The organism is Streptomyces ovatisporus (genome assembly GCF_042653885.1).
In the GTDB taxonomy this organism is placed as follows: domain Bacteria; phylum Actinomycetota; class Actinomycetes; order Streptomycetales; family Streptomycetaceae; genus Streptomyces; species Streptomyces ovatisporus.
The window spans coordinates 56,200-171,542 of sequence record NZ_JBHSFH010000006.1 but is presented as its reverse complement, the minus strand read 5'-3'; the positions used below and the strand labels follow the sequence as shown (position 1 = coordinate 171,542).

The 115,343-nt window shown below is 71.6% G+C and carries 84 protein-coding genes (2 of these 84 only partly in view); 52 read left to right on the top strand and 32 right to left on the bottom strand.

Going from position 1 to position 115,343, the window contains the following annotated elements; all coding sequences use genetic code 11:
* Positions 1-5,717, bottom strand: the 5' portion of a protein-coding gene (locus ACFPA8_RS12035; RefSeq protein ID WP_386446686.1) for an amino acid adenylation domain-containing protein. The gene continues 556 nt to the left of window position 1, outside the view; 5,717 of the gene's 6,273 nt are visible here — the first part of the coding sequence; it begins with the start codon at positions 5,715-5,717; its stop codon lies beyond the left edge, outside the window.
* Between the two features lie 491 nt (positions 5,718-6,208).
* Between ACFPA8_RS12035 and ACFPA8_RS12030 the strand changes: the two genes are divergently transcribed.
* The gene (locus tag ACFPA8_RS12030) at positions 6,209-6,835 is read left to right on the top strand and encodes a class I SAM-dependent methyltransferase (protein ID WP_386446683.1); all 627 of its coding nucleotides are present in this window, start codon (positions 6,209-6,211) and stop codon (positions 6,833-6,835) included.
* A gap of 85 nt (positions 6,836-6,920) precedes the next feature.
* On the opposite strand, the gene yczE (ACFPA8_RS12025) is transcribed toward ACFPA8_RS12030, so the two are convergent.
* A complete protein-coding gene (yczE, locus tag ACFPA8_RS12025) occupies positions 6,921-7,538 on the bottom strand; it encodes a membrane protein YczE (RefSeq protein WP_386446680.1) in 618 nt (205 codons plus the stop codon).
* Positions 7,539-7,548: 10 nt separating this feature from the next.
* Positions 7,549-9,153: an alpha-amylase family glycosyl hydrolase gene (locus tag ACFPA8_RS12020; RefSeq protein WP_386446678.1), complete on the bottom strand. Its 1,605-nt coding sequence runs from the start codon at positions 9,151-9,153 to the stop codon at positions 7,549-7,551.
* 153 nt (positions 9,154-9,306) lie between these two features.
* Here ACFPA8_RS12020 and ACFPA8_RS12015 point away from each other — a divergent pair, with 153 nt between their 5' ends.
* The gene (locus ACFPA8_RS12015) at positions 9,307-10,227 is read left to right on the top strand and encodes a LysR family transcriptional regulator (protein ID WP_386446675.1); all 921 of its coding nucleotides are present in this window, start codon (positions 9,307-9,309) and stop codon (positions 10,225-10,227) included.
* Positions 10,228-10,308: 81 nt separating this feature from the next.
* Here ACFPA8_RS12015 and ACFPA8_RS12010 read toward each other — a convergent pair whose 3' ends face one another.
* Entirely contained in the window at positions 10,309-11,109 is an 801-nt protein-coding gene (locus ACFPA8_RS12010) for a tryptophan 2,3-dioxygenase (RefSeq protein WP_386446672.1), read from the bottom strand.
* A 419-nt stretch (positions 11,110-11,528) separates the two neighbouring features.
* Here ACFPA8_RS12010 and panD point away from each other — a divergent pair, with 419 nt between their 5' ends.
* The 8 genes from panD (at position 11,529) to ACFPA8_RS11970 (ending at position 34,826) form a co-directional block, all read left to right on the top strand.
* Positions 11,529-11,957, top strand: coding sequence for an aspartate 1-decarboxylase (gene panD / locus ACFPA8_RS12005; RefSeq protein WP_386446669.1), 429 nt, complete (start codon positions 11,529-11,531; stop codon positions 11,955-11,957).
* A gap of 140 nt (positions 11,958-12,097) precedes the next feature.
* A complete protein-coding gene (locus ACFPA8_RS12000) occupies positions 12,098-19,864 on the top strand; it encodes an amino acid adenylation domain-containing protein (RefSeq protein WP_386446666.1) in 7,767 nt (2,588 codons plus the stop codon).
* Complete coding sequence (locus ACFPA8_RS11995) at positions 19,861-23,139, top strand: amino acid adenylation domain-containing protein (protein WP_386446664.1); 3,279 nt, start codon at positions 19,861-19,863, stop codon at positions 23,137-23,139. Before ACFPA8_RS12000 ends, ACFPA8_RS11995 begins: the two co-directional genes overlap by 4 nt.
* A 1-nt stretch (position 23,140) precedes the next feature.
* Complete coding sequence (locus tag ACFPA8_RS11990; protein ID WP_386446662.1) at positions 23,141-30,850, top strand: non-ribosomal peptide synthetase; 7,710 nt, start codon at positions 23,141-23,143, stop codon at positions 30,848-30,850.
* 72 nt (positions 30,851-30,922) lie between these two features.
* Positions 30,923-32,140 carry an FAD-dependent monooxygenase gene (locus ACFPA8_RS11985; RefSeq protein ID WP_386446660.1) on the top strand — a complete coding sequence of 406 codons (1,218 nt, stop codon included), beginning with the start codon at positions 30,923-30,925 and terminating at the stop codon, positions 32,138-32,140.
* A 55-nt stretch (positions 32,141-32,195) separates the two neighbouring features.
* Entirely contained in the window at positions 32,196-33,434 is a 1,239-nt protein-coding gene (locus ACFPA8_RS11980) for an acyl-CoA dehydrogenase family protein (RefSeq protein WP_386446657.1), read from the top strand.
* Between the two features lie 5 nt (positions 33,435-33,439).
* The gene (locus ACFPA8_RS11975) at positions 33,440-34,213 is read left to right on the top strand and encodes a thioesterase II family protein (protein ID WP_386446655.1); all 774 of its coding nucleotides are present in this window, start codon (positions 33,440-33,442) and stop codon (positions 34,211-34,213) included.
* Positions 34,214-34,331: 118 nt separating this feature from the next.
* Positions 34,332-34,826, top strand: a complete 495-nt coding sequence (locus ACFPA8_RS11970; protein ID WP_386446653.1) for a hypothetical protein — start codon at positions 34,332-34,334, stop codon at positions 34,824-34,826.
* A 269-nt stretch (positions 34,827-35,095) separates the two neighbouring features.
* Here ACFPA8_RS11970 and ACFPA8_RS11965 read toward each other — a convergent pair whose 3' ends face one another.
* Positions 35,096-35,656: a GNAT family N-acetyltransferase gene (locus ACFPA8_RS11965; RefSeq protein ID WP_386446650.1), complete on the bottom strand. Its 561-nt coding sequence runs from the start codon at positions 35,654-35,656 to the stop codon at positions 35,096-35,098.
* Between the two features lie 181 nt (positions 35,657-35,837).
* Here ACFPA8_RS11965 and ACFPA8_RS11960 point away from each other — a divergent pair, with 181 nt between their 5' ends.
* Positions 35,838-36,707 (top strand): alpha/beta fold hydrolase, encoded by an 870-nt coding sequence (locus ACFPA8_RS11960; RefSeq protein ID WP_386447628.1) that lies wholly within the window; start codon positions 35,838-35,840, stop codon positions 36,705-36,707.
* Between the two features lie 118 nt (positions 36,708-36,825).
* Here the strand turns inward: ACFPA8_RS11960 and ACFPA8_RS11955 are convergent, their stop codons facing one another.
* Both ACFPA8_RS11955 and ACFPA8_RS11950 read right to left on the bottom strand, forming a co-directional pair.
* Entirely contained in the window at positions 36,826-37,374 is a 549-nt protein-coding gene (locus ACFPA8_RS11955) for a CchlQ (RefSeq protein WP_386446647.1), read from the bottom strand.
* A 133-nt stretch (positions 37,375-37,507) separates the two neighbouring features.
* On the bottom strand, positions 37,508-38,302 hold the full coding sequence (locus ACFPA8_RS11950; protein ID WP_386446644.1) for an SDR family NAD(P)-dependent oxidoreductase: 795 nt from the start codon (positions 38,300-38,302) through the stop codon (positions 37,508-37,510).
* Between the two features lie 220 nt (positions 38,303-38,522).
* On the opposite strand from ACFPA8_RS11950, the gene ACFPA8_RS11945 reads away from it, so the two are divergent.
* Complete coding sequence (locus ACFPA8_RS11945; RefSeq protein WP_386446641.1) at positions 38,523-38,939, top strand: nuclear transport factor 2 family protein; 417 nt, start codon at positions 38,523-38,525, stop codon at positions 38,937-38,939.
* A gap of 96 nt (positions 38,940-39,035) precedes the next feature.
* On the opposite strand, the gene ACFPA8_RS11940 is transcribed toward ACFPA8_RS11945, so the two are convergent.
* Positions 39,036-41,384, bottom strand: coding sequence for a transketolase-like TK C-terminal-containing protein (locus ACFPA8_RS11940; protein WP_386446639.1), 2,349 nt, complete (start codon positions 41,382-41,384; stop codon positions 39,036-39,038).
* Positions 41,385-41,521: 137 nt separating this feature from the next.
* On the opposite strand from ACFPA8_RS11940, the gene ACFPA8_RS11935 reads away from it, so the two are divergent.
* A complete protein-coding gene (locus ACFPA8_RS11935; RefSeq protein ID WP_386446636.1) occupies positions 41,522-42,016 on the top strand; it encodes an Lrp/AsnC family transcriptional regulator in 495 nt (164 codons plus the stop codon).
* A 245-nt stretch (positions 42,017-42,261) separates the two neighbouring features.
* Entirely contained in the window at positions 42,262-42,882 is a 621-nt protein-coding gene (locus ACFPA8_RS11930; protein ID WP_386446633.1) for an L-threonylcarbamoyladenylate synthase, read from the top strand.
* An 87-nt stretch (positions 42,883-42,969) separates the two neighbouring features.
* Here the strand turns inward: ACFPA8_RS11930 and ACFPA8_RS11925 are convergent, their stop codons facing one another.
* A complete protein-coding gene (locus ACFPA8_RS11925; protein WP_386446630.1) occupies positions 42,970-43,692 on the bottom strand; it encodes a GNAT family N-acetyltransferase in 723 nt (240 codons plus the stop codon).
* Positions 43,693-43,884: 192 nt separating this feature from the next.
* Here ACFPA8_RS11925 and ACFPA8_RS11920 point away from each other — a divergent pair, with 192 nt between their 5' ends.
* Entirely contained in the window at positions 43,885-44,733 is an 849-nt protein-coding gene (locus ACFPA8_RS11920; protein WP_386446627.1) for an endonuclease/exonuclease/phosphatase family protein, read from the top strand.
* Between the two features lie 130 nt (positions 44,734-44,863).
* On the opposite strand, the gene gntD is transcribed toward ACFPA8_RS11920, so the two are convergent.
* Together gntD and ACFPA8_RS11910 are read right to left on the bottom strand one after the other, a co-directional pair.
* Entirely contained in the window at positions 44,864-45,871 is a 1,008-nt protein-coding gene (gene gntD, locus ACFPA8_RS11915; protein WP_386446624.1) for a guanitoxin biosynthesis L-enduracididine beta-hydroxylase GntD, read from the bottom strand.
* Between the two features lie 55 nt (positions 45,872-45,926).
* Positions 45,927-47,348: a glycosyltransferase gene (locus tag ACFPA8_RS11910; protein ID WP_386446621.1), complete on the bottom strand. Its 1,422-nt coding sequence runs from the start codon at positions 47,346-47,348 to the stop codon at positions 45,927-45,929.
* 510 nt (positions 47,349-47,858) lie between these two features.
* On the opposite strand from ACFPA8_RS11910, the gene ACFPA8_RS11905 reads away from it, so the two are divergent.
* The gene (locus tag ACFPA8_RS11905) at positions 47,859-49,376 is read left to right on the top strand and encodes a glycosyltransferase (RefSeq protein WP_386446618.1); all 1,518 of its coding nucleotides are present in this window, start codon (positions 47,859-47,861) and stop codon (positions 49,374-49,376) included.
* A gap of 70 nt (positions 49,377-49,446) precedes the next feature.
* Here ACFPA8_RS11905 and ACFPA8_RS11900 read toward each other — a convergent pair whose 3' ends face one another.
* Positions 49,447-51,336: a propionyl-CoA synthetase gene (locus ACFPA8_RS11900; RefSeq protein ID WP_386446615.1), complete on the bottom strand. Its 1,890-nt coding sequence runs from the start codon at positions 51,334-51,336 to the stop codon at positions 49,447-49,449.
* 505 nt (positions 51,337-51,841) lie between these two features.
* Here ACFPA8_RS11900 and ACFPA8_RS11895 point away from each other — a divergent pair.
* Positions 51,842-52,807, top strand: coding sequence for a DUF817 domain-containing protein (locus ACFPA8_RS11895; RefSeq protein WP_386446613.1), 966 nt, complete (start codon positions 51,842-51,844; stop codon positions 52,805-52,807).
* Positions 52,702-53,604 (top strand): TIGR03619 family F420-dependent LLM class oxidoreductase, encoded by a 903-nt coding sequence (locus ACFPA8_RS11890; protein WP_386446610.1) that lies wholly within the window; start codon positions 52,702-52,704, stop codon positions 53,602-53,604. The genes ACFPA8_RS11895 and ACFPA8_RS11890 overlap by 106 nt, the downstream gene beginning before the upstream one ends.
* Before the next feature lie 59 nt (positions 53,605-53,663).
* Here ACFPA8_RS11890 and ACFPA8_RS11885 read toward each other — a convergent pair whose 3' ends face one another.
* A complete protein-coding gene (locus ACFPA8_RS11885; protein ID WP_386446607.1) occupies positions 53,664-54,455 on the bottom strand; it encodes an SDR family NAD(P)-dependent oxidoreductase in 792 nt (263 codons plus the stop codon).
* Positions 54,456-54,644: 189 nt separating this feature from the next.
* On the opposite strand from ACFPA8_RS11885, the gene ACFPA8_RS11880 reads away from it, so the two are divergent.
* Positions 54,645-55,472 (top strand): aldo/keto reductase, encoded by an 828-nt coding sequence (locus tag ACFPA8_RS11880; RefSeq protein ID WP_386446604.1) that lies wholly within the window; start codon positions 54,645-54,647, stop codon positions 55,470-55,472.
* A 98-nt stretch (positions 55,473-55,570) separates the two neighbouring features.
* On the opposite strand, the gene ACFPA8_RS11875 is transcribed toward ACFPA8_RS11880, so the two are convergent.
* Positions 55,571-56,575 carry an aldo/keto reductase gene (locus ACFPA8_RS11875; RefSeq protein ID WP_386446602.1) on the bottom strand — a complete coding sequence of 335 codons (1,005 nt, stop codon included), beginning with the start codon at positions 56,573-56,575 and terminating at the stop codon, positions 55,571-55,573.
* A 172-nt stretch (positions 56,576-56,747) separates the two neighbouring features.
* On the bottom strand, positions 56,748-57,722 hold the full coding sequence (locus tag ACFPA8_RS11870) for an aldo/keto reductase (protein ID WP_386446599.1): 975 nt from the start codon (positions 57,720-57,722) through the stop codon (positions 56,748-56,750).
* Between the two features lie 107 nt (positions 57,723-57,829).
* Between ACFPA8_RS11870 and ACFPA8_RS11865 the strand changes: the two genes are divergently transcribed.
* The 3 genes from ACFPA8_RS11865 to ACFPA8_RS11855 all read left to right on the top strand — a co-directional run bounded on the left by ACFPA8_RS11865 (position 57,830) and on the right by ACFPA8_RS11855 (position 62,759).
* Positions 57,830-58,726: a LysR family transcriptional regulator gene (locus tag ACFPA8_RS11865; protein ID WP_386446596.1), complete on the top strand. Its 897-nt coding sequence runs from the start codon at positions 57,830-57,832 to the stop codon at positions 58,724-58,726.
* A 203-nt stretch (positions 58,727-58,929) separates the two neighbouring features.
* Complete coding sequence (locus tag ACFPA8_RS11860) at positions 58,930-62,274, top strand: amidohydrolase family protein (protein WP_386446593.1); 3,345 nt, start codon at positions 58,930-58,932, stop codon at positions 62,272-62,274.
* 71 nt (positions 62,275-62,345) lie between these two features.
* On the top strand, positions 62,346-62,759 hold the full coding sequence (locus tag ACFPA8_RS11855) for an HIT family protein (protein WP_386446590.1): 414 nt from the start codon (positions 62,346-62,348) through the stop codon (positions 62,757-62,759).
* A 226-nt stretch (positions 62,760-62,985) separates the two neighbouring features.
* On the opposite strand, the gene ACFPA8_RS11850 is transcribed toward ACFPA8_RS11855, so the two are convergent.
* Positions 62,986-64,764 carry a bifunctional 3'-5' exonuclease/DNA polymerase gene (locus tag ACFPA8_RS11850; RefSeq protein WP_386446587.1) on the bottom strand — a complete coding sequence of 593 codons (1,779 nt, stop codon included), beginning with the start codon at positions 64,762-64,764 and terminating at the stop codon, positions 62,986-62,988.
* Positions 64,765-64,986: 222 nt separating this feature from the next.
* Positions 64,987-66,273, bottom strand: coding sequence for a glycoside hydrolase family 18 protein (locus ACFPA8_RS11845; RefSeq protein ID WP_386446584.1), 1,287 nt, complete (start codon positions 66,271-66,273; stop codon positions 64,987-64,989).
* A gap of 419 nt (positions 66,274-66,692) precedes the next feature.
* On the opposite strand from ACFPA8_RS11845, the gene ACFPA8_RS11840 reads away from it, so the two are divergent.
* Complete coding sequence (locus ACFPA8_RS11840; RefSeq protein ID WP_386446581.1) at positions 66,693-67,874, top strand: acyl-CoA dehydrogenase family protein; 1,182 nt, start codon at positions 66,693-66,695, stop codon at positions 67,872-67,874.
* Between the two features lie 72 nt (positions 67,875-67,946).
* On the opposite strand, the gene ACFPA8_RS11835 is transcribed toward ACFPA8_RS11840, so the two are convergent.
* Both ACFPA8_RS11835 and ACFPA8_RS11830 read right to left on the bottom strand, forming a co-directional pair.
* Complete coding sequence (locus tag ACFPA8_RS11835) at positions 67,947-68,612, bottom strand: HhH-GDP family DNA glycosylase (RefSeq protein WP_386446578.1); 666 nt, start codon at positions 68,610-68,612, stop codon at positions 67,947-67,949.
* Positions 68,613-69,023: 411 nt separating this feature from the next.
* A complete protein-coding gene (locus ACFPA8_RS11830) occupies positions 69,024-69,410 on the bottom strand; it encodes a hypothetical protein (protein WP_386446576.1) in 387 nt (128 codons plus the stop codon).
* A 200-nt stretch (positions 69,411-69,610) separates the two neighbouring features.
* Here ACFPA8_RS11830 and ACFPA8_RS11825 point away from each other — a divergent pair, with 200 nt between their 5' ends.
* From ACFPA8_RS11825 to fxsA, 5 genes are all read left to right on the top strand, one after another.
* Positions 69,611-70,051, top strand: a complete 441-nt coding sequence (locus ACFPA8_RS11825; protein ID WP_386446573.1) for an Lrp/AsnC family transcriptional regulator — start codon at positions 69,611-69,613, stop codon at positions 70,049-70,051.
* Between the two features lie 54 nt (positions 70,052-70,105).
* The gene (locus ACFPA8_RS11820) at positions 70,106-71,749 is read left to right on the top strand and encodes an amidohydrolase (RefSeq protein WP_386446570.1); all 1,644 of its coding nucleotides are present in this window, start codon (positions 70,106-70,108) and stop codon (positions 71,747-71,749) included.
* A 667-nt stretch (positions 71,750-72,416) separates the two neighbouring features.
* Positions 72,417-74,291 (top strand): apolipoprotein N-acyltransferase, encoded by a 1,875-nt coding sequence (gene lnt / locus ACFPA8_RS11815; protein ID WP_386446567.1) that lies wholly within the window; start codon positions 72,417-72,419, stop codon positions 74,289-74,291.
* Complete coding sequence (locus ACFPA8_RS11810; RefSeq protein WP_386446564.1) at positions 74,288-75,058, top strand: polyprenol monophosphomannose synthase; 771 nt, start codon at positions 74,288-74,290, stop codon at positions 75,056-75,058. The genes lnt and ACFPA8_RS11810 overlap by 4 nt, the downstream gene beginning before the upstream one ends.
* 3 nt (positions 75,059-75,061) lie before the next feature.
* A complete protein-coding gene (gene fxsA / locus ACFPA8_RS11805; protein ID WP_386446561.1) occupies positions 75,062-75,715 on the top strand; it encodes an FxsA family membrane protein in 654 nt (217 codons plus the stop codon).
* A gap of 139 nt (positions 75,716-75,854) precedes the next feature.
* Here fxsA and ACFPA8_RS11800 read toward each other — a convergent pair whose 3' ends face one another.
* From ACFPA8_RS11800 to yczE (ACFPA8_RS11785), 4 genes are all read right to left on the bottom strand, one after another.
* The gene (locus ACFPA8_RS11800; RefSeq protein ID WP_028434437.1) at positions 75,855-76,238 is read right to left on the bottom strand and encodes an RNA polymerase-binding protein RbpA; all 384 of its coding nucleotides are present in this window, start codon (positions 76,236-76,238) and stop codon (positions 75,855-75,857) included.
* Positions 76,239-76,495: 257 nt separating this feature from the next.
* The gene (locus tag ACFPA8_RS11795) at positions 76,496-77,851 is read right to left on the bottom strand and encodes an MFS transporter (protein ID WP_386446557.1); all 1,356 of its coding nucleotides are present in this window, start codon (positions 77,849-77,851) and stop codon (positions 76,496-76,498) included.
* A 94-nt stretch (positions 77,852-77,945) separates the two neighbouring features.
* On the bottom strand, positions 77,946-78,692 hold the full coding sequence (locus tag ACFPA8_RS11790) for a glycerophosphodiester phosphodiesterase family protein (RefSeq protein ID WP_386447626.1): 747 nt from the start codon (positions 78,690-78,692) through the stop codon (positions 77,946-77,948).
* 184 nt (positions 78,693-78,876) lie between these two features.
* The gene (gene yczE, locus ACFPA8_RS11785; RefSeq protein ID WP_386446554.1) at positions 78,877-79,608 is read right to left on the bottom strand and encodes a membrane protein YczE; all 732 of its coding nucleotides are present in this window, start codon (positions 79,606-79,608) and stop codon (positions 78,877-78,879) included.
* Positions 79,609-79,768: 160 nt separating this feature from the next.
* On the opposite strand from yczE (ACFPA8_RS11785), the gene yczR reads away from it, so the two are divergent.
* Positions 79,769-81,268, top strand: coding sequence for a MocR-like transcription factor YczR (yczR, locus tag ACFPA8_RS11780; RefSeq protein ID WP_386446551.1), 1,500 nt, complete (start codon positions 79,769-79,771; stop codon positions 81,266-81,268).
* On the opposite strand, the gene ACFPA8_RS11775 is transcribed toward yczR, so the two are convergent.
* From ACFPA8_RS11775 to ACFPA8_RS11765, 3 genes are all read right to left on the bottom strand, one after another.
* Positions 81,256-82,962, bottom strand: a complete 1,707-nt coding sequence (locus tag ACFPA8_RS11775) for a hypothetical protein (RefSeq protein ID WP_386446548.1) — start codon at positions 82,960-82,962, stop codon at positions 81,256-81,258. The genes yczR and ACFPA8_RS11775 overlap by 13 nt on opposite strands.
* Positions 82,963-83,034: 72 nt before the next feature.
* Positions 83,035-83,229: a hypothetical protein gene (locus tag ACFPA8_RS11770; protein ID WP_045862158.1), complete on the bottom strand. Its 195-nt coding sequence runs from the start codon at positions 83,227-83,229 to the stop codon at positions 83,035-83,037.
* 120 nt (positions 83,230-83,349) lie between these two features.
* On the bottom strand, positions 83,350-83,979 hold the full coding sequence (locus tag ACFPA8_RS11765) for a hypothetical protein (RefSeq protein ID WP_386446546.1): 630 nt from the start codon (positions 83,977-83,979) through the stop codon (positions 83,350-83,352).
* A 305-nt stretch (positions 83,980-84,284) separates the two neighbouring features.
* Between ACFPA8_RS11765 and ACFPA8_RS11760 the strand changes: the two genes are divergently transcribed.
* From ACFPA8_RS11760 to ACFPA8_RS11730, 7 genes are all read left to right on the top strand, one after another.
* Positions 84,285-87,374 (top strand): Na+/H+ antiporter subunit A, encoded by a 3,090-nt coding sequence (locus tag ACFPA8_RS11760; RefSeq protein WP_386446544.1) that lies wholly within the window; start codon positions 84,285-84,287, stop codon positions 87,372-87,374.
* Positions 87,371-87,985, top strand: coding sequence for a Na(+)/H(+) antiporter subunit C (locus tag ACFPA8_RS11755; RefSeq protein ID WP_386446541.1), 615 nt, complete (start codon positions 87,371-87,373; stop codon positions 87,983-87,985). The genes ACFPA8_RS11760 and ACFPA8_RS11755 overlap by 4 nt, the downstream gene beginning before the upstream one ends.
* Positions 87,985-89,727, top strand: a complete 1,743-nt coding sequence (locus ACFPA8_RS11750; RefSeq protein WP_386447623.1) for a Na+/H+ antiporter subunit D — start codon at positions 87,985-87,987, stop codon at positions 89,725-89,727. The genes ACFPA8_RS11755 and ACFPA8_RS11750 overlap by 1 nt, the downstream gene beginning before the upstream one ends.
* A complete protein-coding gene (locus ACFPA8_RS11745) occupies positions 89,724-90,362 on the top strand; it encodes a Na+/H+ antiporter subunit E (protein ID WP_386446538.1) in 639 nt (212 codons plus the stop codon). Before ACFPA8_RS11750 ends, ACFPA8_RS11745 begins: the two co-directional genes overlap by 4 nt.
* The gene (locus tag ACFPA8_RS11740) at positions 90,350-90,715 is read left to right on the top strand and encodes an MrpF/PhaF family protein (RefSeq protein ID WP_386446536.1); all 366 of its coding nucleotides are present in this window, start codon (positions 90,350-90,352) and stop codon (positions 90,713-90,715) included. Before ACFPA8_RS11745 ends, ACFPA8_RS11740 begins: the two co-directional genes overlap by 13 nt.
* Positions 90,712-91,059, top strand: a complete 348-nt coding sequence (mnhG, locus tag ACFPA8_RS11735; RefSeq protein WP_386446533.1) for a monovalent cation/H(+) antiporter subunit G — start codon at positions 90,712-90,714, stop codon at positions 91,057-91,059. Before ACFPA8_RS11740 ends, mnhG begins: the two co-directional genes overlap by 4 nt.
* 262 nt (positions 91,060-91,321) lie before the next feature.
* Positions 91,322-91,738: an ATP-binding protein gene (locus ACFPA8_RS11730; RefSeq protein WP_386447620.1), complete on the top strand. Its 417-nt coding sequence runs from the start codon at positions 91,322-91,324 to the stop codon at positions 91,736-91,738.
* A gap of 320 nt (positions 91,739-92,058) precedes the next feature.
* On the opposite strand, the gene ACFPA8_RS11725 is transcribed toward ACFPA8_RS11730, so the two are convergent.
* Entirely contained in the window at positions 92,059-92,544 is a 486-nt protein-coding gene (locus ACFPA8_RS11725; protein ID WP_386446530.1) for a peroxiredoxin family protein, read from the bottom strand.
* Positions 92,545-92,737: 193 nt separating this feature from the next.
* Positions 92,738-93,085, bottom strand: a complete 348-nt coding sequence (locus ACFPA8_RS11720) for a hypothetical protein (RefSeq protein ID WP_386446528.1) — start codon at positions 93,083-93,085, stop codon at positions 92,738-92,740.
* 314 nt (positions 93,086-93,399) lie between these two features.
* Between ACFPA8_RS11720 and tap the strand changes: the two genes are divergently transcribed.
* From tap to ACFPA8_RS11680, 8 genes are all read left to right on the top strand, one after another.
* Complete coding sequence (gene tap, locus ACFPA8_RS11715) at positions 93,400-95,607, top strand: telomere-associated protein Tap (RefSeq protein ID WP_386446525.1); 2,208 nt, start codon at positions 93,400-93,402, stop codon at positions 95,605-95,607.
* 9 nt (positions 95,608-95,616) lie between these two features.
* Positions 95,617-96,174, top strand: a complete 558-nt coding sequence (gene tpg, locus ACFPA8_RS11710) for a telomere-protecting terminal protein Tpg (protein ID WP_386446522.1) — start codon at positions 95,617-95,619, stop codon at positions 96,172-96,174.
* Between the two features lie 76 nt (positions 96,175-96,250).
* Entirely contained in the window at positions 96,251-96,667 is a 417-nt protein-coding gene (locus tag ACFPA8_RS11705) for a VOC family protein (RefSeq protein WP_386446519.1), read from the top strand.
* Between the two features lie 913 nt (positions 96,668-97,580).
* Positions 97,581-98,060, top strand: a complete 480-nt coding sequence (locus ACFPA8_RS11700; RefSeq protein WP_386446516.1) for a hypothetical protein — start codon at positions 97,581-97,583, stop codon at positions 98,058-98,060.
* A gap of 215 nt (positions 98,061-98,275) precedes the next feature.
* A complete protein-coding gene (locus ACFPA8_RS11695) occupies positions 98,276-98,437 on the top strand; it encodes a hypothetical protein (protein WP_386446513.1) in 162 nt (53 codons plus the stop codon).
* 9 nt (positions 98,438-98,446) lie between these two features.
* Positions 98,447-98,926, top strand: a complete 480-nt coding sequence (locus tag ACFPA8_RS11690) for an HIT family protein (protein WP_386446510.1) — start codon at positions 98,447-98,449, stop codon at positions 98,924-98,926.
* Between the two features lie 633 nt (positions 98,927-99,559).
* Complete coding sequence (gene katG / locus ACFPA8_RS11685) at positions 99,560-101,791, top strand: catalase/peroxidase HPI (protein WP_386446507.1); 2,232 nt, start codon at positions 99,560-99,562, stop codon at positions 101,789-101,791.
* A 217-nt stretch (positions 101,792-102,008) separates the two neighbouring features.
* Complete coding sequence (locus ACFPA8_RS11680) at positions 102,009-102,923, top strand: phytanoyl-CoA dioxygenase family protein (RefSeq protein ID WP_386446505.1); 915 nt, start codon at positions 102,009-102,011, stop codon at positions 102,921-102,923.
* Positions 102,924-103,074: 151 nt separating this feature from the next.
* On the opposite strand, the gene ACFPA8_RS11675 is transcribed toward ACFPA8_RS11680, so the two are convergent.
* Positions 103,075-103,980: an oxygenase MpaB family protein gene (locus ACFPA8_RS11675; protein WP_386446503.1), complete on the bottom strand. Its 906-nt coding sequence runs from the start codon at positions 103,978-103,980 to the stop codon at positions 103,075-103,077.
* 579 nt (positions 103,981-104,559) lie between these two features.
* Between ACFPA8_RS11675 and ACFPA8_RS11670 the strand changes: the two genes are divergently transcribed.
* Positions 104,560-106,050, top strand: a complete 1,491-nt coding sequence (locus ACFPA8_RS11670; protein ID WP_386446500.1) for a purine-cytosine permease family protein — start codon at positions 104,560-104,562, stop codon at positions 106,048-106,050.
* Between the two features lie 91 nt (positions 106,051-106,141).
* On the opposite strand, the gene ACFPA8_RS11665 is transcribed toward ACFPA8_RS11670, so the two are convergent.
* Both ACFPA8_RS11665 and ACFPA8_RS11660 read right to left on the bottom strand, forming a co-directional pair.
* Positions 106,142-106,993 carry a putative protein N(5)-glutamine methyltransferase gene (locus ACFPA8_RS11665; protein WP_386446497.1) on the bottom strand — a complete coding sequence of 284 codons (852 nt, stop codon included), beginning with the start codon at positions 106,991-106,993 and terminating at the stop codon, positions 106,142-106,144.
* Positions 106,994-107,178: 185 nt separating this feature from the next.
* Positions 107,179-108,189, bottom strand: a complete 1,011-nt coding sequence (locus ACFPA8_RS11660; protein ID WP_386446494.1) for a ScbA/BarX family gamma-butyrolactone biosynthesis protein — start codon at positions 108,187-108,189, stop codon at positions 107,179-107,181.
* 103 nt (positions 108,190-108,292) lie between these two features.
* On the opposite strand from ACFPA8_RS11660, the gene ACFPA8_RS11655 reads away from it, so the two are divergent.
* The 7 genes from ACFPA8_RS11655 to ACFPA8_RS11625 all read left to right on the top strand — a co-directional run bounded on the left by ACFPA8_RS11655 (position 108,293) and on the right by ACFPA8_RS11625 (position 114,197).
* Positions 108,293-108,910 (top strand): ScbR family autoregulator-binding transcription factor, encoded by a 618-nt coding sequence (locus ACFPA8_RS11655; RefSeq protein WP_386446491.1) that lies wholly within the window; start codon positions 108,293-108,295, stop codon positions 108,908-108,910.
* An 11-nt stretch (positions 108,911-108,921) separates the two neighbouring features.
* Positions 108,922-109,893: an NAD-dependent epimerase/dehydratase family protein gene (locus ACFPA8_RS11650; protein ID WP_386446488.1), complete on the top strand. Its 972-nt coding sequence runs from the start codon at positions 108,922-108,924 to the stop codon at positions 109,891-109,893.
* 164 nt (positions 109,894-110,057) lie between these two features.
* On the top strand, positions 110,058-110,717 hold the full coding sequence (locus ACFPA8_RS11645; RefSeq protein ID WP_386446485.1) for a TetR family transcriptional regulator: 660 nt from the start codon (positions 110,058-110,060) through the stop codon (positions 110,715-110,717).
* A gap of 361 nt (positions 110,718-111,078) precedes the next feature.
* On the top strand, positions 111,079-111,897 hold the full coding sequence (locus ACFPA8_RS11640; protein ID WP_386446482.1) for an MmyB family transcriptional regulator: 819 nt from the start codon (positions 111,079-111,081) through the stop codon (positions 111,895-111,897).
* A 321-nt stretch (positions 111,898-112,218) separates the two neighbouring features.
* On the top strand, positions 112,219-112,710 hold the full coding sequence (locus ACFPA8_RS11635; RefSeq protein ID WP_386446480.1) for a hypothetical protein: 492 nt from the start codon (positions 112,219-112,221) through the stop codon (positions 112,708-112,710).
* A 414-nt stretch (positions 112,711-113,124) separates the two neighbouring features.
* A complete protein-coding gene (locus ACFPA8_RS11630) occupies positions 113,125-113,607 on the top strand; it encodes a DoxX family protein (protein ID WP_386446478.1) in 483 nt (160 codons plus the stop codon).
* A 146-nt stretch (positions 113,608-113,753) separates the two neighbouring features.
* A complete protein-coding gene (locus tag ACFPA8_RS11625) occupies positions 113,754-114,197 on the top strand; it encodes a DoxX family protein (RefSeq protein WP_386446475.1) in 444 nt (147 codons plus the stop codon).
* Between the two features lie 73 nt (positions 114,198-114,270).
* Here ACFPA8_RS11625 and ACFPA8_RS11620 read toward each other — a convergent pair whose 3' ends face one another.
* Positions 114,271-115,343: the 3' portion of a helix-turn-helix domain-containing protein gene (locus ACFPA8_RS11620; protein WP_386446473.1), read on the bottom strand. The gene runs 289 nt beyond the window's last position; the window shows 1,073 of its 1,362 coding nt (coding positions 290-1,362); its start codon lies off the right edge, out of view; its stop codon occupies positions 114,271-114,273.

Below are 115,343 nucleotides of genomic sequence, written 5' to 3'. Positions count from 1 at the left end.
CCGAGCAGACCGTGCACGACGTCCGCGGACGGACCCAGCTCCAGCGCGGCGTGCAGTGCGTCCGTGCCGTGGAAGTAGCCGACCTGGCAGAGCCCGATGCCGTGTTCGGGCGCGGCGTTGTCCAGGAGCTGGGTCATCAGGCCCGCTTCGAGCAGGCAGAAGTCCCGGGCCCGCTTTCCGTACAGCGGCTCGACGGCGTCGAGCTGCGCGACGAGGAAGACCGCGAAGGCGGCGTCGCGGTGCGTCTCCTGGTTGTCGGGCGCGTGGATTCCGGGGTCGAGCGACGCTCCCCGCCGGACCTCGACCAGCCGGTGACCGTCGGGGTCGTGGTAGTAGGTGCCTCCGGCAAGCCCTTCGACCCGGCCCTCTGCGACGTACACGTAGGTCTGGACGGGGTACAGGGCGCCGGCCGAGGCGTACCGGCAGCGGGGCAGCACTCCGCCGTCCGCCGCCTCCGTGCGCAGGGGTTCCAGGAGCCTTCCGAGCGCGGCGAGCGGCAGCGGCCCGGTGCCGTACGTGCGGCGGCTCCTGCGGGGCGGTGCGCCGGGCCGCGCAGCACGCGCCGGGAACGGGGGAGCGGTGGTCAGCGGGTGTGCGCCTCCGGCCAGGTCCTTGCGCAGGCCGGGCCGCCGCGCTTTGAACTCCAGCCGCTCGATCGGATCGGTCAGCACCTCGCCGAGGGCCTCGTCGTACACGTCGTGCCTGCCGGAGACCGGCTCCGCGGCCCTCTCCGCGGCCCTCTCCGCGTCCTTGCTCTCCTCGGCGGCGCGCCCCGAGCCGGCGGGGACGTACACGGCCGCGAGGCGCCTGCTCTCGTGGCTCTCGCCCACGGGGACGACAGCCGCCTCGCGGACGCCGCCGTGGCGCAGCAGTGCGGCTTCGACCTCGCCGAGTTCGATGCGGTGGCCGCGGATCTTCACCTGGAAGTCTTCCCGCCCGAGAATCTCGATCTCGCCGTCGGGGAGCCGGCGTCCGAGGTCGCCCGACCGGTACAGCCGGCGTCCGGACGCGGGGTCGGTCACGAAGGACTCCGCCGTGCGTTCCGGGTCCCGCCAGTAGCCGTCGGCCAGTCCGCTGCCGCCGATGTACATCTCGCCGGGGACCCACACGGGGCACGTCTCCATGCGGTCGTTGAGGATGTCGATGGTGTGGTTGCGCATGGGACGGCCGTAGGGGATGGAGACGCGGTCGGCGTCGGCGTCGGTCACCTCGTGGGCGACGCACCAGATCGCGGTCTCGGTCGGGCCGCCGGAGGCGACCACACGTGCCTGCGGCGCGATCGACCGTACGCGGCCGGGCAGGTCGACGGGGATCCAGTCGCCCGAGAACCAGACGAGGCGCAGTGCCTCCAGGCCGGGGTGGGCGGCACCACTCCACACCTCCGGTACGCCGATGTGCTCGACCAGCATCCGCATCAGCGCGGGCACGGAGTTCCATACGGTGACGCGGTGTTCGGCCATCAGCTCCAGCCAGTGCCCCGGGTCCTTGAGGGCTCCCGGGTCCGGCAGCACCAGGGCGCCGCCGCTGCGCAGCGTGGCGAACAGGTCGCCGACGGAGAGGTCGAAGCTGAGCGCGGAGAGACCGAGTGCCCGGTCGTCGGCGGTGAGCGCGCAGCGGTCGGCGAAGTCCGCGACGGTGTTGAGCACCGAACGGTGGGACTGGGCGACGCCCTTGGGTTCGCCGGTGGAACCGGAGGTGTAGAGGACGTAGGCGAGATCGTCCGGGTTCTGGACGGTGGCGAGCGGGGAGTCGTCGCCGGTCTCCCGGGCGTCACCGGACTCCGTGTCGCCCGTCCCGTCGGGGCCGACGGGCACCTCCGTCACGTCCGCGGGCCGTGTGAGCCCCGAACCGCCCGCGGGGGTCAGGACGAGCCGGGCGCCGGAGTGCCTGAGGAGCCGGTCCTGCCGTTCCTGCGGCAGGTCGGGGTCGAGCGGCGTATAGGCGGCACCGGAGAGGTGCACCGCGAGCACCGCGGTGATCTGCTCGACGCACTTGGGCAGGGAGACGGCCACGATGCTGCCGGGGACCGCGCCGAGCCGGCGGAGACGGCGTCCCAGGCGGCAGGCGTGCCGGTACATGTCGCCGTACGTGAGCGAGCCGCCGGAGGCGATGACGGCGACGCGGTCGGGGTGGTTCCGGGCCTGTTCGACGATGGCGGTGCAGAGCAGCTCGTCGGGCGATTCGCCGGCGGTGTCGTTGGCCTCGTCCGTCAACTGCCGCTGTGCGGGCGGGAGCAGGTTCGTCCCGTCCGGTCCCCATGCCTCCTCGCCGTCCGAGAGGGCGTGGAGGAGACGGTCGTAGGCGCCGAACATGTCGTCCATGACGCCCGGGGGGAACATCGCCTCGACCGCGTCCCACTTGTACGAGAGGGCGCCCTTGTCCTCGTAGACCTGGTGGTCGAGGAGGACCTGCGGTGTCTGCGAGACCGCGCACACCGTCTCGCCCAGCCAGTCCGCGCCCAGTTCGCCCTGCTGGAAGTCCTGGTCGCGGCCCTGTTCGCGGGCGCTGGCGAAGACGATGCCCGCGTAGGAGCCGGCCGGGACACCGTGCCGCCGGGTGATCTCACGCATCACCTCGACCCCGCTGAAGAAGCGGTGGTCCAGGTCCCGCCACAGCTGCTGCTGGATGCGCTGGGCGAGGGCGAGGAAACCGTCGCCGGGCCGCAGGTCGACCTCGAGCAGCGTCACCGAGGTGAAGTCGCCGACGATACGGTCGATGTCCGGGTGCAGCGGGTGCCGGTTGAACAGCGGGACGTCGATCGTGAAGTGGCCGCTGCGGCTCCAGGTCCCCAGAACGGCCGCGTAGGCGGCGAGTTGGACGGCGGACGGTGTGATGCCGTGCGCCGCTGCCCGCTCCTTCACCCGGCTCCAGGAGTCCGCGTCCAGCCTGCTGAGGCGGCGCCTGCGTTCCGGCCGGGTGTCCTCGGGCAGGGCGCTGCTGAGGAGCGGGAGTTGCGGGTTGGGCGGCAGCGTCTCGATCCGGTCGAGCCAGTACGCCTTCGACCGCTCGTAGGCGTCGGTGTCCCGCAGCCCCTGTGCGGCGATGACGTAGTCGCGGAACGACACCCCGAGAGGCGGGAGTTGCGCTTCCGGGTCGGTGTAGAGGTCGCCCAGTTCGAGGAAGAACAGGCGGACGCTCGCGACGTCCGCCACGAGCAGGTCCAGACTCACGTGGACGCGGGCCCGGGTCCCGCCGGGGTCACCGGTCCGCGTGACGCGGACGTCGAACATCGGCCAGTGGTCCAACGGCAGGACCTGATGGCCCAGTTCGTCCCGGAGCTTGTCCAGATGGGCGTCGAGGACGGACCGTTCGGAGCCCCGGTGGTCGTAGACCGTGACGGGTACCTCGTCCACCTCGGGCAGGATGCGCTGGCGTCCGTCCGCGGAGATCACCGCCCGGAGCATCTCCTGCCGCTCGACCAGGGCGTTCAGTGCGCGGCGCAGCCGCTCCGGGTCCAGGTCCGGGCAGTCGTACTCCGTGTAGAGGTGGATCGACGAGCCGCCCAGGTCGTAAGCGCTGCTGCGGCCGACGAGATAGCCGTGCTGGATCTCGGTCAGGGGGAAGGGCTCGTGCCGGTTCGCCGGATCGGCCACCACCTCGGGCCACGCGATGCTCTGCGGGCTGTCGCCCTGCAGCCCGCGAAGGAGGCGCGTCACCACGTCCGTCACACTGCCGCGCACGAAGTCGGCCATGGGCAGCGACACATCGAAGTCGCGGCCGAGGGCGTAGCGCAGCTCCACGATGCGCAGCGACTCCAGGCCGAGCGCGATGAGGGGCGTGTCCGGGGGCAGGTCGTCCTGGGGGATGCCGAGGGCCTCGGCGATGCGGCGGCGCACCTCGGCCGTCACCACTTGGCCGCGCAGTTCACCGGGGAGGGCGAGAGCCATGTCCCGCAGCGGCGCCGCCGCTGCCTGCTCCGTCCCGGCGTCCTGCGGGGCGGAGGCGGACCGGGCGCGTGCGACGTCGGTGTGCAGGGCGTCGATCTCGCCGTCGAGGTAGGACTGCCGGCAGGTGGTGCGGCGGATCTTGCCGCTGCCGGTCATCGGTATCCCGTCGGGTTTCACGAACACCACGGTGTGCGGCTCGACTTCCTCGTCCGCGGCGACGGCCGTACGGACGCGGGCGCCGAGCGCGGCGAGGTCCAGATCGCCGTCGGCGTCCTGGACCGACTGGACGACTACCAGGCGCTCGCCCTCCTCCGCGTCGACGGAGAACGCGGCGCCGGGTGCGGTCGCCAGGGCCGGGTGCGCCCGGCGAGCGGCAGCCTCGACGTCCTGGGGGTGGATGTTGCGCCCCCGCACGATGATGAGCTCCTTGAGCCGGCCGCACACCACGATCTCGTCGTCGTGCCGGAAGGCGAGATCGCCGGAGCGCAGGAAGGGCCCCGTACCGTCGTGGAGGTGGCCTGCGAAGGTCTCCTCCGTCTGCTCGGGACGCTGCCAGTAGCCCTGGTTGACCACGTCTCCGGCTATCCAGATCTCGCCGACCTCGTCGGAGCCGCATTCGCGGCGCGTGGCGGGGTCGACGATCAGCATGCGGACCCGTGGATGAGCGGGGCCGCAGCCGACGAGCTGGGCGGCGCGCGCTCCGGTGCCGTTCTCCGGGAGGCGGGCGCGCCCCTGTTCCAGCTCCGCGGCGTCCACCTTGAGGGTGAGCGGGTTCGCGCTGCGGCGGCCGCTGACGCCGAGGGTCGCCTCGGTGAGCCCGTATCCCGGGAACCACGCCTCCTGCCGGAAGCCGTGCGGGGCGAAGGTCCGGGTGAACGCTTCGATGGTGCGGGCCTGGATGCGCTCCGCCGCGTTGAATGCGGAGTGCCAGTGCCCGAGGTCGAGCTGGTCGCGCTGCTCGGGGGACACATGCTCGACGCACCGGTCGTAGGCGAAGTTCGGGCCGCAGCTGAACACCGGTGCCGTGGCGTCGGAGATCGCCTTGAGCCACCGGAACGGCTCGGCGACGAAGTCGTCGGGTGTCAGGAGCGTGCACCGGCCGCCGATGAACTGGGACATCGTCACGGTCCCGGCGATGCCGAGCGCGTGGTAGACCGGCATCCACGTCACGACCTCCGCGCCGTCGGGCAGTTCGGCGAGGTCACGGAAGACACGGAGCTGTTCGAGCAGATTGTCCTGGGAGACCATGACGCCCTTGGGCGAACCCGTGGATCCCGAGGTGTACTGCATCAGCGCGAGGTCGGTGCCCGCGATCTCCGGCGGGGTCCACAGGTCCGCGTCGGCGCACTCGCCGTCCACCTCGATCCACGGCACGCCGCCGACGCCCGCCTCCCGCCAGGCGGTGCGCAGTTCCTCGCTCCGCTCGGCCTGGCAGACCACTGCGGCGACGCCCGCGTCCAGCCCGATCTGGACGAAGCGCTCGCCCTGGACGGTGTCGGGTGCGCCCTTGGGAGGCGCGCAGGCCACGACGCAGGCGCCCGCGTAGTAGCAGCCGAACTGACCCGCCACGAAGTCCGGTCCCGGCGGGAGCAGCAGCAGGACGCGCTTGCCCTGCGCGCCGCTCTGCTGGAGGGTCGCGGCCACCGCGCGGGCCCGGGTGTCGAGCTGGCCGCGGGTGAGGCCGGTGGCCGGCAGCTCCCGGCCGGACCGCTCGTCGAAGGCGGGGAAGCGGAAGGCAGGGGCCTCCGGCGCCTGTTCGGCCCGCACGCGGAGGATGTCGAGGAGACTCCGGGCGGAAAGCTCGGTGCCGGCCGGGATGCTGACAGTCATGACGCTGGTCCCCAATCTCGACGGTCTGGCGGCGTGCGCGCGGCAGAACGGCACGTACGCGTCCCGGCAGGATCATCCGGGTCGGCGCAGGCACAGCCCAAGCCCCGGGCGACGTGACCGAACGGGCACGGGAGACTCGCCCCGAATGCCATGCACTTCCAGGCCGCTCCCCGGCCGAGTGCCGTACCGGCCAGGCGATTTCACCTCCGGGAAGCGGCCGTCGGAGGCAGCCGGCGGCGGGACGCAAGTACGCCCGACGAGCACGCCCCGTGCCAGGCGGAGGGGACGGAGCAGCGCGCCGGCGGGGGAGCGGCGGACCGCGTGCAGCCGCGTGCCCATGTGGCCACTCGTCGCCCGAGGGGGGTGATCGGCTACGTGCCCTCGTGGTCGTTCGTGCGCGCTCATGGCGGTTGTCCGGTCTGTCGCGCCCTGGCGACCATGCGCCCGTAGAGGAGCGCTCTGAGCCCGAACGTCACCAGAGGGAGAACGCCGTGACTGTCAAACGCTGGATGTACAACGTGCTGTACCGGATCGGGGCGCCCTGGGAGGGCGGAGTCCGGGAGAACCTCGTGGAGCTGGTGAAGGAGAACCGGATCTCGCCCACCGAGCAGAAGCGCGTACTGGATCTCGGCTGCGGCAGCGGCACCTGCTCCGTGTACCTCGCGGAGCAGGGCTTCGACGACGTGACGGGCGTGGACTTCACCCCCATAGCGCTCCGCAAGGCGAGGAAGGCCGCCGTCGAAGCAGGGGTCACGGACCGCGTCCGGTTCCTGCGGGGCGATCTCACCCGGCCGTCCATCCCCGGCGTCGAGGGAACCTACGATCTGCTGCTCGACTTCGGCACTCTCGACGACCTGACCGGACAGGACCGGCTGGACATGGCCGCCAACTTCAAGCGGTTCTCCCATCCCGGATCGGTGGTCGTTCTGTGGTGCTTCTACACCGAGAGCGACGACGAGGAGCTGCCCCGGTTCCGGTTCCAGGGCGTGTCGAGGTTCCTCAGCGGCATCCGGCCGGGCGAGGAACACGAGCTGTTCGGCGACGACTTCACCATCGAGCGTCTCCCGGAACCACCGCTCGACTCGAAGATGGCGTGCTTCCTCATGGTCCGGAAGTGACCGGCGCCGCCATGTGACCCCGGGACGCGGCAGCATGCGTGCCGCCGCCGTCTCCGAAGGATCACTGATCGCCTACGGCCACTGATCATTGGGAATGCCTCGTCCCGTGCTCCGGGAGATGAGTGGGCCGAACGGACAGCAGCCTCAGGGACAGCTGTGCGAGCGGACCGATCGTCAGGGCGAAGAGGAGGGTGCCTATGCCGACCGCACCGCCGAGCAGCCATCCGGAGGTGAGCACGGTGACTTCGATTCCGGTCCGGACGAGTCGGATGGAGTGCCCGCGGGCAGCAATTCCGGTCATCAGGCCGTCGCGTGGGCCTGGACCAAGACCCGAGCCTATGCAGCAGCCGGTGCCTATGCCGGTGGCCACGATCGCCGCTACGAGATAACCGGAGCGGAACACCACCCCGTTCGGATCCGGCAGGAGATGAAGAAAGAGGTCGGCGAACGGCCCCAACGCCACGGCGTTGGTGACGGTGCCGATTCCAGGTCTTTGGCGCAGCGGGATCCACAGGAGCAAGGCCAGCGCGGCAGTGACGACCACGCATGTGCCGATCGTCAGACTGGTGCGGCGAGCAAGGCCGTGGTGCAGTACGTCCCAAGGGGCGTTACCCAGGCCGGAGTTGACCTGGAGTGCGATGCCGAGCCCGTACATGGCACAGCCGGCGAACTGCTGGCTGAACCGTCGCAGGATGAGTGTCACTGGAATCGGTCTACGTGGGCAGCTGCACGATCACGCCCTCGTGGGGGGCGAGCTGCAACGGGTCGAGCGCGGTGGAGGACTTCGGACGCGGCAGCGTGCTGTGCAGGCGCCGGCCCGCGGCGGGCAGTCCGGGCATCTGGGCAGTGGCCGGCGCTGCTGTGAGATTGAGCGCGATGATCAGTCGGTCTTCGCCGGTGCGGCGCTGAAAGGCGAAGACCCCGTCGTTTCCCGTTTCCATCGCCTGGTAGCTGCCGCCGGTCAGGGCTCGATGGCGGCGGCGGAGCGCGAGCAGGTCGCGGTAGAGGTGCAGCAGCGAGCCCGGGTCATCGCGTTGGGCCGCCACGCTGACGGTGCCGGGGGCCACGGGAGTGGGCAGCCAGGGCCGGCCGGTGGTGAACCCGCAGTGCTCCGAGTGGTCCCACTGCATGGGACTGCGCTGGGAGTCGCGGCCGTCGGGATCGAACCTGTCGGTCGCTGGAATGAACACATCGGCCATGCCGATCTCTTCGCCGTAGTACAGAAAGGGAGTGCCCCGCAGGGTGAGCAGCATCATGGCGGCCAATCGCATGCGTTCGGGGCCGTGCCCGTCGTGGTCGTACCGGCCGGCTGCCCGCGGCAGGTCGTGGTTGGACAGCGCGTAGGTCGGCCAGGCGTGCGAGGGCAGTGTGGACTCCGCGACGGCGACCGTCTCCTGGAACCGGGCCGCGGACCAGGGCTGCGACCAGAATGCGAAGTTGAAGGCAAGGTGGAGTTCGTCGCCCCTGCCGGAATACGCGGCAAGCCGCAGTGGGTCGGTGACTCCGACCTCGCCGACCATCATGCGATCCGGGTACGAGTCGAGAACGCGTCGCATGAAACGCATCACTTCGTGTATCCCGGGATGGTCGAGGTTGCGGGGGCGTACGCCGGACGGGGCCTGCGCCGCCCGGCGCAGGCCGGCCAGCGCGGGCGGGTTGTCGCGGAGTTCCGGGTCCTTCAGGATCCGGTGCGGTACGTCGACCCGGAATCCGTCCACGCCGCGATTCAGCCAGAACCGCATCACATCGGCGAAGGCGGCGCGGACCTGAGGGTTCCACCAATTGAGGTCGGGCTGGTGGCGCGTGAAGGAGTGCAGGTAGTACTGCCCGGTCAGTTCGTCGGGCGTCCACGCGGAGCCCGCGGCGGGGAAGCAGCTGAGCCAGTTGTTCGGCGGGCCCCCGTCAGGTGAGGGATCGGCCCAGATGTACCAGTCCCGGCGCATCGAACTCCGGCTCGACCGGGAGTCGGAGAACCAGGGGTGCTGATCAGAGGTGTGGTTGGGAACCAGGTCGGTGATGATCCGCAGGCCGCGGCGGTGCGCGGCGGCGAGCAGTTCGTCGAAGTCGGAGAGGGTGCCGAACACCGGATCGACGGCGCAGTGATCGCTGATGTCGTAGCCGAAGTCGGCCCCCGGCGAGGGGTGGAACGGCGACAGCCAGACGGCGTCCACGCCCAGCCCCCCGGTCATGTCGCTGAGGTGATCCAGATTCGCGGTGATCCCCGGCAGGTCACCCACGCCGTCTCCGTCGGAGTCGGCAAAGCTGCGGGGATAGATCTGATAGAAGACCGCGTCCTGCCACCAGTGCCGGCTGTCCACTTGCCTCGTCTCCGTCCTTGCGTCATGGCTGGCTCGGCGCCGGCACCCCTTCGCGAGGGATGCCTGCTCCGGGCCAGACGTTAGGCGGCTGGATCAATCGGAACCAGAGGCATCGGCCTCTGCTTGCATCGGCGGAACCTATAGATTGCGCGTATGGAGCTTCGCCAGATGCGCTACTTCCTCGCCGTTGCGGAATGCCTGCACTTCAGCCGGGCCGCCGAGCTTCTCGGCGTCTCGCAGGCGACGGTCAGTGAGCAGATACGCCGCCTGGAGGGCGAGTTGGGCTTTCCGCTTCTGACTCGCACAAGCCGGCACGTCGGCCTCACCCCGGCGGGTCACGCCTTCCAGCAGGGTTGCGAGCCGGCTCTGGAACAGCTCGACAACGCCGCGCTGACGGCCGGTGATGTCGCCGCGGGACGGCTCGGCCGCCTCAGGCTGGGAGCCGGTGGCGCCCCCCTCACCCGCCTCGTTCCAGCGATCCTTCGCTCACTGCGCAGTCAGGCGCCCGGACTGACGGTGACGGTCTCCCAGCTCAGCATCACCGCTCAACTGACAGCGCTGTGCAACGGCGGCATAGACGCCGGCTTTCTCCGCGGAGCAGAAGCCGGCGCAGGCCTGCGAGTGGAACCGTTGTTCTCCGAGAACCTCACCGCCGTACTTCCCGCCGACCATCGGCTGGCTGAGGCCGAAGCCGTACGCCTGGACCAACTCGCCGGCGAAACCTTGGTGATGTGGCCCCGCCGCGACGGGCTCGGCTTCTACGACCAGATCATCAGCCTCTGCGCACAGCGAGGCTTCCAGCCCCGCACCGTCCTCCAGGCGCCCGACACGACCACCCAGGTCGCGCTCGTGGCCGCCGGCCAGGGAATCACGATCCAGCCCAGCACCTTCAACACCCTTGGCGCAGACGTCACGATGGTCCCCATCGCACCGCCGACCCCGACGACGACGCTGCATCTCGCCTGGCGCGCTTCGGCGGACAATCCCGGTCTCAGCCGCCTGGTGGAAACCGCGCACCGGATCGCGCGGGAGCAATCCCGACCCGCGGACAGCAGCCGTCGCGGGCGGGCGTGACCATGGCGTTCCGATACCCCCTACGGCAGCTCGCCTGCCTGCAACTCCGGCCGGCCACCTGACTTCGCGGATACCTCTCGGTCAGAGGCGGGTGCGCATCTCCCAGAGTTCGGGGAAGAACCTCTCGTTGAGAGTGGAACGCAGATAGTGCACCCCGCTCGATCCGCCGGTGCCGGGTTTCGCGCCGATGATGCGCTCCACCATGTGCACGTGCCGGGAACGCCAGATGCTGAACAGTTCGTCGTGGTCCGTCAGCGCCTCGGCGACGGCGAGCAGGTCGGAGTCGGGTATCTCGACGCGGAGCAGCTCGGCGAGGTCCGGGTCCCCGTGCCTGCGCCGCAGATCGCGGAACGCGTCGCCCAGACTCGGCTCCGCCAGCCGCCTCTTCAGGGACGCGCGGTCCGCCGGACGGAGATCGCCGCGGGCGAGATGGTGCTCGTCCTTGAGGCCGGAGAGGAACTCGATCTCCCGGAACTGCACGGACTGGATGCCGCTGGCCTGGTAGAGGAAGGGCCTGAGCTTGGCGAAGCTTCCGGGACTGATGGTCTCCAGAACCTCGACCTGCCCGACGAGGACGCGCTCGACGGTCCCCACCCGGCGAAGGCAGTAGAGGGCGCGGGGGACGTCGTCGGTGAACATGCTGTCCCGCGCGCACTCCAGCTCGTCCAGGATCACCTTGAACCACAGCTCGTAGATCATGTGCGCGACGTAGAACAGGTGCTCGTCGTGGAGCTCCGTGGGCCCGGGAGGGAGAGCGAGGAGCTCGTCCAGACGGAGAAGGTCGCTGTAGCCGGGTCCCGCGTCACCGTCACCGGAGGGCGGGTGCGCCAGAGGGCAGCCGTTCACGCCTACGGTCTCGGGACCGGCGCTCGAGCTGTTCATCAGTGCTCCTTGGCTCGGGATTCCGCCTCAAGTCCGTGTCCCAGACTGGAAGTCGGCGTCATGCCGCACAACCACTTCCTAGGCGGCCGACCTACGTACCCGGATTGCCACCGCGCGCCTGTGCGGCACTGCCGCCGCGTCACCCCCGGGCCTGTGAACGCGGCTCCCGCGCGGACATGCGCCCCTCAGCCGGGACGGCCGGCCGCCCGACGGGGCCCGGCGACGGTGCCCGATCGGGCCGGGCCGACGGCCACGGCCGGAGTGCCGGACGGGCGACTCCATCGACCCCCGCTCTTGTGGCTGTCCGACGGGGCCCCTCGCGCCGGTACGAAGGACCTCTCTGAACGAGGTGCGACTCTTCCCGGCCGTCTCTGCATCCTCGCTGTGTGGCCAGACCGTCTCACCGCTTGGGGCCGACCATGCCGTACAGGACAATGCTGAAGTCGAAGATCCACCGCGCCACCGTCACGGACGCGGACCTGCACTACGTCGGGTCGCTGACCGTCGACGCCGACCTGATGCGCGCCTCCGACCTGCTGCCCGGTGAGCTCGTACAGGTCGTGGACATCGACAACGGCGCGCGGCTCGAGACGTACGTCATCGAGGGCGAGGCCGGCTCCGGCGTCATCGGGATCAACGGAGCGGCCGCCAGGCTCGTCCACACCGGCGACCTCGTGATCATCATCAGCTACGCGCAGCTCTCGGACGACGAACTGGAGAAGCACCGGCCGCAGGTGGTCTTCGTCGACGGCCGGAACCGGCGGCTCGGGACGGGGCACGACCCGGCCGAGTCCCGGCCCGGGGAGCACGTCCCGGACGGCGTCCCGGACGGCGCCGGAATCGTCTGAGCCACCCGTACGGACCGGCCGCCGTCAGGCGCGCGACCGCGGCCCGAGGACGACCTCCACCGACCCGCGAAGGGGCGTCAGCGCGCACCTGGCTCCCGGGAATCCGGGGTCGTCCCGCACACATCAGGAGGAGCCCGGGTATGACCACTTCCCACAACAGCACCCCCTCGGAGTCGGCGGCCGACGGCGACATCGCGGTGATCGGCATGGCCGGCCGGTTCCCGGGCGCGCCGGACGTGGCGCGGTTCTGGCAGAACCTGCGCAGTGGGACGGAGTCGGTCGCCTTCTTCGGAGACGGCGAGCTGCGGGAGAAAGGGGTCCCCGAGGAACTGCTCGCCGATCCGGCGTACGTGAAGGCGGGCTCCGTCCTCGACGGGCCGGAGCTCTTCGACGCGGCGTTCTTCGGCTACAACGCCCGGGACGCCGCCATGGTGGACCCCCAGCAGCGGATGCTGCTGGAGACGGCGCACGCCGCGCTGGAGGACGCCGGGTGCGTACCCGCGCACTTCCCCGGCTCCATCGCCGTGTACGCGGGCAGCAGCCTCTCCACGTACCTCGTCTCCCACCTGCTCACGGCCGGACCGGGGTTCGACGACATCGCCGACGTCACCGAACTGCTCACGACGAACGACAAGGACTACCTCGCCACCAGGATCAGCTACGGCCTCGGCCTCGACGGGCCCGCCGTATCCGTGCAGACGGCGTGCTCCTCGTCGCTGGTGGCCCTGCACATGGCCGTACAGGGGCTGCTCGGCCAGGAGTGCGACATCGCCCTCGTGGGCGGAGCGTCCCTGAGGCTGCCTCAGGGACGCGGCTACCTGCACCGCCAAGGGATGATCTTCTCCGCCGACGGCCACACCCGGTCCTTCGACGCCGCGGGCAGCGGCACCATGTTCGGCAGCGGTGTCGGCGCCGTCGTCCTCAAGAGGCTGGTGGACGCGCTGGCCGACGGGGACCGGATCGACGCCGTGGTCAAGGGCTCGGCCGTCACCAACGACGGCTCGGCCAAGGTGGGTTACACGGCGCCGGGCGTCGACGGCCAGGCCCGTGCGATCGCCGGCGCGCTCGGTGTCGGCGAGGTCGAGCCGGACACCGTGACCGCGCTCGAAGGGCACGGGACGGCGACGCCTCTGGGCGACCCGATCGAGGTCACCGCGCTCAGCCGGGTCTTCAGCCGGCGTACGGGTTCCCCGGCGTCCTGCGCGCTCAGTTCCGTGAAGTCGAACGTGGGGCACCTGGCGGAGGCGGCCGGGATCGCGGGGTTCATCAAGGCCGTCCTCCAGCTGCGGCACCGGGAGCTCGTGCCCAGCCTCAACTTCGACGAGCCCAATCCCGAACTGCGGCTGGACGAAACGCGGTTCAGGGTCGTCACGGAACTGGAGAAGTGGGAGACCGACGCGACGCCCCGGCGCATCGGCGTCAGCTCCTTCGGCATGGGCGGCACCAACGCCCACGTCGTCCTGGAAGAGGGCCCCGAGGCCCCGCCGTCGGTCCCCTTCACGCGGGACCTGTTCCTGCTGCCTCTCTCCGCGCGTACACCCGCGGCGCTCGAAGCGGCCACCGACGGGCTGGCCACCGCACTGGCCGGTCCGGCCGCGGAAGACCTGGCGGCCACCGCGACCACGCTCCAGCAGGGACGGACGGCCCACGACCACCGCAGGCTCGTCGTCGCCGCCGACCCCGCGGAGGCTGAGGAGGCGCTGCGGACACGGGACTCCGGCGCGGTCGCCACGTCCCAGTCGGTCCCGGAGCCCCGGATCGCCTTCATGTTCCCCGGCCAGGGCAGCCAGTACCCCGGCATGGGCCGGCATCTGTACGAGCAGGAGCCGGTGTTCCGCGACTGCGTGGACACCTGCGCCGACCTGCTGTTCGACGAGCTCGGCCACGACCTGCGCGAGGTGATCCATCCGGCTGCCGCCACGGATCCGGGTGCGGCGGCCGGCCTGCTGCGGCAGACGGCCCTCGCCCAGCCCGCGCTGTTCGTCATCAGCTATGCCCTCGCCGGGCTGCTCGAGAGTGCGGGGGTCCGTCCGGACGCCATGGTCGGTCACAGCGTCGGCGAGATCGTCGCGGGCTGCCGCTCCGGTGTCTTCTCACTGCCCGACGCCCTGCGGCTCGTCGCCGTACGCGGACGCCTGATGCAGGAGCTGCCGCCCGGGGGCATGCTGTCCGTCGCGCTGCCCGAGGAGGAGGTACGGGAGCGCCTGCCCGAGGGGCTCTCCCTGGCGGCGGTCAACGCCCCGGACGTCTGCGCGGTCTCCGGTCCCTCGCCGCAGCTAAGTTCCTTCGCACGGCTCCTCGAGGAACAGGGCACGCCCGTCAGGGAACTGCACACCTCACACGCCTTCCACTCGGCCATGGTCGAGCCGATGATGAGCCGCTTCGCCGCGGAGCTGTCGTGCATCGACTTCCACGAGCCGGCCGTCCCGTACGTGGACAACCGCACAGGCGACTGGATCACCGCGGAGCGGGCGACGGACCCGGACCACTGGGTCCACCACATCCGGGAACCGGTCCGCTTCAGCGACGGCGTCATGGCGCTCACGGAGTCCGGGCCCTGCATCCTGCTGGAGGTCGGGCCCGGAGCCACCCTCAGCACCCTGGCCCGTTCCACCGTGCGCGGCCGGGGCTCCACCACCGTCCCCCTCCTGCCGTCGGCGGGCGAGGAACGGGACGACGCACGTCAGTTCATGCTGGGGCTCGGCCGGGTGTGGACGGCCGGCGGCGCGATCGACTGGGACAGGGTCCAGGGCGGCACGGCCAGGCGTACGGGCCTTCCGACGTACCCGTTCGAGCGGCGCCGGTACTGGATCGAGGCGGCCCCCGGCGGTCGGCGCGCCAGGCCCGGGGGATACCGGCTCCAGGTCGCCGAGGCGGAGCAGGAAGCCGGCACGGACCAGCCTGTGCCCGTCGGTGCCTTCGACCCCAGGCCCGCCCTGACCACGGACTACGTCGAACCCCGCGACGACCGCGACCGCGACCTCGTGGCCGTCTGGCAGGAACTGCTCGGCGTCGCTCCCGTCGGCGTTCACGACAACTTCATGGAGCTGGGAGGGCATTCGCTCCTGGCAGCCAGGATGGTCGAGCGGATCAAGGCCGACCTCGGCATCGCCGTGAAGCTCAGCGACCTCCTCGCCGACCCGACGGTGGCCGGGCTGGCCGGGTTGCTCGGTGACAGCGGGGCCGGAACCGGGCACCCCGAGGGGGCAGACGGGACGGCCGGCAGCACCGGCGCCTCCGGCAGCACCGGCGCCTCCGGCAGTGAAGAACTGCCTGCGGCCCGGCCCGACTTGGACCGGCTGCACGACCCCTTCCCGTTGTCCGAGATGCAGCAGGCTCAGTGGATCGGCCGCCAGGACAGCTTCGACGGCGGGAACGTCGCGGCGCACGTCTACTGGGAGGTCGAACTCGCCGCGGACGTCGACCTCAAGCGCCTGGAGGCGGCCTGGCAGCAGGTCGTCGAGCGGCACCACATGCTGCGTGCCGTCATCGGGAGCGACGGCCGCCAGCGCATCCTCCAGGACACCGGGCCCTACCGTTTCGGACTGCTGGACCTGCGAGACGTCCCCGCCGGGGAGGGCGACCGCCGGCTGGCCGAGCTGCGCGAGAAGTTCTCCCGCGAGGTCCGGCCCGCGGACGAGTGGCCCCTGTTCGACGTGCGGGTGACGCTCCTCCCCGAGAACCGCGCCCGCCTGCACTTCAGTTTCGACCTGCTCATCGCCGACATCGGCAGCATCCGGCTCCTGGTGCGGGACTGGCGCAGGTACTACCAGCGCCGCGAGGACGAGATCCGGCCGCTGCGCATCTCGTACCGCGACTACGTGCTCGCGTCCGAGGAGCTGCGGGACACCGCCCTCTACGAGCGGTCCCTGGAGTACTGGCGCGGCCGCGTGGCCGAACTGCCTCCCGGCCCGGACCTTCCGCTGGCCCTCAACCCGGGCTCCCTGAAGGACCCCGAATTCACCGCACGGAACGCCTTGTTGCCGACCGCGCTGTGGGACGCCTTCAAGGAACGCGCCGCGTCCGCGGGCGTGACGCCGTCCGCGGCCCTGCTCACCGCCTACGCCGCCGCGCTGGGCACCTGGTCGCGGTCGGCCTCCTTCACGCTGAACGTCACCGTGATCAACCGGCTCCAGGTGCACGAGGACGTCCGCGACCTCGTCGGAGAGTTCGCGTCGTTCGACCTCCTGCCGGTCGACCTCTCGCGGGGGGAGAGCTTCGGCGAGCTCGCCGCCCGCATGCAGAGGCAGAGCTGGGCCGACCTGGAGCACCGCTACCTCAACGGGGTGGAGATCCTCCGCGAGCTGGCCCGCCAGCGCGGCGGCACCAGCGGCTCCGTGATGCCCGTGGTGTTCACCAGCACGCTGGTGCAGGAGAACGAGGCCGAGGACGCCTCCATGTTCGGCTGGCTGGGCTCCATGGAGCACGAGATCGCTCAGACGCCGCAGGTGTGGCTCGACTTCGCCGTCATGGAGAACGCCGACGGGGTGCAGCTGAGCTGGCACTGGGTCAGGCAGCTCTTCCCCGAGGGGGTGATCGAGGAGGTCTTCGACGCCTTCCACCGTCTGGTGTCGGATCTCGCGACGTCGGAGGCGGCGTGGACGGACACCGTCCGGTGCCCGCCGCCCGCGGAGCAGCGCGAGCTCACGGAGCGGGTCAACGCGACCGGCGGACCGTTCCCGCAGGACTTCCTCTACGCACCGCTGATGGCGAGGGCGGCGGAGGAACCCGACCGCATCGCCGTCACCGCGGCCGGTGCCGAGCTGACCTACGGGCGGCTGCGCGCGCACGCATGCGTTCTGGCGCACCGGCTGCGCGGTCTGGGGGCCGGTCCCGGCCGGCTGGTCGCCGTGGCCGTCGAGAAGAGCTGCGAACAGGTCGTCGCGGCGCTCGCCGTGCAGCTCGCCGGCGCCGCCTACCTGCCGGTCGACCCCGCGCTGCCCGCCGAACGGCAGGACCACCTGTGTGAGCGCGGCGAAGTACGGCTCGTCCTCGCACCGAAGGGCGGGGCCGAGCACACATGGGCCGAGGGGATACGCGAGATCGAGGTCGACCTCGGTGCCGACCCGGACGGGCCCGGAGCGGACGGCACACCGCCCGAGCCGGTGCAGACGCCCTCCGACCTCGCCTACGTCATCTTCACCTCGGGTTCGACCGGCGAACCCAAGGGCGTCATGCTCTCCCACCAGGCCGCGCTGAACACCTTGCAGGACATCAACGAGCGCTTCTCCGTCGGTCCCGACGACGCGGTGCTCGGACTCTCGTCGCTCAGCTTCGACCTGTCCGTCTACGACGTCTTCGGGGTCCTGGGCGCAGGAGGCAGGCTCGTCCTCCCCCTCCCCGGCACGAGCCGCGACCCCGAGCACTGGGACGAGCTGGTGCGCCGGCACCGGGTCACGCTGTGGAACAGCGTCCCCGCCCTGCTGCGCATGTACGTCGAACACCTCCGCGGCGGCCGGGCGGCGGGAGCGGACGCCGACGGCGTACCGCCCGCACACCACGACGCGGACGGGCACCCGCTCCGGCTCGCCCTGATGTCGGGCGACTGGATTCCCGTCGAACTCCCCGCGCAGCTCCGGGAGGTGGCACCGCGGGCGAAGCCGGTCAGCCTGGGCGGCGCCACGGAGGCGGCCGTCTGGTCCATCTGGCATCCGGTCGACCCGGACACGGACGGTGCCCGGGACTCCGTCCCCTACGGCACGCCGCTGCGCAACCAGACGTTCCACGTGCTCAACGACCGGATGGAGACCTGTCCGGTCTGGGTCACCGGTGAGCTGTACATCGGGGGCTCCGGACTCGCCCTCGGCTACTGGCGGGACGAGGAGCGCACCCGGGCGTCCTTCGTCACCTGGCCGGAGACGGGCGAACGGCTGTACCGCACGGGTGACCTCGGACGGCGACTGCCCGACGGGACGCTGGAGTTCCTCGGCCGTGAGGACTTCCAGGTCAAGATCGGCGGATTCCGCATCGAGCTCGGCGAGATCGAGTCGGCGCTGACGCGGCACGAGGGCGTACGCACCGCCGCCGCCGCGGCACCGGGCGACCGGCACAACCGTCGTCTCGTGGCCTACGTCGTGCCGGACGTCCCGGCCGGCGAGCGTACGCCCGAGTCCGACGAGGCGCTGCTCGACGAGGTCAGGGAGCTGGCCGCGCGGGTACTGCCGAGCTACACGGTGCCGGCCGCCTTCCTCGTCCTGGACCGGCTGCCGCTCACGGCGAACGGCAAGGTCGACCGTGCGGCGCTGCCCGATCCGGTGCGCGCCGGGAACGGACCGGGGGCCGACGCCGGGCCGCTCGCAGCACGGCTGGCGGAGATCGTCGGAGAGGTCGTCGGAGTGTCCGGGGTCGGTCCCCGTGACAACTTCTTCTCGGTGGGCGGCAACTCGATCATGGGTATCCAGATCGTCTCCCGTGCCAACGCCGAGGGGCTGGAGTTCACCGCGGCCGACCTGTTCCAGCACGAGACACTGGAGGAACTGGCCGCCGAACTCGAAGCGCGCGGCGCAACCGTCGCCGGCGCGACGTCGGGCGAGCCGCCGACCCGGCGCCAGAACCAGCTCATCGAGTCGGCTTCCCCCGGGCTGCCCGCGGGAGTTCACCGAGCCGAGTTGCGGGTCGCTCCCGAAGTCGAGCCCGCATGGCTCGAATCGGCCCTCGACGCAGTGACGGCGCGTCACACGGCGCTGCACTCGCGGCTGGCCGAGGTGGACGGTCGCCGGCAGATCGCCCGCAAGGCTCCGGAGCCCGACGACACCGCGGTCCCCGACATCGACCTGACCGCACTGCCCGAGGACCGCCGCGAGCGTGCCTTCGCCAGCATGGTCGGGGAGATGCGCGAGGAACTGTGCCCGCAACTCGGCCCCGTCGCCAAGGCGGCGCTCTTCCGCCTGGGCGGGACCGAGCGACGCATGGTGTGGCTCGTCCACGAACTGTTCGTCGACGGCGGCTCCTGGCGAGCGCTCCTCGGCGACTTCTGCTCCGCCGTCGAGGCCGCCGCGCGCGGAGAGGACCCGGCGCTGCCCGTCCAGGACGCGCAGCAGGCACGGGCCCTGGCCGCTCTTGCGAGCGAGGAGGGCAACGCCGACGGCTCCGGGACGCGCGGCGAGGACGGACCGGTGGACACAGCGGCCCCCGGCGTCCTGGACATCGCGGACGGCGACACCGAGCACGCCCTCCGCACAGGGCTCACCGCGGAGGAGACGGCGGCGCTGATCGAGGGCGCTTCGGCCACGTACCGGCTCACACCCTCCGAGACGGTGGCGGCTGCCTTCGTACTGGCCGTTTCCGCGACCGGCGGCCCCCGCCGTCTCCGGTGCGACCTGGAGAACGACCTGCGGGGACGTGAGGAGGCCGGTGCGGGGGCGGAGTTCACGACCGGCAGCTTCAACACCCTTCTCCCGCTGGCGTTCGAGGCGGTTACCGGGGAGGACCCGGACGTCGGCGGGCTGCTCCGCACCGTCAAGGACCAGTGCCGGCACGGATCTTGGAGCTCCGGCACGTCGCCCGCCCAGGTGCTGGTCCGTCACCTGGGCGAGCTGGACCTTCCGCCCGAGGGGCGTCTGCGGCTGACGGAGCCGCCGGCGCTGGACGGGGCGGACCATCCGGTCACGCTCACCACCCATACGGCACAGGGCCGGCTGCGGGCGACGCTCGCCTGCCGTGCCGACGAGTCGGCAGGCGCGCCGCTGGCCGCCCTGAGCGAGGCGCTTCCGGACGCCTTCCGGCGGATCGCCGCGCACTGCCGTGACACCGACGACGCGGTGATCAGCCCCGACGACTTCCCGCTCGCCGGACTGGACCAGAACACACTCGACACGTTCCTCGGCGCCTTCACCGGGAACGGCGAGATCTCCGGGACCTCCCCGTCCGGAGCCGGCCCGACCGCACACGCCGAGGAGGCCTCGTGAAGCCCGAGAATCTGCAGGACGTCTACGAGCTGACGCCCATTCAGGAAGGCATGCTCTTCCACAGCCTGTTCGCACCCGAATCCGGCGTGTACCTGGAACAGCTCTCGTTCACCCTGAGCGGGCACGTCGACCCGGCGGCCTTCCGCAAGGCATGGCAGGACGTCGCCGGACGGCACCCGATCCTGCGTACGGGCTTCCACTGGGAGGAAGTGGGCAAGTCCCTCCAGGCCGTCCACCGCCACGTCGACGTCCCCGTCGAGGAGCACGACTGGCGCGACGTCCCTCCGGGCGAGCGGGAGGGGCGCTACGAGGCGTTCCGCGCCGAACAGCGCCGCCTCGGCTTCGACCTGCGCAGGCCGCCGCTGATGAAGCTCGCCCTGATCCGTCTCGAGGACGGCCTGTACCGCCTCTTCTGGAGCTTCCCGCACCTGATCATGGACGGCTGGTCCTTCGGCCTCGTCCTCCAGGAGTTCGCCGCGCTCTACGCCGCCCACTGCCGCGCGGAGCCGTCCGGTCTGGCGCCCGCCCGCTCCTACAGGGACTACGTGGCGTGGTGGAAGCAGCACGACATGAAGGGGGCGGAGGCCTTCTGGCGCCGTGAACTGGCCGGATACGTCCCTTCGCCCGCACTCGAGATCGGCCCGCCGGCGACGGAGCTGCAGGGCCCCACGCACAGCTTCGTCCCGGACCGCTCTCTCGGCTCGCTCGTCAGGGACCTGGACGAGCTCGCACGCGAGAACCGGCTCACGCTCAACACCCTCGTACAGGGCGCCTGGTTGCTCCTGCTGGGCCGGTACACCGGCCGTGACGACGTCATCAGCGGTGCCACCTCCACGCACCGGCCCAGCGACCTTCCCGGCGCGGAGACGATCGTCGGCCCGATGATCACCACCACGCCCGTGCGGGCCCGCATCGATCCCGCCGAGCGTCTGCTCCCGTGGCTGCGGCGCCTCCAGGACTCGATGACCGCCGCGCGCGAACACGCCGACGTCCCCCTGCACCTGTTCCCCCAGTGGGCCGAACTGCCGGGCGGACACACGCTGTTCGAGACCGACCTCGCCTTCGAGAACACGCCGCCGCCCGACATGGCGCTGCACGGACTGGAGATCACCGGCTTCTCCTACGACGGCAGGCCGCACTATCCGCTGACCATGGTCGTCTTCCCCCAGGAGGACCTGCCGCCGCGGCTGGTGCACGACCGGCGCCGCTTCCCCGAACCGGTCGCGGAGACCCTGCTGAGCCACTTCAACCACCTGCTCGGCGGCATGGCCGGGGACCCGGGCCGCACCCTCGGCGAGATCGAGCCGTACACCCCCGAGGAGCGCGTCGGACTGCTGGACGGCGGGCACCGGCCGGAGGCCGTCGCGGAGGACGCCGACGCCTGCCTCCACGAGATCTTCAGCCGTCAGGCCGCCCGTACGCCCGACACGGTGGCGCTCGTCTGCGGCACCGACACCCTCACGTACCGGGAGCTGGAGGAGCGCGCGAACCGTCTCGCCCACCACCTGCGCGACCTCGGCGCGGGACCGGAGGAACGGGTCGGTCTGTGCCTGGAGCGTTCGTCCGACATGGTCGTGGGCGTCCTGGGAGTGCTCAAGAGCGGAGCGGCGTACGTGCCCCTCGACCTGGCCCAGCCCCGCGAGCGCATGGCCTATGTGCTCGCGGACGCGGGTGCCTCGCTGCTCGTCACGCACGGCGCCGCCGCGGAGCACGCCCCCGGCTTCGACGGCCGGGTCGTGGACCTGGACCGGGACGCGGACGCGATCCTGGCCCGCGAGACGTCGGCTCCCTCGCCGGACACCGGGCCCTCCGGCCTGGCGTACGTCATCTACACCTCGGGCTCGACGGGGCGCCCGAAGGGCGTGGAGCTGCCCCACTCCAACGTCGTCCGCCTGGTGCGCGGTGCGGAACGGCTCCTGGACACCGGGGCCGAGGACGTGTGGAGCCTGTGCCACTCGTACGCCTTCGACGTGTCGGTCTACGAGATGTGGGGTGCCTTCGCGACGGGCGCACGCCTGGTGGTCGTGCCGCGCGAGACGGTGCGCGCCCCGGACGCGCTGCACACCCTGCTCGCCGAGGAGGGAGTCACCGTCTTCAGCCAGACGCCCTCCGCGTTCCGTCCGTACATGCAGCACGCGGTCGAGAGCGACGCGAAGCAGCCGCCGCTGCGGTACGTGCTCTTCGCGGGCGAGTACCTCGACGTGCCGGCGCTGGCGCCCTGGTTCGACCACTTCGGCGACGACGAGCCCCGTCTGGTCAACCTGTACGGCATCACCGAGGTCACCGTGCACGCCACGTTCCACCGGGTGACCCGGCAGGACCTCGCCTCGGGCGTCCGCAGCAACATCGGGTGCCCGCTGCCCGACCTGAGCATCCGTCTCCTCGACAAGCATCTGCGCCCGGTCCCGAGAGGAGTCGCGGGAGAGATGTACGTCTCCGGGCCGGGCGTCGCCCGCGGCTACCGGAACCTGCCCGAGCTGACCGAGGAGCGCTTCCTGCCGGATCCGTTCGCCGGCGGCGGCGGACGGATGTACCGGTCGGGCGACCTCGCGCGGCAGCTCCCCGACGGCGAGCTGGAAGTGCTGGGGCGGGTGGACGATCAGGTCAAGGTCCGCGGCTTCCGGGTGGAGCCGGGTGAGATCGAGCAGGTCCTGAAGGACCATCCGGCGGTGCGTGACGTCCTTGTCGTGCCGCTTGAGGACCGGCCGGGCGATGTGCGGCTCGTCGCGTACGCCGTCGTGCCCGGCGTGGGGGAGCGCGACACGGACGCACGGGAGGGAACCGCTGCCGAGCTGATCGGGCTCGCCCGGGCGGGCCTGCCCGAGTACATGGTCCCCGCCGCCGCCGTCCTCCTCGACGCGCTGCCGCTGACGGCGAACGGCAAGGTCGACAGGCGGGCCCTCCCCGCTCCCGGCACCGGACGTACGGGAGCGTCCGGGGAGTACGTCGCCCCTCGCGACGAGGTCGAGGAGCAGATCGCACAGGTGTGGAGCGAACTGCTCGGCGTGGACCGGGTCGGCGCGTACGACGACTTCTTCGAACTCGGCGGTCACTCCCTGCTCGCCACACGCGTGACCGGCAGGCTCAAGGCCGCTCTGCACAAGGACGTACGCGTGCGGACCCTCTTCGAGCAGCCGGTGCTGGCCGCCTTCGCCGCGGAACTGTCCGGCACGGCGGCGCTCGGCTCCGGGGGCCCGGAGCTGGTGGCGAAGCCGCGCACGTCACGCCCGCGGCGGAAGGCCGCCGGCAGGACCAGGAACGGCAAGGAGAACTGACGTGACGACGGAGCGAGCGGAGCCGGGAGTCCTGGCGGCGGACGGGACGAACCCGCCGAGCGTCCTGCCGATGTCCTCCGGACAGCAGCGGTTGTGGTTCCTCGCACAGCTCGACCCCGGCAGCGCCGCCGCCTACCTGGGGTACGGCGCGGCACACCTGCGCGGCAGAGTGGACCGCAGGGCCCTGCAGAGCGCGGTCGACGCGCTGGTGGAGCGGCACGAGACGCTGCGTACGTCCTTCGGCGTGCACGACGGCGAGCCGGTGCAGTTCGTCCACGACCCGGGCCCCGAGTGCCGGCTGCCCGTGGCCGAACGGGACCTCTCGGCGGCCGACGACCGCGACGCCGCCCTCGAGGAGGCACTCGCGCAGGAGACGTCCACCCCGTTCACGGTCGACGACGCCCCGCTGGCCCGGGTCTCGCTGCTCAAGCTCGGAGCCGACGACCACGTGCTCGTCGTGACGTTCCACCACGGCATCGGTGACATGTGGTCAGGGGCGGTGTTCGTGCGCGAACTCGCCGCCTGCTACGAGGCGGCCCTGACCGGCGGCGAGGCGGACCTCCCGCACCTTCCGGTGCAGTACGGGGACTACGCCGCGTGGCAGCGCGAACGGCTGGACACCGGCGAACTCCTCGGCCAGCTCGCCTGGTGGCGCATGATGCTCGAGGACCTGCCCGCGCTCGAACTGGCCACCGACCGGCAGCGCCCGGCGACGCAGTCCTTCCAGGGCGCCACCCGCGTCGCCCGCATACCGGCAGACGTCGTCTCGGCGCTGCAGCGGCTGGCGAACGAGCGCCGGGCCAGCCTCTTCATGGTGCTCCACGCCGCGTACTGCCTGCTGCTGTCGCGCTACTCGGGACAGGACGACGTCCCGGTGGGAACCTCCGTGGCCGGGCGTGACAGGCCGGAGCTGGAGAACCTCATCGGGATGTTCATCAACACCCTCGTCCTCCGCACCGACTTGAGCGGTGATCCGACCTTCGGCGAACTGGTCGACCGCTCACGCGAAACGTGTCTGGGCGCATACGCCCACGCGGACGTACCGTTCGAGCAGCTGGTGAAGGAACTCAGGCCGGAGCGCGACCTGTCCCGGGCACCGCTCGCGCAGGCCATCCTCATGCTGGGGAACACCCCGCCCGACGAGCTCCGCATGGCCGGCGTGACCGTCGAACCCGTGCCCGTCGATCCGGGGACCGCCAAGGTCGACCTGTTCCTCGCGCTCGTACCCGAGGGCGACGGCCTGCGGGCGGAACTCGAGTACGACACGGCCCTCTTCGACCCCGGCACCGCGGACCGCATGCTCGGCCACTTCTGCATGCTCCTGAGGGAAGCCCCCGCCGCCGCCGGGAAGCCGCTGTCCCGGCTGCCCGCCCTGCCGGACCAGGAACTGGACCAGCTGCGGCGGTGGGGCACGGGCGACCTCGACGCACCGCTGCGCGACGTGCCCGTGCACCGGATGGTGGAGGAGCAGGCCGCGCGGCTCGGAGAGAAGTGCGCGGTCTTCCTCGACGAACAGGTCCTCAGCTACCGCGAGCTCAACGAACGGGCCAACCGCCTCGCGCACCTGCTGCGCCGGCGCGGAGTCCGCCCCGGCACCCGCGTGGGGGTCTGCACCGAGCGCACGCCCGACCTCGTCGTCGCCCTGCTCGCGGTGCTCAAGTCGGGGGGTGCCTACGTGCCCGTCGACCCCGAATACCCGGCCGAACGCGTCCGCCACCTGCTCCAGGACTCCGGCATCGCCGTGCTGCTGAGCCACCGTACGCTCGAGGACCGGCTTCCCCGGCACGGTGCCGGGACCGTCTGGCTCGACGACGCCCCGGAGCCCGCGGCGGACGAGCCGTCCACCGATCCCGAACCCCTCGCCGGGCCCGACGACCTGGCGTACGTCATCTACACCTCCGGCTCCACCGGCAGGCCCAAGGGCGTGATGATCCCCCACGGCCGGCTGCCGAACCTGCTGGACTCCATGCGGGCCGAGCCGGGGCTCGACGAGAGCGACGTCGTGGCCGCCACGATCACGCACGCCTTCGACATGTCCGTGATCGACATCTTCCTGCCCCTGACCACCGGTGCGACGGTCGCGCTCTTCCCGCGCGGCGACGTCATCGACGGTGACAGGCTCGCCGCGCGTATGACCGCCACGGAGGCCACGTACTGGCAGGCCACCCCGGCGGCCTGGCAGTTGCTGCTCGACACCGGCTGGCAGGCCGCCCGTCCGTTCCGCGGGCTCTGCGGCGCGGAGCCGCTGACTCCCGGGATGGCGAGCAGGATGGCCGCCGCGGGGGTCGAGGCATGGCAGGTCTACGGACCCACGGAGACCACTGTGTGGGCGAGTTGCCACCGGGCGCGGGAGGGCGAGTCCCCGGTGCCCCTCGGCCGGCCGCTGGCGCACACGCGCTTCCGCGTGCTGGGCCGGGACGGGCGTCCGGTGCCGGTCACGGTCGCCGGCGAGCTGTACATCAGCGGTCCCGGCGTCGCACGCGGCTACCACGGGCAGCCGGAGCTGACGGAGTACCACTTCGTGCCGGACCCCGGGAAGCCCGGGGCCTTCATGTACCGGACGGGCGACCTGGTGCGCTACTGCGGCGACGGCCGGCTGGAGTTCGTCGGGCGTGCGGACTCCCAGGTGAAGATCCGGGGGTTCCGTGTCGAGCCGGGGGAGGTCGCCGCAGTGCTGCGCGAGCACGCGGCGGTGCGCGAGTCCGTCGTGATCGTGCGGGAGGACACCCCCGGAGACCGGCAGCTCACCGGATACGTCGTGCCCGGCACGGTGCCGGAGGAGCCGGGCGCACTCGTCGGTGAGCTGCGGGACATGGCCCTCGCCCGGCTCCCCGAGTACATGGTGCCCGCCTCCGTGGTCGTGCTGGAGGCGATGCCCAGGACCCCGAACGGCAAGGTGGACAAGGGCGCCCTGCCCGCGCCGGACAGCACTGCCCGTGCGTCTGCGGACCGGTTCACCCCGCCCCGTACGGAGACGGAGGAGTACCTCGCGCGGCTGTGGGCGGAGGTCCTCGCCGTGGACGAGATCGGCGCGGACGACGACTTCTTCGCCCTGGGCGGGCACTCGCTTCTCGCCGGACGAGTCGTGGGGAAGCTCGGCAAGCGCTTCGGCCGCAGGATCCCGGTCCGCCTGCTCTTCGACAGGCCCACCGTCGCCTCCCTCGCCGAGGAGCTCGACGGCCTCGGGGAGCAGGAGGCGCCATCCCCGACGGGGCGCAGCACGCCGGACGCGGCAGATCCCGTGCAGGAAGAAGACCCGCCCGGCCCCGGCCCCAGTACCGGCCCCGGCCCCAGTACCAGCCCCGGTCCCAGTACCGGCCCCGGCCCCGACGGCCCGGTGCGGCTGGCCCGTGTCACCGAGGCCGACGGCACGGCCTCGCGGTCTCTGCTGCCCAGCTCCCTGGGCCAGGCACGGCTGTGGTTCCTGCACCGGCTGGATCCCGGCAGCGCGCAGGCATACCTGATGTCCGGTCAGGTCGAACTGCGGGGACGCGTGGACGAGGACGCGCTCGAGGAGGCTCTCGGCCGTCTCGCCGAGCGGCACGAGAGCCTGCGCACGGCCCTGGTCGAGAACGACGGCGAGCTGCACCAGGCGGTCTTTCCGTACGCGGCCGTCCCCCTGGAGCGCGTGGACCTGCGGAGCGCCGGGGAGGAGGAGCGTGAGAAGGAGTCGGAACGCATCCTGCGGGACGTCGCCACCCGCCCGTTCGACCTCGCACGACCGCCCCTGATGCGGGTGACGCTGCTGCGCACCGGGGAAGAGCGGCGTCTCCTCTCGCTCGTCTTCCATCACGCGGTCTGCGACCGGTGGTCGGTCGCCGTCTTCGTCCGTGAACTCGTGGCCGTGTACGAGGCGGTCCTCGAAGGGCGGGACCCGGCCCTGCCGGCGCTGCCGGTCCAGTACGGCGACTACGCCGCCTGGCAGCGGGAGCAGCTGACGGCCCCGGAGACGGCCCGTCAGCTGGACTACTGGACGGAACAGCTCCGGGACCTGACAGCGACCGATCTCCCGGCGGACCATCCGCGGCCCCCCGTGCAGACGTTCCGCGGGGACATCCGCTACCGCCGCGTCCCGGCCGGCCTCATGCGGACGCTGGAGGACGTCGGCACACGTGAGGGCGCGACGCTGTTCATGGTGCTCCTCGCCGCCTTCGACGTCCTGCTCCAGCGCTACAGCGGCCGGCAGGACATCGCCGTCGGGTCACCGGTCGCGGGCCGGGACCGCCCGGAGTCGGAGAACCTCATCGGGTTCTTCGTCAACAACCTCGTCCTGCGCACCGACCTCTCCGGCGATCCCTCCTTCACGGAGCTGCTCGCCCGCGTGCGCGAGACATGCGTCGGGGCTTACGCGCATCCGGACGTCCCCTTCGAACGTCTCGTGGAGGAGGCGGGCGCGGCACGCGACCTCTCCCGGACCCCGCTGTTCCAGACGGTGTTCTCCTTCGGCAACGTCGACGTGCCGCAGGTCCGGATGGGAGACGCGGACGTCCGGCCCTTCGACGTCCACTCCGGCACCTCCAAGTTCGATCTCGTGCTGGAGATCGTGCCGCGCGGCGACGGCTGGCGGGCGGCGATGGAGTACAACACCGATCTGTTCGAACCGGCCACCGTGGACCGGTTCTTCGACCTCTACCTCGAACTGCTCGACGCCGTGGCGAGGACCCCGGAGGACCGTCTCTCCGCGCTTCCCCGTCTCCCGGAAACCGACCGCGTGAACCTGGAGTCCTGGTCACGCGGCGAGACACGGCCGGTTCCCGAGGTGCCGGCGCACGTCCTCTTCGAGGAGCAGGCAGCCGCCCACCCGGAAGCCGTGGCGCTCAGCAGCGGCGGCACCACCGTCACGTACCGGGAGCTCAACGCCCGTGCCAACCGTCTCGCCCGGCGGCTGCGGGGACTCGGGGTCGGCGTCGGCACGCTCGTCGCGCTCCTCTCGGGCCGTTCCGTCGAGACGTACGTGGGAATTCTGGGGGTGCTCAAGGCGGGCGGGGCCTACGTGCCCGTCGACCCCGACTACCCGCCCGAGCGGATCCGCTTCATGCTCGCCGACTGCGCGGCGCCGGTCGTCCTCACCCGGCCGGGGCTGCTCGACCGCGTCGGCGACCACGGGGCGAGGACCGTCCTCCTCGGCCAGGAACCGGTCCCCGCCGGGGATCAGGACGAGGAGAACCCCGAACCGCTCGCCGGGCCCGGCGACTTGGCGTACGTCATCTACACCTCCGGCTCCACGGGCCGCCCCAAGGGCACGATGATCACCCACCGGGGGGTGGCGGACCTGCACGTGACCCGCGACCTGGTGGGAGCCGGCCCGGGGGAGCGGATGCTCGCGTTCGCGTCCACCAGCTTCGACGCGTCCGTGTGGGAGTGGGTGATGGCGCTGCTGGGCGGTGCCACCCTGGTGATTCCGGGCGGCGAGACGACCATGACGGGCGAGGAGCTCGCGGCCGAAGTGCGCGCCGGGGGCGCGACGATCGCCCTCTTCCCCCCTTCGCTCCTTGCCCTCCTGGACCCCGACGAGGTCCCCTCGCTCCGTACCGTCCTCTCCGGCGGAGAGGACTGTTCCGCCGCGGTCGCCGAACGCTGGGCGGAACGTGTCCGGCTCGTCAACGCGTACGGGCCCACGGAGATCACCGTCTACGCCACGCTGTCCGGCGCCCTCACCGGCGACCGGCATCCGCCCATCGGCCGTCCGGTGCCCAACGCGGAGCTGAAGGTCGTCGATCCGGAGGGACGTGCCGTCCCGGTCGGCGTGCCCGGTGAGCTGTACGTGGGAGGCCCCGGGGTGGGACGGGGGTATCTCGGACGTCCCGAGCTGACGGCCGAGCGCTTCGTCCCCGACCCCGGTCGTCCCGGCGGCCACCTCTACCGGACAGGCGACCTGGTGCGATGGCTGCCCGGCGGTGAGCTGGAGTACGTCGGGCGCGAGGACGACCAGGTCAAGGTGCGCGGGTTCCGCATCGAGCTCGGCGAGATCGAGGCGGTGCTGCGCACGCACCCGGCGGTCCAGGACGTCGTCGTGCTCGTACGCGAGGACGTGCCGGGCGATCACCGGCTGGCCGCGTACGTCAGGGCGGAGGGGCGGACCGCAGACGGGGCGGGCGGACTCACCGCGGAACTCCTCGCGTCGGCGCGTGACCGGCTCCCGCACTACATGGTGCCCGCCCACCTGGTGCTGCTAAACGAGTTCCCGCACACCCCCAGCGGCAAGACCGACCGCGCCGCCCTGCCCGTACCCGGCGCCGGGGGACGGACGGCCGACGGCGGACACGCGGAGCCCAGCACGCCCACGGAGGCGCGCGTCGCGGCCCTCTTCGCCGAGGTCCTCGGCGCCGGTGCCGTGGGCGTGCACGACGACTTCTTCGAGCGCGGGGGCAACTCCCTCTCGGCCGCACGTCTTCACGCCGCGATACGGGACACCTGGCCCGCGGCCGGCGTGCCCCTCCGGCTGCTGTTCGAACGACCGACGCCGCACGCGCTGGCGCAGGCCGTCGCACAGGAGGACGCCGGCGGCGACGGCCCGGACCCGGCCGGAGACGTGACCCTGGATCCGGCGATCCGCGTGGACTCCCCCTGGGAGTGGAACCCCCTTCCGCGGGCGGTCCTGCTGACCGGAGCCACGGGCTTCCTCGGCGCCTTCCTCCTCGACGCGCTGCTGACGAGCACTCAGGCCGAAATGGTCTGTCTCGTCCGCGCCGGGACGTCCCGCGAGGCGCAGGACAAACTCGTCGGCCACCTGCGCGGCCTCAGGCTGTGGGACAAGTGGGACGAGGCCGCGCGGGCCCGGATACGGGCGCTGCCCGGCGATCTCACGGAGCCGCACCTCGGACTCGGCCCGGACGGCTTCCACGAACTCGCGCACCACGTCGAGGAGATCCACCACAGCGGGGCCCTGGTCAACTTCGCCAAGCCGTACTCGGCGCTGCGCGACACCAACGTCGGCGGAACGCAGCAGATCCTGAGGCTGGCGTGCACGGGGCCGGTCAAGCCCGTGCACCACATCTCGACCCTGTCGGTGTTCACGCTGCGGCGCGAGGGCGACCCGCCCGCACGCGAGGACGAACTGCCCGCAGACGCGCCGCCCGCCGAGAACGGCTACAACCAGAGCAAGTGGGTGGCCGAGCAGATCATCGCCGTGGCCCGGGAACGCGGCCTGCCGGTCTCCGTCTACCGCCCGGGCCGTATCGCCGGAGACAGCGGCACCGGCGTGTGGCGCGCCGACGACGTCTTCACCCACATCCTCCGCGCCTGCGCCCTGGTGGGCTCGGTGCCGGCTCTGGACTTCAGCACGGACATCGTGCCGGTCGACCACATCGCCCGGGTGGTCGGGCAGGTGGCCCGCCGGGAGGAGAACCTCGGCAGGACCTACCAGTTCGGCGGCACCGGCCGGCTGAGCTTCGGGACCATGCACCGCGCGCTGGAGCGTGCCGGCCACCCGGTGCGCCGGGACACCTTCGGCGACTGGTACGAGACCTGCCGCGCCTACGCCGAGAAGCACCCCGACAGCGGTCTCGGCCCCACGCTCTCCCTGTTCGGCAAGCGGGTCGAGGACGACCGGCAGGGACTGCGGGAGCCGGTCTTCGACACCACCAACACACTGCGGGCGACGGACGGTCTGCGCCCGCCGACGGTGGACGGCGAACTGCTCGGCAGCTACCTGCGCGAACTGACCGCCATCGGCTTCCTGCCGCCGCCCGCGGAACCGCCCGCCGGCTGAACCGCCGCCCGCCACCGAGCCCTTGAGGGCCGCTGCGTGCGGCCCCTCCACCCGCCACCCGAAAGGCATCACATGACAGCCAAACCCACCGTACTCGTCGTCGGTGCCGGCATCGGAGGGCTGACGGCGGCACTGGCTCTGGGCCGCCAGGGCTTCCCGGTGCGCGTGTACGAGCGGCGCACCAGCCTGCGCATCGAGACGAGCGGAACCGGCGTCACGATCTGGAGCAACGCCACCACGGCGCTCGCCGCGCTGGGCCTGGAGAAGCAGCTGCTCGAGGCAGGAATCCCGATCGAGCGGAGCCGGGTGATGACGGAACGCGACGTGTCCGTGATCCGCACCCCGGTGCAGAGCTTCACGTGGCCCGGCAGCACGCCCGGCGTCACCATCGCCCGCGGTGACCTCGCGCGGGTCCTGACCGACGCGTGCGAAAGCCTGGACGTCGAGATCCACTTCGGGGCCAACATCGCGGATTTCTCGGCCGACGGCGAGCGGGCCGTGGTCCGGTTCGACGACGGCTCGGAGGCCGAGGGCGACGTGCTGGTGGGGGCGGACGGGCTGAAGTCCGGGGTGTCCGGGATCGCCGCCCGGCTCCTCGGCACGTCCGAGCCGGTCTACACCGGTGTCACGACGTACAGGGGAGTCAGCGACAGCGCCTGCGGTGTCCCCGAGGGCACCGTGCATCTCTTCCAGGCGCGCCACGGCGTCAACGGCGGGGCCTGGCACATCGCGGGAGGCCGCGTGACGTGGACGATCGGCCACCCCGCCCCGGAAGGCGGAGAGGACGAGCCCGGCACGCGGCGGGCGCACGTCATGGCCCTCGCCGAACGCTTCGACGGGCCCCCGCGCTGCCTGGTGGAGAACACCCCCGAGGAGCGTCTTCTCCGCACCGACCTCTACTACAGCGACTGGCGGGAGCAGTGGAGCAAGGGCCGCGTCACGATCCTCGGCGACGCCGCCCACGCGGTGACGACGGTCCTCGGGCAGGGCGCATGCCAGGCCATCGAGGACGGGGTGGTCCTCGCCGACGAGATGGCCGCCTCGCCCGGCGATCCGGTCGCGGCGCTGAAGGCGTACGAGCAGGCGCGGATGGAACGCGTCCGCTCGGTGCGCGACACGATCTTCAAGGTCGCCGGTGCCCCGCAGGTCGACAACCCGCTTCTGCGGCCGCTGTTCCTCCGCATGACCACGTTCTTCGCCCACCGCAACCAGGAGGCCATGTGGCGCGGCCTGCAGCAGCCGCCCCGGCTGCATCACACACCGGCACTGAACACGGCTGCCCGGCCGTGACCGCCCTCAGCGGGCGTCCCGGCCGTCCGTCCCCGCGAACGTGAGAGGACCCGAGATGACGACACGCGCACCGGGGGAGTGCCCCGACGCCCTGACCACGCTGCCGGAACCGGCCCGGGCCTGGCGCGACAAGGTCCGCCGTTTCTGCCAGGACGCTGTCGCCCCCCGTGCCCGGGCGATGGATGTGTCCGGCCGCCTCGACGACGGGCTGGTCAAGGAGCTCTTCGACGAGGGCCTGATGGGCATCGAGATCCCGGAGGTCTACGGAGGAAGCGGCGGCGACCTCTTCCAAGTGGTGCTGGCCATCGAGGAGATCGCCCGGCACGACCCCTCGGTCGCCGTTTTCGTCGATGTGCAGAACGCCCTGGTCGTCAGCGCCCTTCTCCGCCACGGCAGCGGCGACCAGAAACGCCGCCACCTGCCGCGTCTCGCGGGCGGGCAGGTGGGCGCGTACGCCATCTCGGAGGAGCACGCGGGCAGCGACGCCTTCGCACTCGGGACGCGGGCCGAGAGGCGGGGCGACGGGTACGTGATCAACGGTCGCAAGCGCTGGATCACCAGTGCCGCCGAAGCCGGACTCTTCCTGGTCTTCGCCCGGACGGGAGAGGGCACTTCATCGTCCGCACCGGGGCTCAGCGCCTTCCTCGTGGACAGGGAGGCGAGCGGCGTCACCGTGGGTGAACCGGTGCCGAAGATGGGCATCCGTGCGAGTTCCACGTGCGAGGTGTCGTTCGACGACGTCCGCGTCGAGCGGGGGAGTCTGATGGGCCGCCCCGACGACGGCGGCGTACTGATGGTGGAGACGCTCGACATCGGCAAGCTCGGCATCGCCGCCCAACTCGTCGGCCTGGCCGACGGAGCCCTGACGCACGCGCTGCGGCACGCGGAGGAGCGGGAGCAGTTCGGCACGAAGATCATGGACTTCCAGGGTGTGCAGTTCCCGCTGGCCCGTATAGCCGCCGAACTGGAGGCGGCACGCGTGCTGTTGTACAACACCGCGCGTCTGCTCCAGAACGGGGCGCCGCAGGCGGAGCGGATCAAGGCGACCTCCATGGCCAAGTACGTCGCCTCCGCCGTCGCGGAACGCGCTGCCTCGCAGGCGGTGGAGACGCTCGGCGGCGCCGGGTTCGCGGGGGAGCATCCGGTGGAGAAGCTCTACCGCGACGCCAAGATCGGCTCGATCTACGAGGGCACCTCCAACGTCCAGTTCAAGACGATCGCCTCGCTGCTCTCCCGGCGCCATGACGACGCGGAAGAACACGCAAGTCACAGCTTCGTTCCGAGGAAGGACTGAGCGGCATGGACGACACCGCTCCGCGACGGGGCTCGGTGGCCACTTCGCACCCGGCCGCACCCGGCCCCCTGCAACTGTTCTGCTTCCCCTACGCCGGTGGCTCGTCGCGCCTCTACGCCGACTGGGAAGCGGGGCTCCCCCCGAACGTCCGGGTCCGGGCGGTGGAGCCCCCCGGCCGGGGCAGGCGTTTCCGGGAGGCTCCGCACGACCGGCTGGAGCCCCTGGTCGCGGATCTGCTGCCCGAGCTCGTCGCCGAGCGGAATACCCCCTACGCGCTCTTCGGATACAGCCTCGGAGCACTCGTCGCCTTCGAACTCGCCCGCACGATGGAGCAACGCCACGGCTGCCCGCCCGTCCACCTGTGCGTGGGCGCGTTCCGGGCACCGCACCTGCGGCGCACGGCGGTTCCCGACTACAACCTGCCCGAGCCGTTGTTCCGTGAACGGCTGCGCGCCTTCAACGGCACCCCCGAGGCAGTGCTGGCCGACGACTCGCTCATGGAGCTGATGATCCCGATCCTCCGCGCCGACCTCGCCGTGGCCGACACCTACCGCTTCAGCGCGGACCGACCGCTCAGCTGCCCCATCACCGCCTTCGCCGGCAGTGAGGACGAGGAGGTCGACGTGTCGTCAGTGGCCCAGTGGCGCCGGCACACCAGCGCGGACTTCAGTCTGAAGGTGATCGAGGGCGACCACTTCTTCCTGCACGAGCAGCAGCCCGAGATGCTGCGGCGCCTGTCGGAGATCCTGACCGGCGCCCCGGAAGCCCGGCGCGGCTGAGAAGCACTCACCATGCGCAGACCCCGCTCGATTCCACCCGTGCACGTGTGATTCCGTCGACACCAGTGCACGGCCGCGCGCGGCCGCTCCTCTGCCGCACCGATCGGAGCCGACATCCATGCCTTCCCCCACAAGGTCGCCCCGGCTGGCGGCACTCGCTCTGCGCAGGTGGTCCTCGCGGCGCTGGACGGTCGCTTGCTGCGCGGCACTCGGCACCGCCCTGCTGGTCGGGCTTCCCACGGCCGTCGTGCCGAACCCGGTGTTCTCCAGGAGCGTCCCGGTGCAGTGGTGGAACTACCCGGCGCTGGCTCTGACTGCCGTCCTCGGGGGTGTCGTGCTGGCCACCTATGCGCGCGGGCCGGAGACTGCCGGGACCGGGCCGGGCAACCGTCTGGGCTCCGTGGGCGGCGTCCTGTCGTTCGTCGCCGTGGGCTGTCCGGTGTGCAACAAGCTCGTTCTTCTCCTGCTCGGCACGTCCGGAGCGCTCAGCTACTGGGCGCCCGTGCAGCCCTTCGTCGCGCTGGCGTCCGTCCTCCTCCTGTCCGAGGCGGCCCTGCGCCGCCTGTCGACCGCGGAAGCCTGTCCGGTCCCCCAGGAGGCGAGCAGTCCGTGACGGTCCGAGCGGTCGGCGATCACGCCGGGCGAAGTCGGCGAGCCCGGAGGGGAGACGAGGAGCCCGTGCCTCCTGCTGTCACCCGGAGCGGCGGTCCGTCCCCCTGTGGGTGGTGAACTGCCCGGGGAGCGGATTCCGCGAACTGGCCGCGCGGCCGGGCCGGTTGATGACGGTCCGGCACCGGCGGGCCTGTGCGGCGTGGAAACCCCGGGACACATGGAACCCCCGGGACACGTGGAACCCCCGGGACCGGGCCCACCGCCGGCGCCCTACGCGCGCTGCTCCCATTCGGCCCGGGTGAGTACGTACTCGACCTCGCCGTGCTCGGAGCCCTCGACCGCCTCCGGCCAGTCCCCGGTGAAGCTCCGCAGAAACGACAGGCCCGACTTCTCCATGACGCGCCGGGAGCCCGCGTTGACCGTCATGGTGTTCGCGGTCACCCGCTGCACCCCCAGATCCGTGAATCCCCTGCGGATCAGGGCCGTTGAGCCCTCCGTGGCATAACCGCGGCCCCAAGCGGCCTTGTTCAGCCGGTAGCCGAGTTCGACCACGGCGGCGTCGCGCTCGTCCAGGGGCCGGAATTCGAACCAGCCGAGGAACGTCCCGGTGGCCTTCTCCTCCGCGGCCCAGTAACCGCGGGCCCGGATGCACGGGTAGTCGTGGAGAAGCCTGGGCAAGGTCTGCTCGCGGACCTTCTCGCGGCTGGTCGGCCGGCCTCCGTTGATGTAGCGCATGACATCCGGGTCGTTGTCCAGCGCGAGCAGGTGGCCGACGTCGGCGTCCGTGAAAGGACGCAGCACGAGCCGCTCGGTCTCCAGGAAGACGTCCATGGGCCGATCCTCACCACCGGCCGCCGGACCCGCCACCGAAATTCGCACCGGGAGTGCCGGGAGTGCCGGGAGTGCCGGGAGTGCCGGGAGGGACGGCCCGGTCCGACCGCCGACCGCCGCCTGCCCGTACGTGCGGCCGCGAGTCCGATGAGTTCCCGGCGCGGGAGGGGTCGGCATGCGTATGAAGACGCAGAAGCTCGAGACTCCCGAGGCCGACCTCGCCTACGACGTCCGCGGCCCGCTGCCCGCGACCGACGGACGCCCGCCGCTCCTCATGATCGGCCAGCCGATGGATGCCAGCGGCTTCGGTGCGCTGGCCTCCCACTTCCCCGACCGCACCGTGGTCACCTACGACCCGCGTGGTCTCGGCCGCAGCACTCGCAAGGACGGCCGGGCCGACCATGCGCCCCTGACGCAGGCTGCCGACGTGCATGCCGTCATAGCGGCGCTCGGCGCGGGACCGGTCGAGATGTTCGCGAGCAGTGGCGGCGCGGTGACCGCCCTCGCCCTCGTGGCGGCGTACCCCGACGACGTGACCGTCCTGGTGGCGCACGAGCCCCCGCTGATCCCGGTGCTGCCCGACGCCCGGGCCGCCGAGCGCGCACGGGCCGGCGTCCGGGACGTGTACGAGGGCAAGGGATGGGGTGCCGGCATGGCGGCCTTCATCGCGATGACGTCGTGGCAGGGCGAGTTCACCGACGAGTACTTCGCCCGGCCCGTGCCGGATCCCGAGGCGTTCGGGATGCCGGCCGAGGACGACGGCTCCCGTGACGATCCGCTGCTCTCCGACAGGTCGTGGGCGGTCAGCAGTTACCGGCCCGCCGTCGACGCGCTCACCTCGGCGCCGACCCGGCTCGTGATCGCCGTGGGCGAAGAGTCCCTGGGGACCTTCACCGGACGCACGTCGGTGGCCACGGCCGAGCTGCTGGGCCGGCAGGCGACGGTCTTCCCGAGCCACCACGGCGGCTTTCTCGGCGGTGAGTTCGGCTATGCCGGGCAGCCCGAGGCGTTCGCGCGCAAGCTGCGCGCCGTCCTCGACGACGCCGGCTGACGACAGTCCGGAGCGCCGCCGGTCTGCCCCGGCGCCCTCCGGGCGCATGGCGGGCGGAGCTCCGTGCACGATCGGTCACGGCCGTGACCGGACCCGGCCTGACGGGCGGGCCCCTCGGTCACGTTGCGGGTGCGGGCGTCCGCCGGCAGACGGAGCACCGGTCGGAGCCGTCCCACCCTTCCCAGCCGAAGGCCTGGGGTGACAGGGAGCGCCCTTCCAGTTCCTCACGCACCGCGACCCTGTACCTCCACACCGCCCCGATGTACGGGTGGTAGGCGTCGTGGAAGGCCGTGGACGTGAGGGAGGCTCCGTCCGCGACGGCCCGCTGAAGGGACCGGAGATGCTCGAACATCGCCTGCCCGGCGCCGGCGACGGTGGCCGTCGCGTCGATGAAGAGCCGTTCGCGGGCCTCGTAGAGCCCCGCCTCGCTCAGCGCCGTGCGGGCGGCCGTTCTGCGGTCGGCGTCCGCCTCGTCGGACTGGGCGATCTCCCGCAGCCCGGAGTGGCAGACACCCGCGGCCGAGATGAACTCTATGTACACCTCGCGTCTGCGGGCTCCGGTGCCCCGGCCGTCCTCACGGCGGTTGCGCAGGAAGTCCGCCAGAACGGTGCCGGAGACGGCCAGCGTGCCGCCGCTGACCGTCGCGACGAGTGTCCCCCAGTCCACGTCTGCCCCCGCAGCGAGTTCGATGTACGAAGCGTCGAATCTACTTGTGTTCGCCGTCCGGGCACAGAGGCGGTTCCGGAGCCGCGGCGTGCGCGCCCGCCTTCCGGCGTGGCCGCCCGGGAGCGGCGCGCGGTCACGGTATGAGGGTCGGTGCGACACCGCCGTCGACGCGCAGCGCCGCTCCCGTGGTGGCCGAGGCCTGGTCCGAGGCGGCGTAGAGCGCCAGCGCCGCGACCTCGTGCGGACGGATCAGCCTGCCCAGCAGCGAGGTGGGGCGCTCCTGCTCGATGAAGGCGCGCTCGGCCTCGGCGAACGGGGTGCCCGGCCCGACGCGGTCGGTGATGAACTCCTCGACCCCGGGAGTCAGCGTCGGACCCGGCAGGACGGAGTTCACGGTGACGCCGGTGCCGGCCACTTCCTGGGCCATGCCGCGGGAGAGGGCGAGCTGCGCCGTCTTCGTCATCCCGTAATGGACCATCTCGGTCGGTGTCATGACCGCCGACTCGCTGCTGATGAACAGGACACGGCCCCAGCCGCGCCGGACCATCCGCGGAGCGTGGTGACGCGCCAGCCGGACGCCGCTGAGGACGTTGACGTCGAAGAAGCGCTGCCACTCGTCGTCGGGGATCTCGAAGACCGGAGCGGCCGAGAAGATGCCGGTGTTGTTCACGAGGACGTCGCAGTCCGGCACGGCCTCGATCAGCCGCCGGGTCCCGTCGGCGGTGGACACGTCCGCCGCCACGGGACGCACCGTCTCCGAGCCCGCCTCCGCGGCGACGGCGCGGGCCGCGTCCGCGGTACGTCCTTCGTCGCGGCCGTTGACCACGACGTCGGCGCCGGCGCCGGCCATCGCCACGGCGATGGCCTTCCCGATGCCGGCGGTGGATCCGGTGACGACGGCGGTCCGGCCGGAGAGATCGATCTGCATGGGGTCCTTCCTTCAGGCGTCCCTCCAGCGAACGGCGGGACGCGGGTCGTGCGGTGCCCCAGAGCCGGGGCGGCCGACGGTCCGGACCGTACTTGCGTACGCAGGTAATTGCAAACGCGCTATAAAATCGCCCGCGGGGTAAGCCGCGCGGCGGGTGCTGTACCGTCCGTCCGCAGTCACGCCCGAGGCGTCCGGCCGTCCGCCGGTGTACGGTCCGGGGATGGCTGAGGCGGCTGACGTCCCCGCGGAGCAGCAGGACTCCGGAACCGAGGCGGTCGCCGCCCTGCTCGCCGCCGTCGCGGCGGACTGGGCGGCCGCGATCGTCTCGGACGACGCCGCGCGCATCGCCGAGTTCATGGCCGACGAGTGGGTGATGGTCTCCGAGACGGGTGTCTCGTCGAAGACGGAGTTCCTCTCGTACGTCGAGTCGGGGGAGTTGACGCACTCCGCGATGGAACTCACCGGCCGGGCCAGGATCCGGGTGTACGGGGACACCGCCGTCTTCACCGGGCGGGTGACGAACACGGCTCACCATCAGGGCCGTCGCTTCGACGCCGACGAGTGGACCACCGACGTCTTCGTGAGACGGGACGGCCGCTGGCTGTGCGTCCTGAGCCAGATCACCGCGGCGCGCTGAACACCCGCCGTCTCCGCCGTCCGGTGGAACGGGCGCCCGCCGCCCGCCGTCCGCCGCCTGCGGAACTGCGCTCGGAGCGGGACGGAGCCCGGCGGGTCAGTCCGTCAGGTCCAGGGCCGCTCCGACGATCCCGTCCGCGTCGATGCCGTGGTGGCGGTGGACGTCGGTGAGGGTGCCGCTCTGGCCGAAGCCGGTCACCCCCAGGGAAGCGCTGGGCACCCGGTTGACTCCGGCCAGGAACGCCAGCGTGTGGGGGTGGCCGTCGAGGACGGTGACCATGGGCCTGGCCCGTTCGGACGGGAAGATCTGCCCGAGGATCCAGTCGGAGCCCTCCTGGAGCCCCTGCCGCGCCCGCACCGCCCGGAAGAGGAGGTCCGGACTGGTGACGCACACGACGTCCGCGCCCACGCCGAGTTCGCCGAGCCTGTCCGCCGCGGCGAGAGCCTCCGGGACCATCGCGCCGGCGGCGGCGATCGTCAGCGACGGGTCGGCGTGGCGGCGCAGCATGTAGCCGCCGGCCACGGTCTGCCTGCGACGGCGCTCCCTCGCCGCGGGGTCAGCCGGTACCGCGGCCAGCGACTGGTCCACCGAACGGGTCGACAGGCGCAGGTACGTGGAGTTGCCGCCGGGCTTCCCCAGGCAGGCGAGGCCCGCGAGGAGGCACCACTCCAAGTCCACCGCGAAGGCGGGTTCGTAGGCGGTGCAGCCCGGCTGCTCCAGGCCGATGGAGGGGGTGATGACCGACTGGTGCGCGCCGCCCTCGGGCGCGAGACTGACACCGGACGGTGTGCCGACGAGGATGGACTGGCCGCCCGCGTACATCCCGAAGGACCAGGGCTCCAGCGCGCGGCCCACGAACGGGTCGTAGACCACGCCGATCGGCATCAGCGGCCTGCTCCACCGGCTCCACGTGGCGCCCAGCTCCCCGAGCAGGCCCACCAGGTTGGTCTCCGCGATGCCCAGTTCGATGTGCTGTCCGCCGGGCTGCTCCCGCCAGTGCAGGATGGTCTCCGCGTCGTCGGCGAACCAGTCCCTCCGTTCGGTGGGGGACCAGGTGCCCACCTTGTTCAGCCAGCCGCCGAGGTTGGTCGTCGAGGCGACGTCGGGGCTGACGGTCACCACGTGCCGCGCCGTCCCGGGCGCCTCCCGTGTGAGGTCCAGCAGGGCGCGGCCGAGGGCCTGTTGCGTCGACCCGTTGCCCGAGGGCGTGCGCCCGAAGTCCGTGGGAACCGCGGGGGGCGGCAGCAGCGGAGACGGCTCGCGCCGCAGGCGGGCGGCCGTGCGTTCGCACAGTCCGGCCTCGGGACTGCCCTGCGGGAAGCGTTCCCAGGGACGTTCGAGGTCCGCGCCGACGCTCTGCGCGAGCTCCTTCATCTGGTCGCCGGTCAGCAGGGCTGAGTGGTTCTGCGGATGGCCGGCCGTCGCGAGGCCGTGGCCCTTGACGGTGTAGGCGAAGACGACGGTGGGGCGGCTGTCGTCGATGGCGGCGTACGCGTCCGTCAGCGCGCCGAGGTCGTGCCCGCCCAGGTTGCGGATGACGGCGACCACGGAGGCGTCGTCGAGTCCGCCGAGGAGTGCGGCGATCTCGTCGCTGCCGGGGCCGGATCCCGGCAGCCGTTCGCGCAGTTGCGTCGCCGGACAGCGCAGCAGCCGCTGGTACTCGGGGTTGGTCATCTCGTCGATACGGGTGCGCAGTGCGTCGCCGCCCGGCTCGGCGAACAGCTCCTCCAGCAGGCGGCCGTACTTGACGGTGAGGACCTGCCAGCCGGCGGCCGCGAACATCCCCTGGAGCCTCGTCGCCGAGATGTTGGGCACGACACGGTCCAGGGACTGCCGGTTGAAGTCCACGATCCAGACGACCTCGCCGAGGTCGGCGACTCCCGGGTCGAGGATCGCCTCCCAGCAGGCCCCCTCGTCGAGCTCGGCGTCCCCGATCAAGGAGAACTGGCGGCCCGAACCGACGTCCCCGAAACGGGCGTCGACGAAGCGGCGGGCGACGGCCCCCCAGACGGGCGCGGTCGCACCGATGCCGACCGAGCCGGTGGAGTAGTCGACGGGGTCCGGGTCCTTCTCACGGCTGGGGTAGCTCTGCAGGCCGCCGAAGCTGCGCAGCGTCGTCAGGTACGACTCGTCCAGCTCGCCCAGCAGGTAGTTCACGGCGTGCAGCACGGGGGAGGCGTGCGGTTTGACGGAGACGCGGTCGTCGGGGCCGAGCTCGTGGAACCAGAGCGACGTCATGATCGACGTCATGGACGCGCTCGACGCCTGGTGGCCGCCCACCTTCAGACCCGTCGGGTTCGGGCGGACGCGGTTGGCGTGGTCGATGATCGCCGTCGAGAGCCACAGCACTCGCTGCTCGACGGACCGCAGCACTTCGAGGTCGCTGTCGGCGGGGCCGGTGGCCCCTGACGCGGGCCGGTCCGCCTGGTGTTCCGTGGTCGTCATGCCGCCCGTCCGAAGCAGAGAAGTCAGCAGATTGCATCTGAATGACAGCAGGACGATGATGACCGCACAAGTATGGCGTCCTTCGCTGAGCAATATGCTCAGTGAAACCACTCCGCGGTACAGAGAGGTTGAGCAGAGTGACAGGCGAGGAGCCCCTCGACGGCGTCGACGCACGGCTGCTGCTCGCTCTCGCGGATGAACCCCGCGCTCCGGTGATGGCGCTGGCCCAGCGGCTCGGGCTGTCCCGCAACACCGTCCAGGCGCGGCTGGCCAAGCTGGAACGGCGGGGTGTGCTGCATTCGTTCGAGCGCCGCATCGACCCGGCGGCTCTCGGCTACCCCATGTCGGCGGTCATCACCACGCGGGTGACGCAGCGGCGGCTGGAGGAGGTCGCCGATGTGCTGAGGGAGATTCCCGAGGTGGTGGAGGTCGACGGCCTCAGTGGCGAGACCGATCTGCTGGTGCGGGTCGTGGCCGTCGACGCGGAGGATCTGTACCGGATCGCCGGCCAGGTCCTCGCCGGCCCGGGCGTGGAGCGTACGAGCACCGCGCTCGTCATGCAGAAGCTGGTCCCGCACCGGCTCGCTCCGCTGCTCCAGCGGTCGGCCGGTGCCTCCCCGGCCGGGGAGTGACGGGCGCGGGGGCGACGCCCTCCCGGCCGTGGGCCTGCCGTCGGCGCCGCGCCCCCTCCGGGAGACCGGTGTGAACGACGAGGAGGCCCGCACCACGGGCCTCCTCGTCGTGGTGGCGGCTCATCGTCGGCGGTGACCCCGCCCCGACGCCACACGGCCCGCGCGGCTCCGTCAACGGCGTGCCACGGGCCGTCTGTTGGGCCTCGGCCGAGGGGGCGGGCCCCGCGATCCCGTAGGGTCGGCGGATGGCCAAGTATTTCGACGTGCATCCTGAGAACCCGCAACGCCGCACGATCAGCACGGTGGCCGACAGCATCCGCTCCGGCGCGCTCGTCGCCTATCCGACGGACTCCTGTTTCGCGCTGGGATGCCAGCTGGGAAGCCGCGACGGCATCAACCGGATCCGCTCGATCCGCAACCTCGACGACCGTCACCACTTCACGCTCGTCTGCCAGAACTTCGCGCAGCTCGGCCAGTTCGTGCACATCGACAACGACGTGTTCAGGGCCATCAAGGCGGCTACGCCCGGCAGTTACACCTTCATCCTCCCCGCGACCAAGGAGGTGCCCCGCCAACTGCTGCATCCGAAGAAGAAGACGGTGGGAGTGCGGATCCCGGACCACGCCGTCACGCAGGCCCTGCTCGCGGAACTCGGTGAGCCGGTCCTCTCCAGCACCCTGCTGCTCCCCGACGAGGAGGAGCCGCTGACGCAGGGCTGGGAGATCAAGGAGCGGCTCGACCACGTGCTGGACGCGGTGGTCGACTCCGGCGACTGCGGCACCGAGCCGACAACGGTGATCGACTTCTCGGGCGGCGGCGCCGAGATCGTACGTCGCGGAGCGGGCGACACCTCACGCTTCGAATAGCACAGCAGGGGCGGGCGGATTCTCCCGGGGCGTGCCACGTGGCACGTTCCGGTTACCACGTGCCGCGGTGTCCCTCCCCGGGCCCCGTCACCCCTGGCGCTGGACTCCCGCCGGGGGCAGCCCGGCACGGGGGCGGCCCATGCCGGCCGCTCCGGCCGCGGGCCACCGGACGGGAGCGGGGGTGGCTGCGGGGACCTGCCGCGGGGGCGGGGGCGCCGGAAGAGCCGGAGGGGCGTAACCGCCCACAGGCGTCGACCGCTTCGGGGCGAGTACCGAGTAGAGGACGGTGTCGCGCCACGAGCCGTCCGGCCGTCTCACATGCCGGCGCAGCAGCCCTTCACGTACCGCGTTGATCTGCATCATCGTGTTGTGGCTCGCACGGTCCAAGTCGTCGAACTGCCACTGCACCCGTGAGAAGCCCAGGTGGAAGGCGTGCTGCATCAGCAGCAGGTGCACCTCGACGGCGGCGAAGGTGCCGGACAGCGAGGCGCCGAGCCAGTACCAGCCGATGTCGAGGCGCTGGTCGAGTACGCAGATGTCGAGGTAGGCGATCCAGCCCACCGGCCGGCGCGTGCCTGCCTGCAGCACCGTGAAGAGGAAGGCGCCTCCGGCGGCCTGCTGGGCGAGGCGCTGTTCCACGATCAGGCGCATCTCGGCCTCGGACCGTGGAGCGAGCACCGGCAGCCAGCCCCAGTCGGTCTCCAGTCCGCGTTGTGCCGTATAGAGATCCGGGACGTGGTCGAGCCTGAGCGGCTCCAGCACGACGTACCGTCCTGCCAGTGCCACGGGAGCGGGGGACCGCGCTGTCATGGGGCGCACGCTAGCGCGAACATCGTTCACGTGTAAGTGGAATGCGTTACGCGATCTTCACTCCGGGTGCCGAAGCTGTGCGCCTTTTCCACCGTCGTGGCCCCCGCTGCGCTCCCGTGCGCAGCCCGTGAACAGCGGGAAGGCCGCCGGGGAGGGCGGCATCCTCCCGCTGGGCGGTGGTACGGATGTGCCATGGAACTTCACGTGATGACGTTCAACCTCCGCTACGCCGACTACGACAGCGCTTCCCCGCACTCCTGGCCCCGTCGCCGGCCGGTGATGGCGGAACTCCTCACCCGGGAGGCCCCCGATCTGATCGGCACCCAGGAGGGGCTGCACCGGCAACTGCGGGACATCCACGTGGACATCCAGCGGTCCGGAAAGACCTACGAGTGGATAGGCATGGGCCGGGAGGGCGGGAGCCGTGGCGAGTTCATGGCTGTCTTCTACGACACCGGCCGCCTCGCGCCCGTCGAGTACGAACACTTCTGGATCTTCGAGAACCCGCACACGGTCGGCGGGAAGTGGCCCCGGTCGGGGTCACCGCGCATGGTCACCTGGGTACGCTTCCGCGATCTCGCCGGCGGCGGTGAGTTCTACGCCCTCAACACCCACCTCGACAACGCCGGCCACGGAGCCCGGATCGGCGGCGCCCGCCTGCTCGTCGAGCAGATCCACCGGCCCGCGGCGCCGCTGCCGCCCTTCGAGGCGGACCTGCCGCGTGTCCTCACCGGTGACTTCAACGTCCCGGCGACCGCGGAGGAGGGCGGTGTCTACGACATCCTGCTCCGGGAGGGGGAGATGACCGATTCCTGGACCGCCGCACCGCCGGACAGGCGCAGCGCCGAGTACCGCACCTGGCACGACTACGAGGGACCCGCGCCGGGGCCGCGCATCGACTGGATCCTGACGTCGCCCGGCGTCCGCACGACCTCCGCGAAGATCAACACCTTCGCGCTCGACGGCCGGTACCCCAGCGACCACTTCCCGGTGCAGGCCGTCCTGGAGCTCGGGGCGTCACAGGGCGGCTCCGGGGACTGAGGATTTCCCCGGGACCGTCAGCGCGAATTGGCCCCGCCCGCCGCGGGTTCCCGCCCCCGTGCCATGGGGAGCGGGCAGGCCGCCAGCGGAGGCGAGGCCGTCCTCCTCCACCGACGTCCGCCGGACGCATTCACTGCCTGACGACATGGTCGGCCGCGCCGCTCCTCAGGCCCCGGGTCCTGCGCAGGTCGCGGGTGATGAAGACCCGGCGCAACCACCTGTCCGTACCGTCGTAGCGCGGGACGAAGGGCCGACGGCCGTGCACTGCACGGTAGTTGTCGACGAGAAGGATGTCCCCCTGTTCCAGGACCACCTCCCGCAGGTCTCCGGCGAGCTGCCGGCAGAGCGCCTCCAGCGCTTCGGCCGCGGCGCCGTCGCCGGGTACGGCGGTCATGTAGGGCGGGTCGAGCCGCAGGTAGGGAGCGGTGCGGTCCCCGAAGAGCACGGACACGGGACGGCCCCAGGGGGCGGGGGTTCCGTCGGCCGAGGCCCGCAGATTCCTGGAGTGCTCCAGGTCCGGCTCGATGAGGAAGCGTTCCTCGAAGAGGACGTCGACGATCCGGTCCGGGAGTCCGGCACAGTCCGCTGTCGCCAGCGTCGTGGCGACGGCCTGCGGATTGCGCAGGCACAGCAGCGCCAGATAGTCGCAGCGGTGCGGGTGAAAAGCGTCCTCGACATGGAATTCGAGGTCGACGTCGCTGCTCTGGCCGGTCTGTTCGGTCTCCTTCCCGGGCACGGGAAGGATGTCTGTGACGAGTCTGCCCTCCTGAAGCGAGGACCAGGAAAAGGGGTCACCGAGCTGAGAGGCGAGCAGCAGCAGCCTGAAGTCCTCCAGTGCCGTCGCCCGCGGGTCGGTGCGGCGCCAGTCGCCGGGAGTGGGCCCCGGCTCGGGGCCCTGTCCGTATCCGCGGACGACCAGCGCGGGTGTGCTCTCCAGCCTCCGCATCGCGTGCAGCCGGTCCGTGAGGCGGGGCGGGAGCTGCGCTCCCAGCGGCTGCACGGCCTGGAGGAAGCCGGCCGAGCCGGGGCTGCCGTGACGTGCTGCCGTCTCCGCCACGAAACGCCGCACGCGGGCCGCTTCGGACGGTGTGAGGGTGAAGGTCTCCACGGCGGTGTCGGTCGTCAGTGCTCCGTACATGCAAGGCTCCCTGAACTACGGCTCCACGGACGTGAGTCGGCGGACACGCCTGTGCTCACGCCGATTTGGCTAGGCGCTGGAGCAGCGCGCGCCACGGCTCGTCGGGGAAACAGCGCTGTACGGTCCGGAAGTTGGTCTCCAGCGTCCCGGTGGGCCCAGGAAGGCGGGAGCCCCGGCGCCCGGTGCCCACCGCTGCCAGAAACTCCTCCGCGGCTCTGCGCATGCCTTCGGGGGTGCGGTCCACGAGAACGCCGGTGAAGTCGTCCCCGTAGATGTGCCGGAAGACGTCGTAGTCCGTCACCGCCACCGGCAGACCCGCGACGGCCGCCAGGCCGGGCGCCAGCCCGACGGTCTCCACGTCGGGCACATTCGGGGTGAAGACGACGCCTCCTGCGGTCTCCCGTGCCAGCCGCAGCAGATCGATCTCGTCCAGCTTCCAGCCGGTGGCGCCTTCGGGGTGACTGGTGACGGGAACTCCGTCGAGGAATCGGATGTCGTCCTGGATTCCGAGGGCGCGGGCGTGGGCGAGTATCTGCTTGGCGTACGGCGGTTCCTCCTCGAGGCTGCCGAACACGAGAAGCCAGGGCACCTTCGAACCGTCCCTCGCCGCAGCGCTTTTCATGCCGGCGAGAAGGTCGAGTGCTATCTCGACTCCCTTGACGTTGAAGACCCGCACGGGATTGAGCAGCACGGGCCGGGAGAGATCGAGCTCCATATGACGGGCGAACGCATGGTGCCGCTCTTCCAGAGGCCCGTCGGGGACCTTCGGAAGAATGTTGGGCACGATGTCCGGAAGCAGCTCCGTGGGGTAGGAGGACGTCTCTTCGGCGAGTGAGCCGGATATGACCGCCCACCGCGTGTGCGCGTTCCGCTGGGGGACGGGGGTGTAGCGGTTCGGTTTCTCGGGATAGAGCCGCCTGCCGGTTTCCTCGTCGAATATGGCACAGCTGCGGAAAAGGTCGTGGTCCCAGTAGAGAACTCCGCCTGCGCGGTCCGGTGTGAAGAATTCCTCGGCCGCCTGGTGCAGGCCGAGAGTGACCGGAACGGCATCCGAGAGCGTCATGTTGAGTGCGAAGACCCAGTCGATCTGATGGCGCCGCAGCCAGGACGCGAATCCCTCACGGTACGGTTTCGCCAGCCGCTCGATCTGCGACTTCAGTGCGTCGTGCTGTTCGCGGGTGAGGGTCTCCTGCCTCGCGACGAGGTCGCGCACCTCGGTCAACTCCGCACCGGCGGAAGTGAGATCGGCGCCGTCGTCCCGCCGGGCGCTCTCGACGGTCATCCAGTCCGGGGTCCCCCCGGCCGGGGCGCCGTGGGGGAAGAAGGCCGGCTTGTCGGGACGCCAGGTGTATCCCAGGTCGGCGACCACGGGCAGGTCCACCAACCCCATCTCGCGTCCCAGGTCCACGACGTTCCTGAAGATCGTCAGCAGCCCCGAGACGGGGAGGCCGTCACCGGAGACAAGACCGATTCGCATGGTTTCCTTTCACGTTCCGACCCGGCTGATTTCGGACACGACCCGGCCGGAAGAGACTTGAGTGATGAGTGTGGAGACTGATGACGGTGAGGAATTCGGGAGCGCTTCACCGAAGATCCGTCGCGGCCTCCGCGCCGGTGCCGAAAGCGACTGCCGCGCGCCGTTGCGCGGTCTGCATGCTGACGGCCTGGACGATACCGGGGAGGGAATTCCGGCCGTGGCTGTGATCCGGTCGGGAGGGCTGACGGGGTCGGTTCGGAGCAGCTGCTTCAGGTGCAACCGGATCTGCGGGATCCGTGGGTGGTCGAGAACACGTCATTCTCCGTACGACGGCCCTGGGCTGTTTCGTCCTTCCGGCCGATCGTCGCACGGGTTTCTGAAACGCAAGGGCCGGTTTCCTGAAGCCGAGACCTTCCTCCGCCAATGTCTGCTTGGTGCGGACCAGTGCAGATATTGCAACGGTCGGCCCGTTCGGGCGGGCGGTGCGGCCGGGGTCGCTACGCTGACGACATGGTCGATTTGTTCCCCCGTGTGCGGAAACGTCTTCCGAACGGACGCCAGTTCGCTCTGACTTGGGGTATCCGCGACGATTTCGGCGGCATGACCAGCGCGATGCTCCACCGCAGCCGCGCTCTCGTGCGTCTCGGGGGACGACCGGTCGACGTCCTCACCTTCGACGCCCGCCCCGACTACCCCGCGCTGGGCGACCGTCTGCGAGAGGCGGGTGAACTGACCGCCGGGATGCGGCTGTTCAACCTCTACGACTGGTTCCGGGAGTACGGGACGCCTCCGGACACCGCGGGCACGCCCTTCCTGCGCGACCACGCCTTCACCCCTCTCGACGCCGGTGGCGCCCATGGGAGCGCGCTGCGCGGCCGGAGGGTGATGCACCGTACGCGACGGGCCGACGACGGCACCGTGCTCCAGACCGACCACTACCGTGAGGACGGCTCGCTGCTGCTGAGCGACCGCCGCGACACCCGCACCAGGGGCCAACTCGGCGGACGCTCCGTCGTGTTGTGCGACGGTGCGGGCAGACCGGTCCGGGCCTGGGGGAGCATCTGGTCCTTCTACCGGCTGTGGCTCGACCTCGTGCGCAACCGCGAACCCTCGTTCCTGGTCGTCGACAGCAAGCCGGTCGCGCGGTTCATGCTCACCTACCGCCGCAGGCGCGCCGTCACCCTCCACGTGGTGCACAACTCCCATCTGAACGGGGTGGAGCGGCCGTCGGGCCGGATCAAGGAATCCCGGCGCCCCGTCTTCGAGCACCTCGACAGGTTCGACGCGGTCGTCCTGCTCACCCCGAGGCAGAAGGCCGACGTGGAGGCGCTGCTCGGCCCGTCGCCCAACCTGTGCACCGTTCCCAACAGCCGGGACCTCGCCCCCAGAAGGCGGTCCCGGCGGGAACGCCCGCGCGGGCGGGGCGTCGTCATCGCGTCCCTCACCCCACGCAAGCGGGTCGATCACGCTGTCCGCGCGGTGGCAGTCGCCGCGGAACGTGCGGGCGGCGGCGTCACGCTGGACGTCTTCGGCAGCGGCGGGGAACGGGGAGCGCTGCGGAAACTGGTGGGCCGGCTCGAAGCCGCCGACCGCGTACGGCTGCTGGGGCACCGCCCGGACGCACGTGAGCAGCTTGCCGCGGCCTCCTTCGTCCTCCTCACGGGCAGGACCGAGGGGTTCCCGCTCGTACTGATCGAGGCCATGTCCGCCGGCTGCCTGCCGGTCGCCTACGACGTGCCCTACGGGCCAGCCGACGTCATCACCCACGGCCGGAACGGTTTCCTCGTCGAGCAGGGGAACATCGGAGAACTCACGGACACCGTCGTGCGGCTGTCCCGGCTGCCCGCAAGGGAGATCGCCAGGATGCGCGGGGAAGCACGGCGGACCGCGAGGCGGTACTCGGACGCCGCCGTGACGAGAGTGTGGGCCCGGGAGATGCGCAGAGCGCAGCAGCGCCACCGGAAGGTCTTCCAGGCCGCGTCACCCGCCGCCGCACCGCACGGCACCTCGGTCGCCGCACCGACGTGACGGTGACGCGGCGCCTCCGCACGGGATCCGGGCGCCGGCACGACGGCCGGGCACCCGGCGCCCCGGCCCTCTACTCCTTGCGCAACGCCGGACGCAGCGCGTCGAGCACGCTCGCGTCCTCGATGGTGCTGGGCACGGGCTCCTCGGTGCCTTCCGCGATGTTCCGCATGGCCTTGCGGAGGATCTTCCCCGACCGCGTCTTCGGCAGTGCCGCCACCACCGCGACGTCCTTGAGGGAGGCCACCGCCCCCACCTGGTCGCGGACCAGCTGCACCAGCTCCGCCCGGAGCCGGGACGTGTAACCGTCGGCGGCCGCGTCCACACCGGACTTGAGGACGACGAAGCCGCGGGGGACCTGGCCCTTGAGCTGGTCGGCGACTCCGATGACCGCGCACTCCGCGACGTCCGGATGGCTCGCGAGCACCTCCTCCATCCCGCCCGTCGAGAGCCTGTGCCCCGCCACGTTGATGACGTCGTCCGTGCGGCCCATCACGTACAGGTAGCCGTCCTCGTCGAGGTATCCGCCGTCACCGGTGAGGTAGTAGCCCTCGAACGCCGACATGTACGAGGACAGGAAGCGCTCGTCGTCGTTCCACAGCGTCGGCAGCGCCCCCGGGGGCATCGGCAGCTTCGCCACGATGGCGCCGTTGGTGCCCGGCGGTACGGGTTTCCCGTCGCCGTCGAGGACCTGGATGTCCCAGCCGGGCAGCGGCCGGGTGGGCGACCCGGGCTTGACCGGCAGGAGTTCGATGCCAGCCGGGTTGGCCACGATCGGCCACCCCGTCTCGGTCTGCCACCAGTGGTCGATGACGGGGATGCCGAGCAGCTCGGAGGCCCAGCGGTAGGTTTCGGGGTCGAGACGCTCACCGGCGAGGAAGAGGTACTTCAGCGCCGACAGGTCGTACCCGCGGGCATGGGTTCCCTCCGGGTCCTCCTTCTTCAGCGCCCGGAAGGCGGTGGGCGCGGTGAACATGGAGCGCACCCCGTATTCGCTCGCCACGCGCCAGAACTGTCCCGCGTCGGGGGTGCCGACCGGTTTGCCCTCGTACAGCACAGACGTCGCCCCGGCCAGCAGCGGAGCGTAGACGATGTAGGAGTGGCCCACGACCCAGCCGACGTCTGACGCGGTGAAGAGCGTCTGCCCCGGCCCCACGTCGTAGACGTTGGACATGCTCCACGTGAGCGCGGTGGCGTAGCCGCCGGAGTCGCGCACGACACCCTTCGGCTTCCCGGTGGTGCCGGAGGTGTAGAGGACGTAGAGCGGGTCGGTCGACTGCACCGGAACCGGGGCGGCGGGTGAAGCCGCAGCGCACGCGCTCGCCCAGTCTACGTCGCGCTCGCCCAACTCGGCCCGGGCCTGCGGACGTTGCAGGATCACGTTCTTCAGGGGCTTGTGCGAGGCCATTCCGACCGCAGCGTCCAGCAGCGGCTTGTACTCGATGACGCGGGAGCCCTCGATCCCGCAGGAGGCCGAGACGACGACCGTGGGCGCGGCGTCGTCGATCCGCACCGCCAGCTCCCTGGCGGCGAAGCCGCCGAAGACCACCGAGTGCACCGCGCCCAGCCGTGCGCAGGCGAGCATGGCGACGGCGGCCTCCGGCACCATCGGCATGTAGATCACCACCCGGTCGCCGGTTCCGACGCCCAGGTCGCGCAGGACCCCGGCGAAGACGGCGACCTCGTCACGGAGTCTGCGGTAGGAGTGCACCGACTTGGCGCCGGTGACGGGGGAGTCGTAGACGAGGGCGGCCTGGTCCCCGCGTCCCGCTTCGACGTGACGGTCGAGTGCGTTGTGGCAGACGTTCAGCTCCCCGTCGGGGAACCACCGGTAGAAGGGGGGACGGGAGTCGTCCAGGGCCTTGGCGGGCGCCCTGTGCCAGTCCAGGGCGCCGGCCGCGTCGAGCCAGAACCGCTCCCGGTCCGACACGCTCGCAGAGAAGATCTCCTCGTAGTCGCCCACCGGGGGCCTCCTTCCGGGCGTCCGTCCGGCCGCCCTCGCGTGTTCGTCGTCCGCTGTCGAGCGTGCCCGGCCCGCGGGGGACCAAGGCCGTCCGCACCGGAGGGATGCGCGCCGCTCCCGCCGGAGAAGCCCTCGTCCCGTCCGGCCGGTACGGCGACCATACGACCGGGGCACCGCCCTGGTCAGCAGCCCGTGGGGCGCGAACTGCCACGGGGTTTCCGACCGCGTTCTCGCGGGAGTTCCGGCCGCCATGCGGCGGAACGGGCCCCTTCGGGCTCTCGTACGGCTGCTTGTACGAGGCCCGGCAGGACAGGCAGACGTAGGAGGTCTTCGCGTACGGCACGGGGGCAGGGCATGCGGACAGGGCATGCGGACAGGGCACGCGGACAGGGCCTGCGGACAGGGCAGGAGAAGCCCCGCCACCGGCTCGACAGCTTTCCGGCACCGGCCGTGCCGTGCCGCCGCGCGGCGAACCGGGGAGGCGCGCTGTGCGTCCTGTACCTGCATGGACGGGATGTTGCACGCCGGGCGGCAGCTGCTGCGCTTCGCCTGGCTCCAGGCGCGCTGCTGCGCGTTCGCCGTGGCGCTGATCGGCGGCATCGCGACATCATCTCTGCTGCCGGAACTGCCGCTCGCCCGCTACGACCTCGTCCTCGCCTACGGTGTCGTGCTCGCCGTACTGGCGAGGCGGCTCGGCTGGGACAGCGCACGGGACACGGCCGTGATCGCCGCTTGCCATCTCATCGGCCTGCTCTTCGAGCTGGTGAAGGTGCAGCTGGGCTCGTGGAGCTACCCGGAGGCCGCGCTGACGAAGATCGCGGGAGTGCCCCTGTACGGCGGCTTCCTCTATGCCGCAGTGGGCAGTTACGTGTGCCGGGCCTGGCGGCTGATGGAGCTGCACCTGACGGGTTACAGGCCGCGGATCATGGCAGTGCTGGCCGCAGCGGTCTACCTCAACTTCTTCACGCACCACTGGCTTCCCGACGTCCGCTGGTGGCTGGCCGCCGCCATGGTGGGGGCGACGGCGGGTGCCCGCGTCTGCTATCGCGTGGGCGGAAGCCGCCATCACATGCCGCTGGGCCTTTCGTTCGCCCTCATCGGCTTCTTCCTGTGGGTCGCGGAAAACGCCGCGACGTTCGTCGGGGCGTGGAGCTATCCTCACCAACTCGACGGCTGGCAGCCGGTCACCTTCTCGAAGGCCGCCGCGTGGGCGTTGCTGATCAGCGTCACCTTCGTCCTCGTGGCCTCGTCCCGGACCGCTGTGACCGCCCTGCCGCCGGGAGGGGACGGGGGCCAGGAGTCCACGAAGGACGCCGAGCCCTCCGGCCGCGGGATTCTCAGTCGGACGAAGATCGGAGACAACCGGTGCGCTTCGGAGTCAACATCCTCAACTTCGGGCGGGGCACCGGACCTTCGAGTCTGCTGCGCTGGGCGCGGTACGCGGAGGACCGCGGCTTCCACTTCGCGATGATCTCCGACCACGTCGCAGTCACCGAGCAGGTGGCCCAGCAGTACGAGGCACCCTTCTACGACCCCTTCACCACTCTGGCCTGGCTGGCGGGAAGCACCGAGCGGATCGAACTCGGAACCACCGTCACCGTGTTGCCCTTCCGGCACCCGCTGCTGACGGCGCGAGCGGTGGCGAACATCGACAACTTCAGCAACGGCCGCTTCATCTTCGGCGTCGGGGTGAGCTGGAGCGAGACCGAGTACGCGGCACTCGGCGTGCCGTTCCGGCGGCGCGGAGCCGTCACGGACGAGTACCTGGAGGTGGTCACCCGCGCCTGGCGGCAGGAGAAGATCTCCCATCACGGGGAGTTCGTCTCGTTCGACGACGTGTCGACCGGCCCGCTTCCGGTGCGCACACCTCCCGTGTGGATCGGTGGCGGCAGCAGGGCCGCCCTGCGCCGCGCCGTGAAGTACGGCGACGCGTGGCACCCCCTCAATCAGCGCATGGCGTGGTTCCGCGACGACGCGCTCCCGGCTCTGCGCCGCCTCGCCGAGGAAGCAGGCCGCCCCGTACCGCAGTTCGCTCCCCGGCTGCCGCTCCTGCTGACCGACGGCCCGCTCCCCGAGGAGACCCGCCTGGCCGGGCAGGGCACCCTCGACCAGATCCGGCAGGACCTGGACGACCTGGCCGAACTCGGCGCGTCGCACGTCCTGTTCGACACCTACAGGGGCGAGCCGCAGTCGATGCGTGACCAGGCCGAGGACGAACTCGTACTGGAGACGGTCGCGCGGCACGTACTCGGCCCGGCCGCGCGGTAGCGGCCACGCGCGGACACCCGGCCGGTCCTGTGCGGGGGCCGGTTCGGCACGCCGTACGCTCAGCGGGAGCCGCGCTGCGCCTCGACGATCTGCCGGATGGTGCGCTCCGAGTTGCTGCGGCGCTGGATCCTCTCCGCGAAGCCGGGGAACTGCCCGGCGACGGCGGCGCCCAGCCGCAGCATGAGCGGGGCGACGTTGACCTCGCACAGATCGCGCTCCACGGCCCGCAGCACCCCCGCGGCCACCTGTCCGGGTGTGACCGTCCCGAGCCCGCCCGGGGGCTCGGCACCGGTGGCGGCGAACATGCCCGCGTCGCGTACGAAGCCGGGCTGGACGATCGAGACGCCGACGCCCGTCCCGTGCAGATCCTGCCGGAAGCTCTGGGCGAAGCCGCGCAGCCCGAACTTCGCCGCGGAGTAGAGGGACGCGGCGGGCGTGGCCGCCTTGCCCGACATCGAGCCGACGAAGGCGAGGTGGCCGCGGCCGGCTTCGACCATGCGCGGGGCGAGGAGACGCGCCAGCATGACGGGCGCGCGCAGGTTGACCTCGAGGGAACGGTCTATCTGTTCGGGCGTGTAGTCGAGAAGGTCACCGCTGGAGGGCAGCGCCGCGTTCGCCACCAGGATGTCGGCGCCGGCCGCCTGCTCCGCGAGCCGGGTGACCTGACCCGAGTCGGCCAGGTCCGCGACGATGCTGCGGGCGCCGAGTTCCGCAGCGATCGGCTCCAGCAGCTCCGCACGCCGTCCTGTGAGCACCAACGTGGCACCGGCGGCGGCGAGTTGCTGCGCGATGGTGCGCCCTATGCCGCCGGTCACTCCGGTGAGCAGGACGGTGGATCCAGCGATTCGCATCGGCTCGGCCCCTCTGGTTCGTCAGCGCCGGGACTCCGGCGGACCTGGACGATACCGGAGAGTAGGGAGACCTTCTTCACCCGACCGCCCGTACCGCGCCCCGTACAGGGCGAGCCCGCGAGGTTTGAGGAGACGGCGACCGAGGGACCAGCACCGGAAGCCATCCCCAGAGACCGAGGAAGCAGAGACGTGAGCACAGTTCCCGCTGTCACCCTCAACAACGGCCTGTCCATGCCCCAGTTGGGCTTCGGCGTGTACCAGGTGCCCGAGGACGACACCCAGGATGTGGTCTCCGCCGCGCTGGAGTACGGGTACCGCAGCATCGACACGGCCTCCCTGTACCGGAACGAGGAGGGTACGGGCCGCGCCATCGCCGCATCCGGCATCCCGCGCGAGGAACTCTTCGTGACGACGAAGCTGTGGAACACCGACCAGGGTTACGACGCCGCCAGGCACGCCTTCGAGGTTTCCCTGGCCAAGCTCGGCCTCGAATACGTGGATCTCTACCTCATCCACTGGCCGCTGCCCGCGAGGGACCTGTACGTCGAGACCTGGAAGGCCCTGGAGAAGATCTACGAGCTGGGGCGCGCCAAGGCCGTCGGCGTCTCCAACTTCCATGCGGCGCACCTGCGCCGGCTCATGGCGGAGACCGGCGTGGTGCCCGCCGTCAACCAGATCGAGCTCCACCCGAAGCTGCAGCAGGAGCAGTTGCGCACGTTCCACGCCGACCACGGCATCGCCTCGGAGGCCTGGTCGCCGCTGGGCCGTAACAACGGTGTCCTGGACGACGGAGTCGTCACCGGCATCGCCGGGAAGCACGGCAGGACCCCCGCGCAGATCGTCCTGCGGTGGCACCTGCAGCTGGGCAACGTCGTCATTCCCAAGTCGGTCACACCGGCCCGGATGCGCGAGAACCTCGACGTGTTCGACTTCGAACTCGACGAGGAGGACCTGGCAGCCATCGGCGGCATGGAGACGGGGGAACGGGTCGGGCCGGACCCGGAGACGTTCAACTGAGGCGGCGGTGAGCGGCGGACCGGCCGTGGTGGCTCCCGCCGGAGCGGGAGCCACCGGGTTGTCCGGAAGGCGCAGGCCGCGGTGAGCGCGGCACGGGGTCAGGACAGTGCGGGCAACCGCTCCGACAGCGCGTCGATGCGGGCCAGTTCCTCCTCGGTGAAGTCGAGCCGTTCCGTGGCGGCCACACTGTCCGCGAGCTGCTCGGGGCTGCTCGCTCCCACCAGCGCCGAGGTGACGCGGCCGCCGCGCAGCACCCATGCCAGCGCCGTCTGGGCCAGGGACTGCCCCCGCTCCTGCGCCAGGGCGTCGAGTTCCCGCAGCACGGCGACGGTCTGCTCGGTGATCTGGCCCGTGCTGAGGAACGGACTCGCCCCCGCCGCACGGGAGTCGGCGGGCACACCGTCGAGGTAGCGCTTGGTGAGCAGGCCCTGGGCGAGTGGTGAGAAGACGATCGAGCCGGCGCCGATGCCGCGCAGCGTCTCCAGCAGCCCCTCCTCCGGCCGGCGGTCCAGCATCGAGTAGCGCGGCTGGTGGATGAGCAGGGGCGTACCCAGCTCCTCCAGGATCTGCGAGGCCCGGCGCGTCTGCTCCGGCGAGTAGTTGGAGATCCCCGCGTAGAGGGCCTTGCCCTGCTGTACGGCCGTGTGGAGCGCGCCCATCGTCTCCTCCAGGGGCGTGTCCGGGTCGGGCCGGTGCGAGTAGAAGATGTCGACATGGTCGAGGCCCGTACGTCCCAGGCTCTGGTCGAGGGAGGCCAGCAGGCTCTTGCGTGAGCCCCACTCCCCGTACGGGCCGGGCCACATCAGGTGTCCTGCCTTGGTGGAGACGAGGATCTCGTCGCGGTAGGGGCGCAGGTCCTCGTGGAAGATGCGGCCGAACGCGGTCTCCGCCGCGCCGGGTGGCGGTCCGTAGTTGTTGGCCAGGTCGAAGTGCGTGACACCCAGGTCGAAGGCCCGCCGCACGATGGCGCGCTGCTGCTCCAGCGGCCGGTCGGTGCCGAAGTTGTGCCACAGGCCCAGCGATATCGCGGGCAGGCGGAGTCCGCTGCGGCCGGTGCGGCGGTAGGGCATGGTGTCGTAGCGGCCTTCGTGTGCTCGGTACACGGATGTTTCTCCTCGGATGTTTCCGCTGTCTTCTCAGGCGTGTTCGGGGCGTGACGGGACTGCTCGTGCCGGGGCCGGCTCGTGCCGGGACTGCCTCGTGACGAGGCGGCGCCCGGGCGGGAGGGGCGCGGGCAAGGCGGGACGCGGTACGGCGCGCACGGTGCGTGGGGACTCAGGCGACGCCTTCGGGGCTGGCGCCCTCGACCTCCACGCCGTCCGCGGCGATGCGCTCGATCTCCGCCAGCTCCTCCTCGCTCAGGGAGATGCCGGCGGCAGCCGCACTCGCCTCGATGTTGCGGCTGCTGCGGGCGCCCACCAGCGCCACGTCGACACGGGCGAGCACCCACGCGATCGCGAGCTGACTGACACTGTGGCCGCGGGCCTCGGCGAACTCCGCCAGCCGGCGCACCACGGCGACGTTCCGGCGCAGCGCCTCCCCGGTGAAGGCGGTGGCCCGGCCGCGCCAGTCGCTCTCCTCGAAGCGGGTGTTCTCGTCGAATCGTCCGGTGAGCAGTCCGCTGGCGAGTGGACTGTAGGCGAGTACGCCGATGCCGTGTTCCCGGGCGTAGGGCAGGATCCCGTGCTCGATGCCCCGGCGGAAGAGGTGATAGGGCGGCTGCAGGGTCTCCACGGGACGTACGGCCGCGAACTCCTCCATCTGCCCGACGTCGTAGTTGGAGACCCCGATGTGGCGCAGCTTCCCCTCGTCGGCCATCTCCTGCAGCGCAGCGGCGGTCTCCGCCGCGGGAACCCGCGGGTCGGGCCAGTGCACCTGGTACAGGTCGATCGTCTCCACGCCCAGGGCCCGCAGGCTCTGCTCGACGCCTTCGCGCAGGAACGCGGGCGAGGCGTCGCGTGTCACGCCCGCCGTCGGCAGGGGGCGGATTCCGCCCTTGGTGGCGATCACGACGCTGTCCCGGTCCCGGGCCAGATCCTCGCGCAGCGCCTCGCCCAGCAGCCGCTCCGAGACACCGAAGCCGTAGGCCTGAGCCGTGTCGAAGAAGTTGACGCCCAGCTCGCGGGCGTGCCGGATGGCGCGTTTCGCGGCGTCCTCGTCGAACGAGCCCCATTCTCCGCCCAGCTGCCAGGTGCCGTACGCGACGCGGGAGACGTTCAGGCCGGTGGCTCCCAGAGTGGTGGTCTGCATGCGTGCGCTCCTCACCTCGCGGCAGTGGACGTCTCAAGCCTCACGTGCCCGCTGCCATCCGTCCAATAGAAGAAAGTGAACGGATTCAGCGACTAGGCTTCTCAATCGTGGAACTACGGCACCTCGAATACTTCGTCACCGTGGCAGAGGAGCGGCACTTCACCCGTGCCGCCGAGCAGCTGATGGTCTCCCAGTCGGGACTCTCCGCCTCCATCCGCGCACTGGAGCGGGAGCTGGGCGCGAAACTGTTCGTACGCACCACGCGCAGCGTCGAGTTGACCGGGCCGGGCCGGGCGCTGCTGAGCGAGGCCACCCGGACCCTCGCGAGCGTACGGGCGGCCAGGGAGGCTGTCGCCGCCGTGCAGGGTCTCCTGCGAGGCACCCTGTCGGTGGGGACCGAGCAGTGCATCGCCGGTGTGAACGTGCCCGAACTGCTGGCGCGCTTCCGGGAGGAGCACCCCCAGGTGGAGATCCGGCTGCGCCAGGCAGGCTCGGCCCAGCTGGCCGAGGCCGTCGCCGCCGGGCGGCTCGACCTGGCGTTCGTGGCCCTGTGCGGCCCGCCGCCTCAGGGCGTACGGCTGCTGCCGCTGACCGAGGAGCCCCTGATCCTGCTCTGCCATCCCCGGCACACGCTTGCCGCCGGGGCGGAGGCCCGGTGGGCGGACCTGAAGGGTGAAGCGCTCGTCGACTTCCAACTCGACTGGGGAGTACGTCAGTTGACGGAGAAGACGTTTGCCGCCGCCGGCCTGGAGAGACAGGTCGCCCTGGAGGTCAACGATGTCCACAGCATGATCGAACTGGTGCAGCAGGGGCTCGGTGTCGCCGTCGTGCCGCGTCACTTCGCGCGCAAGCCCCAGGCGTCCGGACTGCGTGCGGTGCCGCTGACGGACGGACCCGCTCCCGTGTGGGAGGTCTCGGTCGCCCTGCCGGCGGGAGACGCGGCCGGCCCGGCCGCCCGGAAACTCTGTGCCTACCTGGACGTGACGCCCGACGCCGGCACCTGACGCCGAGTGAGGGAGCGTCCCGCAGGAGCGGGGCGCCCGCCTCGTCGTGCCCCGTTGCCGTCCGCAACCCACCGGTGCCACGCGGGTGTTGCCTTGTTGACCGCCCACCGCCCGGCCAAGAGGATCGGTGGTTCGGCAGCGCCGGGGCATCTCTGCTCACCCGGCGCACCGTGTCCGTGCCACTCCGGTGCCCGGGAGGACCGATGACCCCTGCAGACCCCGCCCCCGCTTCCGAGGCGGACGCCGCGACACTGCACGCCGCGACACCGGACGCCGTCCCCGGACCCGTCACCCACCCCCACCCCCTCTCCCGGACGGCGAGGCTGTCGAGGCGCCGCTTCCTGCAAGGCACTGCCGGTGCCGCAGCCACCGGTGCCGTCATGGCAGGCGGAGCAGGCACAGCCGCTGCGGCCACGCCCGGTGCCGCGCCGCGCAGCGCGGCCCCCGCCTCCTCCAGGGTCACGCTCTCCTTCACCGCGGCCACCAACGGTGCCGCCACTCTCGCGCCCGGCGGCGACCGGCTCGTCGCAGAGGTCCAGAACGTCCTGTGGTCCGTGCCCCGGCGGGGCGGCGGCCGCGCCGTCCCTCTCACGAAGCCCGAACTGGAGCCGACGCGCCCGCAGTTCTCCCCGGACGGCGAGCAACTCGTCGTCTGCGCCTACCGGGGCGGCGGCTTTCACCTGTGGACCATGCGCCCCGACGGCTCCGGGCTGCGCCGGCGCACCGACGGCCCGTGGGACGACCGCGGTCCGGCCTGGTCGCCCGACGGCACCCGCATCGCCTTCTCCTCCGAGCGGGACGGCGACACGGTCACCGGAAGCCCCTACCGGATCTGGGTGCTCGACGTCCGCACCGACACCCTCACCCGCCTGACGGGCCTGCCCGGGCAGGACGGCCCCTCGCAGGAGGGAGCCTGGGAGGACTTCGACCCGACCTGGTCCCCGGACGGCCGGCGGGTGCTGTTCGTGCGGGCGGCCACCGTCGAGGGCGAGGAGGGCCCGGTCCTGCAGGCCCGCACGATCGCCTCCGTACGGGCCGACGGCGCGAGCGCGGTACGCACCGAGTACGGCGAGGAGAGCGAAGCAGAGGTCATGACCCCTGCCGTCTCGCCGGACGGACGTCTCGCCCATCTCCGCACCACCGCGGCCCCGTCCGCGTCGTGCACCCTGGTCGTGGACGGCGAACCCCTGGGCGTGGACGGCGAAGTGCTGCCCGTGCCTCCCCGCTGGGTCTCCTCCGACGCCCTGCTGCTCACCGTCGACGGGCAGTTCAGCATCGTGAGGACCGAGGAGCCCGGCGACGCCGAGCGCATCCCCTTCAGCGCCACGGCCTCCGTGGAGCGGCCGGGGTACCGCGTCAAGGACTACGACTTCGACCCGGGCGGCGGCAGCCGTGCCGTACGGTCGCTCCACCTGCCCGCCCTCTCGCCCGACGGCCGCCGGGTGGCCTTCGCGGCACTCAACGCCCTCTGGATCGCGGAGACTTCGGGCCACGGGCGGCCGCGGAAGATCCTGCAGGCGACTGCTACGCGCTACCCGCTCGCCCCCACCTGGACTCCCGACGGCCGCGGCCTCGTCTACTCCGACGACCGGGACGGGCTGTTCGCCGTGTACCGGCGCGACCTGCGCTCCGGGAAGGAAGAAGTCCTCTCCCGCGGCGGACGCGTCTTTCCGGTCGTCTCACCGGACGGCACGAAGCTCGCCTGCCTCGACATGGTGGGCAACCTGATCGTCCGTGACCTGCGAGCCGGGACGGAGAGAATCCTCGCCGAACCCCTCGGCGCCGCCGGACTGCCCGGCAGACCCAGCTGGTCGCCCGACGGCCGCCATCTCGCACTGTGCGACCGCAACCGCCTCAACCAGCGCTTCCGCGAGGGCTACAACCTCATCCGCGTCGTCGCCGCCGACAGCGGGGACGACCGGCTCCACCCCGTCGCCCCCCACACCTCGCTCTCCGACCGGTACGACAGCGGCCCCGTCTGGTCACCGGACGGCCGCCACCTCGCGCTGGTCAGCGAGTCGGCGCTGTGGCTGCTGCCCGTCCGTCCCGACGGCACCCCCGACGGCGAGCCGCGCCGCCTGACCGACGAGAGCGCCGACCACCCCTCCTGGTCGGGGGACTCGCGCACCCTGCTCTACCTCTCCGCCGGCAGGCTGCGCAGCCTCGATGTCCGCACGGGCGACGCCCGCACCGTGCATGTGCGGCTGCACCACCGGCGTCCCCGGGCCCGCGACACCGTCGTACACGCGGGGCGGCTCTGGGACGGCACGGGGGAGACGGTGCGCGAGGAGGTCGACATCCTGGTGCGGGACGGCCGCATCCACGCCGTCGCTCCGCACCGTGCCCGGCGTGCGGCGGCCCGCCGCATCGACGCCGGCGATCGCACCGTCCTGCCGGGCCTCTGGGACTCCCACACCCATCCCTGGCAGAGCACGTACGGAGGACGGCAGACCGCCACGCAGCTCGCGTACGGCATCACCACCGCCGTCGCTCTCGGCGGCTTCGCCTACGAGCAGGCCCGCATCCGCGAAGCCGTCGCGCACGGCAGCCTCGCCGGGCCCCGGCTGCTGACCACCGGCGAACTGCTCGACGGCCCCCGCGTCGCCTACAGCATGGGACGCGCGCACAGCACCCGGGACGGCCTGCGCCGTTCGCTGGAGCGTGCGGAAGGACTCGGCTGGGATTTCGTGAAGACCTACGTACGTGCCCCCGGCTGGATCATGTCGCAGGCTGCGGAGTTCGCACACGAGCGTCTGGGAGTCCGGGCGGGCAGCCACCTGTGCACGCCCGGCGTGCAGCTGGGCGGAGACGTGACCACGCATCTGCAGGCCACGCAGCGCCTGGAGTTCGGGCACGCCACCACCGCGACAGGGCACGCGTTCACGGACGTCGAGGAGATCTACACCGCCGAGGGCGCCCGCTTCCACCTCATCGCCACCCCCTTCTCGGCCGTTCCGCTGCTGGGCGCGGACCCCGGGCTCGCCGGCGACCCGAGGGTGACGCGGATGATGCCGCCCTGGGACACCGCCGCCGTCGCGGACCTCGCCGCTCACCCGCCCACGGACGCCCAACTGGCCACGCTGGCACGGGAGACGGACATCTACCGGCGTGTGCTGGACGCCGGCGGGCTCATCGCCCTCGGCACCGACCAGCCGCTCGTGCCCGTCGGTCTTCACCTCCACATCGCGCTGCGCGCACTCCACCGGGGCGGCCTCTCGGCAGCCGCGGCGCTGCGTACGGCGACGGTGATGCCGGCGCGCGTCTTCGGCGCCGAGGACGACCTGGGCACGGTCGAGGAGGGCAAACTCGCCGATCTCACCCTCGTCGACGGTGACCCCTTCACGGACTTCGACGACCTCGTCCGGACGGTCTCCGTGGTACGGGGCGGCGAACTGTTCGAACAGTCCGCCCTCGTCGACGCCTTTCCCCCGCCAGGCGGCGAAGGGGCGGGCAGGCGCAAGGACGGGGACGGAGACACGGCGGCGCCGGACTGGCGGAAGGTGAGCAGGCAGCTGCGCCGGGAGGGCTGCTGCGACGCCGGCGTGTGACGACCGGGCACCCCGCGCCGACAGGACGTCAGCCCCGGGGCGCCCCGCGGACGGGCTGGTTGACTGGGGGAGTGGACTGCATCTTCTGCGAGATCATCGACGGCCGGCGCGGGGCCCACCGCGTCTTCGAGGACGAGGACGTGGTGGCCTTCCTCGACGCCAGGCCCCTCTTCCCCGGGCACACGCTCGTGGTGCCGCGCCGTCACCACGAGACGCTGACCGACCTGCCGGCGGAGACGGTGGGCGGCTTCTTCGCCCGCGTGCAGCGGATCACCGCGGCCGTGGAGTCCGCCATGGAGTCGGCCGGTTCGTTCGTCGCGGCCAACAACAGGGTCAGCCAGTCCGTACCGCACTTCCACGTCCACGTCGTGCCCCGCAACCGGAAGGACGGCCTGCGCGGCTTCTTCTGGCCGCGCAGCCGTTACGCCGACGAGGCAGAGGCCGAGGACGTCGCCGCCCGGCTGCGCTCGGCGCTGGAGAGCTGACCAGGCACGTCACGGCGGCACGCGGACACCTCCCCCCCCTCGGGGTCCGGGCCGGAATTCGGGCCGCGGCCGGGACTCCGGCCCCGTGTCCCGGCCGCAGCCGCAGCGCCGGGCAGCCGTTGCTCGCCGACGCCGACGCCGACGCCGACGCCGCAGGCGGACGGACACTCGTCAGTGCCGCGCTCCGGAGCCTGCGGGCGAACGCCGAAGAGGCGCCGGACTGCGCCTACTTGGCGTCCGCGTAGCACTCCACGACGGCAGTGCTGAACGGGAACCTGACCGGTGTCCCGCCGAAGGCGGCGCGGCCCGCCCGCTCTCCAGCCGTGCTGATCGCCTTCCGTACCTCTTCCGCCTCGGCCGCCGGACAGTGCACGATCACCTCGTCGTGCTGGAAGAAGACCAACTCCGCTTCGAGGCCGGTGAGTTCCTGGCGCAGCGCGGCCAGCATCAGCACCGCCCAGTCCGCGGCACTGCCCTGCACGACGAAGTTCCGCGTGAACCGTCCCCGTGCCCGCGCTGCCGCCGCAGTGCCCGCCCCGGTGGGGGACTCGGGGACCTCGCCGCCGCCCTCCCACGCCGCCCCCTCATCCGCGCCGTCCCCGGTGGCTCCCGACCCCGCCGGAGGGCATGTGCGTCCCAGGTGCGTACGCACCAGGCGTCCTTCCTCGCCCGCCCGTGCCGCGTCGTCCACGTACGCGACCGCCAGCGGGAAGCGCCGCCGGAGCGCCGCGAGGTTCCTCAGCCCGTCTCCGCTGGTCTGGCCGTACACCGCCCCCAGCAGCGCCAGTTTGGCCTGGGCGCGGTCCCCGGAGAAGGCGTGCCGCGAGAGCGCCGTGTACAGGTCCTGGCTGCTCCCGGCCACGGCCATGAGACCCGGGTCGCGCGAGACGGCGGCGAGTACGCGCGGTTCCATCTGGTCGGCGTCGGCGACCACGAGGCGCCATCCGGGGTCCGCGACCACCGCGCGCCGCACCACCTTCGGGATCTGAAGTGCGCCGCCCCCGTTGGTCGTCCAGCGGCCGGAAGCGGCACCGCTCGGAACGTACTCGGCGTGGAACCGCCCGTCGCGCACCCAGGAGCGCAGCCACGACCAGCCGTGCGCGGTGTAGAGCCGGTAGAGCTTCTTGTAGCGCAACAGCGGCTCCACCGCCGGATGTTCCACGTCGCGCAGCTCCCATGCCCTGGTCGAGGAGAGCCTGACGCCCGCACGCGCGAAAGCCCGCAGCACGTCCGCCGGGAGGTCGGGCCGCACCCGTTCGCCCGGCCCGAAGGCCCGGGAGACCTCTTCCTCCAGCTCGGCCAGCCGGCGGGGGAGCCCTCCGCCGCCGTAGCGCTCGCCGAGCAGTTCCTCCAGCAACTCGCGGTGCACGTCGGCACGCCAGGGGACTCCGGCGCGTCCCATCTCGGCAGCGACCAGCGTCCCCGCGGACTCGCCCGCCAGCAACAGCCGTATTCGTTCCGGGTGCCGGGACGCCGACGTACGTTCCAGCTGCCGGGCGTACACCTCCAGCAGCGCGGTCATCGCGTCGACGCCCTCCGGCAGGGGAACGGGACCGGCGTCGAAGAGCGACGGCTCCGGGTCCGCCTCGCGGGAGGTGCCGGGAGGATCCGGGGGTACGGGAAGGCCGCGCAGCCGGGCCCACGCGGCAGGCAGTGAACGCGGCGCGCCCGCCAGCCCTTCGTGTCCGAGCAGCAGGGCCTCCGCCGCCTCCACGTCGTAGCACCGCTCGACCCGTACACCGGCGTCCAGCAGCCGCGGGTAGACCGCCGCCGTCGAGCGCCACACCCAGCGGCTCACGTCCGGCCTGGCACGTACGGCTGCGGCCGGCGATTCCTCCGTGCGCATGGCGCCGGCCGCCCTGCCCGCGCCGTCGAGCGGGCAGACCAGGGCGCGGCCGTCGGCGCTCTCGGCGAGCGCCCAGCGGGCCGGTGTCCCCGGCTCCGTCCGGCCGCCCCCGGCCGCTTCCGGGCCCGGAGCGACCGCGCGCCGCTGGTCGACCGTCATGCCGGGGAGTCTCGCAGGAGCCTCTGACACCCCCCCCCGCTCTCCCGGCGCTCCTGCCCGCGCACCCGTGCGCCCCGCCGTTCCGACGGGACGCACGAGCCGGAGGACGCCGGCCAGGCCGAAGAGGCCGACGGGACCGACGGGACCGACGAGACCGAGGAGACCGAGGAGACCGAGGAGACAGAGCACCGGTATCCGGAGCCCCGCCTCCCGGGGGACCCGTCAGCGCACGGCCTTGATCAGCTCCCCTTCCGCGGTGTCCCCGCTCAGCTCCCACACGAACGAACCGCCGAGCCCCTTCTCGCGCGCCCAGTCGGTCTTGCTGCCGACGGTCTCCGGAGTGTCGTAGCTCCACCACTGGTCCCCGCAGTGTGCGTACGCGGTGCCCGCGACCGAACCGGTCGACGGGCAGCGGTCCTTGAGGACTTCGTAGTCCTCGATGCCCTGCTCGTACGTCCCGGGCGCCGCGCCGGTGGCGCTGCCGCCCGGCTCGGCCTGGCTCACACCGCTCCAGCCGCGTCCGTAGAACCCGAGCCCGAGCAGCAGCTTGCCGGGAGGTACGCCCATGCCGGTCAGCTTCTCCACCGTCGAGGCCGCGTCGAAGCCGTCCTTGGGGATGCCCTTGTAGGCCGTCAGCGGCGAGTGGGGAGCGGTGGGGCCTTGGGCGTCCCACGCGCCGAAGTAGTCGTACGTCATGGGCAGATACCAGTCGACGTACTGGGCGGCGCCCGCGTAGTCGGTGGCCTCCAGCTTGCCGCCCGCCGAGGCGTCGGCGGTGATCGCGGCCGTGACGAGCCTGTCGCCGCCGAATTCCGCGCGGAGCGCCCTGACCACATCCGTGAAGGCCTGCGGGCCGCTCTCGTCACAGGTCAGGCCGCAGGCGTTGGGGTACTCCCAGTCGATGTCGATGCCGTCGAACAGCCCTTCCCAGCGGGGGTCGTCGAGCAGCTGGCGGCAGGAGTCGGCGAACGCCTCCGGATTCTTCGCCGCCTCGGCGAAGCCGCCGGACCAGGTCCAGCCGCCGAAGGACCACAGCACCTTCAGCTGGGGGTGCTTGGCCTTGAGCTTCAGCAGCTGGTTGAAGTTGCCGCGCAGCGGCTGGTCCCAGGCGTCGGCCGTGCCGTCGACGCTCTGTTCGGCGGTGTAGGCCTTCTCGTAGTCGGCGAACGCGTCGCCGACGGTGCACTTCCCGCCTTGGACGTTGCCGAACGCGTAGTTGATGTGCGTGAGTTCGGCGGCGGACCCGGATGTGTCGATGTTCTTCACGTGGTAATTGCGCTGATACACGTCCCAGTTGGCGAAGTAGCCCACCAACTTGCCGTCGGCGGCTGGGCGTTGCGCGTCCTGGCCGACGGGGGACGGCTCCGGTGCGGCTGCTGCCGCACCTGCGCCGCCGAAGGAGAGCGTGGCGGCCATCAGGGTCGCACAGCAGGCGGCGAGCAGCCCGCCGAGGCGCCGCCGGGCGGAACGTGTGCGTCTTGGCCGAATCGGTGCGAACAGTCCGGTCATGTTTCTCCCTCGCGAAAGTCGGTGGGATCCGCTGCGTCGGCGCAGCGGCGGAACGGAGGAGGCGTGGGGAAGGGAAACGGAGCACAGGGCAGGCAAGTGCGGAGAAGCTTCGCGCCGGAATCTAGAAGGACTAGACCAGTGAGTCAATGGTTCGAACTAATCCTTCCGAGGTTGCCGTGGTGAAAACGCCCCCGTATCCCGCCGCACCCGCGCTTTCCGCCCCTTCCTGCCCGTGACGGCTTGCCGCTGATCGGGCATACTCTTTCCGCCGCAGCCGCTGGTCAGCCGACGTCGCAACCCGGCACGGCACCCTCGCGGCAAGCGGTCCACCGGTCCCGGCTCCGGCAGCGGACCGGCCACGGCGGCGCCACCACACCCCGGTCCGTCGCCGCAGCCCCCGACAGGAGGAGAGCGTCGTGATGCCCGAATACGGACCGCAGCCGGTGGAGCGGCAACTGCCCACCCAGGAGGCCCGCGATCTGCTGGCCCTCGTACGTGAACTCGTCCAGCGGGAGATCCGCCCGCGCGCAGCCGAGGAAGAGGCATCGGGGCACTTCCCCCGCGACGTCTTCGCCCTGCTCTCCCGGTCGGGACTGCTCGGCCTCCCGTACTCGGAGGAGTTCGGCGGCGGGAACCAGCCCTACGAGGTCTATCTGCAGGTCGTGGAGGAGCTGGCCGCCGCCCGTCTGACCGTCGGACTCGGCACCAGCGTCCACACGCTCGCCTGCCACGGGCTCGCCGTCTTCGGCAGCAAGCAGCAGCGCACCGACCATCTCCCGGCCATGCTCGGCGGCGGAACGCTCGGTGCGTACTGCCTCTCGGAGCCCGCGTCCGGTTCGGACGCCGCCTCCCTGCGCACGCGCGCCCGTCAGGACGGCGAGGACTGGGTCCTCGACGGCACCAAGGCGTGGATCACCCACGGCGGCGTCGCCGACTTCTACACGGTCCTGGCCCGTACGGGTGACGAGGGTCCCCGCGGCATCTCCGCCTTCCTCGTACCGGGCGGCGCGGACGGCCTCAGCGCCGCCCCTCCCGAACGCAAGATGGGCATGAACGGTTCACCCACCGCGCAGCTCCACTTCGACGGCGTACGCGTCAGCGACGCCCGACGGATCGGGGAGGAGGGCCAGGGCCTGACCGTCGCACTGTCCGCGCTGGAATCCGGACGGCTGGGCATCGCGGCCTGTGCCGTGGGTCTCGCTCAGGCGGCCCTCGACGAGTCCCTTGCGTACATGCAGGGGCGCGAGCAGTTCGGGCGTCCCCTCACCGACTTCCAGGGCCTGCGCTTCATGCTCGCCGACATGGCCACCCAGATCGAGGCCGGGCGGGCGCTCTACCTCAGCGCCGCGCGGCTGCGGGACGCAGGCCGGCCCTTCTCCCGGGAAGCGGCGATGGCCAAGCTCTTCTGCACGGACGCCGCGATGCGTGTGACCACGGACGCCGTCCAGCTCCTGGGCGGCTACGGCTACACCACCGACTTCCCGGTGGAGCGGTACATGCGTGAGGCGAAGGTGCTCCAGATCGTCGAGGGAACGAACCAGATCCAGCGCATGGTCATCGCCCGGCAGCTCGCGGGTCCCGAGAACAGACGCCGGCCGTAGCACCGACGGACGGCGCGGGCGGCAGCCGCGAAGCGCGGCGCTGCCGGCGCACGGCGGACGCGGGAAGCGGTGTCACTCCGCTTCCCGCACGTCGTCGACCACCTTCTTGTCGAGCGCGGCACGTACCAGTCCCGCGGCCAGACGCGCGCAGTCGCGTTCGGCGACCAGCGAGCTCAGCCGCTCGGGTGACCCGGGCAGCCCCAGCCGCTCGGCGCCCTGCAGGGCCTTCCGGCCGAAGTACGGCCTGAACTCCGGCCACACCTCCTGCACTTCGCGCAGGAAGATGTCCACCCCGGTGGGGCCGATGCCCGGCACCTCCCGGAGCCGCTCGTCCGGGTGCGGGTCGTCCCGCAGCCGCCGCAGGTCTCCCCGGTACTCCCTGAGCAGCAGCTCAGCGCCCTCACCGAGCTGGGTGGCGGTCCGCTCGTCGTAGCGCCGGTAGCCGCCCACGCCGAGGGCGTCCACGCGCTGCTGCCAGGTGGCGTCGGCCATTCTGCGGGCGTCCTTCATCCCCGCGTCGGAGAGCGCACGGGAGGACGCGACCGCGATGTCCGCCCGGATCCGTGCGGAGAGCAGATGGGAGAGCACCAGGAGCCGGTAGAGCGGGGAGGGGGTGTCGCGCAGGGTGATGCCCGCCTGCTGGGCGTACGTCTGGCCGTGCCGCTCCAGGAGGGCGCGCACGGTCGCCCGCTCGCCGGTCTGCCGCGACGTCCTGGGCCTCGTCTTCGTCTGTGTCATGAGGGGCCTCACTCGACTGTGTTCGGCTGCTGCGTCAGGGAGTCCGGGTGCCCATCAGCGTGCGGGGGAGTCCTGCGGGCGCGGGCCGGCGGACTCCGGTCACGGGCAGGGCGGCACCGCGCTGCGTGGCGGGCGGGAAGTCCGGCGACGGAGACCGCGGAGGGGCCTACGGAGGCGTGGCCCGGGGAGGAGACCCGACGAGCGCCGGGGCACGGACCGGTACGGCGGCAGGGTCGCTACGCGGAAGACCGTACGCGACAGACCGTACGCAGAAGCCGGTGCGGCGCCAGGATGAGGGCGGTGCGGCCGGGTGGGCACGCTGCCCTCGACGTGCCGGCGCCCGCCTCGCGGGAGATGGGCGCCGAGTCCTCAGCTGTTCGAAGGGACAGTCTGGACAGTCGTTTCAGCGGGTCATCGAACGTCGCTCACACGGACGGGTTCGGGGCGGCCCGCGTGCGAGAAGGGCTGCATCCGCCAGTCCAGACCGGCCGGAAGCGTCAACAGGGCCGTCACATCGTGCTCTTGTCCTCCGTCCTGCCCCATGGGGGCGGCCTCGCTGGCCGGCCGGCCCGAGCCCTGGCAGACCGTCAGCCCGAACGGGTCCCACGGCGAGGCGCACAGTCCGTGCTCGGGAAGTCTGTCCTCCTCGGCGAGCAGTGCGATCGGCTGCCCGCAGTCCGGGCAGGTCACCCGGAAGATGTCGTAGGTCTCGCTGTCGTACGCCTCGGGAGCCGCGTCCTCCTGCACGGCCGCGGCAGCGGCGGACATGGAAGTGCGGACCCGCTTCACAGTGCGCATGCAAATCCCCCTCGGGTGGACCTGCCGGGCATCTCGCCCCCGGCCACACAAGCACTTCCCGTGGCGTCATACGGGTAATCGCCGCACGCCCGGGGACACGGGTGCACGTGTGTGGCCTTGGTCACACCGCGTGCTCCCCCGTGGCTTCCACCATGCGCCCGCTGTGCCTGAACGTGCGCGGCACAGTAGGTTGACGTGCTGTGGAGGAAGTGGACAGGCAAATCGTCGAGCTGCTCGTCAAGGACGGGCGGATGAGCTACACCGATCTGGGAAGGGCCACGGGCCTGTCCACATCGGCGGTGCATCAGCGCGTGCGCCGGCTCGAACAGCGCGGAGTGATCCGCGGCTACACCGCGCTCGTCGACCCCGAAGCGGTCGGCCTTCCGCTGACGGCTTTCATCTCCGTCAAGCCGTTCGACCCGAGCGCGCCCGACGACATCTCCGAACGCCTCGCGGAGGTACCGGAGATCGAGGCCTGCCACAGCGTGGCGGGCGACGAGAACTACATCCTCAAGGTGCGCGTGGGCACCCCCATCGAGCTCGAGCACCTGCTCGCCCGTATCCGCTCGCTCTCCGGGGTGTCCACCCGCACGACGGTCGTACTGTCCACGCCGTACGAGGCGCGTCCTCCCCGGATCTGACGCGACTGCCGACCCGCCCGGCCCCCGCGCAGGAACGGACGGGAGACTGTCGCCATGAGCGAGAGCAACCGGCCCGGTGAGCCCGACAATCACACCGTCCTGCTGCGCGGCGGCGAGATCCACAGCCCCGCGGACCCCTTCGCCACGGCGATGGTCACCGAGGGCGGACGCATCGCCTGGATCGGATCCGAAGGCGCCGCCGACTCGTTCGCCGACGGCGTCGACGAGACAGTCCAGCTGGACGGCGCTCTCGTCACCCCCGCATTCACGGATGCACATATGCACACCACGGCGACCGGGCTCGCGCTGACCGGCCTCGACCTGAGCGGTGTGCCCACCCTTCAGGAGGCGCTCGCCCTCATCGGCGCCTACGCCGCATCCCGCCCGGGCGACACCGTCCTGCTGGGCCACGGATGGGACAGCACGGCCTGGCCCGAGCGCCGTCACCCCACCCGCGCCGAACTCGACGAGGCCACCGGCGGCCGCCCGTGCTACCTCACCCGCACGGACGCCCACTCCGCGCTGGTGACGACCGCGCTCCTCGACCTCGTCCCCGGTGTCCGCGGTCTGACGGGCTTCGCCGACGGTGAGCCGCTGACCCGCGACGCCCACCACGCCGTGCGAGGCAGGGCCCACGGCACCCTGACCGCCGCCCGCCGGGCCGAGGCCCAGCGGGCGGCGCTGGAACACGCCGTCTCACTCGGCATCGGAGCCCTGCACGAGTGCGCCGGCCCCGAGATCTCCTCCGAGGACGACTTCACCGCTCTCCTCGCCCTGGCCGACGAGTTCGACGGGCCCCGCGTACACGGCTACTGGGCGGAGCACGTGACGTCCGCCGCCGGCGCCGCCCGCGTCCGTGCCCTGGGAGCCGCCGGAGCGGCGGGCGATCTGTTCGCCGACGGCTCGCTCGGCTCGCACACCGCACATCTGTCCGCCCCATACGCCGACGCGGAGCACACGGGCGCCTGCTACCTCGACGCCGCCGCAGTGGCCGCCCACGTCGCCGCCTGCACAGAGGCCGGTCTCCAGGCGGGCTTCCACGCCATCGGTGACGCCGCCGTCACCGCCGTGACCGAGGGCGTACGCGCAGCCGCCGAACAGGTCGGAACGGACCGCGTACGCGCCGCCCGGCACCGCGTGGAGCACGCCGAGATGCTCACCGGGCCGACCATCGCCGCATTCGCCGAGTTCGCCCTCACCGCATCGGTGCAGCCCGCATTCGACGCGGCATGGGGCGGCGTGGACGGCATGTACGCGACGCGGCTCGGCACGGCACGTGCCGCGACTCTCAACCCGCTTGCGGCGCTTCTGCGTTCGGGCGTGCCCCTGGCGTTCGGCTCCGACAGCCCTGTCACGCCGCTCGACCCGTGGGGCACGATCCGCGCCGCCGCCTTCCACCGCACGCCCGGCCACCGCATCTCCGTACGCGGCGCCTTCACCGCACACACCCGTGGCGGGTGGCGCGCGGCCGGCAACGACGAGGCGGGCGTCCTCGTTCCGGGCGCACCGGCTGACTACGCGCTCTGGCGCACCGGCGAACTGATCGTCCAGGCCCCCGATACGCGGGTCGCCAACTGGTCGACCGACCCCCGCTCGGGCACCCCCGGCCTGCCCGACCTCACGCCGGGCGCCCAACTGCCCGTCTGTCTGCGGACAGTGGTGGCGGGACGTACCGTCTACAGGCGCCCGAACGAGTGATGTATGCGCGTCATGTGAAGGCGCGTCCCGGCCCTTCAGCCGCTGGGCACGGCGCTGCCCGCGCAGCACTGACCTGCTGATTCGGCGAAACGCCGCAGGTAGCGTCGCTGTTGACAGCCGACGCCCGCAGCCGGGTAGGTTCGGCCAGGTCCACCACAGGACGTCCGGCTTGCCACTCCCTCGCGCAGTCGTCGAACGCCGCTGGGCCAGAGGGTGGTGTACCGCACCGGGACACCACCACTGGGAGCCAGGTCCAGCGCCCACGGCACGGGGGCGGAAGGTTCAGGCTGGCCGGCAGGTGCGACCCGGGTGGGGCCCGGATGCTCAGTAGACAACGGCTCTCGGTCGACTCGCAGCCAGCGGGTCCCAGGTCGGCCCGAAGGGCACCGGGCCCCGACCCGTCGCCCGCGCCGAAGCGGCCGTCGCCGCACCCCCAGGATCCCTCGTCCGTGGCCCACCCCCGCGCCGATGCCGCGAATCCCGCGCACGGCGGCCGGAGCCCGGCCGGGGCGCCGGGGCCCTGCTGATCCGCCCCGCCTCGCGTGCGATGTACGAGCCCACGCAGTCCGCGTTTTCCTCGATGGCATTGCCGACCCACGCCCCGCGGTGACGCCCGGGCGTTATACGGTCACACCACCACCTCACGACCTGCAGGAAGGGCGCGACCGTGCCATCGGGTTCCGACACCACAGCCGCATCCGCCGCGGGCGGCCCGCCCGCCGAGCGGCCGGGCGCCCCCGAAGGGACGCAGCAGCCCCGCAGCCTGCAGGAGGAGGAAGCCGGAAGCAGCTCCGGCACCGCGGACGCCGGCACGCGTGCGGAGCAGCCCACCGCGGAGCCCGCTGAAGCGACGCACGGCGAATCCGCGGCACGCTCCGCCCGGCCGGGGCGTCTGCGGCGCCTCGGCGGCCTCATACGGCGCGAGACCCCCCGCACGGCAGCCGCCGTGGTGGCCGGCGTGGCTCTCGCCCTCGCCTTCCCTCCGTACGGCCTGTGGCCGCTGTCGCTCCTCGCCGTGACCGCGCTCAGCCTGCTCACACGGGGACGCACCGTCCGTCAGGGCGCATGGACGGGTTTCGCGTTCGGCTGGCCGTTCTTCACCGTCCTGCTCAAGTGGCTCCATGTAGTGGGCTGGGACGCGGTGTTGGGGCTCGCCTTCCTCGAAGGGCTCTTCCTTCTGCTGCTCGGCGCCGCTCTCGCCGCCACGTCACGGCTTCCGCTGTGGCCCCTCTGGGGCGCCTGCCTGTGGGTCGCCGAGGAGTGGGCGCGCGACCGTGCTCCCTTCGGTGGTTTCCCCTGGGGCCGCATCGCCTTCGCCAACACCGGCTCGCCCTACACGCCGCTCGCCGCACTCGGCGGCGCGCCGCTGGTCACCTTCGCCGCCGCTCTCACCGGCACCGCGCTCGCGGGGGCCGCCCTGGCGCTGTGGGGTCTGCGCCGCACTGTGCAGTCGGAACGCGTCACCGATCCCGACTCCAGCACTCCCGTTCCGGCGGGCCTCCGCAGCTACGCGAACCTCGTGCCGTTCCTCGGTTCGCTGACGCTGGCCGTCGCCGTCACCGGTGCCGGATACGCCGTCCCCGTGCCCACCGCGGCCGACGACACCGCCGACATCGCCGTGGTCCAGGGCGACGTCCAGCAGCCCGGCATGGAGTTCCTCGGGCGACCCATGAAGATCCTCAACAATCACGTCGATGCGACGCTCGACCTCGCCCGCAAGGTGAAGGCCGGCAAGGTGAAGCAGCCCGAGCTCGTCATCTGGCCGGAGAACTCCTCCGACCTGGACCCGTACAAGTGGCCCGAGGCGGGCGACCGCATCGACCAGGCGGCGAAGGCGATCGGCGTCCCCATCCTGGTCGGCGCTCTCGTCGACCACCCCAGCCGCGAGGGCTACGTGAAGAACCAGGGGATCGTCTGGGACCCGAAGAAGGGGCCGGGCGCCTCCTACACGAAGCAGCACCCCGTCCCCTTCGGGGAGTACGTGCCCTTCCGCGACGAGCTCAGCAAGGTCATCACCCGGCTGCAGCGCATCCCCCGGGACTTCTGGCCCGGCGACCGGACCGGCGTGCTGCAGACCGGCCCCGCCCGTCTGGGTGACGTGATCTGCTTCGAGGTCGCCTACGACGAGATCCCCAGGGACACCGTCAACGCAGGCGCGCGTGCCCTCGTCGTGCAGACCAACAACGCCACGTACGGCAGGACGGGCCAGCCCGAGCAGCAGCTCGTGATGTCCAAGCTGCGCGCCGTCGAGCACGGCCGGGCCGTCGTCACGGCCGCCCCCAGCGGCATCAGCGCCGTCGTCGCCCCCGACGGCACCATCCAGCAGCGCACGCAGGAGTTCGAGCGGGACGTCCTGACCGCGGAACTGCCCCTGCGCGACGACACGACGCTGGCCGACCGCGTCGGCGCCGCTCCGGAGTGGCTGCTCGCTATGGTGGGCGTCCTCTCCTGCGCCGGAGCCTGGTACGCCGGGCGCAGCCGGCCCGGCCGGCAGGCGCAGCAGACGCAGCAGGCACGGCAGAAGCAAGAGGGGCAGCAGTGACGGACGGCGGAGAGCGGCGGCGGTTCGGTCCGCTCGGCAGTGTTCTGGTGATCATCCCGACCTACAACGAGGCCGACAACATCGAGCCCGTCACTGCGCGCGTCCGTGAAGCCGTCCCCGAAGCGCACATCCTCGTCGCCGACGACAACAGCCCGGACGGGACCGGCAAGATCGCCGACGAGCTGGCCGCCGGGGACGACCACATCAAGGTCCTCCACCGCAAGGGCAAGGAGGGCCTCGGCGCCGCGTACCTCGCGGGCTTCCGCTGGGGCATCGACCACGGATACGGCGTGCTGGTCGAGATGGACGCCGACGGCTCGCACCAGCCCGAGGAGCTGCCCCGGCTGCTCACCGCCCTGAAGGGCGCCGACCTGGTGCTCGGTTCCCGCTGGGTGCCCGGCGGACGGGTCGTCAACTGGCCGCGGTCGCGCGAGGTCCTCTCCCGTGGCGGAAGCCTCTACTCGAGAGTGCTCCTCGACCTCCCGCTGCGGGACATCACCGGCGGCTACCGCGCCTTCCGCAGCGAGACGCTTCAGGGCCTGGGAATCGACGCCGTGGCCTCCCAGGGGTACTGCTTCCAGGTGGACCTCGCCCACCGGGCCGTGAGAGCCGGATTCCACGTCGTCGAAGTGCCGATCACCTTCGTCGAGCGCGAGCGCGGCGACTCCAAGATGAGCCGCAGCATCGCGACGGAAGCGCTGTGGCGGGTCGCCGTGTGGGGTGTGCAGGGCCGGGTGAAGCGACTGCTGGGCCACAGGCACACTTGAACCATGACGAGCCGTGCACCGTTTCCCTACGGGCCCTCCAGCGAGCAGCCGGGCGGCGACGCCTCCGGCCCCAACGGCGGACGTGACCCCGTTCGGCGCTCCCGCGTCGGCAGGTTCCTTCCGCTGGCCGTGGCCGCATGGGCGCTGCTGGAGATCTGGCTGCTGACGCTGGTGGCGGACGCGGCCGGCGGCCTGACCGTGCTCGGGCTGCTCGTCGCGGGTTTCGTGGTGGGAGTCGTCGTCATCAAACGCGCCGGGCGGAGAGCCTGGCGCAGGCTCTCCGAGCGCGTGCAGCAGGCGCAGTCCCAGGCCGCGGGCGGGGCAGCCCGGAGCGAGGCACACGAGCGCGGCGACCGCGCAGGCGGAGGCAACGCCCTCGTGATGCTGGGCGGGCTGCTGCTCATGGTGCCGGGTGTCGTCTCCGACGTCGCCGGGCTGCTGTGCCTCTTCCCGCCGACCGCCGCGCTGATGCGCCGCACCGCGCGGCGCCGCCTGGAGCGCCGCTCGGACTTCGCGCCCGGCAGCTTCGGGGACGCCTACCAGCAGGCCCGCAAGGCGGAGGAACAGATGCGCATCCACCGTCCGGACGGAAAGATCGTCGAGGGTGAGGTCGTCGAGGGCAAAGTCGTGCGGGACGACGATCCGCCCGCACACTGACGAGCGCCCCGTATGGCGGCGCGGCAGGCGCCCGTACAGCAGCACGCGGCCCGGTAACCATGCGAGATGGTCACCGGGCCGCGTCCGTGTTCACGGAGCCGCTGCGCGTCCGACGCTCTGCGGACCGCGCTTCAAGCCGTCAGGCGGACTTGCGCTTGTTGTTTCCGTCCCGCGGGTGGACCGCGAGATTCATCGTGCCGGACCGGAGCACGGCCAGCCGCTCCGCGAGAACCTCTTCGAGCTCCTCGCGGGTGCGCCGTTCCATGAGCATGTCCCAGTGCGTACGCGCGGGTTTGCCCTTCTTCTCCTCCGGTCCTTCGCCGTCCACGAGGAGTGCCTGTGCACCGCACACCTTGCACTCCCACTCGGGCGGGATCTCGGCCTCTACAGAGAACGGCATCTCGAAGCGATGGCCGCTCTCACATGCGTACTCCACGGCCTGGCGCGGTGCCAGGTCGATACCGCGGTCGGTCTCGTAGCTGGTCACCACGAGTCGCGTGCCGCGAAGAGCTCGCTCACTCATGAATTCGTGCCTCCCGGGCTTGTCGCCCACAGGACAGGTATGTCGCTGTCGTCGTCATCTGGTCAACGTCCGGTCGGCGGTGAAGATTCCCGAAACGGGAGATGCGTCGTCCGTCGTGCCGCTCTTGTGATACCCGCCAATGACCGGTTCGTCACAACTGGCAGGAGATGTCACCCAGCGATCTCATCTCCCGGCCGTGCAGTAACGCTCCATCCGGCGAGCCGAGGGCGTACACTACCGGGCCGCCGCCGCATGTCCTAAATCCGCTCCGGCAACGGGTTCCCCGCCGCCTTCGCGGCCCGCTCCACCGGTACCCGCAACAGCAGGACGAAACCGAGAACGAAGAAGACGACAAGAGAGATGATCGCGGCGCGGTAGCTCTCCGTCAGCTGATAGGCGAGACCGAACACGAGCGGTCCCAGCCAGCTCGTACCGCGGTCGCTCACCTCGTACAGCGAGAAGAACTCGGCCTCCTTGCCGGCCGGTACCAGCTGCGAGTACAACGAACGCGACAGTGCCTGGCTGCCTCCCATGACCAGCCCGATCCCGGCGGCCAGGACGAAGAAGAAGACCGGTGCCTCCGCCGGCAGGAAGTATCCCGCCGCGACCGTCGCCGTCCAGGCCACCAGGGAACCCAGGATCGTGCGCTTGGCCCCGTAGCGCCGCGCGAGACGCCCCATGAGCAGGGCCCCGGCCACGGCCAGGACCTGCACGAGCAGGATCGCGGAGATGAGCGTCGTCTGGTCCAGGCCCAGCTCCTCCGAGCCGAAGACCGACGCCTGAGTGATGACGGTCTGCACCCCGTCGTTGTAGACGAGATACGCCAGCAGGAAGAGCATCGTCAGTCTGTAGCGCCGCAGTTCACGCGCCGTCCCGGCGAGCTGCCGCCAGCCGCTGAGCAGCGAGATGCGCTCGCCGGCCACCGCTCCCGGCCGCTCCCGCAGCCGCAGCAGCGGTACGACGGTGAAGACGGCCCACCACACACCCGCCGAGGCGATGCAGATGCGTGCGGCCGAGCCTTCGCTGACGCCCAGCGACTCGTGGCCGAGGAAGAGAGCCAGATTCCCGACGAGGACGATCGAGCCCGCCGCGTAGCCGAACGCCCAGCCGCGCGAGGAGACGGCATCCCGCTCCTCGGGTTCCGCGATCTGCGGTAGGAAGGCGTTGTAGATCACCACGGCCACCGCGAAGGCCACGTTCGCGACCACCAGCAGCGCCCCGCCCAGCAGATAGCGCTCCCCTTCCAGGAAGAACATGCCGGACGTCGCCCCCGCACCCAGGTAGGCGGCCACCCCGAGGATCGGCTTCTTGCGGCCCGTACGGTCGGCTATCGCACCCGCGAGCGGCATCACCAGCACCGACAGCAGGACGGAGGCGGAGACCGCGTAGGCGAAGTAGGAGCCCGCCCGCACCGGGATGCCCAGCGGGTACACGAATCCCTCGGCGTCCGCGGCCGCCTTGGCGATTCCGGTCAGGTACGGCCCGAGGAAGACGGTGAGGACCGTGGTGGAGAAGACCGAGTTCGCCCAGTCGTAGAAGTACCAGCCGCGCTGCTCGCGGCGGCGCTCGGCCGTACCGTCCCCGGCTCCGGCGTCGGTCACGACTGCACTCACAGCAATCCCCCTGCTTCCGCGGCACCGGTCCGGTACCTGCACGCGCCGCCCGCCCCGTCCGCGTCTGCGGCGGGCGTACGCGTGCTGCGGCCGGCTAGTGGGAAGGGCCGGGCAGCCACGCGTTCCGCTCGGTGAGGACTTCGCGCAGTGTCTCGATGTGATCGGTCACAATGCCGTCAACTCCCAGGTCGAGCAACTCCCCCATCCGATCTCGTTCGTTGACGGTCCATACGTGCACCTGCATCCGGCGGGCGTGGGCCGCGCGGACGAAGGCCCGGTCGACCACTGCGACCCCCGAGTGGTGACGTTCGGGGACCTGCACGCACACCGCGCTGCGCCGCACCGCCCAGGCGGGGAGCAGACCGTACGAGCGCAGCCGCAGACGTATCACGCCGCGTGTGCCGAGCGACGTGGCCAGGCGCGGTCCGGCGAGGTCCTGGGCGCGTGCCGCTCTGGACTCCTCGAAGGAACCCACGCACACCCGCGCCCATGCCTCCTGCTCCGCGAGCAGTTCGAGCAGCGGAAGGAGCGCGGCCTCGGACTTGACGTCGATGTTCCACCGCGCCTGGGGGAAGGCCCGCAGCAGGTCGCGCATGAGGGGCAGCGGTTCACGGCCGCCGACGTTCGCCTGCCGCACCTCGGACCAGGTCAGCTCGCCGATCACCCCCCGTGCGTCCGTCACCCGCTCCAGCGTCGCGTCGTGGAAGGCGACGAGCCGGCCGTCGGCTGTCGCGTGGACGTCGGTCTCCAGGTAGCGGTAGCCCAGCCGCACGGCCCGCTCGAAGGCGCTGAAGGTGTTCTCCAGGCCGTCGGCGGCGCCGCCGCGGTGGGCGAAGGCCAGCGGTGCCGGATGGTCGAGGAAGGGATGCCGCGGCGCCCGGCGTGCGGGGCGCGGGCGGTGCGGGGGCCCGGGGGAGCCGGGGTGCTCGGCGCTCGTCACCGCCGCAGTATCGCGCGGTGAGTTCCCGGCACGGCGACGGGGTGGTGCGGAGGCCTCGGCGTCCCCATGGGTGCGGTGCGGTACGTCAGGCGCCGGGCTCGGGCGGTGTCGCGGGGGAGGGCGGGCGCACAGTTTCGCCGTCCGCCGCCGGACTGCCCCTGCGGACGGGCGCCGCGGCGGGCCCGGGTACCGCGAAGACCCGCAGGAAGAGCTGGGAGAGGGGCCCGATCGCGAGCGCGTAGAGGACGGTGCCGACACCGGCCGTGCCGCCCAGCAGCAGGCCGGTGACCAGGACCGTCACCTCGATTCCCGTGCGCACGAGCCGGATCGAGCGGCCCGTCACCCGGTGCAGCCCCGTCATCAGCCCGTCGCGTGGGCCGGGGCCGAAGCGTGCGGAGATGTAGAGGCCGGTGGCGGCGCCGTTCAGTACGACGGCGCCCACCATCAGCGGGATCTGCGCCGCGAGCGCGTCCGGCGCGGGGACGAGGGCGATCGTGCCGTCCATGGCGACTCCGACGAGGACGGCGTTGGAGACGGTGCCCAGCCCCGGGCGCTGACGCAGGGGCACCCACAGCAGCAGCACCGCGGCGCTCGCGATGATCGCGACGACGCCGATCGACAGGCCGGTGCGCCCGGCGATGCCCTGGTGCAGGACGTCCCACGGATCGAGCCCGAGTCCGGCCTGCACCATCAGCCCGGCGCTCGCCCCGTACAGCAGCAGTCCCGCGTAGAGCTGCGTCAGGCGGCGGCCGACGTACCGGCGGGGCCTTCCGGGCGCTGCCCGGCCGGGGTTCCGCACTGCTCTGAAGACGGACAAGACCGGCCCCTTTCCGCGGTGATCTGCGGCCTCCCCGCGTCCCTGCGGGCCCGGCCCCGGGCCGGGAGGGACTGCTGGCGCCGACGAGTGCATGCGTGGCAGTCTGGAGCTGTCGATCAGGCCACATCCATGGCCAATCCGGGGAAGGTGGACCGAAATCATGGCGCAGTGGACCTCTGCTGTCGGAGCGCCGCAGCTCGCCCGGCTGCTGGCCTCCCAGCGCGCCGCCACCGCGGCCGAGGCCGGTCACCGCGTGCCGGCGTACCGGTCGCTGGCCGACGGCGTACGCCTGCTCGTACTCGAGGGCCGTTTGCCCGTGGCCACCCGTCTCCCCGCCGAACGCGAACTGGCCACGGCCCTGCGCGTCAGCCGTACGACCGTGGCCGCCGCCTTCGAGGCGCTCCGCAACGACGGATTCCTCGCGTCGCGTCGCGGCTCGGGCAGCTGGACGGCCGTGCCCGCCGGGAAGCCGCTGCCCACCCGTGGGCTGGAACCGCTGCCGCCCGAGTCCGCCGGATCGGTGATCGACCTGGCCTGCGCCTCGTTCCTGGCGCCCGAACCCCACCTGACGGACGCCTTCCGGGGCGCGGTGAGCGACCTCGCGCCCTACACCCACACCCACGGCAACTACCCCGCCGGACTGCCCGCACTGCGGGAGGCGCTCGCCGAGCGGTACACGGCGCGCGGTGTGCCGACCATGCCCGAACAGATCATGGTCACGACCGGGGCGATGGGTGCCGTCGCCGCGCTCGCCCGTCTCCTCACCCCGCGCGGGGAACGCGTCGCCGTCGAACACCCCTCCTACGCCAACGTGCTGCACCTTCTGCGGGACGCAGGGGCCCGTCTGGTGCCGGTGCCGATGGCCGCGGAGCCGGCGGGCTGGGACCTGCCCGCCTGGCAGCAGGCCTTCCGGGACGCAGCACCCCGCATGGCGTACGTCATCGCGGACTACCACAACCCCACGGGCGCGCTCGCGACGGACGACCAGCGGCGTGATCTGGTGGCAGCCGCCCGCGCGGCCGGTACGGTCCTCGTCGCGGACGAGTCCATGACCGATCTGACGCTCGACGAAGGAGCCGAACTCCCGCGTCCCGTCGCCGCGTTCGACCCCGGAGGCTCCGCGGTCATCACCGTGGGCTCCGTCAGCAAGGCCATCTGGGCGGGGCTGCGCATCGGCTGGGTACGTGCGGCGCCCGAGGTGATCCGCAGCCTCGTCGCCGCCCGGGTCTACGCCGACCTCGGCAGCCCCGTCCTCGAACAGCTCGCCGTCGCCCGCCTGATGACGGGCGAAGGCTGGGATGCGGCGGTGGCGGTGCGCCGCGCCCGGGCCCGGGAGAACCGTGACGCGCTCGTCGCCGCGCTGCGGGACCGGCTGCCCGACTGGGAGTTCACCGTTCCGCGGGGCGGCCTGACCCTGTGGGCTCGTACGGGCGGGCTGTCCGGCTCGCGGATCGCGGATGCCGGCGAGCGCATCGGGGTCCGGGTGCCCGCAGGGACGCGCTTCGGCGTGGACGGTGCCTTCGAGGGCTATGTGCGGTTGCTCTTCACCGTCGCCGACCCGCTCGTCGACGAAGCAGTCGCCCGCCTCGCGAAGGCCGCCGACCTGGTGAGGACGGGCGCCGTCCCCGAGGGCGACGTCCCCCGCACCTACGTGGCCTGAACGCCGGCCTGCTGCTCGGAGACCGCTACGGAGGCGGCAGCGGCCGTGCCGGCGGCTGCCTTCTCCGGTACGGACGCCGCCGGCACGGCGGGCTGCGCAGCCGCCGGTGCGGCAGGCGCAGGCGGCCCCGACATTTCCGGCGCCGGCTGCTGATCGGTCCGTCCGCTCACCGGCCGCCCAGTCGCGGGGGGCGGCAACAGCCGCAGGACAGCCTGCCGTTCGCCCTCATTCGCTGCGTCGTCGAGGGGATCTGGGGTGGCGGGAACCTGGAGCCGGAGAACCGGCCCGGCACCGAGCCGGGCGAAGCCACGGCCCGGGGGCGTGAGCGGTCCGGGCGGGGAGACGGCGTCCACACCGAGCACCGACCAGGCCTCCTCGGGCGAGGCGGTGCCGAGCACCACCCGGGCCCTGCTGTAGGAGCGCACGGCCTGGTTCAGCTCGTCGGCGCACTCGAAGTGCTCGGCCACCACGACCGTCACGTTCGCCGCCCGTCCGTGCCGCAGCGGCACCTGAAGCAACTCCAGCGGATCACGCCGGCCCTCCGTACGGGCCAGGTGGCTCAGCGCGGCAGGCCGGTCGAGGACCACCCACAGCGGCCGCCGCGCGTCGTCGGGGACGAGGTTCCCTGCCTGCCGGGCGCGGCCGGCCACCGACAGACGCCGTTCCGTCTCGTGCACCGCCCACTCCGCGCACGCCACCGCCCCCGTCAGCGACGTCTCCACGGCGAGGACGCCGGCGCGTCCCGCCAGGCAGGCGTACTCGCCGGAGCCGCTGCCGTCGACCACCAGCACGTCCCCGTGTTCGAGAGCCTGGAGCACCACCGAACGGAGCAGCGTGGTGGAGCCGGCCCCGGGCGCACCGACGACCAGCAGGTGCGCTTCCGTCGCCCGTGCGCCCGTACGCCACACCACCGGCGGGACGTCTCGCGCCTGGCCGGCATCGGTGACGGGCACTCTGCGGTGCACCGAATCGGCGTCGGTGAAGCCAAGGACGACCTCGCCGGGGCCCGTCACGAAACGCTGCGCACGGATGCCCTCGGGCAGCGGCTCAGGGACGGTCATCTCCAGCTCGTTGCGCTCCTCGTCCCACACGAAGCGGTATTCGCGGTCGCGTCCCGACTTGGCGCCCAGCAGGCGTTCCACGACGAAGCGGAGCTCGGCGTCGCTGTCGCGGAAGTGGGCGGGATAGCGGAGCAGGAGGCGTCCGATACGTCCGTCGCCGGTGAATTCGATCTCGTCGAAGGCCCGTTCCCAGCTGCCGTCATGGGCGAACAGCGGCTGCGGGTTCGGGTCGTCCGGCAGGGTGAAGAGGGGGACCAGCGCCTCGTAGACCGCCTGCAGCCGTGCGTTCTCCTCCTCGCTGGGGTCGGCGCCCACGCCCGCGCCCTCCCGGCCCTGCCAGGCCGCGGCGCCCACCACCAGGACCACGGCGAACGCCGGCCCCCACGGCATCAGCGCGACCACCAGCACGCCCACTCCCAGCAGGAAGAGGACGGGCCCGCGGCGTTCCTTCGGCGTCCGCGACCACCAGCGCACCGCCAGCACGACCAGCCGGCCGAGCCCCCGCACGAGGGTGATCACAGGGTGCAGTACGTCGAGTGCCCCGTCGGTGCCGGAGCGTACGAGGCTGTGCGCCCGCCCGGTCGTCGCCGGGCCCGGACCCCGTCGCGGCCGGGGGAGCGGCCAACGCGCCACGGAACCTCCTGAGTAAGCGGAACCAAGCGGAACCTGTGCTCGTGCGGCGGCGAGGGCCTCGCCGCCGCCGTTTCAGAACTTGATGCCGCCGAGCAGTCCGGCCAGGCTCGCCCCGCCCGCCTTGATGCTCGGTGCGATGGCGGTGCCCGCCAGGTAGAAGCCGAAGAGCGCGCAGACCAGCGCGTGGGAGAACTTCAGGCCGTCCTTGCGGGTGAAGAGGAAAATGATGAAGCCGAGCAGGAGGACGCCGGAGATGCTGAGAATCATGGGGACTCCTGATGTAGGGGACATCACCCTGAGTACCTTCAGGTTCACAGAAAGTACACAGTCAGGGAAACGGGCAACCGGGTGATTCGCCCCACGCGCCTCGGCCGTCTGCGGCGAGTGTCAGTGCGCAGGCCCCGGAAAACCCTCCTGTCGTCCGCCCAGCAGCCGCACGGAGGCCCGGTCCTGCACGCCCGTCAGCCACCCGGCCGTGACCAGGCAGACGAGGTGGATGCCGAACGCGATCAGCGCGTGGACGGCCCAGGCCCCTGCCAGCGTCGGTCCGCCCCAGGCCCGGTCGAAGGCGTGGTCGGGGGTGAAGGGGTGCCCGAAGGAGCCGTAGGAGGCGTCCGGACGGAACCCGTACAGATAGCCGGAGAAGACGACTGCCGCTGACAGCGTGACGAGCGCGAAGCAGACAGCCGAAGGCAGTGCGACTACGGCGCTGTGACGCAGCGTCCGGGCCGCTCCCGTTCTGCCGTACGGCTCGGGGAGCGTCCCCGGTCCCCACCGCCGGAGCACCGCACGCTGTGCACGTGCCGCGGGTTCGCTGCCGCCGAGCAGGGTCATCGGCACGGCGGCGAGGGCGAGTGGAAACCCGAGTGCGGAACGTACGGCGAGACGTCCGGCACGGGCGAGGTGGTGCCGGGGAGTGCGGCGGGTCTGCGCACCGTACGTGCCGGTCTCCGCGTCGCAGGCGGCGGGGCGGGTCCCGGTGTGCTGCTCGCGGCGCGGCGTGCCGAACTCGCGCATCTGCCTGTCTCCTTGGGTGCGTCGTGCCCCGGCTGTGGTTCTCGTCCCGTCGACCGCTCCGTGAGCCGCGTTCCGGCTGCCGGAATGGCGGTCTCGCGGGCCCCGGGGTGTCAGTGTTCTGCGGCCGGGGCCGGCCAGTCGATGGTGGTAGCGGGGGCAGGGGGGTGGGGTTCGCCCCACCAGTCGTGACGGTGGCCGCCACTGGCTGGGCCGTGTGCTGTGCCGCGCGGCGCCGCAGCGCACGGCTCCGTCAGTGGGACTTCCTTTTGCGTGGATTGCCCGTTTTGGCGTGCGATCATCGCGCTGTGCTGTCGCTGATCCTTCTCCACTTCGCCGGGGCGTGCTGTGCTCCCCTCCTGGTGCGGTGGCTGGGGTCGCGCGCGTTCCTCGTACTGGCCCTCGTGCCGGCTGCGGCGGCAGGCTGGGCGCTCGCGCAGTACGCGGAGGTCGCGGACGGCGGAGTGCTCGTCCAGCAGTGGCAGTGGATGGAGGGGCTGGGAGTCGAACTCGCCTTCCGCTGTGATGCGCTGGCACTGCTCATGGTGCTCGTCATCGGGGCCGTCGGGGCGCTGGTGCTGGTCTACTGCGCGGGATACTTCAGCTGGGCCGAGTTCGGGCTCGGACAGTTCGCCGGGGCGTTCACGGCCTTCGCCGGAGCGATGCTCGGCCTGGTGCTCGCCGACGACCTGATCGTGCTGTACGTCCTGTGGGAACTGACCACGGTCTTCTCCTTCCTGCTCATCGGCCACGTTCCCGAACGCCGGCCCAACCGGCTCGCCGCACTGCAGGCGCTCATGGTCACCACGTTCGGCGGCCTCGCCATGCTCCTCGGGTTCCTGATCCTGGGTCAGGAGGCGGGAACCTTCAGCATCTCCGGCATTCTGGAGCGTCCGCCGCCCGCGTCGGGAAGCGTGGCCGCCGCGCTGCTGCTGGTACTCGCCGGAGCCCTCTCGAAATCGGCGGTATGGCCCTTCACCTTCTGGCTCCCCGGCGCGATGGCGGCCCCGACGCCCGTCTCGGCGTATCTGCATGCGGCCGCCATGGTCAAGGCCGGTGTCTACCTGGTGGGGAGGTTCGCTCCGGCGTACGCCGACACAGTGCCGTGGCGCGTGACCGTCCTCGTCCTCGGTTCGGTGACGATGCTGCTCGGCGGCTGGCGGGCCCTGCGCGAGACCGACCTCAAACGGCTCCTCGCCTACGGGACGGTCAGCCAACTCGGCTTCCTCATCGTGCTGTTCGGCAGCGGGACAAGGGACGCCGCGCTCGCCGGGGCCGCTCTGCTGCTGGCCCACGCCCTCTTCAAGGCGCCGCTCTTCCTCGTCGTCGGAATCATCGACCACGCCACCGGCACGCGGCACCTGGACAAGCTCTCAGGGCTGGCGCGTTCCATGCCCGCGGTGTGCGCGGTCGCCGTACTCGCAGGGGCGTCCATGGCGGGAGTGCCGCCGCTGATCGGCTTCACCGCGAAGGAGGCGGCCTTCACCTCCTTCCTGCAGGGCGGCGGCGCCGAGCTGTGGCTGACCGCGGTGGTGGGAGCGGGGTCGGCGCTGACGGCCGGTTACACCCTGCGGTTCCTGTGGGGCGCCTTCGGCACGAAGCCCGCGCCCGCCCTCCCCGGCGGCGAGGAGGAAGGGGGCGTGGCGAAGCAGGCGTCACCCATCGCCACGCCGCTGCGCGGCGCAAGCGGACCGTTCCTTCTCGTGCCGCCCGCGCTCTGTTCTCTCGCGGGCCTCGTCCTGGGGCCGGGGGTGTCCGTCCTGGACAGGCTGGTCTCCCGCTTCGCCGACGAACTCCCCGCAGAGGGGAGTGAGTTCGAGCTCGCGCTGTGGCACGGGTTCGGGGCGGCGCTGTGGCTCTCCGTGCTGACCTGGCTGGCGGGCGCGCTGCTCTTCCTCACCATGGGTCCCCTCGGACGGCTTGCGGAGCGGATGGCGCTGGTGGAAGGGGCGCAGGTCTTCGCCCGCTCGCTGTGGTCCCTGGAGCGGAGCTCGCTGGAAGTCACCGGTGCGGTGCAGCGGGGTTCACTGCCCGTCTACCTCGGGACGGCGCTCGCCTTCCTGATCGCCGCCCAGAGCACGGCAATGATCATCGACCCGCCGTGGAGGCATGTGGGGCCGCTCCGCTGGTACGACTCCGTGCCACAACTCGGAGTCGCCGTGATCATCTGCGTGGTCGCCGTGCTGTGCCTGACCTCCCGTCACCGCATGAAGGCCGTCGTCCTCGCGGGCGTCACCGGGTACGGCACGGCTGTGCTGTACGTACTGCACGGGGCGCCGGACGTGGCGCTCACGCAGTTCGCCGTGGAGACCGTCTCTCTCGTCGTGTTCGTGCTGGTGCTGCGGCGCCTCCCCGCACGGTTCCCGAGCCGGCGGCATACCAGCGCCCCACGGCGCGTCACGCAGACGGTGACCGGGCTCGCCGCCGGCTCCTTCGCCGCGGTGCTGACGTACGTCGCCGGGGCCGCCCGCGTGGACGCCCCGGCCGGGCCGCGTCTGACGGAGGCCACCGCCGAGTACGGCCTGAAGAACATCGTCCCCAACACCCTTGTCGATCTCCGTTCCTGGGACACCCTGGGGGAGTCCGCGGTCCTCGGGGTCGCCGTCGTCGGGGTGACGAGCCTGGTCTATCTGCGGCGCCGTCCGGGAAGCGCCGTCCCCGCCGAGACCGCCGCAGCAGTCGGGCGGCCTCCGCGCGGCGGGCCGGAGCCCCTCCGGCCCGCCGGATCGCCCGCGGTGCCGGGCGGTGCGGAGACGGGCCGCAGGCGTGCCGGCTCCGTGCTCGGTCCGGAAGGCGTCGCCTACCCGCGGGCAGTGGGAGCCATCCCGCGGCGCACATGGCTCACCGCCTCCGGAACCCTCGACCCGGAGCGGCGATCGGTGATCTTCGAGGTGGTGGCGCGGCTCGTGTACCACCCCATCGTGGTGCTCTCCCTCTACCTGCTGTTCTGTGCGGAGAACCTTCCCGGAGGCGGATTCACCGCGGGCCTCGTGGCCGGTCTCGCGCTGGCGGTGCGCTACCTCGCGGGCGGGCGGCACGAACTGGCGGCTGCCGCGCCCGTCGACGCCGGCTTCCTGCTGGGCCTCGGTCTGCTGACGATGACGCTCACCGGACTCGTGGGGCTGCTCGTGAACGGGTCCGTCCTCAAGTCGGCGACGTACTACGGCAGTCTGCCGCTCATCGGCGACTTCCACGCCGCGAGTCCGGTGCTCTTCGACGCCGGCGTCTACCTGCTGGTGCTCGGCGTCGTCCTGGACGTACTGCGCAGCCTGGGCTCCGGCATCGACCGGCGCGTGGAGAGGGACCTGCGTGACGAGTCACGCGGCGGACGGCGCTCCGGCACCGGCGAGGGCGGCGGGGGAAGCGGCCGGGGGCCGTCCGGGGAGGCGGGACCATGAACGAGACGCTCGCACTGGTCGTCGCGGGCGGCGCCCTCGTCGCCGTCGGCACGATTCTGCTGCTCAGCCGCCCGCTCACCCGGATCGTCCTCGGCGCGGTGGTCCTCAGCAACGGCGTCAATCTCCTGCTGCTGGCCACCTCGGGAGCGGCCGGGCGCGCACCGCTGCTCTACCCGGGCATCGAGCCGGGCCGCATCGCGGACCCCCTGCCGCAAGCGTTCATCCTCACAGCCATCGTCATCAGCCTCGCCCTGACGGCGTTCCTCTCCACCATGGCCTACCGGGCGTGGCAGCTGTCCGGGACGGACGACGTGCAGGACGACGTGGAGGACCTCCGCGTCGCACAGCGTGCCGACTACGCAGAAGAACGCGAACGTCTGCGCACGGTCTACCGGGCACAGCGCGCCAAACGCCGCGAGGACGTCCGCACCGCTGAGGAGGTGTCAGGCGGCGGCCTCCTCCGGCACCTGCGACGCGACCGCGCCCAGTACCGGGACGCCCGCCGCAGAGCCCGCGCCGAGCTGCGCGCCGACCGGGTGCGCGGCGCCCACGCCGAGGCCGGCACCGACGAGGACGACGAGTGGGAGACGATCCTCGGGGCCGACCGGTGATCGCCGCGACGTCCGCCGAATCGGTGTCCGCGTCCTCGGCGCTGGTCCCGCTCCCGGTGATCCTTCCGCTGCTCGCCGCCGGGCTGAAACTCGCCATCGGCGTACGGCTCCAGCGCACCCAGCGCGTGATCAGCTCCGTCGTGCTCGCCGCCGTCCTGGTGGTCGCGCTGCTGCTGCTCATCGACGCCGACCGCAACGGCCCGCAGGTGATGTACGCCGGGGGCTGGGAACCGCCCGTGGGCATCGTGCTCGTCGCCGACAGACTCTCGGCGCTGATGCTGGTGATCTCTTCGGCCGTGACGCTGTGCGTCCTGCTCTACTCCATCGGACAGGGCATGGCCGACAACGACGAGGCCACTCCGCTCTCCATCTACCACCCGTCCTACCTCGTGCTGGTGGCCGGTGTCTCGGACACCTTTCTCGCCGGCGACCTCTTCAACCTCTACGTCGGCTTCGAGATCATGCTGACCGCCAGCTACGTCCTGCTGACCCTCGGCGGCACCGTCACCCGCATCCGCGCCGGGGCGACGTACGCGATCGTCTCGCTGCTGTCGTCGGTGCTCTTCCTCGCCGCCATCGCCGTCGTCTACGCGGCGACGGGGACCGTCACCCTTGCCCAGCTGGCCGGGCGGCTCGACCGGCTCCCCGACGGCGTGAGCCTGCTGGCGCAGATCTCGCTGCTGACCGTCTTCTGCATCAAGGCCGCGGTCTTCCCCCTCGCCGCCTGGCTGCCGGACTCCTATCCCACCGCTCCCGCTCCCGTCACAGCCGTCTTCGCCGGGCTGCTGACCAAGGTCGGCATCTACGCGATGCTGCGCACCCAGACGCTGCTCTTCCCCGACGGGCGGCTGGACGACGCGCTGCTCGTCCTCGCCCTGCTCTCGCTGGTCGTCGGCATCCTCGGCGCGGTCGCACAGACCGACCTGAAGCGTCTGCTGTCCTTCACCCTCATCAGCCACATCGGCTTCATGGTCTTCGGCATCGCGCTGGCGTCCCGAGCGGGCTTCGCGGGTGCCGTCTTCTACGTGACGCACCACATCACCGTGCAGACCACGCTCTTCCTCGTCGTCGGCCTCGTCGAACGCCGGGGAGTGACCACCGACATGCAGCGGCTGGGCGGCATCGCCAAGCTCTCTCCGGTGCTCGGCCTGGTCTTCTTCATCCCCGCCATGAACCTGGCCGGCGTGCCGCCGCTGTCGGGGTTCCTCGGCAAGCTCGGGCTGCTGCGCGCCGGGTTCCTGCACGGTGGCGCACTCGTCCTCGTGGTGATCGTCGCCGCCACCGTCACCAGCCTGCTCACGCTCTACGCGCTCGCCAAGGCGTGGAACCTCGCCTTCTGGCGGGCCGCGCCGCCGGAGCTGTACGTCCTCGGCGTCGTTCTCGACATCGGTGAGACCGACGAGCCGGACGAGCCGGATGACAGGGAGGAGGGCGACGGGACGGGCAGGGCGGGCGCCGCGGCTTCGGCGAACGTCCCCGGCACGTCCAGCGAACCGGGGAGCACCCCCGGCGGGCCGGCCGACGTACAGGTCCTCTCGGGACGGACCGAGGCCGCCACCTTCGGCGGCCGGGCGATCACCACCGGCGAGCCGCCGGCGACGATGCTTGCGCCGACCATCGCGATGGTCTCCTTCGGGCTGGCCTTCACCGTGCTGGCCGGCCCTCTCACGAGCCTGACCGAACGCGTGGCCGACGAGCTGACGGCCCGGACGCCCTACGTCGAGGCGGTGACCGGCAGATGAGTGAACCCCGGCCCGGCCGCCGGAACCACCCCGGCGCCGGGAGCCTCCCCGGCGGGGGACGGTGGCCCCGTGGCAGACTGCGCGCCGCGCAGTGGCCCATGGTGCTCGGGCTGACTCTGCTGTGGATGCTGCTGTGGGGCACGCCCTCCGTCGCGAACGCCCTCACGGGTCTCCTGGTCGGCGTCGTCGTGTGCGTCGTCTTCCCCCTGCCGCCCATCGAGACCCAGGTGCGGCTGCGTCCCGCCGGCATTGCCCGCTTCACTGTCCGGTTCGTGCTGGACATGGTCGTCTCCAGCTGGCGGCTCAACCCGTACATCCTCGGGCTGCGACCGCCGCTGTGCGCCGTGCTGGCCGTACGGCTGCGCTGCCCGAGCGATCTGATGCTGACCGCGACGTCCATCGCCGTCTCCGCGGTCCCCGGCAGCAACGTCCTGGACGTGCACCGCGCCTCAGGCACGCTGTTCGTGCACGTGGTGGGCGCGGGCGAGGAGTCCGAGCGGGAGCGGGCACGGTACGAGGTGCTGCGGCTGGAGGCCCGTGTCGTCGAGGCGTTCGGCACCCGCGCCGACGTCGAGGCCCTCGGGGCGGGCGGTCCGGGCAACTTCCGGAGAGGGGGCGGGCCTTGGAGACGCTGACGAACGTCGTCGTGGCGCTGCTGCTGGCGTCCGGCGTGCTGGTGACCGTCCGCCTGGTGCGGGGCCCCTCGATGCTGGACCGTGCCGTGGCCCTCGACGCGCTGGTCGCGGTGGTCATGGCCGGGATCGGTGTGCTGACAGCGGTACGGCAGATCCCGTTCTACCTGCCCGCGCTGCTCGTGCTGTCCTTCCTCGGCTTCACCGGTTCGGTGAGCATCGCCCGCTTCCTCGCGCTGCGGGACGAAGCCGGCACCGACGACGCGGACGAGGGCGAGAGCGTGCACGCAGCCGGACATGACGACGCCGAAGGCCGGCCGGGGGCGAACGGCGACGAGCAGGGGAGTGGCGGATGAAATGGTCGGACGCTGCCGATGCGGCAGCCGCAGTGTGCATGCTGCTCGGTGCGCTGCTGTGTCTGCTGGCCGGGATCGGACTGCTGCGGCTCCCGGACGTGCTGTCGCGCATGCACGCCGGCACCAAGCCCCAGACGTTCGGGCTGCTGCTCGTGCTGCTCGGCGCGGGACTGCGGCTGCGCGACGGCGCCGACATGGGGACGATCGTCCTCGTCGGGCTGTCCCAGCTCGTGACCGTGCCTGTGGCGGCACACATGATCGGCAGGGCCGCGTACCGCTCCGGGAAGATCGACCGCGAGCATCTCGTGGTGGACGAGTTCGGTCAGGCGTCCAGGAGGCTCTGACGCCGGACCGGCCACGGTGCAGGCCGGTGCGCGCCCGCACCCCCGCGCCCTCGCCGCATGAGCCGATCCGCAGGGAATACGACCGGATTGTGGAGTTCTCGTGGCGGGTGCAGCTCGGGGCAGTTCGGGCGAATGCCGAAAGAGGGCACGGGAAGGAGAACCACCAGATCGCATTCCGTACGACAGACCGGCGGCCGGTCAGCATCCGCCTGGAGCGTCAAGTCACCCCGGACGCCGCCGGCATGGAGGGGAAGTGAACGTCATGCGCGCGAGCAGGCGCCCCCTGCGGCCCACCGCACGCGTCGAATACACCTTGCCGCGCAGGGCTGTGTCCGCCCGCTGGGCGAGGAGGCTCACGACGGGCTTCCTGAACGGTTCCCGTACGCCCCCCGAGGCGGCCAGGCACGTGGACGAGGCGAACCTCGTCGTCTCCGAACTCGTCACCAACGCCACGCGGCACGGACGCGGCCGGTGCAGGCTGAGGCTCAGCAGCGGGGACGGCCAGGTCACGGTCGAGGTACGGGACGAGGGCAACCGGCTGCCCAAGGTCCGTCCGCCCGGCGCCGACGGCGAAAGCGGCCGGGGCGTCGCGCTGGTGCAGTGTCTGGCGCGGCAGTTGAAGGTGAGCGTCGCACCGGGCGGAGGCAAGACTGTGCGCGCTGTGCTGGACGCCGCCTGACGCGCGAGCCCCGCACACCTCTCCACCTCTCCAGCCCTCTCCAGCTCTCCAGCCCAACTGCCGCGGACCGGACCGGCGGCCTGCCGGTGACGGCCGTATGCCCGGGTGTCCAGGTGCCCGGGTGTCCAGGTGCTGTCGCCGCGACGGTCGTCGCCGCGACAGCGACCCCCCGTTCTGCCATCGCCGAGCCCGTACCGCCACGACGGCTGCGGTGCCCAACTGTCGGGCCGGTACCGCCTCTTGCCGCTCCGCGGTCCCGAGGGCGGCTCCGGTCTCGTCGCGGAGCATCTGCACCGCGAGCGCGCCGCTCGGGCGGACTCTCAGCGGTCGCTCATCTCGGCGAGGTGCCGCGTGAGAGTCTCCACCGGCTGGTAGGTCGCACCGAGCAGTGCGACATGCCGCCAGCGCACCGTCCCGTCCGGTCCGACGAGGAAGACCGCCCGGCGCAGGCCGATTCCGGGTGCGGCCACTCCGAACGTCCGCGCCACCTCGCGTCCGGTGTCGGCCAACAGGGGCATGCGCAGCCCGTGCTTGGCGGCGAAGGAGGCGTGACTTCCGAGGTCCTGCGGACTGATCGCCCACACCTCGGCGTCCCACCCGTCGAACTGCTCCAGCCCGGAGGAGTACGAGCACAGCTGCTTGGTGCACACCGTGGTGTCGTCGCCCGGGTAGAACGCCAGGACCACCGGCACACCGCGCCGCGAGGAGAGCGCGTAGTCGCCGTGCGCGAACTCCCCGTCCTTGAGGACGCCGCCGGGAAGCGTGAAGTCGGGGGCGGGCTGACCGATTTGAGGGCTTGCGGCCACGGGGCGGCTCCAGATCCGGGAACGGGACGGCAGCCGTGGGCGGTTGCCGTAGCGGGTCGGTTTTCGTGTCCAGGTGGTGCGTGCCCGACGTTTCGTGCGCCGGTGGTTCGCACGCCGTGTCAGGCGTCCATCGGGCTGCGTGTGCGTGTGCGTGTGCGTGCGTGTGCGGGTGCCGGGACGGACGGTACGGGGCTCACGGCTGCCGTGACCAGTTCTCCCATGCGGAGGCGACGTCCGGGTAGAGACGGCAGCGGGGATCGGCCTCTAGCGCCGCTCGTGTGGCTCGTTCCGCCCCGACGACGTGGAACCGCAGGCGGCTGCCCGCCGGGAGCAGCCGCGGCAGTTCGGCGGGGGAGAGCGAGTCGTCACGGCGCACGTCGTTGAAGTCGAGGTAGAACTGCGTCCGTTCGTCCACGACACGCGCACACAGGCTGTAGTGCATCGTCCGCAGCGTCGGGACGCACAGGGTGCCGCTCGCCGCCACCCACACGCGCGTCCCCGCAACGGCGAGCACACGTACCTGAATCGTCGCCGTCCCCATGAAAGCCCTTGTCCGACCGTACGGGCCGACGCGCGGAGCCGAACTCCCCACGCCCCCCTGCCCGTACAGATCATTCGCCGTCGCGGCCGTGTTGACTGTTACGCACGAGTATCCCGCTGACACGGCTGTCAGGGCAGGTGGCCGACGGAGACGGCACGTTCCCCGCGCATTTTCCGACCGGAACGGACGTGCTCTGCCCACCGGTCGACCAGCTGGTTCGCCCCAGATCGTTGCCCGTACGTATCAAGTACGCTCGGGGTACGTTCCGGACTACGCTGCGTGCGGTGGCGGGCGTGGACGAGGGAGGTCGAGCCGTGGCCGGTCAAGAGGAGTTGTTCGCGGCCGTCGATGCGCTGCTGGAGCAGGCGAGCGGCGAGCTGCCCCCTCCGGCCGAGCGGGCACGGCTGCGCCGCGCCGCCGGCCTCAGCCAGCAGCAGGTGGCGGCGGCGCTGAAGTTGAAGCGCAGGGAGACCGTCGCCGACTGGGAGAGCGGACGCAGCGAGCCGCGGCCTCCCCAACGCGCGGCGTACCTGCGGCTGTTGGAGGGCCTCGCCACGCGGTATCCGGCGCCGGAAGCGGCAGAGGCGGCCACGGCCCCCGCTCCGGTCCCGGGGTCCGCGCCCGATTCCGGGCCCCCGGCTGCGCGTTCGGCCGAGCCGGCAGCGGGGCTTCCGCCTGTGGCTGCCGAGGTCCCTCCCCCCGCGTCCGCCGACTCGACCGCCGTGAGGAGGTCTCCGGAGCCGCCGCAGGTGCCGGCGCCGAAGCCGTCCCCGCTACGGAGCGAGGGCACGGCGGGCTCCCGTCCCCGTAAGCGCCGTGCGAACTCCCCTTCCCCGCCGGAGGAATCGACCTCCGGCGGCTCCCGGCCCCGGTTCGCCAACGGTCCGCTGGCCGTGCTCGACGGCGACGGCACGGCGTACTGCACCGGAGGTCTGGTCCTCGACTGTCCGGCCCGCACTCTCGTCGAGCTCGTCGAGTGGGCGCTGGGCGAGGCCGACCTCGGCGCCGCGCGGCTGCACCGTTCCGGCAGGGACGCCGACCCACTGCTCGTACTGACGGAACCCGCCGCACTGCGCTACGGGTTGCCGCCCCGGCTGGAGGACCGCCGCAACCTGCGGCTCCCGGACGACCATCCCCTCGTACGGGAGATCGTGCAGGCCCGGTGGCAGCTAACCCGGCGTGGCTTCGGCCCGTGGCCCCGCATCTACCGTCCCGCAGAAGGCGGAACGCGCCGGTGCGTCCAGTTCGCGGTACTGCCCTGGGACGCGCTCGAACGCCGCACCTGGGGCGATGCCGCAAGCCTGCCGCCGGCCCGACTCGCCCAGGTGCTGGGGGAGTACGCACAGCACGTCCTCACCCCACGCGGCTCGGCCGCCGTCAACGGACTCGAACTGATGACGGCGCTCCGTCCGCCCACGCGGGCAGTTCACGACCCGGCCTCCGGCGGCTACGTCTCCGCCCCTGTGCCCGGCTCCCTCACCGTCGCCGTCGACCCGGCGCCTCCCGAGGCCCCCGAGGAGCACCCCGTCGCAGTCGGGCGCCCGGCGGACGACGCCCTCGACGAGGAAGCACACGAGTGGATCCGGGACCCCCAACTCCTCACCGACGCCGAGTGCGCGAGCGGCTTCGCGGTCGGTCTGGACGTCAACATGGCCTTCGCCGCGGCCGCCAACAGGCTCGCGGTGGGACTGTGCGCTCCGGAACACGTCAAGGCCCCGGTCTTCGACAAGAAGACACCCGGCTGCTGGCTCGTCGACCTGTCCCACATCGACACCGACCCCCGTCTCCCCAACCCCTTCACCGCGCACGGCGGGAGGCCCGGCGGCCCGGCCTGGTACGCGACTCCGACCGTCGCCTACGCGGCCGAACTCGGCCACTCCGTACGGCCGGTCGAGGCGTACCTGCGTCCGGAGAGCGGCCCTTACCTCGACCCGTGGTACCAGCGTCTGCGCGACGCCTACCTCGCCACCATGGAGCAACTCGGCGTCACACCGGGCCTGGACGAGGCCGCCTTCCTCGCGGCGATGGCCGTCCACAAGCAAGCCGACCCTGCCCGCGCGGCAGTGCTGTCCGCAGTCAAAGCCACCGTCAAGGGCGGCATCGGCAAGCTGCGTGAAAGGCCGCAGGGAGCGCGCTACCGGCCCGGTCAGCGCTGGCCGGCGCTCGAACGTCCCACGTGGCGGCCGGACATCCGCGCGGCGGTCATCGCCTCCGCCCGCGTCAACATGCACCGCAAGATGCGCAGACTCGCCGAAGGCGCGGGGCTGTTCCCCCTCGCGGTGCTGTCCGACTGCGCCGTCTACGCTTCGCCCGGACCCTCACCGGTGGATCTGCTTCCCCGCGCGGAAGACGGCAGACCGCTGCCCGGAGGGTTCCGCCTGGGAGTCAGCCCGGGCATGGTCAAACACGAAGGCACCAGGCCCTTCCTGTGGGCTGCCGAACTGCTGGACGCCGGTCACAATCCGGCCCGTCACATCAAGGACGACGCCCCGGACACCGGCGCAGACGAGGGCGGGGAGTAGGAAGCACTCGTGGGAGTCATCAGCGACAGCCTCGACCAGGCCACCGAGAACGTCTCCACCCGGCCTCTCCCGAAGAGCGCCGGGGCCCGCATGCGGTTCCTCGTCCAGCGGGCCCGCGGTTCGACGAGAGCGGTCGCACAGGCCCTGGGCGTCTCTCAGCGGACCGTCGAACGCTACGTGAACGACACCTTCAAGAGGCCCCGCCCGCAGCTTGCGGCGCGACTCGACGCCGAGGTCCGCCGGCAGTGGCAGCCGCGGGTCAAGAGCCGTGCCGCGAGGAGGGCGGCGACGAGCACCGGCATCACCGTCGAGGCCCGCGCACGTTTCGGCTTCACGGCCGCGCCCGGCAGCACGGACGACAGCCGTCAGCGCCTCATCACCCAGCACCTCCCGCCCGCCTACGCACGCCGGCTCTTCGCCGCCCGCAAGGCGGGGGCCGGCGAAGCGCAGCTGCGGGACATCATCGCGGAGGGCCTGCAGGAGCAGTACTTCAAGGACCGCGGCCGGCGCGCACCGGGGCTGCTGGTGGAGTTCACCGACATCGACTACGTCGAACTCGACTACTAGGGCGTTTTTCGAAAGTGCTGGTGTTGTGTGACACGGAACTTGAGCAGCGTGCCGGTGCTCGGGCAGGCTCACGTGCATGGTCTCGGTGTTGCAGAACGTGGCGATCGACTGTGCGGATGCCTATGAGCTGGCCCGGTTCTGGAGCGAGGTGACCGGTTGTCCGCTGCATCCGGAGGACAACCCGGGCGACCCGGAGATCGACGTGATGCTGCCGGAGGGCCCGCTGCTGCACTTCAACCAGGTGCCGGAGCCGAAGACGGTCAAGAAGCGGATGCACCTGTGCCTGCGCCCGAAGACCTCGCGCGAGGAGGAGGTCGAGCGGCTGCTCAGCCTCGGGGCCACCCTCGTCGCCGATCGCCGAGAACCCGATGGCGCGGGCTGGGCCGTCCTCGCAGATCCTGAAGGCAACGAATTCTGCGTGCTCCGCAGCGAGTCCGACCGTGCCGCGATGTCTTCTCGAGGCTCACACACACAAGGCCGGCAGCCCAGTTGATACTTGTCACAGCCCCTCGTTGATGGCCGCGGCGCAGGCAGTCGCGGTTCTTGCGGGAGGCGTACGCCTCGAGGCCACCGTGATCGTCACATCTCGGTGCTGACGGGAAGCCCCGCGAGGCATGCGGAGGTCGCCGGCCCGCGTCCGATCGCCTTGCCCGCAGAAGCAGTAGGTCAACACGGATGGCGGTTCAGGGACTTCTCGCGCGGTTGTCTTGCTGCGGCTGAGGGGAGTCGGCCGGCATCGACGCCGTTGGGTGGTCCACCGGGACGTGCCTCCGGCGGCGGACCGGCGCGAGTCTGCAGGAGGAGTTCACCCGGTCAGGATTGGCGCCGAAATGCGTTCAGCCACTGGTGAGTCGGGCCGCTGGGCCAGGCACATGACGCCGCCGAAAACCGGGCGCCATCCCCTCAAGAAGCCCACTACGTCGGGCCCGTGAACCCTGTCCGGTGCGGGCTCGCCGCCAATACCGCCCTGCCGTCCGAGCTGGTCGACCGGCTGATCGAGGTCGCGGACGCCGACATCGCCGCAAATCTTGCTGATCGCGCGGACCTCAGTCGCACGCAGTCCGTTGCGCTGGCCGGGCGCTGTGCTGAGGCCGCAGCGCAGCTTGCACACAAGGGCTGGCTCACTGCTGCGGCGGCACCAGTTCCGGCATCACGGCGAGTGGCAGCGACGGGTTGGCCGCCGCCGCACATTGCCGGCACGCTCCTGGAGCAAAGCGAGCGCCGCGAGGGGGCTGCGCCGCGGGATCAACGTCCGCACCCTGACCTCGGCCCGGCGCCGTGGCCCGTACGGCTGGACTGGACCCTTCAATTCCCCAGGATCAGGCTCCACTTGGCGAGGCTCAGCGCCGGTCGTCACGTGATACCGTCGCGGGCTGATTTGTGATCAGTGGCCTTACGGGGAGAGCTTGTTCGACACCACGGCGCACACCCGCCCCTTCAGCAAAGGTGACATCCTCCAGGTGCACTGCCCCTGGACCCCCACCACAGTGGCTGAGGTCGAGGAGGACTATGCGGTTCTGCACTGGCCGTGGGCTCCCATCGATCCTGCACCCCGGTGCCCCTGGTACGCCAACGGACCACAGCGTGCCCTTCCCCGTGCGGTGAACTCACCAGAGTCGATGGGCGAGCTCTACCGTACTGATCCCGAGCCCATGCACCTCTCAGCAGGCGGCGAGTGCCGTGTCGGCATTCCCACGGTGAAGGTCAGTGTCGCCGCCGTGATTCACTGCGAGCCACGGGACGCCCATGGGCTACCTCAACCTGACAGAACGTTGGTTGTCGTTCCTCTGGAGCACTCCTGGCTTCAGGACTACGAGGATGGCGGCTCCATGATCCACATCCCGTCGGCCGAGCCCATCACGATAGAGCGACTGCCGGCATCTTGAGGGGTCGCAACCTCTGCGCCGACTGCCGGTCTGAGCAGAGGTCGCCCCCTTAACTTGCCCGGTCGGGGGCCGGTTGGCGCACAACGACCTCGGCAAGACTTGGGCCCGGCATGACATTGCCGCCACGGCGGGATCCACGATCACATGTAGATGAAGTCACACGTGACGACCGCCGAGATCACTCCAACTGCGACACCCGAAGACGTGCTCATCGGATGGCGATCCTGCTCGGCGTCTCCCCTGCCGACCGGCAGGCTCAGCTATTCGACGGTGGTCTGGGTGCCGGAGGTGATCTTTGCGCGAAGATGCCGGCGCAGACGGTCGCCTTCTGGCTGCATGTTCGGAGCGAAGAGCGGACCCAGATCACCGGAATGTAGGTTTCGGCCATGACTGCTGAATGGCGGATGGATCGGATCGGGACTGCGTCGAGGGGCGAGAACCCGACGGTGCTGCGACGGCTGACGTCGGGGTACGCGGTGATCGGCGACATTCAGTTCCTGCCGGGATACTCGGTTCTGCTCGTGGACCAACCGGATGTGCAGCGGCTGTCGGACCTGCCGAAGGAAAAGCGGCTGTCGTTCCTGTCCGACATGGACCAGCTCGGTGAAGCGGTCGAGCGTGCCTGTCGGCGGCTGGACCCGGCTTTCCGACGGGTCAACCTCGAGATCCTGGGGAACACGGACCCGTTCCTGCATGCACATGTCTGGCCGCGGTTCGAGTGGGAGCCGGCCGACTTGGTGGGTTCTCCGGTGTGGCTCTATCCGCGTGAGCGGTGGGATGACGAGCGGTTCCAGCTCGGTCCGCAGCATGACGTGCTGCGAGATGCGATCGGCGGCGAATTGGACCAGCTGCGATCGGTGACCTGACGCCATGGGTCCGCCGACCGCTGCGTCGGCGGTCCCGGTGAGCCGATTCCGCATGAGACGCCCCGGCCCGTACCAGGTCGGGACACCGGGCTCGGACAGGGGAGTCGTACTCGGCGTCAGGGAGTACTTCGGCCCGGCAGCAAGCGGGCACGGCCGGTGAGGCCTGACCAGTTCACGGACGGCGAGACGCCAACTGAACCATCCCGGTGACAAAGGGGACCTCGGTGCCGCGTCGCGGGAAAGCGCTCGAACCGGCATCAGCAACCAGGATCTGCCGATACCCACGCCCATACCCTGCCGCTGCCCAACTGCCCGACCAGTGCGCTCAGTCACACTTGCCAGGCCCGGAGCACGTAAGTGCCAGAACTTTCGGCGTGATGCAGTGGAAGAGGACACCTGCCCAGGTGTCGTACGGAACGCTTCCGGGCTGCTCGGCGTCTGTGGAGCAGTGAGACCGACCGGGAGTTCGGGAGCGGGGACGCGACGGCGATCGCAGGCCCGTCCCGGCGCCCCGGTTCGTCCGACGGCCACGTTTCGTCTGCGACGAGGTTGTGCTCGTCCGTGGGGGGCTTGTGCCCGGTGCTCGCCCTATCTAGTTTTGCGATCAACCCCTTATCTGCGTGGAGGATTTCCGTGTCTGAGAATCACGATGCCGTCGTCGAAGAGGCGAGCACGGAGAGTGGAGGTGGCTGCCCGGTCGTGCACGGCCGCGCCCCGCATCCGACCCAGGGGGGCGGGAACCGCGGCTGGTGGCCGAACCGCCTCAACCTGAAGATCCTCGCCAAGAACACCTCGGTGGCCAACCCGATGAGCGAGGAGTTCGACTACGGGGAGGCGTTCAAGGCCCTCGATCTGCCCGCTGTGAAGCGGGACATCGCGGAGTTGCTCACCGACTCGAAGGACTGGTGGCCGGCCGACTTCGGCCACTACGGCCCGTTCATGATCCGTATGGCCTGGCACAGTGCCGGCACCTACCGGATCAGCGACGGCCGCGGCGGTGCCGGTGCCGGACAGCAGCGGTTCGCCCCCCTCAACAGCTGGCCGGACAACGGAAACCTGGACAAGGCCCGCCGGCTGCTGTGGCCCGTGAAGAAGAAGTACGGCCAGAGTCTGTCCTGGGCGGACCTGATGATCCTCGCCGGCAACGTCGCCCTGGAGTCGATGGGCCTGAAGACGTTCGGCTTCGCCGGCGGCCGTGAGGACGTCTGGGAGCCCGACGAGGACGTCTACTGGGGCCCCGAATCCACCTGGCTCGGCGACGAGCGCTACAGCGGCGACCGTGAGCTCGAGACCCCGCTGGCCGCCGTCCAGATGGGCCTCATCTACGTCAACCCGGAAGGCCCCAACGGCAATCCGGACCCGATCGCCGCAGCCCGCGACATCCGCGAGACCTTCCGCCGCATGGCGATGAACGACGAGGAGACCGTCGCGCTGATCGCCGGCGGGCACACCTTCGGCAAGACCCACGGTGCGGCTCCCGACAGCCACCTCGGCCCCGAACCCGAGGCCGCTCCTCTGGAGTTGCAGGGTCTCGGCTGGAAGGGCTCGCACGGCACCGGCAAGGCCGGCGACGCGATCACCAGCGGGCTCGAGGGCATCTGGACGAACACCCCGGTGACGTGGGACAACAGCTTCTTCGAGATCCTCTTCGGTTACGAGTGGGAGCTGACGACGAGCCCCGCGGGGGCCAACCAGTGGCAGCCGAAGAACGGCGCCGGCGCGGACACCGTCCCCGACGCCCACGACGCGTCGAAGAGCCACGCCCCGACGATGCTCACGACCGACCTCTCGCTCCGCATGGACCCGGTCTACGAGCCGATCTCGCGGCGTTTCCTCGAGAACCCCGACGAGTTCGCGGACGCGTTCGCCCGTGCGTGGTTCAAGCTGACCCACCGCGACATGGGGCCGATCGCGCGCTACCTCGGCCCCGAGGTGCCGAGCGAGACGCTGGTCTGGCAGGACCCGGTCCCCTCCGTGGACCACGAACTCGTCGGGGCGGCGGACGTCGCCGCCCTCAAGGAGCGGATCCTCGCCTCGGGGCTGTCGGTGTCCGAGCTGGTCTCCACCGCGTGGGCAGCCGCCTCCTCGTTCCGGGGCAGCGACAAGCGCGGGGGCGCCAACGGCGCACGCATCCGCCTGGAACCGCAGAGCCGCTGGGAGGTCAACAACCCCGACCAGCTCGCGACGGTCCTGGGCAAGCTCGAGGCCGTCCAGGACGCCTTCAACTCGTCCCAGAGCGGAGGCAAGCGGGTCTCGCTCGCGGACCTCATCGTCCTGGGCGGCTGTGCGGGCGTCGAGCAGGCCGCCAAGGAGGCCGGTTACGACATCGAGGTCCCCTTCACGCCCGGACGCACGGACGCATCGGCCGAACAGACGGACGTGGAGTCCTTCGAGGCGCTCGAGCCGACCGCGGAGGGTTTCCGCAACTACCTGGGGAAGGGCAACCGGCTCCCGGCCGAGTACCTCCTCATCGACCGGGCGAACCTGCTCACCCTGAGCGCGCCCGAGATGACGGTGCTCGTCGGCGGCCTGCGCGTCCTGGGCGCGAACTACGACAAGTCGTCACTCGGCGTGCTCACGGCCAACCCCGGCAGGCTGACCAACGACTTCTTCGTGAACCTGCTCGACATGGGCACGCAGTGGGAGCCGACGTCCGAGGCCGCCGAGACCTACGAAGGCCGGGACGCCGCCACGGGCGAGGTCAAGTGGACCGGCAGCCGTGTCGACCTCCTCTTCGGTTCGAACTCCGAACTGCGCGCGCTCGCGGAGGTCTACGCGTGCGACGACGCGGGGGAGAAGTTCGTGCAGGACTTCGTCGCGGCGTGGGACAAGGTCATGAACCTCGACCGGTTCGACCTGGACTGAGAACACGGCCCGTCCAGGCCGGCCCGACAAGGCCGGCCTGGACGCCCTCGGAGCCCCGGCCGCTTGCCGTGCTTTCTGCCCGGCTGGCCGTCGGGCGCCTGGGGGTGCCGTGCGGGTTGCACAACTGGGAGTCGGCGCAAGCCGTTTCGGCTGGGGAACCGCACTGCGTACGGGAAATCCAGTTGCCCGCGTCGCGCGCCGTGGTCACCCTGACCCGATGTTCCTCCAAGAAGCGGCACGTGCCTGGCGTGAAGACGGCTTCGTCATCCTCCCCGGCTTCATCCCGCCCGCCGAGCTGAAGCCCGCGGCGGGCGAACTGGACCTGCTGTTCCCGTCCGCCGAAGGCTTCCACGACGCAACCGATCCGCGACGCGAACGATTCATCGGTGACCAGTTCGCAGGGATCGACTACTTCCCGTTCGCCAGCACGGAGATCAGCTTGCTGGCAGTCAACCACCGGATCCTGACGCTCGCCGGGACGCTGCTGGAGGACGAGGACTTCCAGATCTACGGGGCCGAGGCCTGGGCGAAGTACACCGGTGCCAGCGACTACGACCAGGACCTGCACCGCGACTACCCGGGCCACACCCTCCTGGTGCCCAGCACTGCGCCCGGCTTCCAGGAGCTGGAGATGTTCGTGTACCTGGCGGATGTGCCCGAGGAGTCCGGCCCTGCGCACCTCGTTTCCCGGAAGCACACGGCCGGCCTCCCCGCCGTGCCCGACAGGCATCTGCGGTCCGGTCTCGAAAGCAGGAGCCGCTTCCACGACGACAGCGGAAGCCCGCACCTGTACGGAGCGGAGGTGTCCGCAGCCGGTCCTGCCGGAACGGTCGTCGCCTTCGAGATCGGCACCGTCCACCGCGCAACAGCCATGACCGCGCCGCGCGGTGCCCGCTACACGATGCACTTGAACTTCCGTCCCTCCGGCGTCCACTGGGGTCAGCGCCGGGGCTGGGCCTACTCCGCCGTCCAGCAGGACTGGTCCGAGTTCGTCGAGCGGGCCACCCCGCGCCAGCTCCGGGCATTCGGGTTCCCGCCACCCGGACATCCTTACTGGACACCGGAGACGCTGGCAGGGACGGCACTGCGGTATCCGGGGCTCGACCTCACACCCTGGCGTCAGTCTGGCTGAGCCCCCGGCCGCTTGCCCGAGGTCCCGTCCGTACGACTGGTGCGGACAGGAGCGCCGCCACCGCTGTTCACCGGCGTGGAAGGCGGAAGGGACGATCAGGTCGTCGTCGCTGAACGGCTTCACCGCGGTGCAGCTCTTCGCCACGTCCGGGTCAGCGACCGTGGTCAGGCATCCCTGCGGGTGGGGCGGCCGCGGGGGGACGGTGGGACATGGCCCAGCGGATCGTGGAGGTCAGCCCGGATCCGGCCCAGCGCACACCGGTCTTCTCCAGCAGGGGCAGGTGAGGCAGGCCCAGGGGCTCCCGGGCCCACGGTGGCAGCAGCGCGATCGCGTTGGCGGCGATTATCGCGTAGGGGAGACGGGCGGCCCGGGGCAGCGGTGGACGCAGCAGCAGGAATCGGGCGGCGTCCCTGGCCTCTGGCGTGGCGCGCAACTCGGGTCGGTACGCCGCGATCCGCTCGGCCAGTTCCCGGCGGTCGCGCGGCGGGTCGAGGACACCCAGGGCGCTGCCGACGCGTGCGGTGTCGGCCACGTAGCCGTCGTACTCTTCCGGCGTCAGCGGTTTCGCCCCGTAGCGCTGATGGGCCCGCCAGAAGCTGTCGACCTCGGCGACATGCACCCACGCGAGCAGGTGCGGATCCGCCGCGTGGTACTCCGCTCCCGCGACGGTCCGCCCCTTCACACGCTGATGCACACCCCTGACGTGATCGACCGCGCGTTGCGCGTCGTCCGCAGCCCCGTAGGTCGTCATGGCGAGAAAGGTGCTGGTCCGCTGGAGGCGCCCCCACGGGTCCCCCTTGTATCCCGAATGCGCCGCGACGGCGCTCATGGCCAGGGGATGCAGCGACTGGAGCAGCAGCGCGCTCAGACCCCCGATGAACATCGAGGCATCACCGTGCACTGTGCGTATCGGTCTGTCCTCGGCGAACCACCTCGGTCCGGGTGTCCCGTGGATCCTGGACCGGTTCGCGGCGCCCGCCGGGCCTGCCACCCGCTCGAAGAGACTGCTGCCCAGCCGCTCCCGCGCCGCCGCTACGCCTGGTATCCGCCACTCCATACTTCCATTGTCCGCGTTGCGGCGCGGGTGCGGACATCTCCCGGCGGATCGGCGCCGCGGCCCTCCCTGCCGGCCCCGTCGAGCCCCGTCGCCATGAGGCGTGCCGAGCAGATTCCCGCGCCGCACCCTCGTGGTCCTCCGGGGCTCCCGGCGAAACGCCTGGCGGCTTGATCGCCGGGGGAGAGCGCCGGCCGAACGGCGGCCCGCGACATCGGTGCGGCTGTCGCGGCCTGCTCCTCGGGGCGTGAAGTGACGGCTCCCGGCCCCCGGCCTCCGGGCCCCGGCTTCGCGACGATGTCGCAGCCGTCGCCGATCCGGACGGCCGAACGGGATACGCGTGCGGCGTGGTTCCCGTGCTCGACGACGGCTGTCCCTCCCGGGGCGGATGAACTCGCCGCCTCGCCCGTGGGCGCCATCTGCCCGTCAACTGTCCCGTGCACAGGCCCACTTGACGTCCTGCACAGCTCACGCAACGCTCCCACTGATCGATTCGGCGATACGGGGGGCGACGTGCCTGGTGGAGGAGCGGACGTACCGCGTGCAGGGAAGGACGGTTCCCGGCCGGCACGGAAGATCACCGTGGAGACCAACGGCCTCGACGTGATCGGCGACGCCGAGCGCAAGGGCCGCCCCGCGCAGCTGTTCTGGCCCTGGTTCGGCTCGAACGTCTCGGTTCTGGGCCTGAGTTACGGCTCGTTCGCTCTGGGGTTCGGCATCGGGTTCTGGCAGGCCCTGGCCGCCGGAATCGCGGGCATCGTCTTCTCTTTCCTGCTGTGCGGCTTCATCGCCGTCGCGGGCAAGCGCGGTTCCGCACCGACCATGGTGCTCAGCCGGGCGGCCTTCGGCGTGCGGGGCAACAAGCTGCCGTCCGCGGTCTCCTGGGTGCTGACCGTCGGCTGGGAGACGGTGCTGGTGATCCTCGCGACGCTCGCCACGTCGACCGTCTTCGACCGGCTGGGCTGGGGCGGCGGCACGTCCACGAAGCTCGCCGCCCTGATCGTCGTCTCGGCGCTGACCGTCCTGACGGGGGTCGTCGGCTTCGACCTCATCATGCGCATGCAGTCGGCGATCACCCTCGTGACGGCCGCGCTGACCGTCGTCTACATCGCTCTGGTGGCCGACGAGATCCACTGGGAGACGGCCGGGAGCCTCCCCGTCGGCTCCGCGCAGGAGGTCGTCGGGGCGCTGGTCTTCCTGATGACGGGATTCGGGCTCGGCTGGGTCAACGCCGCCGCGGACTACGCCCGTTACCTGCCGCGCCGCACCTCGGGTGCCGCAGTCGCGGGATGGACCACCCTGGGTGCCTCGGCCGCACCGGTCGTCCTGCTGGTCTTCGGGCTGCTCCTCGCGGGCTCGTCCCCCGAACTGGGTGAGGCGATCGCCGCCGACCCCGTCGGGGCGCTGACGACGCTGCTGCCGACCTGGTTCCTCGTGCCGTTCGCGCTCGTCGCCGTGCTGGGCCTGGTCGGCGGTGCGGTGCTGGACATCTATTCCTCGGGGCTGGCGTTGCTCGCCCTGGGGGTAAGGGTGCCCCGCTGGGCCGCCGCCGCACTGGACGGGCTGCTCATGGTGCTGGGAACGGTCTACATCGTCTTCTTCTCCGAGGACTTCCTCGGCTCCTTCATGGGCTTCCTCACCACGCTCGGCGTCCCCGTCGCCGCCTGGTGCGGCATCATGCTCGCCGACGTCGCGCTGCGCTCCCGTCCGTACGACGACGCCGACCTCTTCTCGCCCTCCGGCCGCTACGGCGACGTGCGGTGGCTGCCCGCGGCAGTGCTGTGCGCGGCCACCGCTGCCGGATGGGGCCTGGTGACCAACTCCGCCGCCGGCTGGCTCTCCTGGCAGGGTTACCTGCTCGGTCCGCTGGGACTGGGCGGGACCTCGGGGCCCTGGGCGTCCGCCAACCTCGGGGTGCTCTCCGCCCTCGCCTCGGCGTTCGCCGTGACGCTGGTGTGCCACCGCTGCAGGGTCAAGGAGCAGGAGGCGGCGCCGGCTTCACCGGCCGGCTCGGTCTCGGACGCGCGTACCACCCCCGGCCCGGCCACCGTTGCGGGCACGGCGGGCGACTGACCGCCTGAGCCGGGTTCCCGTACGGAACGGGAGCCCGCCCGAACGGCAGCGGCAGCGGCCAAGGGCCAGAGGCACCGGGCTCGCGACTCCTTCAGCGCGCTCGGGCCGACGTGTTCCGTCCTGCCGGAGGCGCGGTCGCGGTGAGGACGGTCGCGCTGAACTCCCCGGACGTGGCTGCCTCCGCCGTCAGCCCGCACGCCGCGAGTGCTTCGAGGGCGTACGGCGCCTGACGCCCGCTCGTCTCCACGAGCAGGAAGCCGCCCGGGACCAGCCAGCCGGGTGCGCCGGCGGCGACCCGGCGGAGCACGTCGAGCCCGTCCGGACCGCCGTCCAGTGCCACGAGGGGCTCGTGGAGACGGGCCTCCGGCGGGAGCAGAGCGACCTCGCCGGCCGGTACGTACGGCACGTTGGCCACCAGTACGTCCACGCGCCCCCGCAGCCGGGCGGGCAGCGGCCCGAACAGGTCTCCTTCGTGGACGTGACCGCCGTAAGGGGCGACGTTGCGCCGGGCGCAGCGTGCCGCGGCCGGATCGACGTCGCAGGCGTGCAGCTCGATGTGTCCGTCCGTACGGGCGGCGAGCGCCGCCCCCACCGCGCCCGAACCGCAGCACAGGTCGAGGACGACAGGAACAGCGCCCGGGTCTCTGTCACGGCCTGCGACGAGAGCGGCGGCGGCCTGCCGTACGAGGAACTCCGTACGGCGCCGCGGTACGAAGACCCCCGCCTCCACGGCCATCCGCATTCCGCAGAACTCGGCCCAGCCCAGGAGGTGTTCGAGGGGTTCACCTGCAATCCGCCGTTCCGCCATGGCCGCGAGCTCGTCCGGTGTGCCCGCGGCGGTCATCAGCAGCTCCGCCTCGTCCTCGGCGAACACGCAGCCGGCGGCGCGGAGTTCGGCGACGAGAGCAGAACGGGAGAGCGGTGAGGGAAGCAGCGACGTCATCGGGGAGCCTTTCGAGAGGTGCCACGGGGGCTCCCGGCCGGCTACGTCGGGTTCGAGAACGCGGCAGCCGGGGAGAGCACCCCACCTGGTGCTTCGGTGATCGGTCCCACCTCCTCTTCCGCGCTGTACCGGGAAGCGAACACTACCCGAGGGCGGTGCCTCGCGGCGCGCGTACTGTCGGGCCCTCACCGCACCTGGGAGCCCGCCGTGCCTCCGTCCCCGGGGAGGACCGCCGCCGATGCGAAGCCCACCACGGCGGTGAAGGCCTGGACGCCGCGCTGTGTGATCCCGACCGTCAGGGTCTCCTCCTTCGCGCCGCCGGAGGAGTCCCCGTCGGCCGACGGCTCCGACCAGTCGACCCAGGCGGGTTCGTCCAGGTCGACGTACCGCGTGAACGCGGCCTCCATACGCACCAGATGCAGCAGACGGGACTGCCGGCCCTGCAGGACGAGGTGGGCGCACTGACGGGCCGCTTCCATCAGCAGCATTCCCGGAGCGTGATCGACCGGATGGTCGAAGAGCCACGGGCTGGAGGTGACCACGCGCAACTGCCGGCGCGACTCGTCCCCCGCGGGGGCGAGCACCACTTCGCGCTCGCTCTCCCTCGCGACGAGTGCGGGAACCACCGGCGCCGGCGGGGGGAGGGCCGCCGACATCGCCTCGGAGGGAGGCCTCGTACGGGACCCGCGCAGGCGGGCGTACACCTCAGGGCTGTGGGCGCTGAAGACGGTCGAGGCCGTGCCCAGCGTGCGTCCTTCACCGGTGACGGTCATCTTCACGGCCAGTCTTCGTAACCGGCCGCCTGGCCGGGGCGGATGCGAGACGGACAGGCGCAGGACGACCTCGGCGGGACGGTCCGTCACCCGTAACAGCGGCGCGGCGAACGCACAGTGGTGGTGGTCCCATATCAACTGGTGGTCCGGGGGCACGCGGTACGCCGCGTGCGAGAGCAGCGGCAGGACCTGCCGGGTCGTCTCCACCAGCAGCATCGGATCCTGCACGCCCCCGCGGCCGGTGCGCCAGTAACCGTGGTCCCGCGGCCACTGGGCACCCACCTCGAACTCCCGCTCGCCGAGCTGCTTCCAGCCCGTCAGCAGCACCTCTGTGTGCGCGGACTTGTGCACGAACTCGCGGGGGACCGGTGACGAGTAGGCTGTGCTCTCCGGCAGATCTGGCACGGCGGGGGTGACGGTCATCGGCGGTCCTCCGGGTGGGATGGTGTCCAGAGTGAGTGACTTGTGCCGGAAACCATAGAACCTTTGGTGGCGAGGCCGGATGGTGGCAGCGAGAACGAAACCGATGCAGCAGCGAGCCGTCGAGACGCGGCAGTTGATTCTGGAGAAGGCGGCCGAGGTCTTCGACGAGGGAGGCTACAGGGCAGCGAGGATCGCCGAGATCATGCACCGTGCAGGCATCACCCAGGGGGCTCTGTACTTCCACTTCTCCTCGAAACTGGACCTCGCCCGCACGGTGATGCTCGCCCAGCGTGAATCGGTGGTCCTCCCGCCGGGACCCGACGGACTCCAGCGGCTCATCGACACGACGCTCCTGCTGGCCCATGAGCTGCAGACCAACAAGCTGCTGCGCGCCGGTGTGCGGCTCGCCGTGGAGCAGGAGGAGATCGGCTTCGTGGACGACTCGCCGTACCAGGAGTGGGCGGAGGTCTTCCGCGGCCAGCTCGAAGCGGCGGCCACCCGCGGGGAACTGCGCAGCCACGTCGAAGTCGACCGTCTCGCTGTGCTGCTGGTCGGCTGCTACACCGGCGTGCAGCACTTCTCGAAACTCGCCAACGCCCGTGCCGACCTTCCCGACCGGATCGCCGACCTGTGGCATTACATGCTGCTGGGCATCGCACCGCCCCAGGTCGCCGCGGAGATGATCGTCAATCCGGAGCCGCCGTTGCTCGCGGCGGGCTGACCGTGCGAGTCGTGCTGAGCGGTGCGACGGGGTTCATCGGCTCCGCCGTCCTCGGACGGCTCACCGCGACCGGCGCGGACGGTGTCCCCTCCACTGCGGAGCCCGGCCAACCCCCCGAAGCGGCACCGGAGTTGACCGTACGGGCCCTTACCCGCAGACACGTTCCGCTGCCGGCCGGGGTGGAGCAGGTCCGCGCCGACCTGGCCCGTCCCGAATCGCTCTCCGGCGTCTGCGCGGGAGCGGACGTACTCGTGAACGCCGCCTCACACGTCGGTTCGGACGAGCAACAGTGCGAACTGATCAACGACTTGGGGACGGCCGCGCTCATGCGGGAAGCGGCGAGGGCGGGCGTGAAGCGCATCGTCCACCTCTCCACGACGGCCGTCTACGGCCGGGGTCCCCACCGGGGTGCGGCCGTCGGCGACCTGGAACCGGCCCCTGTCTCCCCCGCCAGCCGGACCCGGCTGGCGGGGGAGACACACGCGTTGCAGCGGGGTGCCGTCGTGCTGCGGGCCGGTCTCGTGACCGGTGAAGGAGACCGCTGGGTCGTGCCGGCGCTGGCCGAACTCACCCGGCGCGTACCGGGTTACTGGATGGGTGGCAGCGGACGGCTCTCACTGGTCGCGGTGGAGGACCTGGCACGTCTCGTCACGGGCGCCGTGCTCCGCCTGCCCCGGACGGGGGGAGCCGTACATCACGCGGTACATCCCCGGCCCGTACGCCTGCGCGACCTGCTGGAGACCCTGGCCTCCCTGAACGTACTCCCGCCGCTGAGCGGGGAGTTGACCTGGCAGGAGTGCCTTTCCCTGCTGCGTGCCAACCCCGGCCGTATCCGTGAGCGGCAGCTGGCGCTGCTCGCCCAGGACCACTTCTACCGGGGGGAGTCGCTCTGGGAAGCCTGCCGATGCGACCCGGGCCCCGGCCCGTTGGCGAGGCTGAGCGGGGCGGCCGGCTGGTACCGCCGCCAACTCCGCGGCGCCTGACGGACGTACAGGACATCTCACTCCTCCTGCAGCTCTGTGGTCCCTTCCTGCGCATGAAAACAGAACACTTTGTATGTTTGTCTGGGGTGGCAGTGCTCCCCGTAGCTGCTGCCCCTGACGGTCCGTTTCCCCGCGGACCCGTACGCACGAAGGGAACAGGCTCCATGAGGCAAGAGCGCGCAGAACTCACGCGGCACGCACTGACGATGGCCGCGGCGAGGTCTTTCGACCGCTCCGGTTACCAGCGCACCACACTCTTCGAAGTCAGCCGTGCGGCCGCGATGAGCAAGGGCGCCCTGTCCTTCCACTTCGGCAGCAAGGAGGAACTCGCCGACACCGTCCGGCGCGAGGCGTGCACCCGCACGTTCCAGGCCACCGAGCTGCTGCGGGCGAAGGACCAGCCGGCGCTTCAGACGCTGATCGACCTGACGCACCTGGTGGCCGAACAGCTCGCGCACGATCATCTGGCCCGGGCCGCCGTGAAACTCTCCCGTGAGCTGGAGACGCCGCCGGACCCCGAGGTCAATCCGCTCGCATGCTGGCGGCAGGTCTTCACCGACGTCGCCCGGGAAGCGGAGAAGGACGGGACACTGCGCCGCGAGACGACGGCGGAGACGGTGGCGGAAGTGGCGTTCGGTCTCGCCGCGGCGGCCCACTCGGATCAGGCCGACGAGGGGTTCGACCCCCATGAACGCCTCGCGGCGCACTGGCAGTTGCTGCTCTACGGGCTGGTCTCCCAGCCCGGCCCCGAGCACCTCTGGATCGCGGGCACCGAGTCGGACTGGCTGCGGATCTCCGGGTGCGAGCTGCAGAAGACGGAGTGATCCGGCGGCAGCCGAGGCCGGGCCATGGCCGGGTGATCCGGCGAAACAGAGTGTGGCGGCCGCATTCCCCGAGTGCGGCGGCCGCGATCGCGGGAGGCGATGCGACGCCGGGCAGGTCACCCGACGGGGGAGTCGGAGACCTGCCGACCTCACGTGCAGGCGTGCCCCTGACCCCTCGCCGCCCGAATGGGGCCGAGAAGTTCCCGCCATGCATCACGTCTCGCGCCACGCTGTCCCCCGACGGCAGCGTGGTGCCCCCCGATCATGCCGTGTGCAGGTGGCACCTTTCCAGGCGCGACCTTTTACGTGTAAGAACGGGGTGCTTAAAAAAACCGCCCGCCACGGCTTGAGGAGAGCCCCCATGCCCCGGCCCGACGGCCCGCTGCCGCGCCAGCGCGACCTGCAGAACTTCCTCCGGGAGGCACGAGCGAGGGTCGATCCGGCCGAACACGGGCTGGAACGGCCGAGCGATCGCCGCGGGCGGCAGGTCCCGGGGCTGACCCAACCGCAGATGGATGTGCTGCTGCACAGCCGGACGGGAACGTACGGCAGCTTCGAACGGGGCGCCAAGACCAACCCCTCGACCGACTATCTCGACCGGCTGGCACGGTATCTGAAGCTGGGCCCGCAGGAATGGGAGTCCCTGTGGCGGCACACGTACGGCCACAACCCTCCCTACGCGCTGGACCCCGAAGCGGGCCTGGACGTCGCGCCCGTGTGGCGCCGCGTCGTCCACGAGATGACGACGATGGCCTACATAAGCAACGTCTCCTGGGATCTGCTGGAGTTCAACTCCGCCTTCGCGGAGATGTTCCCGGACGGCAGGCCCCCGTCGAACGTCATGCGGTGGATGCTGCTGGACGACGTGGCGCGTGACGAGGTACTTCTCGACTGGGAGAACTCGTGGGCTCCGGTGATCATCCCGCAGCTCGTGGCCGCCCGGCACGCGCACCCGGCAGACCGGACACTGCAGAAGCTGGAGCGCGACGTCCACAACGACCCGCGCGCCGCACGTGTCCGGCGCAAGATCATCGCGGCCTTCACCCGGCCCGACAGCGACGACCGTCCGTTGAGGCACGCCGCGCTGGGGCCGGGACGGGCCCGGCTCGGCGCGGCCGAGCCGCTCGTCAATCCCGGTGCCCGGCTCATGGTCGTGGAGTTCGAGCCGGACCGTCCCTGACAGCCCCGGCCGGTGGCCGTCACGGTCGGCGCCGCGTCGCCGGGGGCAAAGTGAGCGCTTGGCTAAAGCAACGATGGGTAGCATGTCCGCCATGAGGCGAAGGGGGAGGTTCGCGGCCCTGACCGGCCCGGACCGCGGTGCAGCGGAGCCCCGGTGAGCGCGCGTACGCGATGCAAAGCGGCCGGAGCGAGCTGCGGTGAGCCGAAGGGTCAGCGCCCCGGCGAGCCGGGAGGATGGCATCGAGGCGGTCGCTGCCCCCGGTGCCGTGCCGCGCGCCGCGCGGAGCAGGAGCGTGCGACCCGCCTGAGCCCGCAGGACCGCTTGGCGGTGCTGGCGGCCCTGCGGGCCGGGGGCACCCTGGAGTCTTCGGCCGGTGCGCTCGAGATGCCGGTGGAGCGCCTCGCCGCGGCCGCCCTCCGCGACAGCGAGGTGCAGGCGGCCCTCGCGGGGAAGCCCGCCGAGGAGCAACTCCGGGCCAGGCGCCGTGACTTCCTGACGGCACTGAAGGAAACCGACGGCGACAGATCACTCGCGGCCTGGTCCGTCGCACTGGACGAACTGGAATCCGTCGAGTGGCTGGCCGACCCGGCGTACGCGGCGCAGGAGGAACTGCTTCTGACCGCGGTCGCAGAGCGCGCCTGCCGCCCCCGGCGCCAGATCGGGGACGAACTGCTGGACAGGGCGGCCGACTTGCTGGAGACGGGCGCCACCATCACCGAAGCGGCACGTAGCGTCGGTGTCGCCACGGGGACGCTGCGCAGCCGGAGCGAGGAACATCCCCGGCTGGCTGCCGCGCTCCCTCCGAAACGCTGAGCGGCCACCGGAGACCGGGATCCACGGGCGCGGCCCGGTACCGGAGAGGGCCAGACTTCGCCGCCCGGCATCCTCCCTGCGCCGCTCCTGTGCCGGCTCCCTCGGGAGTCGTCAGCCCGGGATGCGGCTGCGGCCCGCCGCAAGCCCGCCGACGGCGCCGCGCCATGGGGAACGAGCCGGTCACGGACGGCACCGCTCACACCGTGTTCGTTGAACAGGATGCGCAACTGTCTGCGGTACGCGCTGCGCACGTGATACGCACATGGTGGAACCCACGGCACATGTGTTCGCAGGGCGTCGCCGTCCTCGCTGCCTTTGTGGCGGGGGAGTCCGCCGCGGGTCTCCGGCGGCAGAGCCGGCGGCCGGGCCCGTCCCGAACAAGTGCTTGCGCACCGTCTGCAGAAGGAGACCATCATGGCGCACGCGAGCGGCATGCCGCCGACCTCTCACGCCAACCCCTCAGCCAGGCGTTCACGCCGGAAGAGCCCCGCCCGGCTCGCCCTCGAGGTGGCCCTGTGGGCGGTGCAGCTGTACCTCGCCTACTTCTTCGTGACTGTCGGTGCGATCCCGGCGCTGACCGCGGAGTCCGGTGCCCAGGACACGTTCGAGAAGATCGGCATCGGGCTGTGGTTCATGTACCTCACCGGCACCCTCGAACTGCTCGGCGCCATCGCCCTGCTCACGCCGTGGTTCTCGGGACTGGGGGCGCTGGGTCTGATGGGCGTCATGACGGGCGCCTGCATCACGCACCTGACGCTCATGGACGGCAAGGGCATGTCCACCCCCGCGATGATGCTCGTCCCGCTGCTCGTCATCGTCGTAGGACGCTGGGGAACCATCACGCAGCTCCTCAACCGCCTGCGCGGCGGTGGCCGCCAGGGCGCGGCCCGCTACTGAACCGCCTTCCGCGCGAGCCGGGTTCGCGTCCGGCATGCACGACCTGAGGAGAAGGCTCCGCCTCGGCCCCGATGAGTAATCGGCGGCTGCCGGGTCTCCTCTCCGGGCGCGTACGTCCGTACCGCCGCCCGGAGAGGAGATCCACCATGAATCAGACAGCCGGTACACCGTCCGGACCCCGGGGCGCCGTCCCCGCCGAACGGGCGGCCCGCGGCAAGGAACTGTCGCTGCGCGCCCTCCAGGCGCTGCTCGCGCTCTTCTTCGTTTTCGCCAGCGCCCTCCCCAAGCTCATCGCGCACTCCTCCGCCGTCGAAGGCTTCGAGGAGATCGGCTTCGGCATGTGGTTCATGTACGCGATAGGCGTCCTGGAACTCGCAGGCGGGATCGCACTCGCGACCCCCTGGCTGTCGGGGCTCTCCGCGCTGGCCCTGATCGCCCTGATGGTCGGGGCCTTCATCACCCAGGTCACCCTCTTCGAGGGCCGCAACGCCTATACGCCCGTGCTGCTCATGATCGTCCTCGGCGTCGTCGCGTGGGCGCGGCGGGGAACCGTGACCGCGCTGGCCGCCCGGCTTCGCGGCACCGCCTGACGCCCGCGCCACACGCTCGCGAGTCCTCGCCGGCAGATCGCGGGGAGGCCCTCGCCGGCCCTCCCCGCGGGAATCAGCGCCCGAGCACGGACTTCACCGCCTCGGGGGTACGGCCGACCACCGCACCCCCGTCGTCGGCGGTGATGATCGGCCGCTGGATCAACTCCGGGTGCGCGGCGAGGGCTTCGAGCCAGCGTCCGCGGTGGTGTTCCTCGCGGGGCCAGCCCTCGACGCCCAGTTCGGAGGCGATCGCTTCCCCGGTACGGGTGATGTCCCACGGTTCCAACGACAGCCGGGCCAGGACTCCTTCGAGCTCCTGCACGGTCGGCGGCTGCTCCAGGTAGCGCCTGACCGTGTAGGAAGCGCCTTCGGCGTCCAGCAGTGAGATCGCTGAACTGCACTTGGAACAGGCGGGGTTGATCCAGATCTCCATGCTCCGGCGGTCCTTCCGGTGGGGTTGCGGTGCCCGGCCCGTGGCCGGCTCTTCGTTGTGGAACGTACGCCGGTGAGCCGCCGGGCCGACTCCCCGGCGGGCGGCGAAGTGGTGCCGCAGGGTGTCGCCGCTGCCGAACCCGGCCCGCGCCGCGACGGCCTCCACGGGCAGGGCGGTGCTCTCCAGCAGCTCCTCGGCCAGCTGAAGCCGCTGGTCCAGGAGCCATCGGTGCGGTGTCGTGCCTGTCGCGGCCTTGAAGTGCCGTGCGAAGGTGCGCGGCGACATGGCAGCGCGAGCAGCCAGGACCTCCACCGTCAGCGGCTCGTCGAGGTGCTCCTGCATCCAGTCGAGCAGACCGGTGAGGCCGTACTCGGCGCGCGCCGCCGGCACGGGCATCTCGATGAACTGTGCCTGTCCGCCCGAGCGGTGCGCCGGTACGACCATGCGGCGGGCCAGTGCGTTGGCGGTGGCCGCGCCGTGCTCGAGACGGACGAGGTGGAGGCAGGCGTCGATGCCGGCGGCTGCTCCTGCACTGGTCAGGACAGGACCGTCCTCGACGTAGAGCACATCCCGGTCCACGAGGACACGGGGATGGCAGCGGGCGAGACGGTCGGCGAACTGCCAGTGCGTGGCCGCCCGCCGTCCGTCCAGGAGACCGGCCGCCGCCAGCAGGAAGGCCCCGGTGCAGACGGACAGGACACGGGCGCCCCGGG

Excerpts from the sequence above, each read along its gene's own strand:
- ACFPA8_RS11860 (WP_386446593.1), top strand. The coding sequence starts at position 58,930 with ATGACCCCTGCAGACCCCGCCCCCGCTTCCGAGGCGGACGCCGCGACA.
- ACFPA8_RS12010 (WP_386446672.1), bottom strand. The coding sequence starts at position 11,109 with ATGAACAGCTCGAGCGCCGGTCCCGAGACCGTAGGCGTGAACGGCTGC.
- ACFPA8_RS11625 (WP_386446475.1), top strand. The coding sequence starts at position 113,754 with ATGAATCAGACAGCCGGTACACCGTCCGGACCCCGGGGCGCCGTCCCC.
- ACFPA8_RS11830 (WP_386446576.1), bottom strand. The coding sequence starts at position 69,410 with ATGCGCACTGTGAAGCGGGTCCGCACTTCCATGTCCGCCGCTGCCGCG.
- yczR (WP_386446551.1), top strand. The coding sequence starts at position 79,769 with ATGGCGCAGTGGACCTCTGCTGTCGGAGCGCCGCAGCTCGCCCGGCTG.
- ACFPA8_RS11665 (WP_386446497.1), bottom strand. The coding sequence starts at position 106,993 with ATGACGTCGCTGCTTCCCTCACCGCTCTCCCGTTCTGCTCTCGTCGCC.
- ACFPA8_RS11920 (WP_386446627.1), top strand. The coding sequence starts at position 43,885 with ATGGAACTTCACGTGATGACGTTCAACCTCCGCTACGCCGACTACGAC.
- ACFPA8_RS11840 (WP_386446581.1), top strand. The coding sequence starts at position 66,693 with ATGCCCGAATACGGACCGCAGCCGGTGGAGCGGCAACTGCCCACCCAG.
- ACFPA8_RS11925 (WP_386446630.1), bottom strand. The coding sequence starts at position 43,692 with ATGACAGCGCGGTCCCCCGCTCCCGTGGCACTGGCAGGACGGTACGTC.
- ACFPA8_RS12000 (WP_386446666.1), top strand. The coding sequence starts at position 12,098 with ATGACCACTTCCCACAACAGCACCCCCTCGGAGTCGGCGGCCGACGGC.
- ACFPA8_RS11765 (WP_386446546.1), bottom strand. The coding sequence starts at position 83,979 with ATGCGCGAGTTCGGCACGCCGCGCCGCGAGCAGCACACCGGGACCCGC.
- ACFPA8_RS11835 (WP_386446578.1), bottom strand. The coding sequence starts at position 68,612 with ATGACACAGACGAAGACGAGGCCCAGGACGTCGCGGCAGACCGGCGAG.
- ACFPA8_RS11980 (WP_386446657.1), top strand. The coding sequence starts at position 32,196 with ATGACGACACGCGCACCGGGGGAGTGCCCCGACGCCCTGACCACGCTG.
- ACFPA8_RS11730 (WP_386447620.1), top strand. The coding sequence starts at position 91,322 with ATGCGCGCGAGCAGGCGCCCCCTGCGGCCCACCGCACGCGTCGAATAC.
- ACFPA8_RS11660 (WP_386446494.1), bottom strand. The coding sequence starts at position 108,189 with ATGACCGTCACCCCCGCCGTGCCAGATCTGCCGGAGAGCACAGCCTAC.
- gntD (WP_386446624.1), bottom strand. The coding sequence starts at position 45,871 with ATGTACGGAGCACTGACGACCGACACCGCCGTGGAGACCTTCACCCTC.
- ACFPA8_RS11630 (WP_386446478.1), top strand. The coding sequence starts at position 113,125 with ATGGCGCACGCGAGCGGCATGCCGCCGACCTCTCACGCCAACCCCTCA.
- ACFPA8_RS11695 (WP_386446513.1), top strand. The coding sequence starts at position 98,276 with ATGGCGATCCTGCTCGGCGTCTCCCCTGCCGACCGGCAGGCTCAGCTA.
- ACFPA8_RS11945 (WP_386446641.1), top strand. The coding sequence starts at position 38,523 with ATGGCTGAGGCGGCTGACGTCCCCGCGGAGCAGCAGGACTCCGGAACC.
- ACFPA8_RS11975 (WP_386446655.1), top strand. The coding sequence starts at position 33,440 with ATGGACGACACCGCTCCGCGACGGGGCTCGGTGGCCACTTCGCACCCG.
- ACFPA8_RS11675 (WP_386446503.1), bottom strand. The coding sequence starts at position 103,980 with ATGGAGTGGCGGATACCAGGCGTAGCGGCGGCGCGGGAGCGGCTGGGC.
- ACFPA8_RS11910 (WP_386446621.1), bottom strand. The coding sequence starts at position 47,348 with ATGCGAATCGGTCTTGTCTCCGGTGACGGCCTCCCCGTCTCGGGGCTG.
- ACFPA8_RS11680 (WP_386446505.1), top strand. The coding sequence starts at position 102,009 with ATGTTCCTCCAAGAAGCGGCACGTGCCTGGCGTGAAGACGGCTTCGTC.
- ACFPA8_RS11845 (WP_386446584.1), bottom strand. The coding sequence starts at position 66,273 with ATGACCGGACTGTTCGCACCGATTCGGCCAAGACGCACACGTTCCGCC.
- fxsA (WP_386446561.1), top strand. The coding sequence starts at position 75,062 with ATGACGAGCCGTGCACCGTTTCCCTACGGGCCCTCCAGCGAGCAGCCG.
- ACFPA8_RS11895 (WP_386446613.1), top strand. The coding sequence starts at position 51,842 with ATGGACGGGATGTTGCACGCCGGGCGGCAGCTGCTGCGCTTCGCCTGG.
- ACFPA8_RS11965 (WP_386446650.1), bottom strand. The coding sequence starts at position 35,656 with ATGGACGTCTTCCTGGAGACCGAGCGGCTCGTGCTGCGTCCTTTCACG.
- ACFPA8_RS11850 (WP_386446587.1), bottom strand. The coding sequence starts at position 64,764 with ATGACGGTCGACCAGCGGCGCGCGGTCGCTCCGGGCCCGGAAGCGGCC.
- ACFPA8_RS11970 (WP_386446653.1), top strand. The coding sequence starts at position 34,332 with ATGCCTTCCCCCACAAGGTCGCCCCGGCTGGCGGCACTCGCTCTGCGC.
- ACFPA8_RS11950 (WP_386446644.1), bottom strand. The coding sequence starts at position 38,302 with ATGCAGATCGATCTCTCCGGCCGGACCGCCGTCGTCACCGGATCCACC.
- ACFPA8_RS11690 (WP_386446510.1), top strand. The coding sequence starts at position 98,447 with ATGACTGCTGAATGGCGGATGGATCGGATCGGGACTGCGTCGAGGGGC.
- ACFPA8_RS11905 (WP_386446618.1), top strand. The coding sequence starts at position 47,859 with ATGGTCGATTTGTTCCCCCGTGTGCGGAAACGTCTTCCGAACGGACGC.
- ACFPA8_RS11985 (WP_386446660.1), top strand. The coding sequence starts at position 30,923 with ATGACAGCCAAACCCACCGTACTCGTCGTCGGTGCCGGCATCGGAGGG.
- ACFPA8_RS11745 (WP_386446538.1), top strand. The coding sequence starts at position 89,724 with ATGAGTGAACCCCGGCCCGGCCGCCGGAACCACCCCGGCGCCGGGAGC.
- ACFPA8_RS11960 (WP_386447628.1), top strand. The coding sequence starts at position 35,838 with ATGAAGACGCAGAAGCTCGAGACTCCCGAGGCCGACCTCGCCTACGAC.
- ACFPA8_RS11645 (WP_386446485.1), top strand. The coding sequence starts at position 110,058 with ATGAGGCAAGAGCGCGCAGAACTCACGCGGCACGCACTGACGATGGCC.
- ACFPA8_RS11655 (WP_386446491.1), top strand. The coding sequence starts at position 108,293 with ATGCAGCAGCGAGCCGTCGAGACGCGGCAGTTGATTCTGGAGAAGGCG.
- ACFPA8_RS12015 (WP_386446675.1), top strand. The coding sequence starts at position 9,307 with ATGGAGCTTCGCCAGATGCGCTACTTCCTCGCCGTTGCGGAATGCCTG.
- ACFPA8_RS11720 (WP_386446528.1), bottom strand. The coding sequence starts at position 93,085 with ATGGGGACGGCGACGATTCAGGTACGTGTGCTCGCCGTTGCGGGGACG.
- ACFPA8_RS11705 (WP_386446519.1), top strand. The coding sequence starts at position 96,251 with ATGGTCTCGGTGTTGCAGAACGTGGCGATCGACTGTGCGGATGCCTAT.
- mnhG (WP_386446533.1), top strand. The coding sequence starts at position 90,712 with ATGAAATGGTCGGACGCTGCCGATGCGGCAGCCGCAGTGTGCATGCTG.
- ACFPA8_RS11870 (WP_386446599.1), bottom strand. The coding sequence starts at position 57,722 with ATGCAGACCACCACTCTGGGAGCCACCGGCCTGAACGTCTCCCGCGTC.
- ACFPA8_RS11885 (WP_386446607.1), bottom strand. The coding sequence starts at position 54,455 with ATGCGAATCGCTGGATCCACCGTCCTGCTCACCGGAGTGACCGGCGGC.
- ACFPA8_RS11800 (WP_028434437.1), bottom strand. The coding sequence starts at position 76,238 with ATGAGTGAGCGAGCTCTTCGCGGCACGCGACTCGTGGTGACCAGCTAC.
- ACFPA8_RS11640 (WP_386446482.1), top strand. The coding sequence starts at position 111,079 with ATGCCCCGGCCCGACGGCCCGCTGCCGCGCCAGCGCGACCTGCAGAAC.
- ACFPA8_RS11930 (WP_386446633.1), top strand. The coding sequence starts at position 42,262 with ATGGCCAAGTATTTCGACGTGCATCCTGAGAACCCGCAACGCCGCACG.
- ACFPA8_RS11770 (WP_045862158.1), bottom strand. The coding sequence starts at position 83,229 with ATGATTCTCAGCATCTCCGGCGTCCTCCTGCTCGGCTTCATCATTTTC.
- ACFPA8_RS11820 (WP_386446570.1), top strand. The coding sequence starts at position 70,106 with ATGAGCGAGAGCAACCGGCCCGGTGAGCCCGACAATCACACCGTCCTG.
- panD (WP_386446669.1), top strand. The coding sequence starts at position 11,529 with ATGCCGTACAGGACAATGCTGAAGTCGAAGATCCACCGCGCCACCGTC.
- ACFPA8_RS11755 (WP_386446541.1), top strand. The coding sequence starts at position 87,371 with ATGAACGAGACGCTCGCACTGGTCGTCGCGGGCGGCGCCCTCGTCGCC.
- ACFPA8_RS11940 (WP_386446639.1), bottom strand. The coding sequence starts at position 41,384 with ATGACGACCACGGAACACCAGGCGGACCGGCCCGCGTCAGGGGCCACC.